A 113,569-nucleotide genomic window follows, 5' to 3' on the forward strand; every position below is an offset into this window, starting at 1 on the left:
GCCTGTTGAATTTTCCTGTGTCACCTTAAATTCATCCGCGTCGAAAAAACGGTCGATTCCGAATGCCCCGTACATCTCATCCCGGTTCCAAAAGGCTTTATGATTGGCATGCAGAACGGCTGAATAGTATTGATGATCTTTTAACATATGGTACATCGTATTGAACCGGTGGCCGCTTTTTGTAAAAAAAACGGCGCCGCTTGAAGACGGATACAGCGAATTCGCAGTAATGAATTCTGAATCTGAGGTTTTTCCCTGTTCAGTCTGCTGATAAAAATGAGTGAAGTCATAACTTTTTTTTCGCAGTTTGTTTAAAAACGGGGTAATCTCCCGTCCGTTGACCCGCTCATCCATTACAAAACGCTGTGTTGATTCGAGCGTAACAAAAATCACATTGCGCCCCTTTGCAAGCCCGAATTTTGAATCGGACGGCCTGCTGTAGTCGGCTTGAGTGTAATTCGCGACCGCCGCAAGGCTGTCTTCATCGGCAAACGCTTTAGCCCCTGCATTCAGCGTCTGCGAAATGGTGTCATACAAATGAAAGTGGAACAGGCCGATTCCTTTTACGAGCGCTTCACGATCAAAAGGGTGCTTGAACAGCTTCGGCTGCTCGGCCTCAGACAGCGCAAGGTTGCACAGCATGAGGCCGGCTGATGCCCACGCATACGCTTTAACGGTACGGGCGCCCGCTTTTCCTTGATCGGCTTTATGCCTTTTACCAAGATAAAACAAAACCGCAATATCCAAAAATAAAGCGATATAAAGCGGGTGAAACAGCTCTTGGACGCTGCTTCCCATATCACCCATATTGCTTGCCTGAAACAAAACCGGTATGGTGATAAAATCAATATAAAACCCGTAAAACACCGTATTCGCGATTAAAATTCCCGTCAGCATCACATTTGCCGAAAGCAGAAAGATCCGCTGTTTTTTTTCCGTTAGCAAGAGGGCGATGCCGAACAGCGGCACAATGAAGCTCAGCGGATTAATGAGAAGCAGACATTCCTCAAGAACCGAATTGTTCTGCAGACCAAAACCGAGCTTATACACGGCATAGGTTTTCATCCACATGAACAGGATGGACAGGCATAAAAACCGATGATTGCTGAAAAAGGTTTTCTTCATATGTATGACTCCTCACCCTAAAAGCGAAAAGACGCTTTTTGTTTAAGAGATGCGGCCGTGAACCAGTTCGTATAAATAATAGCAGGATACAATCGTTAAGCCGGCCAGCACAAGCTGCTCCGAAAAGCTCCCCGTTCTCATATAAAGGGGAAGACGGAAGCGGATGGCGGACGGAAACAGCAGTTTAATGCCGTTGACGGTCCATGCGTCAAGTACAAGATGGCTTGCCATTCCGATCATCAGTCCGGCGGAAATGCTCGGATTCGGAATATAGGTTGCCGTAATGAAAAACATAATAAGCATAAACAGCAGGCTGTGTGTAAACGTTCTGTGCCCGAACACCGTGCTTACGACTTTGGACAGAACGGGCAGCGTCCTGCCGATTTTGCTTTTCGTATGGCATATGTCGGGAATCAGCGCCCCGAGGGCACCCGCTGAGGTCATAAGGACCGGATCATACCCGTAATAATACGCAATTGCGGAACAAGAAGCGATGCCTCCCATGATGTGTGTTTTTCCTGTCATTTTTCGCTTCTCCTTTTTATTTTTGCCAAAATCCCCTGAATTACAAATATATCAAGAGAATGCATGTTTGATCAACAAACTTTACCTGTTCCGCCAAAAGGAAGGAGACGCGGATTCCGCATATTCTGCCGCGGAAAAAGACACATTATAGGTGTACCTATATTTGATAAAGAGGTGATACAGATGGCTTTCTTTAACAAAGAAAAAGGAAAAAACAGCGATAAAAACAAAAACGTCATTCAAGGCGCGCTTGACGACGCCAGTGCAGCGCTGAAAGACGATCCGCTTCAAGAAGCTGTTCAAAAGAAAAAAAACAACCGCTGACCATATAAGACGGGTAGGGCGAACGCTCTATCCGTTTTCCGTCTAATATTTCCCTTTGACAGATCTTTTTATCTCTGATAACCTCTGAGTAGAATTGAATGATAAAAATCCTCACTCTTTCTCGGTGAGGTAGAGGTTGCGCTTGATGATGAGTCGCACATGCCAGGCTGATAAGGGGCCGCAAAACATGTGTTAAAGGCATCAGCGCCGAAGTGTAAAGAAAGCCGATCCTTCTTTATGCTGGGACTGTATCTGAATAAGTGCAGGACTGCCGCGTGCTTTTTCGCGGAGGGCTATCCGGAGATCAAGGGTGTGTGTGTTTCTTTAAGCATGGACTTTTGTTCAGGCTTTTTTTTGCGTGTAAATATGGTCTCGGGGTCTGGTCCGTACGAATGAACAACCAGGAGGTACAGGAATGGAACAGACGAAAAAATGGGGTTTTTGGTTATTAACGGCGTTTGTCGTAGGAAATATGGTAGGCTCGGGCATCTTTTCGCTTCCGAGTACGCTCGCAAAAATCGCGAGCCCGTTCGGCGCCACATCGGCATGGCTTTTAACGGGAGCCGGTGTGTTAATGATCGCGCTGGTCTTCGGCCACTTATCCATCCGCAAGCCTGAGCTGACGGCGGGGCCGCAAAGCTATGCGCGTGCGCTGTTCAGCGATCGGAAAAAAGGGAATGCAGCGGGCTTCACGATGGTGTGGGGCTACTGGGTGGCGAGCTGGATCAGCAACGTGGCGATCATCACGAGCCTTGCCGGATATTTAACATCATTTTTCCCGATTTTAACGGATAAGCGTGAAATGTTTTCGATCGGCGGTCAGGCGGTTACGCTCGGCCAGCTGCTGACGTTTGCCGTATGTACAGTTTTATTATGGGGCACTCACACGATTCTCGTCACCAGCATTAACGGTGCGAGTAAATTAAATTTCGTCACGACGTTTTCAAAAGTATTAGGATTTATCTTTTTTATCATTGCAGGTTTGTTTGTATTTCAAACGTCGTTTTTCGATCATTTTTATTTTCCTGTTCAAACAGGTCCTCACACGGTTGAGGGAATCGGCGGACAGATCCACAATGCGGCGATTTCAACATTATGGGCGTTCGTCGGAATTGAATCGGCAGTCATTTTATCCGGGCGCGCCCGTTCGCAGCGCGACGTGAAACGCGCCACCATTACCGGATTATTGATCGCGCTCAGCATCTATATCATCGTAACATTGATCACGATGGGCGTGCTTCCGCATGGTAAGCTTGTCGGCTCGGAAAAACCGTTTGTTGACGTATTGTACGCGATCGTCGGCAGCGCGGGAAGCGTCATCATGGCGATTCTGGCGATTTTGTGTCTGTTCGGAACGATGCTCGGCTGGATTCTTCTCGGTTCTGAAGTTCCGTATCAAGCGGCGAAATCAGGAGACTTTCCCGCTGCTTTTGCAAAAACGAATAAACAGGGAAGCCCGGTTGTGTCGTTAATCGTAACGAACGTAATGTCACAGATCTTTATCTTTTCGGTTATTTCCCGGACGATCAGTGACGCGTTTACGTTTTTAACAACGGCGGCGACGCTTGCTTATCTGATTCCGTATCTCGTGTCAGCGTTTTACAGCCTGAAGCTCATTTTTACGGGTGAAACGTATGACGAGATAAAGGGCTCAAGAGTAAGAGACGGTATCATCGCCATCCTTGCCTGCATTTATTCTTTTTACGTCATTATTACCGGAACGGCCGATTTAACGACCTTTATTCTCGGTATCGGGCTGTTTTTCGTCGGTTTGCTGTTATATCCTTTCGTCTCAAAGAAATTTGCAAACAACAGACAATCGGTATGACAAAAAGACATCTCACGTCTGTGAGATGTCTTTTTTTGTTTGCGGCAGCGGATTACTTTTTGACGGCGTGTATATAATGAATGGTCTCAAATGCGGTTAAATGGTCAGTGCGTCCGCTGAAAAAACGGTCATTGACGTCCGCCGGAGATACATGTTCAAAAATAAGCAGACCTGATGATTCTAATATTTTTTCGATTTCTTTATAACTGAAACACGATAACATCGGTTCTCCGCCTGCTGCAGCCATTTTCACCATGTTTTCCACTCTGTTTGACAGTCCTCTTTCTTCAAAAAGCGACTCATCTGCATAATCAAACACGATAGAGCTTCCCGGCGGGACTTCGGCAAATAATTGTGTGAGCAGGCGGGCGAGATGCTCTTTCGTAAGATAGTATGACACTCCGAGCAGGCTGAAAAAGGTTTTTTGGCGTGAAAAACCTTCCTGATACAGACGGCTGAAAGAAAGCGAAGCGGCGAAGTCCATCGGTACAAAATGAAGATGATGGGAAATGTCGAGATTCAGATGTTTCAATCTGTTTATTTTGTCTTCCTGTGAAGCGGGATGATCGATTTCAAATATGTCTAAGGCGTTTGTCACTTCAGGATGTCTGAAACAGAAAGTATCCAGTCCTGCGCCAAGGATGACATACTGTTTGGCCCCGAGCTTCACTTCATTCAAAAGCACTTCTTCACAATATGCGGCACGGGCTAACGGTGTAGGAGACAGCTGTACTTGAGTCACCCATTTTAAGATGACATCCGGTTGGCCTTGAAGCCTCTGTGCCATGTCTTTGCTGAAAAATGATATACCTTGAATGAGATGATCGCGGATGTCCGAATGCTCTTTTTCAGAAATCAGATCTTGTGCCAAAAAATCATCAAATATCACCGGGGTGTCGTATTTACTATGGTACGCCCTTCCGAAAGCGGACAGCAGGGAAGTCATACTCGCCTTGTTTTCTTTCATATAAAGATCCTCCGTTATTTACATCAATCTCCGGCCGGGAGAATCTTATTATACATCTTAATCCAAAAATGTAAATTATAGCATAAATAAATTTTTTTGTCAAGCTTTAAGCGTAATAAAAAGCCGCTGTGACAGCGGCTTCGGGGTTACTTCGTTAAGCTTTTTGTGATGTAGTCGAGCTGGCCTTCAAGTGAGATCGGGTCTGAGAAATAGAAGCCGATCGGATCAATGCGGTAGACATGGTTTTGTTTGACGGCATCGAGGTTTTTCCAGATTGAGCTGTCAAGCACGCCTTTGTCGTCACCGCCGGCCTGCCATGGCCCCATAAAGATGTAGTCTCCCGCGAAGTCAGGCAGTTTCTCGAGTGAAATGCTGGCGTAGCCCGGCCCTTGATTAATGGCTTTTTCCTGCGTCAGTTTTGTGGCCTTCAGCCCGAGTTTGTCATAAATGATGCTTCCGCCGCGGCCGAAGTCTTTACCGAATACATAGATGTCTTTTCCGTTTGTCTGCATGATGGAGATGGTTTTTGAGCCGACCGCTTTTTGAACCTTTGTTTTAGCGGCAGCGGTTTTCTTATCCCATTCAGCAAGCCATTTGTCTGCTTTGTCTTCAGTGCCTGTCATTTTCGCAAACTCTTTGAATTGATCAATGTTGCTGAGCTTGTCATATTTAATGGCGATGGTCGGCGCGATTTTTTCCAGTTTTTCAATGTCGGCGCCTTGTGTCGTCCAGACAACGATTAAATCCGGCTTTAAATCAATGATTTTTTCAACGGACGTGCCGTCGCCGATGTTTGTCACACCTTTTGTTTTCCCTTTGTAATAAGGGTTTTTAAATACGTTTTGCGGCGCGCCGACAACATTGATGCCGAGCTGTTTGAAGTCGCCGTAGTAGCCGTCAGCCATGACGACGACCCGTTTCGGGTGCTTCGGAATTTTAATATGGCCGTTTTCGGCTTTATACGTGATGGTTTCTTCTTTTTCAGAAGAACCTTTCGTGTCTGAAGAATTGCCGCATGCGGCCAAAGCAACGATGAGCAGCATGGCAATCAGCGCTGCGCCGATTTTCTTGTATGTATGGAACATCTGACATTCCTTCTTTCATAAAAATTAGTGATAAAGAGAATCATTATCAGTGTGATTATATCACTGCTTTCATAGAGAAGCACGCTCTTTTTTAAGAAAAACTTTCTTTTTTTATATGAAATTAGGTCTATTAAAAGAGAAGATAAAAGTGCTATACTGAAACAAGTCATTGATAATCATTATCATTACCATTCTTGTTTTGAGAAAGGAAGAACGAGTGTTGGGTCTATTGAAAAAGAAACAGACAATGACGGCTCAAGGGGCATCGGGGAGTGAAATCCAGTGGACGGCGCGTTCATTCAGAGCGGCTGTGCTGCTGTGTGCCGGTATTGCGGTTTTATTGATCGGCGCGGCTCTGTCTGTTTCCATCGGAGCTGCCGATATTCATCTGCGGACGGTGTGGGATGCTCTCTTTCACTTTCAGCCGCAAAATACATCTCATCAAATCATACGCGATCTGAGGCTGCCGAGAACCGCCGCCGCCGCGCTCGTCGGGGCTTTTTTAGCTGTGTCCGGAGCGATTATGCAGGGGCTGACGCGGAACCCGCTTGCTGAGCCTTCCATTATGGGCGTGACGTCGGGGTCAGGATTTGCGATCGCATTGGCATTTGCTTTTTTTCCGGGTCTGTCTGCGGCGGGACTTGTTTTGTGGTCCTTTGCGGGAGCGGGAATCGGAGCGCTTATTGTGTTTGGCATCGGCCTGTTTTCAAAAGGCGGGCTGACACCGGTGAAGCTCGCGCTGGCCGGTACGGCAGTCGGCTATTTCTTAACGGGGCTTTCAAGCGCGATTGCGATCCGTTTTGATGTCGCCCAGGATGTGAAGTTCTGGTATGCCGGAGGAGTGGCTTCCGTGAAATGGGAAGGCGTGCAGCTGCTGTTGGCGGCCGGTGTTATCGGACTATTGCTGGCATTTCTGATTGCGCGCTCAGTGACGGTGCTGAGCTTGGGTGAGGAACTGGCCAAAGGGCTCGGGCAGTACACATCGCTTGTGAAAGTAATCGGAATGTTTGTCGTTGTCCTCTTGACGGGGGCTTCAGTCTCAGTCGCCGGAGCCATTTCTTTTATCGGCTTGGTGATTCCGCATATCACCCGATTTTTAGTCGGGGTAGATTACAGGTGGATCATTCCTTGTTCGGCGGTATTCGGCGCCGTTCTGTTAGTCTTCAGTGATATTGCCGCAAGACTCGTCAATGCGCCGTTTGAAACACCGGTCGGCGCTTTAACCGCCCTTATCGGCGTTCCCTTTTTCTTTTATTTGGCGCGCAGGGAAAGGAGAGGGCTGTAATGAATGTAAAATCGAAAAAACCGCTGGCGGTCATGGCCGTTACGTTTGTGCTCATATGCATCGTCTTTTTTATCAGCTTAAACATGGGTGTGATCCGGATTGCGCCACTTGATACGATGCGTGTCTTTTTCGGACAGGGGGATGCCCGGGATCAGCTCGTTTTATTTGAATTCAGACTGCCGCGCATGGTGCTTTCATTGCTTGTCGGCGCAGGAATCGCGGTTTCAGGCGCGATTTTTCAAAGCGTGTCTCAAAATGACTTGGCGGAGCCGGGCATTCTCGGTATTAACGCCGGGGCGTCTTTGGCGGTCGTTCTGTTTATCTTCTTTTTCCAAGGGTCAGCTGTTGATCTAAGCATGGCCAGTACATGGCTGCTTCCGGTGAGCGCTTTGGCGGGAGCTTTTCTGGCTGCGCTGCTCATCTATGTGCTGGCTTGGAAAAAAGGCGTTTCACCTGTCCGGCTCGTTTTGGTCGGGATCGGCGTCAATGCGGGGTTTAATGCGCTTCTCTTGATTTTTCAGCTGAAAATGGACCCGCGGGATTTCATGCAGGCGCTTGTATGGATTTCCGGTTCGATTTGGAACGCCAATTGGAAAATGGTGCTGTCCATTTTGCCGTGGCTGCTGGTCCTTTTACCGTTCAGCCTCTATAAAGCCAGGTATTTAAATGTGCTCCAGCTCGGTGATCAGCTGGCGGCGGGGCTTGGCACCAGGGTTGAAAAGGAGCGGCGCGTTCTGCTGATGTCCGCCGTTGCCCTGACCGCGTCATGTGTTGCGGCAGCCGGCGGAATCGCTTTTCTCGGACTCATTGCGCCGCATTTGGCCAGAAGGCTTACCGGGCCGCGCCACCAGACGCTTATTCCGGTTTCAGCTTTGATCGGAGCATTTTTATTTCTGCTTGCCGATACGCTGGCGAGAAATGTGCTTGCACCGTCCGAAGTTCCCGTCGGCCTGGTGATTTCCGTGCTCGGAGCGCCGTATTTTGTATATTTGCTGATGAAAACGAAATAGAGGAAGGAGACTGCCGCGATGAACTCATTATCGGCGGAACAGCTTACTGTCGGTTATGGCGACCGTTTGATAGCGAAAGAATTGGATATCGCCATCCCGAAAGGAAAAATCACAACGCTGATCGGTCCGAACGGCTGCGGAAAATCGACGGTTCTCAAAACGATGTCAAGAATCATGAAACCGAAATCCGGCGCCGTCTATTTAAACGGACAGGCGATCATGCAAAAATCCACGAAGGACATCGCTAAGGAAATGGCAATTCTTCCGCAGACGCCTGAAGCGCCGAGCGGGCTGACGGTGTACGAACTTGTTTCTTACGGCAGGTTTCCGCATCAGTCCGGAATGGGCCGCTTGAGTGATAAAGACCGTGACATGATCAAATGGGCGCTTGAAGAGACGGGGATGGCCGAATTTTACGACCGGCCGATCGAAGCGCTTTCCGGGGGCCAGCGGCAGCGTGTGTGGATCGCCATGGCGCTCGCTCAAGAAACGGAGCTGCTGCTTCTTGATGAACCGACCACTTATTTAGATCTCGCCCATCAGCTTGAAATTTTGCAGCTGCTGGACAAATTAAACAAGGAGCAGGGCCGCACCATTTTAATGGTCATTCACGATCTGAATCATGCCGCCCGTTTTTCCCATTACATGATCGCCCTGAAAAAAGGGCGCGTCATCAAGGAAGGAACGGCGGAGGAAGTCATGACTCCCGGCATATTGGAAGACGTGTTTCAAATTGACGCGCAGATTGTAAAAGATCCGCGCACGAACAAACCTGTCTGCTTAACCTACGATTTAATCCGGCATGAAAACGCAACGGTAAGATGAAAAAAAACGCAGAGCCATTCCGGCCTGCGTTTTTTTATTGCGTCCGGGGCTGCTTTTGTCCGGAGACGCATTTATCCAAAACGAAAAAAACCCCCGCCACAATCAGCTCCTCCGTCGTTGACAGCCAAATCTTTTCAATCAGTTTATCCGTCGTATACGCGGTCATCCAGAGGAACAGCAGCTGAACGGTGCCGGCTAAAAGGAGAAAAGGCAGCCTGCCCGTCCCAAAAAAGGTAAAGCTATGTATCATCAGCCGTTCAAGCGGTTCAAAACATAAACCGAGAAGAATAAAAAGCACGGAAAAAAGCAGGACGTACGCCATCGATCCGTAGCTCGTCCCGGCTAATGAAAATACGGCCATCATCACGATGAAATACCCGAATAATACGGCAGCGGCTGCCAGGGCATACCGGAGCACCTGAAGAAAAAACATTTTCGTCCCGTTTTGATTGATCATCTGTTCAGCTCCTTTTCACACAGAGGAGACTTGCAGAGACGGAACTCTGCAAGTCGGTGTGTATCTTCAGCATTTCTTTTTGACGACAGGGTGTTTCACTTTCGAAAGAATATCCGTAAAGTCTTTGCCCAGATCCAGATGCTGCTGGACGAATTTCTCAGGAAGCATGGCAAGCCATTGGTTCAGGGACACATCGGCATAGTGGTCATCCTTGAAGATTTCCAGGAAGACGAGCGGCTCATCCCCCAAATTCTCCACATAGTGGCCCATTGCGAACGGAACGTAACCGACATCCCCGGCCTGATAGTTAAATGTTCTTGCATGGCCGTCCGATGCAAAAACCGTCATCCGCCCTTTACCGGAAATATAATACTGCCATTCATGCGTATTCGGATGCCAGTGCAGCTCTCTCATTGCGCCCGGTTCGACCACGACAAGCGCTGAAGCGATCGTTTTGGACACTTTGAAGTTTGTGGAATCCGCGATATATACTTTGCCGCCGTCCGTCTCAGCAGTCGGACCTTCATCCAGCAGGCGGTAAGTGAACGGATAAGGCACTTCGCCGTTCGGGCCTTCCACAATGTCATCTTTCAGCTTCCCGGGAACCGGCTCTTCAAAGATATATTTTTCTTTCCCGGGCAGGCCGGCGAGGTCTTTTTCTGAAACCCCGAAGTTGTTGGCGATGACATCAAGCGGCGTGTGGGCAAGCCAGTCAGTCACTTGGAATGTGCTGTTTTCTGAGAAGGAACCGTCATCAAACACCAAGAGGAATTCACAGCCTTCTTTCAGCGCCTGAATGGAGTGCGGCAGGCCTGACGGGAAGTACCACAGATCTCCTTCCTTCACGTCATCGATAAAACTGCGTCCCTGTTCATCAACGATCGTGACCCGCGCTTTGCCCGTCAGCATATATGCCCATTCGGCTTCTTTATGCCAGTGCAGTTCACGGATGGCGCCCGGTTTTAAACGCATGTTGACAGATGCCAGATTTTCAGAAATCGGCAGCTCGCGAACGGTCACCTCACGCGCGTATCCGCCCTTTTCCAGCCGGTTGTGCACATCTGAGAAAGAGAATTTCATATTATCCACTGTGCCGTGATCCGTTTCCGGCGGCGTCAGCATATCCGGATTTTGGCGGTCTCTTTCAAGATTGCGCGGAATCGTGACGGTCGCCCCTTTGTCTCCTCTGATCGGCTGCGGGATATTGCAGTTGTTTTCTTTTGACATGTAAATCGTCTCCTCTCAAGCTTTGTTTTTTCAGAAAGAGAATGTGAAAGGCCTTTCGTTTTCCCTTCTGCTTTGTTAAGTGATGCGTTCCGATGAAAAGTCAACTTCGTGTGAAAATTAATTTTTCATTTTCTGCTCTTTCAGTTCCGTCATCAGTTCGATCAGGGCGTCAAACTTCTTCTCAAACCGTGTGAGAAGATACATGGCAATCAGAGCCGGAAAGCCGAGATTGCCGATCTGTCTGACCGCTTCTTCTATAAAAACCTGATCCATCACCAGCCACCTCCTGACTTGACCTGCAGTCATGTATATAAGTGAAAGAAAGAGCGGCTCCTGTAAACCTGATATCCCGGTTGAGGGTCTTTTTTTGTTCCGGCAAATCCGGGACATAAGGAGTGCGGAATCTTAGTCGGAAAGGAGTAGTTTACTTTTTTTTGCTTTCTTTCATTTAATTTAAATAGGGGGCGGTTTTATGGACTATCAAGTTCTTTTACGGTCAAAATGCAAGGAAATTATGAAACATCCGATCGTTAAACATTTTTTAAGTGACCCAAAGCATTACGAGAAATTTAAAAATGTGCTGGAACATTCAGACGAGAAGGATGCAAAATCACTGGACGATCATTTTAAACAGTTTTATAAGGAAATCCGGATCATCAAATATATGAACTCTATGATCCGGATTTTCTCCATCGATTTTGACAAGCGCATCCGTAAAAATCAGAAGCGCTATCCGCTGACGGTGGATCAGCCGGAGGGAGGTGAAGCGTTTCCCTATGAAATGGGAAAAGACGCGTATGAAGAGTTTCTGCGGAAGCAAGGGGATTTGAGCCAGCATGTCCAAAACCGTGATTTATACGAAGCGCTTCAGACGTTAACCGATAAACAAAAAAGCGTGCTGACGAATATTTATCTTCACGGAGCGACGATGAAAGAGATTGCCGAGTCGCTGGGTGAATCACGGCAGAACATTTCCAATATTCATAAAAAAGGGCTCGACAATCTCAGAAAGCAGCTGGACAAGCAAAAAAAGGGGGAAAATAAGCAGTGAACGGGCCATTTGACTTCAACAAAGAGAACACAGATACCGACGAAATGGAACTTTTGATTTCGCGTTTTTCGCCAATGATAAAAAAAAAACTGAGCAATACATCATACCAGGAAAGAGAAGACCTTGAACAAGAATTGAAGATTAAAATAGTTGAAAAAGCGGACATGCTGTTATGCCAGGAAGTGCCGGGTTTTTGGGAATTTATTCTTCATCTTATAAATGAAAGCTCCTGACAAAAGCGGCGGAATGATGGATATTCCGCTCTGACACCGTGAGAAAAACGAGAAGAGATGTCCGGTCTCGTTTTTCTTTTCTGTTTCCCCGCAAGACCTCCGCACTAAAAAAGTACCAAATCTTATCCATATAATGATATGATGAAAAAAACAAAGAGAAAGGAACGTCCAAGGTGGAAAATGCGTCAATTTTAATTGTAGACGATGAGAAGGCGATCGTTGATATGGTCAAACGCGTTCTCGTCAAAGAAGGCTATCACAACATTAAGACAGCCGGAAGCGCTGAGGAAGCGATTGAGTTTGTTAAACATGAATCCGCGGATCTGCTCGTGCTGGATGTGATGATGGAAGGCATGTCCGGTTTTGAAGCATGCACCGAAATCCGGAACTATACCGACGCTCCGATCTTTTTTCTGACTGCCCGTTCTTCTGATGCGGATAAGCTGTCAGGATTTGCATTGGGAGCTGACGATTATATAACAAAGCCGTTTAATCCGCTCGAATTGGCGGCGCGGATCAGAGCGACGTTAAAGAGAACCTATAAGCGCGAAGAGAAAACGGCGGTAAAGACGTATTCATACAGCCATTTTTCCTATTCGCCGCAAAACGCCGAGCTGATCGTCGGGGGCGAGCCCGTCAGCTGCTCCGCACAGCTTCTGCAATTGCTTCAATATTTCTGTGAACATCCTGATGTGGTGCTCTCTAAAGATCAGATCTATGAAAAAGTGTGGGGATATCCGTCTTACGGCGACAACAACACCGTCATGGTTCACATCCGCAAGCTCAGAGAAAAGATTGAAAAAGACCCCAGCAATCCGTCCTATATTGTAACGGTGCGCGGCCTCGGTTATCGGTTTATTCCCGATCAAGGAGAAAAAGGAACCCGCTCATGAGAATGCGCGGAAAATTTCTGCTCCACTTTTTCGGACAGCTTCTGCTTGTCATCCTGCTGATGTCCGTTTTGGCCGTCGCTTCTTTCTTCTATTTGGATTGGCGTTTCAGCGAAGCGGAAGCCAATGCGGGACTGACCAAAGCGACGGCAGACTCGTTTGAAGCGTGGCTTGATAAAAACGAAGACGGCACATGGGATGTCGATGAATTTTTAAAGATGTCGGTCAGAAAGCAGAAGGGCTGGCTGCAGATCATTAATGACAAAGAAAAAACGGACTACGCGTACAGAGTGCCGAAAGACGTCCCGAGCCATTACAGCAGAAAAGACCTCTTATCCATTTACCAGTACCGGAATTTTGACAACTACAAGCTGAATTACTGGACGGTCACGATAAATGATGAGACCTATTTGATTCTGTTCGGCTGGAAATCCGCCAGTGAGCAGCTTCTCACTTACATCGAATCACAGGAACCATCCCTCGCTTCCCTTTCTCAATATAAAAAAAGCACGGTTGATTATATTAAACGGGAAAAAGGGGCGGTCTACCTTCTCGAAGACAGCGGCAGACTGCTCGGGGATATCAACAGCACGAAAAAAGAACGGAACACCGTCAATGAGCTTGAATTGCTGAAATACAGTTCCAAGCCGTGGAATTACAAACGGGAAATTTCTTTTAAAAGACTCGATAAAACGAAATGGATGGTCGCGTCGGTGCCGAACCCCGTGTACATCCCCGATCACGAGTTTAACAAATCATTTTTGAGAAATGTGATGAAAACCCTCTTCCTCTTGATCGGAATCCTGGTATTTATGATCTGCATCCTGACCATTTGGTACTCTTTCCGTTTCGGCTGGCCGCTGTTTCATACCATCAAATGGCTTGTCAATTTATCAAAGGGCCGGCTTGAAGAGCCGAAGAACCGCAAAGGACAGCCGGTCAGCAAAAACAAAAAAGGCAAAACAAAACAGCCGTTCCGCTTTTTCGCCGAGATTTTCGAATCGATGGATCAGCTGACCGACACGCTGAAGCGGGATAAGAAAAACAGAGAAAAAATCCAGGCGACAAGGGAAGAATGGATCGCCGGGCTGAGCCATGACTTAAAAACCCCGCTGAGCACGATTTACGGCTACAGCATGATGCTTGAATCGAAGCAATACGACTGGACACCGGAAGAAGTCAAAGAAATGGGGCAGATCGTCCGGGAGAAATCAGAATATATGTCGAAGCTGATTGAGGACTTAAACTTAACATACCGCCTCAAAAACGCGGCCCTCCCGATCGAACGGCGGCTGATCAACGTCGTGCCGTTTATCAGAAACGTCACGAACGATTTTACGAAAAACACGTTCTCGGAAGGCTATGACATCGCCTTTGAAACCAAAAAGGAAGACATTCTTTTCGCCATTGATGAAGCGTGGTTCCGCCGTATTCTGGAGAATCTGCTGGCAAACGCGGTTAAGCATAATAAGAAAGGGACAGCCATTCGGGTCGTGCTTGAGGAATCAGCCGAACAGCTCATTCTGAAGGTGAAAGATAACGGAAGAGGAATGGACGATGAAACGATTCACCAGCTGTTTAACCGTTATTACCGGGGAACGAATACGAAGGGGCCGTCAGAAGGAACTGGACTCGGGCTCGCCATTGCCAAAGAGCTGGTTCACCTTCATAACGGAACCATCCATGTCAACAGCAGAATCAGCGCCGGAACGGTGATTACGATTCTTTTTAAAAAAGATTGAGTTTGGACGCCGCTTTGTCGGGAATAACAATAGAAGACTGACAAGCAAAAGAGGTGTTCACACATGGAAGCAGCATTACGAGCAGATACGAGAGCAGTTATCGGAGAAGGCCCTTTATGGGACAAGGATAAGGAATGCCTGTACTGGGTGGATATACTGGGCAGCCAGCTCCATATCTTCACTCCGGCTGACGGAATCAACCGTTCCGTTAAATTCAAATCATTTGTCACGGCTCTGGCCTTGTATTCAAAGGAAGAGCTGGTGATGACGATGAAAGACGGGTTTTACCTGTACAATCTGCGGGAAGACACATTGACGAAGATGAAGCAGCCGAAAGACATGCGGGAAGATATCCGTTTCAATGACGCAAAATGCGACCCGTCCGGCAGATTATGGGCGGGAACGACGAGCATGGAAGGCAAAGAAGAGGAGGCTTCGCTGTACCGTCTGAATACGGACGGCAGCCTTGCCAAAATAAAAGACCAGGTCTCTACCTCGAACGGTTTGGATTGGGATCGGGACCGAAACCTGATGTACTATATTGATACTCCGACGCAGGAAATCGTCTGTTATGCATACGATCCTGAAACCGGAGCCGTATCAGATCCGAAAACGGTCTACCGCTTTCCGGAGTCGCAAGGATCTCCCGACGGAATGACCATTGACCGTGACGGAATGCTGTGGGTGGCTCTGTTCGGAGGCGGCCGTGCCGTCCGGATTGACCCGTTTTTGCATAAGGAAATTGCATCTATCGAAGTTCCGGCGAAATACGTCACCTGCTGCGCGTTCGGAGGCAGAGAATTGAACACGTTATACATTACGACCGCGACGGAAAAATTGACGGAAGCCGAAAGACTTGAGCAGCCGCATGCGGGCGGCCTGTTTTCAGCAGAGCTTGAGACGGGCGGCTGGGAGCCGGTTCCGTTTGCAGGCATGATGTAAAAAAAAGCCCTGGCATATGGGGAAGTTCCCATTGTGCCGGGCTTTTTTGTGTTAAATGGAGCGGATGATGCCGCCTTCAACCCGCTGTGCGGTGCCGTTAATGGCAGAAGCAGCTGATGAAGCGAGAAATACAATCGTATTGGCGACTTCTTCCGGGGTTGCATAGCGCTGAATCAAAGATGTCGGTTCATTCACTTTAAAATAATCCCGGACGAAGCTGTCCGTGTCTTCTCCGGCAGCCTTTGCGGCTCCTTCCATGTAAGAAGCGACGCCTTCGGTCCATGTTGGTCCCGGCAGCACGGAGTTGACCGTGACATTTGTGCCTTTCGTCATTTCCGCCATTCCCCGGGACAAGCTGATTAACGCCGTTTTCGTCATTGAATACGGAATCATTTGCGCAAGCGGTTTGACTCCGGCTTCACTGGAAATGTTCAAAATCCGTCCGCTGTTTCTTTCAAGCATTTGCGGCAGAAAACGCCGGCACAGGCGCACGGCGCTCATAACATTCACTTCAAAATACCGAGTCCATTCATCATCAGACACCTCAGCGAAGTCCTTTACTTCAAAAAAACCGAGATTATTGACGAGAACATCGACTTCCCCGATTCCGCCGGCGCGCTTGATCAAGTCATCCGCCTCATCCTGACGCGATAAATCCGCAGCGATGCCGTGAACCGTTCCGTAAGCGGAAAGCTCCTCAACCGTCCGTTCCACGGTTTCTTTTTTTCTTCCGTTTACAATCACCTCGGCGCCTTCGGCTAAAAAGCTTTTTGCCGCGGCTTTTCCGATCCCTGAAGTTGATCCTGTAATCAACACGAGCTTTCGTTCAAGCTGTAATTCCATGATAATCCTCCTTTTTACACCATTGTGTAACAGTATACATGATGAATTTTAGTGTGTACGAACAATTTGCTTTCATGCAAAAAGGGCGGATATACAAGCCTTAAAGACTTATAGTATAATTACTGCGAAAAAAGGATACGAATGTCAAAGAGACAATCGTTTACCATAATCAGGGGGAGTTAAAAGAATGAAGAAGATCACTGCCGTCTGGGCGGCGCTCTTGGTCACCGCCTTTGTGATCGCCGGCTGTTCCGGCGCACAGGGAGAAGGAAGCGCGGCCAAACAAAAAGCCGTCTCAACCGAAGCATTCCCGGTAACCATTAAGGATGCCGCGAACGAAAAAGTAACCATAAAGCAGGCACCGGAAAAAATCGTTTCCCTCATGCCGAGCAATACGGAAATTACATACGCGCTCGGACTGGGAGATAAGGTCGCAGGCGTCACGACAAATGATACATATCCGAAAGAAGCCGTAAAAAAACCGAAAGTCGGAGATATGAATGTGAACGCTGAAAAAGTCATCGCGCTGAAGCCGGATCTCGTGCTTGCCCACGCGTCCTCTATGTCCGCTTCCGCCGATGCGATGAAGCAGCTGAAAGATGCGGGCATCACCGTCTTAACGGTCAATGATGCGCAATCGTTCCAAGATGTGTACAAATCAATCAGCATGATCGGAAAAGCGGCCGGCAAAGAAAAGCAGGCGGATCAGCTGATCCAATCGATGAAATCCGACCTTTCCGGCATAGAAAAGAAAGCGGCTGCCATTTCTGAAAAAGACGAAAAGAAAGTATTCGTCGAAGTGTCTCCTGACGGCTACACGACGGGGAAAGGCACGTTTATGAACGAAATGCTTGAAGATATACATGCAAAAAACGCCGCCGGCAGCCAGACCGGCTGGGTGCAGCTGACGGATGAAGCGATTGTCAAAATGAATCCGGACGTCATCATTACGACAGACGGCGTAAAGGCCGCTGAAGTGGAAAAACGCGCCGGCTGGGGTGCCGTCAATGCGGTCAAACACCACAATGTCTATTCTGTTGATCCTGACCTTGTCACACGCTCAGGCCCGCGCCTTGTCAAAGGGGTCGAGAAGCTTGCAGAAAGCGTTTATCCTGAAACGTTTAAAAAGTAACCGCCCGCTGGCCTACACGGTCAGCCTGCTGTTTTTAGCCGTTTGTACGGCACTCGGCATTTCAATCGGCAGTCTGCATATTCCTTTATCCGACGTTTTTTGGATCGGGATCGGCCGGACATCCTCTGTTGATCCCATGAATGTAAATATTATGATCAATATCCGCCTGCCGAGAGTCGTTCTGGCCGCTCTTGTCGGAGCCGCGTTATCCATTGCGGGGGCGGCGTTTCAGGGACTTCTGAAAAATCCGCTCGCCGACCCTTATACACTCGGGGTATCTTCGGGAGCCTCGGCGGGAGCCGTTATCACCTTGTTTTTCGGCATTCAGATTCCCGTCATCGGCCGGTTCACACTTCCGGTTGTCAGCATCGCCGCTGCCATTGCGGTTATGGCGGCGGTTCTGTTTTTCAGCCGCCTCGTTCATGCGTCGATGTCGGTTTCGACGCTCATTTTGACAGGCATTATCATGAATTCTTTTCTAGGGGCTCTTATTTCGCTTGTGATTGCTTTAACGGGAAATGATCTGCTCCCGATTGTCCGCTGGCTGTTGGGAAGCGTGTCCATGAGGGGCTGGGGCTATGTCGCGCTGTTTCTGCCTTTTTTTCTGGCCGGGACGGCGCTTCTGCTTATCAATGGCAGAGAATTAAACATTATGACTTATGGAGAAGAAAAAGCAAGGCTGTTAGGCGTCAGTACAGGAAAAAGAAAACTGCTGATGATCGCCGCCGGATCTCTGCTGACGGGAGGCGCGGTTGCCGTCTCGGGGACGATCGGGTTTGTCGGCCTTGTCATTCCCCACGTGACACGGCTTTTGTGGGGGACGGATCATCGCCATTTACTGCCGCTGTCAGCATTGACGGGCGCCGGGTTTCTCATTTTGGCGGATTTGTTTTCCCGCACCGTCATTGAACCTGTCGAATTGCCGATCGGCATTATGACGGCCTTGGCGGGAGCGCCTGTTTTTGCCTTGATTCTGCTTCGCCAGCATCATGGAGGGAACCGCTTATGATCAGAGTGAGCAGCCTGTCCGGCGGGTACGGAGGCCGGATGATTGTAGAAGATGTCAGTTTTACCGCCGGAAAAGGTGAATTTGTCGGCATACTCGGTCCGAACGGCTCAGGAAAAACAACGCTGATGAAATTGCTGACGGGAATGCTCTCTCCGTCAAAGGGCGAGGTGCTCGTCGCAGGCAGGCCCGCGGGCAAATACAAGCCGCGGGAGCTTGCAAAAATCATGGCCGTTTTGCCGCAGCATACGGAGCAAGCTTTTACATTTACCGTTAAGGAAACAGTGTCCTTCGGCAGATACCCGTATCAAAAAGGACTCTTCAGACAGATGGATCAACATGACGAAGACATTGTCCGGGAAGCAATGGAAATGACGGGCATCGACCGATATGCGCAGCAATCCGTCCGCAATCTGAGCGGAGGGGAGCGGCAGCGCGTCTATCTGGCGCAGGCGCTGGCTCAGCAGCCTGAGGTGCTCTGTCTGGATGAGCCGACGACCTTTCTTGATCTCAAATATCAAAAAGACTTGCTTGATACGGTAAAGCGGCTGACGAGAGAAAGAGGCCTGACGGTCATCAGTATTTTTCACGACCTCAACGCCGCAAGCCAATATTGTGATCAGCTCCTGATGATGAAAGACGGACGCGCTTTTCCGAAGCAGACGCCGGATCGGGCTTTAAAAAAAGAGACGATTGAAGACATTTACGGCATCACCGTCAGCGCTGTTGCCCAGCAATCGTCGCCGAAACCGCTGATCTCTTTTATGCCGGAAGCGCGGGAGGAAGGAGAGCCCGCCGGCGTTCCGTTCGCCTCTCTGATAAACAAAAGCGGAAATACCGTAACGCTTCATACAGAACGGCCGTTCAGAATGCTGTCAACCGCATCTGACGGCCCGGGCTTTTCGTGGAGCCGCCGGCTTTCCGGCTCAGCGGCAGCTGGTTTGATCTGCCGTACGTTTGATTCGGTTACGATAGCCGTGACTGCGCAGTATACCGTTTGGGTGCTGATCAGCGGACGTTTATCGGAACAGGGATTTGTTCGGCTGTTAACGGCAGCGGCTGAAGCGAGAATGCAGGCCCTTTCCGGCAGACAGGCAAAAGGTGACATTGTCATTTGTGCCTTGCAGACAGGAGAGACAATGGACGTCCCTCACGCGGAAAGAGCCGTCAGAAGAGGAACCGCGGCATGTGTAAAAGCGACGGAAGAAGGAGGAATACAACGATGAAGCTGTATACGAAAACCGGCGATAAAGGACAGACAAGCCTGATCGGCGGCAGAACGGATAAAGACAGTCTGCGGGTTGAAAGCTACGGGACGATCGATGAGCTGAACAGCTTTATCGGGCTTGCGCTTGCAGAGCTAGATGATTGTGAGAATTGCGGTGATGTGAAAGCCGAACTCCGAAACATTCAGCATGAGCTGTTTGACTGCGGCAGCGACTTGGCGACGGTCACTGAACATAGAAACTATACATTAAGAGAGACATCTATTTCCGCATTGGAAGACTGCATAGACCGTTACACGGCTGAAGCGCCCCCGCTTGAGAAATTTATTCTTCCGGGCGGGCATAAGGCGGCTGCTCAGCTTCATATCGCGCGGACCGTCACAAGACGGGCTGAGCGTCTCGTCGTGAAACTGGGCAAAACAGAAGAGATAAACGATACGGTGATGCGTTACTTGAACCGCCTGTCTGATTATTTTTTCGCGGCGGCAAGAGCAGTTAACGCAAGACAGGGCGTTCAGGATATAGAGTATGAAAGAAGCGCCGCGGTATTCCGTGATGATGAATAACGTTTTGTTCAGCCGGCAGCAGCAAGCCGGCTGTTTTTTTATAGAGATATCCATCAATTGAACCTTTATTGACAGAAGGAAAATGTATCTTATGCATTATTGACTGAAAAATTAAAAAATGAGATATTATAAGAAACATTGTAAAATAATGGGGGATTTGATAGATGGATACATATAATAAGAGCGAGAGCATCTGGAATAAAAATTTCACCCTTCTGTTTATCTCGAGGCTTGTTAAATTGTCGGGCGACGGTTTTGCCTTTAATTCCATTCTGTGGTTTTTGATTTTTGACGGGGAAGGCGCGATCGGCACGTCCCTGCTCATTGCGGTCACGTTCCTTCCGGAGGCGATGCTGGCGCCGATTACCGGGCCTTTTATGAAGCAGCATACGCTGAAATTCTGGATGTATTTCTCCGATCTCACGCGCGCGGCGGTCGTGTTGATCATTCCGGTCTGTTACTTTAACGGTTTTTCTCCTTTATGGTTTGTCATGCTTCTCATGATTTTGCATTCAGCCACGGGAGCCGCTTATAATCCTGCATCTATCTCATTAATCCCCAATATTGTCGGAGAAAACAGCCTGCAGAAAGCGAATGCGGTCATCCAGTCATCAGGCCAGATCGTCAGGCTTGCCGCCATTACGCTGAGCGGGGTGTTCTTAACATTTATCAGTCCCGCTTATTCTTTGTTTATCGCTCTTATATTCTATCTTCTATCAGGTTTTCTCGTACTCTTTATGTCATACCAAGTCCAGCATGCCAAAGAGGATACCGTCGCCGTCAGACAGCGCGGGACGTATTTCGGAAGGCTCAAACGGGGGTTCGTTCTTGTCAGGAAACACCAGATTTTATACCCGCTCGCCATCTATTGTATCTTCATGAATTTTGCGGCCGCTCCGTGGGAGGCGCTCTCTGCCGTTTATGTCGCCGAAGATTTAAACATGCCGCCGATCATCTACTCGCTTTTGAAAGCGACAGGCACGGGCGGAGCCTTTTTAATGGGTTTTATTTTGGCTAAGGTGAAGGTGAACAAATACGGTCTCCTGTTTGTGTCAGCGGGAATCATAGAAGGGGCGGCATTTTTCATCACCGGCCTCAACACTTTTCTGCCGCTCGTCTTCCTCGCCGCGTTTGCGTTCGGATCTGCCGTCAGCGCGATTAATGTGCCGGAATATACGATTATTCAGACGTCTGTGGACCATGATGATCAGCCGCAAGTCTATGCCGTCATCCATATGATCTCAAACATATCCATTCCGCTCGGCGCGGTCCTTTGCGGATACGCGGCTAACGCCTTCGGTCCCGGAAAAGTCATTGCCGCCGGCGGTCTCGTTGAAGTCCTGTCCGGTCTCGGAATATTGATCTTTACAAAGCTGGCCAAAGCTGAACGCTCAGATCTCATCAGGGAAAAAGAAGCGAGCATCAGAATATAGATTTTTCGTGAAACGCCCTGCGCCGTCCGGTGCAGCGGCGTTTTTTTATGCGAAGGTCCGGGGGGTTATACGACTCCGGTCTGATATGAAAATCAATCTCTGACTCGTTTTGCCGGCCGCGGGATTTGTTTATAGTAAAGACAAGGAAAACGAAAGGAGGATCTGCATGAATATAAATGTAAAAACGGCAGGCGGCTTTCTGCTGATTGTGTTCGGACTTTCTGTCTTTTTCGGAGGAGGCCATTTCGCATTTATCATCCCGCTGGCGATCGGAGGCCTGATGCTTTACTGGGGAATCAAACGTTTTTCAAAAGGCCGGGCGGTATCGGGTATCATCGCGGGCTTCATCGGAGCTATGATTCTCGTCGGTTCTCTTCCATTTATCGTTGCCATCGGACTGGCCGGCGCCATGGTGTATTTCGGGTGGAAGATGATGAAGCAGGGCGGCTCAGACACCGCTTCCCGCCAGTATGAACCGGAAGCGGCATCACCGGGCTATCAATCCGGATTTGACACTGAATGGGAAGAATTTCTGAAGAAAAAATAAGGAGGAAGACAAAATGGTCTTAAAAAGAATAAGAAATATGTTCGTCGCATCTGTTAACGAAGGGCTTGATAAATTAGAAAATCCGAAAGTCATGCTGAATCAATATGTGCGTGATATGGAAAGTGACATCGCTAAGGCGAAACAAACGATTGTCAAACAGCACACGATCGTCCATCAGTTTAAGAAAAAACAGGAAGACGCCTCCGAAACGGCGGCAAAACGGAAAAACCAGGCTCAGCTTGCTTTTGACGCCGGGGAAGAGGAGCTTGCGAAAAAGGCGCTGACTGAAATGAAATACCTTGAGGGAAAAGCGGCCGAACATGAAAAAGCGTATGAACAGGCGAAAACACAGCTGGCAGAGCTGAAAGAGCAGCTGGAAACTTTAGAAACGCGCCTCCGCGACGTAAAGGATAAAAAACAGGCGCTCATCGCCCGCGCCAACGCGGCAAAAGCAAAGGAACATATGAACGCTTCTTTCGACAAAATTGACAGCGAAAGCGCCTACAGGGAGTTTCTTCGAATGGAAAGCCGCATTGAAGAAATGGAAGTCCGCGTCAAATACGGCACTTCAGCTGAAGCGAACACAGAATACAGCCGCTCCCAATATTCAGATGAGGTGGAAGCTGAGATTGAAAAAATGCGCTCGCTTTCTCTGGAGAAAACAGAGCATCAAAAAGCGGCTCATGAATAATGTGCACAAGGGAAGATCGGCGCTTTTACGCCTCTTCCCTATACGCACGTATCAATTCTCCGGCTTTTCCTTTATAATAAAATGAATGAAAAAGGATGGAACGTAATGAAGCGTAAGATGGCCAAAGGACTGATGGCGGCGTCCGTTCTGATCTGCTGTCTGTTTTTGGTGAAAGAAGTGTTTGCCGGGCGTTTTTTTCCGCTGTACGAAACAGAAGCGGAATCGGCAAGCATACCGCCGCGTGCCGTCAACAGCCTGTCGGTTTCATCGGAACAGACGGATGTAAAAATCATCGCGGAAGCGCGGAATGATATCGCGGCAAACATGGCGGGACCGGCGGGGAAAATGTTTGTCCAAAGCAGGGGAAAAACCCTCAATCTCAAAACGAAGGAGAAAGGGTTTCAATTTCTGAATCTCTTTCAGCGTCCTCTGCTGATTGTCCGCATTCCGTATGATTATCATCGGGACATCACCGTCCATACGTCAAGCGGCACCATTGCCGTTGACGGAAACAAGGGGCTGTCTCTTGCGCACCTCGGCGTCCGTTCTGTAAGCGGGAATATGTCGCTGAAGCACGTGAAGACGGATGTGTTTGAAGCGAAGGGGCTGTCGGGCAACCTCACAGCATCAGGCCTTGCGGCGAAAACGGGGGATATCCGCTTATCCTCCGGACATGTCGGGCTTCAACATGCGGCGGGCGCCCTTGACGTGCGGGTCGCTTCCGGCAGTGTCGACGCCTCGCTTGAGACGGCGGATGCTCCCGTATCCGTCAGGCTTGCGAGCGGCAGCGCAGCGATCAGCCTGCCGAAAGACGGAAGTTTTACGGTGAACGCCGAGACGGCAAGCGGAAGGATTCAGCCGTCTTATTTCTTTGAGAAAACGAGTAAGGACGGCGGGGCATTCACCGGTATGAAGGGCAGCGGCGCCAGGCCGATTGATATAAAAGTGACGAGCGGCAATATTGCACTGCAATAGTCAAGGAAAGGAGGGGCAGGCAGCTGATGGCAAAAAAACAGATTCTCGGACTTATCATCGCCTTATTAGGCGTCAGCATGTTTTTGCGTATTATCGGCATCGGCGACTTCTTGTTTTGGCCGCTCTTTTTTCTGATCACAGGCTATATTTTTAATAAATATTCCCGCGGCTGGCTCGGCTCCGTCCTGTATATCTTCGCCGCTTTTTTATTTTTGAGGAACCTGTTCAGCGCCACCTTTAACCTGTTCGGCTATGCCTTCGCCGCCTTTCTCATATACGCGGGCTACAGGCTCCTGAAAGGAAAGCGCGTGTATGAACATAAAGAGAAGAAAATCAATCTTGAAAAAGAAGAGCAGCCAAAGCCTTCCGCCCAGACGGAAAGCAGACAGCCGGACCTCCGCAGCTTTTTTATCGGCGAGCTCCGGATGATGAAGGACCCGTTTGAGCTGAATGATTTAAATGTTTCCGGATTCATCGGCGATGTGAAAATTGATTTGTCAAAAGCGATGATTCCCGAAGGAGAAAGCACGATGACCATCAGCGGTGTCATCGGCAATGTCGATGTGTACGTCCCGCCGGATATCGAAGTGTCCGTCAGTTCATCGGCTTTTATCGGCGATATGAACCTGCTCGGCTCTAAGAAAAGCGGCATGAGCCCGAATCTTTATAAAGTATCGTCTGAGTACGGCGACTCGCCGCGGCGGATTAAAATTTCAATTTCGTTATTCATCGGCGATGTGGATGTGAAGTATTTATGAGGAAAAAATTACTCGCCAATATTCAGTGGCGCGCCATGCGGATGACCGCGGGGCTCAGTCTGCTCCTTTGCGCGGTGTTTATTACGCTGATGCTGCTGTATTACGGGCTTGACCCGATGCTGCTGTTTTCTTCCGGCTGGTTCGGTATTCCGTTTGTGGTCATCCTGCTTCTGGCGTCACTTTCGGCCGGATTGATTTCCGGTTATGTATACGGAGGCCGCCTGAAAACAAGAATGGATACACTGATTGAAGCGGTTTTGAAATTTGAAAACGGCAATTTCGCTTATCGGGTGCCGCCGCTCGGCGATGATGAAATCGGTCTGGCGGCAGATCAGCTCAACGAAATGGCCAAGCGGGTCGAGCTCCAGGTCACATCGCTGCAAAAGCTCTCCAACGAGCGGGCGGAATGGCAGGATCAAATGAAAAAATCGGTCATCACTGAAGAACGCCAGCGGCTGGCGCGCGATCTGCACGATGCCGTCAGCCAGCAGCTCTTTGCCATTTCTATGATGACATCCGCCGTCTTAGAGCAGGTGAAAGATGCGGATGACAAAATCGTCAAACGGATTCGCATGGTTGAACATATGGCGGGGGAAGCGCAAAACGAGATGAGAGCGCTGCTATTGCATCTGCGGCCCGTCACTTTAGAAGGAAAAGGCTTAAAAGAAGGGCTGATTGAGCTGTTAAAAGAGTTCAAAGCGAAGCAGCCGCTGGATATTGAGTGGGACATCAGCGATACGGGTGTGTCAAAAGGCGTTGAAGACCATCTGTTCCGCATCGTGCAGGAGGCGCTTTCCAACGTTTTCAGACATTCAAAGGCGACCAAGGTCACCGTCAGACTCGGCGCGAAACATCAAAAGCTGCAGCTTAAAGTCATTGATAACGGGGCGGGTTTTACGATGGATCAAGTGAAAGCATCCTCATACGGCCTGCATTCCATCAAGGAAAGAGCGAGTGAAATCGGCGGCATAGCGGAAATTATCTCCGTAAAGGGAAAAGGCACGCAGATCGACGTGAAAGTCCCGATTTATCAGAAAACAAAAGGAGAGAACGACAGTGATTCGAGTGTTACTGATTGATGATCATGAGATGGTCAGGATGGGTCTGGCCGCATTTTTAGAAGCACAGCCGGACATTGAAGTCGCCGGTGAAGCATCAGACGGGCAGCAGGGCGTCGATCTGGCCGCAGAGCTTTTGCCGGATGTGATTTTAATGGACCTTGTCATGGACGGCATGGACGGCATCGAAGCGACAAAACAGATCTGCGCGAAACTCAATGACCCGAAAATCATCGTGCTGACGAGCTTTATTGATGACGACAAAGTGTATCCGGTGATCGAAGCGGGAGCGCTCAGCTATTTGCTGAAAACGTCCAAGGCGGCAGAAATAGCTGAAGCCATCAGAGCGGCTGCCAAGGGTGAACCGAAGCTTGAATCGAAAGTGGCGGGAAAAGTGCTGTCAAGGCTGCGCCATTCAGAGAATCAGCTTCCGCATGAAACGCTGACGAAAAGAGAACTGGAAATCCTCTGTCTCGTCGCGGAAGGCAAGACGAATAAAGAGATTGGTGAAGAGCTCTTCATTACGATTAAAACGGTGAAAACCCACATTACGAATATATTGTCAAAGCTTGATGTCAGTGACCGCACGCAGGCAGCCGTATATGCCCACCGCAATCATCTCGTGACATAAGAAAAGGAGAGCGGCGCCGTCACACTCTCCCGAGGGACGGGGTCATTGGGACATTCCCTTTGTTCCGAAATCCCTGATGGCGACTTTGACTTTATATTCAATATCCGATTCACTGAAATGATGATCCCAGTCAGAGGATATCTTTTTCCATTTATCGGGATAATGAATCCGGACTTGATCGCCTAACCCGGTAATATCCACTTTCAAGTCATGCTGCATGTAATCAATGAATGCCATAACATCTGAATGAATGCGGTGTTTTACCGCGTTTTTGATTTCATTTATATAGGACTCCTTGAAGGAATCTTCTTTCGGGTTCCAATCCTCAGACAGTCGGCCTTCAACAAACCGGGTGACGATAAACTTGAATTTTCCGTTTTTATATTGTGTTTTTACATCATATTTGCTGGAAAATACCTCGAAGGATAAATAATAATTGTCATGCTTTGCAAACGTGACGCCTCCCTTTACCGTGCCTGTGAACAGGTTCATATTCTGGACTTGTAAAGGCGTTAAATTCGCATACCAGAATTTATTTTTAATAATGGTAGCGCCCCAGATTTCCAGTCTGCTGCCCACTTTGCGCACTTGAGGAAGGGCAAAGGTCTCGCCTTTGGCGATTTTCTCTGATATTTCCCCCAATGTCACGGGCTCCATCATCCGGATGGTGACCGCATTGTTCTCCGTTAAGTCATAGATCGTATTTGACGCAGGCTCTCCCTGGTCACTGATATTGAAAATATCTTTCGTTTTATCCGGCACCGTCATCACATTGCAGCTTCTTCTCGTACCGTTGTCCCTGATAAATTGGTTCATCAATGCGTCAAGCGGGATGTGATCCTTTAACAGCGCTTCGGAAAACAGCATGATACGCAAGTGCTGGGAGAAGGCGGGGTGATTTTTTAACGATGCCGTTCTTAATGCTTGATGGACGGTTTCCCCTGGAGTGGAAGTCACCTTTGTCGTGTCACCTGACGACGACTGCTGGGCACTTGCTTTTTGCGGAACCAGAATCTGCTGTGTCACTTCCACATTTTCTTCCGCGGGTTTATCGAGCCCGACTCCGATAACGAGGCTCAAGTCTTCTAAATTGCGGCTGTCCCAGCACCCGGCCAAAAGCAATGTGCAAAATATGATTACGATGTATTTCTTCATTGCGCTTTTTTCACCTTCCTTTTCACAGCGACGACTGCAAATATCAGTAAAGGCAGCAAAAAGAAAACCAAGAAGATATAGCCGAGAATATCACTGAACAGCATCAGCTTGTTCGCATCCTTTGGCATCAATGACCCCAAGAATGTCGCAATCCCGACGAAGATGACGCCCTTTTTCTGCTTCAGCCCGAAAATTTTATGAAGGCCTGATGTCGCGAAATATCCGTATGATACATAGGTGGCGAAAAATTGGATAATCCAGACAACAAGCAAAAAGGACTCGAACCTTTCAATAAAAAGCCCTTTGATTTCAAATGATTGAAAGAGCGCGATCGTAGGCCAAATCATTGTTTTGACATCCTGGGTGGTTAAGGCGCCGACGACGAGCACGTAGGTAATAATGTATAAAATAATCGGGATGCCAAAGCCCATGGCCGACATGCCGAACGTGTGCTTTTTATTTTTGAGGTACTCGGGGAGAAACAGCATAATCTCAATCCCCAAAAAGGAAACAGAAACGACGGTCAAGGAGGCCATAACGGGAGAAAACCCCTGTCCGAGCACCGGCCGCAGGTTGTCGATATCAAATATTTTAAAGCTGAAGGAAAACACCACGAGCAAAATAATAATCGTAATCGTTAAATAGAAAGGAAAGAGCCTGCCGATATCGCTCATGCCGCCGATAATTAAATAAACGGAACAGGCGATAAAGATAAACAGCGTGACCGGCACGGGCGTTCTTTCCAATAAAAAGAACTTGACCATTTCCGCCATCGCCCGGGCTTCGAAGCTGGCGACTCCTATAAAATAGAGACAGATCATCAGATTGACGATATTTCCCGCCCATTTGCCGAGTCCTTCATTCATATAATCAAATAATGATCCGTACTGATGCTTTTTCATAATGAGCGTATTGAGATAAATCAAAAAGATAAAGATGACGCCTTCCAGACATAACGCGATCCAGCCGTCCGGCGAATTTGCCCTGGATGACAGCGCCCGCGGCATGGTGAGGAGCCCCGCGCCGAGCATCGTGTTTGCAATCAATGCTGTCCCTTGATAGCTTGTAAGCTTATTGTGAGTTGTTTTCTGGCTCATTTACGTTTTTCGCCTCTTTTGGTTGATTTTTAATAGGGAGACGGAGAATAGAATCGTTTGCGTTTTTTAAGCTGAAAAATCCATTCGGCGAGAAATACGGAGAACCGAAGCTTCGCTGTCTCGATAAATGAGTGTAGATCGCCAGCATAAATAAAATCATGCCGTACAGCCCGAAAGCTGCCGCGGTAAACATCGAAATGAAACGGAGCACACGGAACGACAGACCCATCCCGTACTGCGGCACCGTAAATGAAGCGAGCGCGACAATGCTGACCACGATGACCATGATGGAGCTGACAATATTCGCTTCAACGGCCGCCTGGCCGATGACGACTCCGCCCACCAATCCGATCGTCTGGCCGAGCGGGCTGGGAAGCCTCAAGCCCGCTTCTCTCAGCAGCTCAATTGTAATTTCCATTACCATCGCTTCAATGATAGGCGGGAAGGGAACGTTTTCTCTGTTCGCCGCGATGGTGACTGCAAGCGACGTCGGCAGCAGCCCTTGGTGAAACGAAACGAGGGCGATATAAATGGACGAAAAAAACAGCGTGATAAAAATAGACGTAAACCTGAGCGCCCGGATGAGTGAGGCGGAAATCCACCGTTCATAATAATCATCGGGAGACTGCATTAAAATTCCTAAAGAAGCCGGAACCACCAGCGCAAACGGCGAGTTGTCGACAAGGATGGCGACGCGGCCGTTGAACAAGGCGGAAGAGACTTTATCAGGCCGTTCCGTATTTTGTATTTGCGGAAAGGGCGAATACTTATTATCCTCAATAAGCTCCTCAAGCGTTCCGGAATCCTGGATGTCGTCCATCTTCACTTCGCTGAGGCGCTTTACAACATCGCTGACGACAGACGGGTCCGCCTTATCATCTATGTACATGACCGTGGCGTATTTTAACTTGTTTTCTCCGATCGGAACCTTTTTCGTTTTCAACTTCGGATGGTTCGTGCGCTGCCTGATCATGGCGATGTTTGTATCAGAATCTTCTATGAAGGCGATTTTCGGACCTCTTACGACCTTTTCGGATGTGGGTTCATTTACGCTTCTTTTTTCTCTTTTTCCCGTGGACAAAATGTATACGCTGTCAAGTCCGTTAATAAACACGGCGCATTTTCCCCGCAGAATGGAGATGACGGCTTCCTTCGACGTAAAGACGGGACGGGCGTCGATCTTATCAAGACGTTTCGTCACCGTATCCAGCGTCAGAGTGTCTTCCTCACGAAGCAGCGTTTCAATCGCTTCTTTTATTTTGTCTTCGTCGTTCATTTCACTCAGATACATATAATAAAAAACAAGCCCGTTCGGAAGCATCTTTTTATTTTGAATCAGGTCATCATTCTGCTCTACGTGGGGAAGCACCAGTGCCAGGTTAACGTGTATGTATTCCTTGAATTCCGATTGCGCCATCGACAGTCACCCGCCTTCCAATCCTTAATTGAGGTTATCTTTTCCTGTTAAAAAAATGATATACTATGATAAAGTATTTAATGGTACAAGTTTTTTTATGAAAGCGGAGGAGAGATGTGGCACAAGTCAGACTGGCAGGGAATGCCGAAGAAATTGAACAGCTCATCAAATCATTTGAAGCGCATTACGAAGTGGCTTACACGTCGAAAGAATACCGTAAAACAAATCCGAAGTATAAATACTCTAAGGATTCGCGCGTCTATCTTGAGCTGAAATTAAAAACGGCCAAGGCCGAAAAATAAAAAGGGTTTCATCTGTTACTGGCGAATAATACTCAGGGTGAAGCAACTGTTATGGAGGGATACATAAATGGACTACAGAATTGAAAAAGACACCATGGGAGAAGTTAAAGTTCCGGCAGATAAATTTTGGGGCGCTCAGACACAGCGCAGCAAGGAGAACTTCAAAATCGGTTCAGAAAAAATGCCTCAGCGTGTTGTGAAGGCGTTTGCAATATTGAAAAGAAGCACAGCGATCGCCAACGAACGCCTCGGCAACTTAGAGTCTGAAAAAGCACAGGCGATTGCCGCTGTATGTGACGATGTTTTAAACGGCAAATACGACGATAACTTTCCGCTCGTTGTCTGGCAGACGGGAAGCGGCACGCAAAGCAACATGAACATGAATGAAGTGGTGGCCAACCGCGCGACTGCTTTATTGAAAGAAAAAAATTCCGAGCTGAAGATTCATCCGAATGATGACGTCAACCGCAGCCAAAGCTCAAATGATACATTCCCGACGGCGATGCACGTTGCGGCGGTTCTTGCCGTATATGAGCAGCTCGTTCCGGCGCTTGATCAGCTGCGCGCGACGCTTGATGAAAAAGCGAAAGCTTATCAGGATATTGTGAAAATCGGACGCACGCATTTGCAGGACGCCACTCCGCTGACGCTCGGACAGGAAATCAGCGGCTGGGTATACATGCTTGACCGTTCGAAAGAAATGATTCTTGAGTCAACGGAAAAAATCCGCGCGCTTGCCATCGGAGGCACGGCAGTCGGCACGGGAATCAACGCCCATCCGCAGTTCGGTGAATACGTCGCGGAAGAAATCACAAAAGTAACGGGGCAGACATTCAAAAGTTCGCCTAACAAATTCCACGCGCTCACAAGCCATGATGAAATCACTCACGTTCACGGCGCGTTAAAAGCATTGGCTGCCGACCTGATGAAGATTGCCAACGATGTCAGATGGCTGGCTAGCGGCCCGCGCTGCGGAATCGGCGAAATCGTCATTCCTGAAAATGAGCCGGGAAGCTCTATCATGCCGGGCAAAGTCAACCCGACGCAAAGTGAGGCGCTGACAATGATCGCCGCGCAAGTGATGGGAAATGACGCGACAATCGGATTTGCGGCCAGCCAAGGAAACTTTGAGCTGAATGTCTTCAAACCGGTTATTATTTATAACTTCCTGCAGACCGTGCAGCTGCTCAGTGACGGAATGAATTCCTTCCATGACAAATGCGCTGTCGGTATTGAGCCGAACCAAGAGACGATTCAGGAAAATCTCTCTAACTCATTAATGCTTGTTACGGCGCTTAACCCGCACATCGGTTATGAAAACGCCGCGAAAATCGCCAAGCTTGCCCACAAAGAAGGCCTGACACTGAAAGAAGCGGCATTACAGCTGAACCTTCTGACAGAAGAACAATTTAATGAAATGGTGCGTCCGGAAGATATGGTGCACCCGAAAGCATAAAAAGAAAGAACGGCTGCAGTTATTGCGGCCGTTCTTCTAAATAAACTGCTGTTTCAGTAAAAATCTGAGCTGTTCTGCATCTTCAGCCAGCAGGTCGGATTCCTTCAAATTCAAAATCATTCCTTTGATGATTGCCGGTTTCGGTGACTTTTTCTTCATTTCCGCTTCCAGAATATCCAAGCTCTCGGTGAATTCAGATGCTTGCGCCTTGTCCATCGTGCCGATGCGCGTGCGGAGGGTCTGCAAGATCGATTGACTTAAAGGATCGGGCTGCCCGTTATGAAGGGGCCCAAACAGTGAGCTTGCCTCATCAAGAGAAATAAACGCTTCATCATGTCTGTCCGCCATTCCGTTTACGATGTCATCAATTCTGTGAATCACGGTATTTGCCAGAAGCGAAGGCTGTACGGACCGGCCGGTCAGAATCAGATACTCAAGATACATCTGACTGATTCCTTCTATTAAAAAACAAAGCTCGGCTGTGTATGGTTCAGCTTTTTCTCCGTAAATAGCAAGAAGACTGTCGATATGAAACTGCAGGATCGACCGGCGGATTCTCTTTCCGCACTGCGCCGCTTCTTCGGTATAAGGAAGTGAACCGTCTTTCATCTGCATGGTAATAAAATCCTGATGGGCGAGGATCGATTCGTAAAACACAGCAAGCTGTTTTTGGTAAGCGGCTCTCGGACTGTCACCCTCCGTTTGGATCGTCGTGATTCGGGTAAACGTTTTATCATAGTAGTAATTCAGCATGGATAGGAGCAGTGCTTCTTTGGAAGGAAAGTAAAGATAAAAAGCGCCTTTTGAGATTTTGCATTCATCGGCGATTTCCTGAACCGATGTAGATTTGTACCCTTTTCGGGCAAACAGTTTGATTGCTGCTTCAATGATCAGCTTTTCTTTTTCCTTCAATGGTTCCACCCTTTCGGAGCCAGGAGGCTGGCTTGTGCTTCTCATGTATGACTATATGGTCATATTGATATTCCGTAAATTTAACCTGATTGTAACTTGTTTTTTTGTTTTGTTTTATTTATATTATAAAGTGAGCTGACCGAATGGTCAAAGTTCTGGCGAAAGGGTGAATCTGAAAATGAAAGAATTAGATGAAATGATCAGCCGCTTGCGAAACAGAGGAATTAAAGTCGAAAAGGTGAAATATCCGAAAAAGACAATTTGTGAAAAGAAATGGGTTCATCAATGCCAAAAACCGCTGAAAGCAAACTACAGAGATTTTAACGGCTATTCCTTCACATAAAAAAAGACTGCAATGAAACACTACAGTCTACTTTGGTATGATAATTCGGTAGATTACACCCGATTGGTCATTTTCAATTGAAATTGATGCTTTATGCAGGGTTAAAATCCGTTTTACGATGCTGAGTCCTATGCCGAACTCGCCTTTCTTCCCTTTATTAAAAGGCTCGTACAAGCTGGATAGCATCTCATCCTCAATCGGAGGCCCGTCATTTTTAACCGTCATGACAATCTGCTGCTGATTTTGGCTGATCCGAATGTGAATCGCCGTTTCTGCATAGCGGATTTGATTTTCGAGAATGTTTTCAAGAAGTTTGCTCCATTGTTCCGGATCACCGGGCATCATTAATGCATCTTCTGTATCAACGCTCCACGATAATTCCTTCCGGGCCCATTTGAGCCGTTCAATGACTTCTTCCGTGACCTTCACAATGTCAAATGTCTCATGGTGCACCCGCTGCTTCATTAAATAATCAAGCTTCGTTAAATATAATAAATCCTTAATTTTCTTCTCAAGTTTTTCTGCTTCGCCTTCAATGACATCAATTGTGGTTTCCAGATCCCCCTTAGGAAAAATCCCGTCCTTTATTGATTGAGTATAGCCCCTTATCACCATGACAGGCGTTTTTAAATCATGAGAGATATTTTGCAGGAGCGTTCTTTCCGTTTCATCTTTTTGCACCAGCTTGCTCCGCATGTCTTCAATGGTATGGCCTAATTTTCCGATTTCGTCTTTTCTGTCGACGATGACCGGATCATCCCAGTCCTGTTCGGATATCCGTTTGACATGCTTCTCTAAGGAAACGAGCGGGCGCGAGAGATATTTGGCAAGCCAAATCGCCGGAATCCAGCTTAACAAAATTACGCCGGCAATGATAAAGAGCAGCTGCTTGAACAGGGTGAATGCCAGATCATCACGATAAGAATCAAGGGCGTAAGACAGCATCATCGCATCCTGGCCGTTAATGGTGAGGCCTTTTTTAATGACGAAAAATACTTTTTCACCGCTGATGTCCGCGCTGTATCGTTTCGTGACGCTGTGCTGGCGGCCCGCGAGCTTGTACACCTTATGGATAAAGGAAGAAGAAAAGTAGTTCAAGTCTTTGTCACTGGCCGATTCCTCCCGTTCCGGCAGAAGAACGTGCTGAACGGATCGGAAAGTCGTCGGAGCGGTCGCATCCTCGCTGTAATATCCCCGCTCGATCGATCCGGGCAGCCGGTACTCCGTCAGTACATGCTGTTCATTTTCAATCGTCGTATACGTTTCATCCGTGAAAAAATGACGCAGCGTATTTGAGAACAGCACGAGAAGCAGAATCGAAATGGCTAAGAGGATGCCTGAGATGACCACCCATATTTGAAAAGCAAGCGGCTTATTTTTCATGACGTCATCATCCTGTAGCCGAATCCGTAAATGGTCTCAACCTTTAACCCAGGCATTTTTTTTCTCAGCCTCCGCACAAGGTCATCGACCACCCGGTCAGTGCCGAAATAATCATGGCCCCATATTTTCAGCAGGATATCTTCTCTGGAAAAGGGGTGTCCTTTATGGTGAAGAAATAAAAGCAGCAGATCAAATTCCTTAGACGTCAAATTGACCAGGCTGCCGGTTTCATCATAAACCTCTCGGGCATCTTCGATCACATTGTAGGAAGAAACGGTGATGCCGGTTTTTTTTGCGGCGGGCTGTTCTTTATACACGAGCTCGAGCAGTTTCTGGACCCGTATAATAAGCTCTCTCGGCAAAAAAGGCTTGGCGATATAATCATTGCTTCCAAGCTCTAACCCGAGGACTCTGTCAATATCGGCATCCCGCGCGGAAATGAAAATGACCGGCACATCGGGATCTTTTTCTTTTATTTCTTTTATCAATGTATAGCCGTCCGTATCCGGAAGCATGATGTCAAGAATCCACAAGTGGGGAGACGGCTGCATCTGCTTTCTGGCATCTTCGCCTTTTGTGAAAGATGTAATGTTCCAGCCTTCATTCTCTAAATATTTTGTGAGCAGTTCATTCAGGTTATCCTCATCTTCAACTAGATAAATGGTGTATGACAAGGCATTTCACATCCTTTCAACGTCATTATACTAGTTTTAACATACTCAAGCCGCATTTTCATAATTTCACATATTCTTTTCATTTTTATCCCACAATGTTTGTTTATGATGTGTATAAGGGAAGAAAGGAAGAAAAAAAGCGGGGAAGATAACATGTTCAAACACATTTTGTTTTGGAGCTTTGCTTTTCTCCTTATTATTGGGACAATAGAACTTGTACATGCGATGAATATGTAATCGATAGAATGAAAACATGCTGAAGGAGTGTGCGTGAATATGAGCGATCATCGAGATGACGGCAGAAGCCGCGATCAGTCAGATCTTTCACATACGGAGCAAAACAGAAATGAACAGCAGCAGATCAGCCATCAGGAGCCCGAGCTGCTTGAAGGGCCCGTCTCGAAAGAACCGGAAAACGAGACGGCTGCCGGTACGGAATTTGAAAAAACGGCTGCCGTGAAAAAAGAAAAAAAACGGAGAGCCGCTTGGCTGAGCCCGATTTTAGGCGGCATTATCGGCGGCGGCCTCGTGCTTGGCATCGTGCCGAACCTGCCGGGTGAGCAGCATAAGACAGAAGCCGTTTCTGATACGAAACAAGTTCAGTCTTCGAATTTTACGTCAACGCCTTTGAAAAATACCTCAAGCGTAGCGGATATGGTAGAAGAGTTGGAGCCTGCGATTGTCGGAGTGTCCAACTACCAAGCTTCGCAAAGCAGCCAGTTCGGACTTGACGGCGGTTCAAACTCTGAAACGGAAAGCGGCACGGGGTCAGGCGTCATCTTCAAAAAAGACGGCGAAAAAGCGTACATCATTACAAACAATCATGTCGTAGAAGGGGCGAACAAACTGTCGGTCACTCTTTACAATGGGAAAACCGAAACGGCAAAGCTTGTCGGAAAGGATGCCATCAGTGACTTGGCTGTATTGGAAATCAGCTCGTCCAATGTCAAAAAAGCGGCCAGCTTCGGGGATTCCTCCAAGCTCCGCATTGCTGATAAAGTGATTGCCATCGGCAACCCGCTCGGCCAGCAGTTTTCCGGCACCGTCACACAAGGTGTCATCAGCGGGCTGAACAGAACGGTGGACGCCGATACATCCCAAGGCACGGTGGAAATGAACGTAATTCAGACGGATGCGGCGATTAACCCCGGAAACAGCGGCGGCCCGTTAATCAACTCAAGCGGCCAGGTCATCGGGATCAACAGCATGAAAGTCAGTGAAAACGGCGTGGAGTCACTGGGCTTTGCCATTCCGAGCAATGATGTAGAACCGATAGTCGACCAGCTGCTTGCAAAAGGAAAAGTGGAGCGCCCATTTTTAGGTGTGCAGATGATTGACATGGCGCAAGTGCCGGAAACCTATCAGGAAAACACGCTCGGACTGTTCGGCGACCAGCTGTCTAAGGGTGTTTATGTAAAAGAAGTGCAATCCGGCTCACCGGCTGCGAAAGCGGGCATCAAATCAAATGACGTCATTGTACAATTGAACGGCAAAGATGTCGACAGCAGCGCCGATATCAGACAGATCTTATATAACCAGCTGAAAATCGGCGATAAAACGACTGTTCAAGTGCTCAGAAGCGGAAGCAAAAAGACGCTGAACGTCACATTAACGAAACAAACTGAAAGCGCAAGCTGAACGCATAAAAAAAGCTGAACCTTCAACTGAGGTTCAGCTTTTTTCGTCATTCTCCCAAGTAGGCTGACAGCATCCACACATGCTTGTCCGCTTCTTCAACTAATCCGACAAACAGGTCGGCAGTTGACGGGTCATTTTGTTCCTCGGCGATGCCGATGACAAATTTTGATTCGCGGCTGATTTGTTTATAGTCTTGAACCAGTGATTCCACCATTTCAGACGCCGTTTTTTCCTGACCTTCATCCGTAATGGAAGCTTGTTCAAGGTAAGTGTGCAAAGTCGCCGCAGGCTGTCCGCCGATGGCCAGAAGGCGCTCTGCGATGGCGTCCGCCGTTTCCGCCGCTTCGTTATACAGTTCTTCAAATTTTTCATGAAGCGTAAAGAAGTGAGGGCCTTTTACATACCAATGGAAGCGGTGCAGCTTAGAGTAAAGGATAAACCAGTTTGATAATTGTGTGTTCATTGATTTCTCAACAAGAGTTTCAGTTTTTTTCGCGTTTTGTGTATTCATATTCATCGTCCTCCCTGTGATCTGTTAATTTAATTATATCACGTATCAAATAAAAATCAATACTAAATTATAATTATTATAATTTAGTTTAAGTGAACAGCTTTTTCTTTATAATCGATTCCCAAGCGGACCACGGAAAGAGTGAGCGGAAAGCCAATGTCAGCTTAACGCCTCTGCCGATCGGATACCGCAGTTTCTTCAGCCGTTTCCTTTGTGCCAATTGATAAATCAGTTCCGCTACGTCATCAGGATCGCCGCTTTTGGATGCGTTGGCTTTGAAGTAAGCTTCAAGGGGCTGATAAAAGCGATAATAAGGCGAGTCTTTGCCGGGCGCCGTAATATGGCTGGAGAGAGACGTCTCCCAAATAGACGTTTTATAGGAGCCCGGTTCTATTAAAGCGGCATCAATTCCTAAAGGCAGAAGCTCGAGGCGCAGACACTCTGTAAACCCTTCAACCGCGAACTTGGAAGAGACATACGGAGATAGAGCCGGGAAACCGGTCAGTCCGCTGATACTGCTGATATTGAAGATTTTCGCCCCGCCATGTTTCCGCATATAAGGCAGCACGGTTTTTGTGACATGAATCAGACCGAATACATTTGTTTCATACTGCTGTCTGTAATGTTCCATCAGCACATCTTCAATAAACCCCCCGTACGCAGTGCCGGCGTTATTGACAAGCAGGTCAATCGGTCCGAAACCGCTGATGGTGTTCCCGAAGTCAGACACCGACTGCTCATTTGTCACATCTAAAGAAACGACCGTAACATGTTCGGATGCACCCGCTTGAGCGGCGGCCTCTTTCAGTATTACAGCTTTCTCCGGCTGTCTGGCTGTTGCGATGACGTGATAAGACCGGGTGAGCTTCAGCGCTGTCAGCATCCCGAATCCGCTCGTTGCGCCGGTTACAATGGCAACTTTTCTGTTCATCTTATAATCCTCCCCGTTTGTTCTTATCTCATAGTGTATAACATCTCGCGGAAAGAAGGAGAAATCGTTCGGAAATATGTCAGAATTGTTTTATAATGGAGTCAGCTTCGGGTAGAAAGGGGTAAAGAAAAGATGGCATTAGAGGGATTGAAGGAAACATGGGATTTAAACTCCATTTTTGAGGGCGGGAGCCGGTCGGAAGAGTTTCAGCAATACATACAAGAGCTCAAAAAGCATCTAAGCGCTTTTCAACATGCGGTTGAAGCATTTACAGTTCCGACGCATGCGGGTGAAAGCCGGGAGCTGATCAATCTGATTGATAGGTTTGAACGGTCAGCGATCATGATCAGGCAGGCGGGAGCGTTCGTCGGCTGTCTTCAGGCTCAGAACACTCATGATCAGAAAGCGAATGAATGGAGGGCGCGGATCAATCAGCTGAGCAGTGATTTTAAATCCGCTCTGGTGACCCTTGACGATACACTTGCCCGGATTGACGAGCGGGTCTGGGAGGAGCTGCTACAAAAACCGGAACTTCAGGATCTCACATATGTCTTAAATGAGAGAAGAGACCGGGTCAGAGAGAAGCTCAGCGCTTCAGAAGAAAGGCTGATTGAAGGCCTGGCCGTTGACGGCTATCACGCATGGGGCGACCTGTATAATGCGGCTGTCGGCAGAATGAAGATTCCGTTTGAGGATAAAGAGCTGTCGGTCGGCCAAGCGGAAAATATGATGGCGCACCCGGATCGCCGCATCAGACGTCAAGTGTTCAAAGAGCTTAATGAAGCCTGGAAAGGAGAAGAGGAGCTTTTCAGCAGCACGCTGAACCATCTGGCCGGCTTCCGCACGGAAATCTATAAAGCGCGGGGCTGGAAAAGCGCTTTGGAAGAGCCGCTTGCGATCAATCGGATGAAAAAAGAAACGCTGGATGTCATGTGGCAGGTCATTACCGATCATAAAAAGCCTTTTGCCGAATACCTGAATCGAAAGGCGTCTCTTTTAGGGCTTGAGCGCCTGAATTGGTATGATGTGGACGCGCCGATCGGCGAAGCTCCGAAAGAATACACATATGATGAAGCGGCTAATCTGATCGTCAGCCAATTTTCGACGTTTGGCAAAAAGCTGTCCGCATTTACGGAAAAAGCGTTCCGCGATCGGTGGATAGAAGCGGAAGACCGCAGCGGCAAACGGGTCGGCGGTTTCTGCACCAGCTTTCCCGACAGCGGAGAATCCCGGATTTTTATGACGTTTTCCGGAAGCGCTTCGAATGTATCGACGCTGGCGCATGAGCTCGGTCACGCGTTCCATCAGGAGGCCATGCTCCAAGTGCGGCAGCTGAACAGAGCCTACGCCATGAATGTGGCTGAAACAGCCTCGACCTTTGCGGAAATGATCGTCGCCGACGCCGCTTTGAAACAAGCGGAGACAAAGGATGAAAAGCTGTTCTTGCTTGAAGATAAAATTCAAAGAAGCGTAGCCATGTTTATGAATATTCATGCGAGATTTTTATTTGAAACGCGTTTTTATGAAGAGCGGAAGCAGGGCGTCGTTCCGGCTGATAAATTGAATGAATTGATGGAAGCGGCGCAGAAAGAAGCATTTTGCGATTCATTAGGGGAATACCACCCTCATTTCTGGGCATCAAAACTGCATTTTCATATTACGGGAGTGCCGTTCTACAATTTTCCGTACACGTTCGGTTATTTATTTTCGCTTGGAATATACGCAAGAGCTCTTCGGGAAAAAGCGGATTTTGAAGAAAAATATATCGCGCTTTTGTGTGACACGGCTTCGATGACCGTTGAGGATTTGGCGATGAAGCACCTTGGAGCGGATCTCACGGAACGGTCGTTTTGGGAAGACGCGGTCCGCCTTGCCGTACAGGATGTGCAGGAATTTTTAGAGCTGACTGAATGATAATCTGGAGATGAACCGGCCGGAGCTGTTACCGCTCCGGTTCTTTTTTGTTCCGTGAATGACAGCCGCCTCCCTTGGAAATACCTAAAAACGATCGGAATGGAATGGGAGTGAATCGCATGAAATGGATCAGAACGGCGGGCGTTTTATGTCTTACGCTGATGCTGATTGCCGGCTGCCGATTGAATGAAGAAAAACGGGAAGCGGAACAAGACAGCACCCCCGTGTCATCCGCGAAGCCGGTTCCTTACAGCAGCTTTTCCCTTCGCGTCAGCTACGGAGCCGGAGAGCATAACCGCTATGAAGGTTTGTATGAAAGAAAAAGCGGTCATGAAAAGGCGGACATCCGGGACAAGCTCTCAGGGGTTCACAGAGAGGGCGAGGAAGCGCTTGATGAAATGAAGATGATCCTCGGAGAACTTGCCGTAAACGGCCGGATGCAGGAAAGCGAGGTCGTCCGGCAGGTGCTCTCGGCTTTTAATTTAGACAGCCGCTATGAACATTTTTATCTGAAACTGGAAAAGAACGACGGAGAAATGACGGAAATAAAAAAATAACCGCCGTCCGCTGCTTTTTTGCCCAAAACTAATTGATAATGATATTCAGAGTCATTAATTTCTGTTACAATATAATCATGATCTCACGTTGAATGTTTAGGCAATTTGTTTATATACATAGTGTTGGGAAACTCAAAAAAGGAGCGGTTAGCGGTATGAGTGCAATTTCTACAGAGACGCTGAGCTTAGGGTACGGAGAGACTGTTATCATTGACGAATTGGATGTCGCGATTCCAAAAGGCGAAATCACTGTATTGATCGGAAGCAACGGCTGCGGAAAATCGACGCTTTTACGTTCATTGGCCCGTCTGATGAAACCGAGAGGCGGTTCTGTGCTTTTAGAAGGAAAAGCTATCGCTAAGCTTCCGACGAAGGAAGTGGCAAGAGAGCTCGCTATTTTGCCGCAGAGTCCGTCAGCTCCCGAAGGCCTGACGGTGCACCAGCTTGTGAAGCAGGGAAGATACCCTTATCAAAGCTGGCTGAAGCAATGGTCCAAAGAGGACGAAGACGCAGTCACAAAAGCGCTAAAAGCGACGAAGCTTGAGGAAATGGCCGACCGTCCTGTGGATTCCTTGTCAGGCGGACAGCGCCAGCGTGCATGGATTGCGATGACACTCGCTCAGGATACGGATATCATTCTGCTTGACGAGCCGACAACTTATCTCGACATGACGCATCAAATTGAAATTCTTGATTTGCTGTTTGAATTAAATGAAAAAGAAAAACGCACAATCGTCATGGTGCTGCACGACCTCAATCTGGCATGCCGTTATGCCCATTATCTGGTCGCCATTAAGGATAAACAGATTTACGCAGAGGGCCGTCCCGAAGAAGTCATCACTTGCGAGCTTGTACAGCAGGTCTTTGCGATGAACTGCCAGGTAACGCAAGATCCGCTGTTCGGCACGCCGCTTTGCATTCCGCACGGACGCGGCAGATGTATCGTGCAGGAAGCGGCCCTCACCGCCCGATTGTCATAATCATGAAAAAGGGAAGGAAACGGTATGGAAGAGAAACTGCAGCAGCAGCTGGACGGCCTGCTTGAGAAATACACGGAACTATTGCTTGGCGAAACAAACCCGGATGTAAAGGAAGAAGTCAGGCAGTGGATTTTGTATACACATATCGCAAAAAGCATGCCGCCGCTCGTCAAACATTGGAATCAATCCTACCCGGACGCCAAAGAGGGCATCAAAGCTGCGATACAGCACATTAAACAGCTCAATGAAGCTCACAGAAAAAAACAATAAAAAGCTTTCGGCATCAAAGAGAGGTGCCGGAAGCTTTTTTTGCTGAAAAGGAATCAATAAAGGCGCCGTTCAATTCATAACGAAGAACTTTTATGTAACTAACACACCCGTTTGTTTACTTGCTGAACCAAGAAAAAAGGACCGCCGCAGCAATCCCTTACTCTTTCCTATATATCACATTTCCTTTCGGATACGTAATAACTCTTCATAGGCTTTTATATTTGTATCAAATTTGGGCACTGTTTGAGATTCCTCGGCACATTTGACTTGTGCTACAACCAAATCATTAAAAGGTGTTGAAATTCCAGTACCTTCTGCCATTTTGGGAATAACTCCATTAATATAATCAATTTCAGTTTTACGTTTTTTCTCAAGATCCTGAAGCATACTTGCTCTTAACAGCCTGGATGGTTCTATGGCTGCCCTAAATGTTTGAATACGTTCAGGAATATCATTTTCACTTCTTAATTCCAAAGATTCTAAATCAAGGCCGCCCATTTTCGCAAATTTGACACCATTGGCGTGTCCAACCTTAATCGTCTCATCTGCGATATGAACTGCGCTGACAATGCCGATTTCATGGTCAAGAATATCACCGTATTCTCCGTTTAATGCTGCCGATAAACCACTGAATGCATTATTGATAAGTAATTTTGACCACTTCGTTCCAACTAAATTATCGGAAATATGTGTTCCGCCGATAAGGTCTAAAACCGATTTAATACGCTGGATTCTTTCTGTTGTTTCACCATTTAATTCTCCAATTTGAAAAGCGTACTCTTTAAATTGAGTATACTCAGTTGTAAGTCTGGATACGCCTGGTTCAATAAACGTAGCACCAAATTCAACAGAACCCGCAATAACACGTTCATCACCAACGATCGAAGCAACTTTCTGTTCAGGTATACCGTTTTGCAAGGAACATACTACACTATCATCCTTTAAAAAAGGCAGTAACTCTTTAAGAATGGAGTCATTATATAATTGTTTCGTCAGAAGTAATATTAAATCATACTTGCCTGACTTGTTTTCAGGTGTAATGGCTTTCACCTTTGCCTGAAATGCCGTTGTACCAACTACTTTAGCACCTATTTGATTTAAAGTATCTACATGTTCTTTGTATGAATCAATCAATTCGACATCCATTCCGCCAGCAGACAGATATGCTCCAACTATGGTTCCTAAAGAACCTGCTCCTAAAATTGCAATTCTCATTGTAAACGTCTCCTTATTTTTCCTCTAAGTAGTTATAAACCGGCTGTGCTGCATTTAAGGTTAAATCCGTAATAATATGAGATGCTGAAACGACTTCTAATACAGGCAAATCTGCAAGAGGCGCCAGAGCATGTTCAAATAATTGAAGCCGCGCCGGTCCAGACCAGGCACCTTTAACTTCTATATTCGTTATTTGCGTCCGCACCAAATCGCAAACCCTTAAATCACCATTGTAATCAGTAGCAATCTTAACCATAAAATTAGGTCGGCAAATTTCCCTTTTCGCTTTTTCCTTGTCCATTTCGAAATGTTTATATCCCATAGTCGCAGCTGCCACACGAAGACTGCCATAATCTAATGTGCCAACGAGAGTATCAGAGTCTATATACAGCTTAGGGGCGCCCAATTTCTTTGGATATGCAGTAAGTTCCCGTCCGCTTGCAATAGCCGGGAAATTGTCTACATACATAGAGTGTACATAATCTCCTTCTTCACCATTAAAGCTGACAGGGATGACTTGTCCCGCCTCTGTATAGGCACCAAGTCCGGAAACATCGGGCATCCGCATCACTTCGAATTTCACAAAAGGTTCAGTAATTTCAAGAGGTTCTGGCACTGCCGCACGCAAAGCTTTTTCATCCGTTCGGTAAATAATATTTAAATATTCACGGTTAACAAATTTATAATTTGGGATAGGATAAGCAGGAGCCGTTAGTGGCGTATTTAAATTTTTTGCTATATCTTTCACATCAATTTTCATTGCATGACACCCTTTCCTTTTCTTTAACTATGCTATTATCTTACATCCGCATTTACATTTAATCTAATACATAATAAGTTATATATATATTTATTGAAATAAATGAGGAGGATGCAGACAGATGGAATTGCTGCAGCTAAAATACTTTCAGACAGTTGCCTATACTGAGCATATTTCTAAAGCAGCAGAACAATTAAAGATTGCCCAGCCTTCTTTAAGTCTCACTATAAAAAGACTTGAGAATGAACTGGGAACAGCTTTGTTTGAGAGAAAAGGCAGAAATATTAAGCTGAGTTCATCAGGGAAGATTCTTTTAAAACATGTAAACAGGATTTTTACTGAGATTGAAAATGCACAAACGGAGATTCAATTGGAGGAACATCAAATGTCTGACACCATAAGAATATCTATTTCTAATCCAAGATTCCTTGCAGGACTGATGAGTGAATATATCAACCGCTCCCCTCAATCAAAAATTCTCCAAGCCATCGGAGTTAAAAGCGGGATCCTAACAAGTTTAAAAAAAGGGGACATTGATTTAGGAATAACAGGTCATCCGATTCAAGATGAAGAGATAGAGAGTTGTGTGCTGGTAAATGAAGATATTGTTCTGGCTTTGCCCTCAAACCACCGATTTACGGGTAAAACCGAAATTTCTTTACGTCTTGTCGCCGATGAACCATTTATTACCCTTGCTAATAATGAGGAGTATAGCGGTTTTACAGCCTCGCTTTGTGAGAAAGCCGGTTTCACCCCAAATATTGCATTTGAGGCGGATTCTCATTTACTTGTCGAGATTATAAAGCTGGATCGAGGTGTTGCGTTGCTTCCTATTTCAGTTTGCAGAACATTGGGGCTGAATTTTATAAAAGTGACTGATCACTCTGCTTCATATCCAGTCGGCTTATCTTGGATGAGACATAGGCTGTTGTCTTCTTCGGTAAGAAATTTTCGTGACTTTATTATGTCGTACTATAAAGATAACGATGAAATGTTTAAGGTTTATTAAATAATTTTCACCCCCCGATTTCCAATGAGGCGGAAGACTGGTCATTTGGAAACGGAGAGGCCCAGATGATATAAAAAAATCCCGCGGCATCCGCGGGATTTTTCTTTGTTAAACGGCTTTCGCCTTTTCTTCTTGTTTGCCTGTCTTTTTGTTTGTCAGCTTAATTGATTTAACAAACAGCGTGAGGATCAATCCGGCAGCGATAAAGGCCAGGCCTGTGAAAAACACGCTGTGAAGCGAATCCATCAGTGACGTTTTCAAAACCGGCACGATATGGGAAGAAAATGCGGCCGGAATCTGCTTAATCGATTCCTGACTGAATAAGGATTGAAGCAGCCCTTCAGGATTCTTGTCAATCATCCCTTTAAACTGGGCGGCAAAGGCACTTGCCTGTTTCGGGAGTGAATCTAAGTAAGGCACCAGTCTGTCGGTTAAAAGGCTTCCTGATCTGGCATTCATGACAGCGCCGAGCACCGTAATGCCGAACGTTCCCCCGATCATCCGGAAAAATTGGCTTGATGAAGTCACAACGCCCAGCTCTTCTTTTGAAAACGTTTCTTGCAGAGCGAGTGTGAGAAGCGGCATGACGAGCCCCATTCCCAGACCGATCACGGCCATATAGCACGTAGCCGCGAGCTTGCTTGTATCCAGCTGTAAGGTCGTTAATAAGAAGAAGCCGACGGCCATGATCAGCATGCCGATCATGATTTGCGGTTTAATACCGATCTTATAAACCAGCTGGCCTCCGATAATACTTGTGATAATCATAGATACCATCATCGGCGTCATAATCGTGCCGGACGCGGTGGCGCTGACTCCGATAATTCCCTGCATAAAGAAAGGAACGAACGTAACGGCGCCGAACATGCCGATACTCATGAAAAACCCGATCAGATTCAGTACGGTAAACGTTCTGTTTTTAAACAGGTACATCGGCAGAATCGGCTCTTTTGCTTTGATTTCAGCGAAAATGAATCCGACAATCCCGGCAAGCGCAAGCGCAAAGAGACCGAGAATCTGCCAAGAGCCCCATGCGTAATCCTTTCCTCCGAAGCTGAGCGCGAGAAGGAGGCTGACGATTCCGACAATCATTGTGAAAATGCCGGCGATGTCAAAGTTAATCGGCCCAGTCTGTTTTCTGCCTTGAAGTCCTCTTGCGATAAAGATCACGGCTAAGATTCCGACTGGCAGGTTGATATAGAAAACCCATTTCCAATTTAAAGAGTCAACAATCCAGCCCCCGATTTGCGGGCCGATAACGGAAGCAAGGCCGTAAATCGCTCCGAAAAGCCCTTGGAACTTAGCACGCTGTTTCCCTGTGAACAAATCCCCGATGACGATCATGGCCATCGGCATCATGACACCGCCGCCGATTCCCTGAAGTCCGCGGAAAATGATCAATTCCGTCATGTTGCTGGCCATTCCGCACAGGGCGGAAGCTCCCATAAAAATCAATAAACCTGACACATAGACGACGCGGCGCCCTAATAAATCTGCAAGTTTCCCCGCAATCGGAACGATCGTCGTCGAAGTTAAAAGATATGCCGTGGTCAGCCACGTCATCATGCTTAATCCCCCGAGGTCACCCACGATTTTAGGAATCGCCGTTCCTACGATGGTGCCGTCAAGGGCTGAGAAAAACATGGCGATGATTAAGCCCGTTATTAATAATGTGCGTTTTGGATCTTTCTTTTCAATGCTCATGTTTCGGCAGCTCCTCTTTCTATTCGTTTTCTTTTTGATCAGCCGCGTATTTCTCGGCGGCTTCCGCTACTTTGCGGATGATGTTCACGGACTGAATCAGTTCGTCGTCAGTCAGAACGGACAGGTTTCGCGCCAGTATCGCTTTCCGTCCTTCCACAACATCTTCGAATTTTGTTTCGCCTTTTTTGGTGAGGCTGATGTCGATGACGCGTCTGTCCTGCTGGTTATGTTTGCGGACGATAAGTCCTTTTTGTTCGAGGCGGTCGGCCATCAGCGTCACTGCGCTCGGCTTTACCTCCATGCGTTCCGCAATTTCGGAAACTTTGCAGCTCCCGTGTTTTTTCAGGCTGGCTAAAACAAATAATTGGGCAGGCGTCACCTCGTGTTTTGCCATGCTTTCCACCATTTCAGGCTGTATGTTTTGCAGCAGCGTCTGAAGAGATTTCTGGATGTCAGACACATATTGATCCGCGTTTTTCATAACTCCTCCTCATCTTGTTCCTCGAGAAAATAATTAACATTAGTTAAATATAAATAAGGATTAATGATAAGTCAATCTTTTTGTGCAAAAATAAAAAAAGGACTGATGCTTGGCGAAAACATCAAATCCTTCTTCATTTTACTGCTGGTAGGGAGACTGCTGCTGAATGGTCTGCCGGAACTTCTGATACGATTGCTGAAGCTTTTGGGTATCGGCTGCTTCAATGGAATACCAGCCATTTTGAAACATCACATCGTATAATCTTCTTTGCGCTTTTTGTGACTCATCGAAAATCGCCTGAATATCTTGATAAAGAGACTCGTGGCTGAACTCGTGCAGGGCTGTGCAATATGAAGCCGTGATGTATTTTTCCGTCGTCAGCAGCTCATTGACCAAGTCTCTGTCATTCATTTGCGCCGTATTGGGCACGGGCGTTTGCGGATTCGTGATTTTTTGATTTTGCTGTTCCATGGATTGTCCTCCTATTGCATGTAGCCTGTTGTTGTCTGTCCGCCTTGATCGGGGTTCAAGCGGCCTAATATGTGCTGATAATGCTTCTCATGCATCCGGCCGATCTGATCAAGCTCTTGTTTTAACGTCTGATTCTGGCAGTGTTCCGCCATAAAATGCGCTTTTTTCATGGCAAGCAGATTCCAGTTCAGCATGTCCTCAAGATACAAATGGTCTTTCGTTGAGATGACGGCAGGCGGCAAGTTTCCGTGCTGCTCTTGGTTGTTCATATAAACGCCTCCTTCAATTCTGTTCTTTTTAGCTTTCTCTGCGACCGGAAATTCATACACGAATAAAAGAAAAAGGAGGGAGTTCATCCTTGCTGCGGAGCATATGTTTATTTTTGTCGAAAAATAAAATGCTTACAAAATTCGCCCAGGCTTACGGAATCCGCTTCGGCGCGGGAAGGTTCGTTGCAGGGGAAACGCTCACGGAAGCTGTGAAAACGGTAAAGCGGCTGAACCAAAAAGGGCTGTCGGCTTCGATTGATTATCTAGGTGAATATGCGGGTTCAGAGAAGGATGCGAAAAGGACGGCGGAAGAATGTAAAAAAGCAATCAGGGCGATTGCCGAGAATCAACTGGATTGTGAGCTGTCGCTGAAATTAACATCCATCGGTCTGGATATTTCCGAGGAACTCGCGGAACAGCATGTCAGAGACATATTGACGGAGGCAAAAGAACGCGGCGTGCCTGTAACGATTGATATGGAGGACTATTCAAGATGCGGCCGTACGCTTGAGCTGTATAAGCGGTGCAAGCCGGATTTTCCGATGCTCGGCACCGTCATTCAGGCTTATTTGTACCGGGCAGCTGAAGACATCAGCGGTCTGATGCCATATAAGCCGCGGCTCAGGCTTGTAAAAGGCGCTTATAAAGAATCGGCGGCCGTTGCGTTCCCTGATAAAAAAGCAACCGATCTTCATTTTCAGCAGCTGATTAAGCTGCAGCTTTTGAGCGGCCATGAAACGGCGGTGGCAACACATGATGATGACATCATTTCTTATACGAAAACACTCATCAGCGAGCATCAGATTCCACGGGAGCAGTTTGAATTCCAAATGCTGTACGGCATCAGAACGGAGCGCCAGAAGGAGCTTGCCGAAGAAGGATACAGGATGAGGGTGTATGTCCCGTACGGCACCGATTGGTACGGGTACTTGATGAGAAGAATTGCCGAGCGCCCGGCAAATGCGGCGTTTGTGCTGAAAGGGATCTTTAAAAAATAACGGCTGCTCCAAAAAGCAGCCGCAGTATGTTATTCCATGTTGTCTTTTTTATATTGCTGATTTTGGCTCGTCCGTTTGCCGCCGCCGTATTTTTGCTTCGGTCCCGCATTTCCTTTCATGCTGGCCGCGCTCACTGCGGCAGAAGACGGATCTTTTCTCCCTCGCACCATTCCCTTCACCTCCGGGTTTAAGTTTCCCGCCCGCGCCATGGAACATGCGGAAGCCGAAAAATTTAAAAAAATTCCATATTTGCTATTGAAGTCATCCTGAAAATCTTTTAAGATGAAAGAAGAAAAGGGTTTCATTTTTTTTGCCGAAAAAATGAATGACTATTCATTCAAAGTTCAAGGGGGATGACTCATGCACAAGTTTATAAAGAAAGCAGCCGTTCTCGGATCAGGCGTCATGGGATCCGGAATTGCCGCGCACTTGGCTAACATCGGAATTCCCGTCCTGCTGCTTGATATTGTGCCAAACGAGCTGACAAAGGATGAGATGAAAAAAGGGCTGACATTAGAAAGCCCGGAGGTCCGCAGCAGACTGAGCCGATCGGCCATGCAAAAGCTGCTGAAGCAAAAACCGGCGCCGCTGACTTCGGCTGCCAATCTCGACTATATAACGGCGGGGAATTTGGAAGATGACGCAGCTCAATTGAAGGATGCTGATTGGATTATTGAAGTCGTCGTCGAAAATCTTGACGTAAAAAAACAGATTTTCTCACTCGTTGATGAATACCGGAAACCGGGAAGCATCGTGTCGAGCAATACGTCCGGTATCTCCGTCACAAAAATGGCGGAAGGCCGATCTGCCGATTTTAAAGCTCATTTCTTAGGAACCCATTTCTTTAATCCGGCCCGCTACTTGAAGCTTCTGGAAATCATTCCGATTCAGGAAACAGATCCTGACGTGCTGGAGTTTATGACTTCATTTGCAGAAAACACGCTTGGGAAAGGTGTCGTCATCGCAAAAGACACGCCTAACTTTATCGCCAACCGCATCGGTACGTACGGCCTGCTGGTCACGGTAAGAGAAATGCTTTCTTCCGGCTGCCGCATCGGCGAGGTGGACACGGTGACCGGGCCTTTGATCGGCAGACCGAAAAGCGCGACCTTCAGAACCCTTGACGTTGTGGGGCTTGATACTTTCGCTCATGTGGCAAAAAATGTGTATGATAAAGCCGACGGCGCTGAAAAAGACATGTTTAAGCTTCCTGAATTTATGAATGACATGCTGAAAAACAATTGGCTGGGCAGCAAATCAGGCCAAGGATTTTACAAAAAAGAAGGTAAAACAATATATGAACTCGATCCGCTGACCATGACATACGGTGAGCGCTCGAAAATGAAGACGCCCGCTTTAGAAGCCGCCAAACAGGCAAAGGGTGCCAAAGGCAAAATGAAAGCGCTTGTATATTCCGATGACCGCGCCGGACGCCTGCTTTGGAATATCACATCGCAAACACTCTTATACTCAGCCCGGCTTTTAGGTGAGATCGCTGATGATATTAAAGCAATTGATGACGCCATGAAATGGGGCTTCGGATGGGAGCTCGGACCGTTTGAGATGTGGGATGCCATCGGCGTCAGAAAATCAGCGGAGCGGCTCGAAGAAGAAGGCGCAGCACTCCCCGGCTGGGTGAAAGAGATGCTTGATCAGGGCCATGAAACATTTTATATGAAGGAAAACGGAACACAATTTTATTATTCAGACGGCCAATACAGGGCTGAGAAAGAAAATCCGAAACGGATCAGCCTGCAGACGTTAAAAGAAACAAAAGGCGTTATCACTAAAAACAGCGGCGCAAGTCTGATTGATCTCGGCGATGATGTCGCGCTGCTGGAATTTCATACGAAAAGCAACGCGATCGGCTTAGACATTATTCAGATGATTGACAATGCGCTTGAGGAAACGGAGCGGAATTATAAAGGTCTTGTCATCGGTAACCAAGGCAGACATTTCTGCGCGGGAGCAAACCTTGCGATGATTTTAATGGAAGCCCAGGATGATAACTTCATGGAAGTCGATTTTGTCATCCGCCGTTTTCAGCAGACGATGCTGAACATCAAATACAGCGCTAAACCCGTTGTAGCGGCGCCATTCGGGATGACACTCGGCGGCGGCACGGAAGTCTGTCTCCCGGCGGCACGCGTTCAGGCGGCGAGCGAATCGTATATGGGTCTCGTTGAAACCGGCGTCGGCCTTATTCCGGGCGGCGGAGGAAACAAAGAGCTGTACATCAATTATTTGGACGGCGGAAGTGAACTGATGGACGCAGCGATTAAAACCTTTGAAACAATCGCGCTTGCCAAGGTGTCCGGTTCGGCACACGAAGCCCGTGACATGAAGATTTTGTCCGCGGCAGACCGTATCAGCATGAATCAGGATCACCTGCTGCACGATGCGAAACAGCTGGCTGCTTCCTTATATGACAGCGGATACCGTCCGCCTGCCCGCAAAAAAGTGAAAGTCACCGGAGAAACCGGCTGTGCGGCATTACTGCTCGGAGCAGACCAAATGAGACGGTCGGGTTATTTATCCGATCACGATATGAAGATTGCGAAGAAGCTGGCCCATGTCATTGCCGGCGGAAGAGTCCCGTTCGGCACGGAGGTTTCAGAAGAATATTTACTCGAGATTGAAAGAGAAGCCTTTTTAAGCCTCGCTGGCGAGGCGAAATCTCAAGCGAGAATGCAGCATATGCTCGTCAAAGGCAAACCTTTACGGAACTAGGAGGGTGTTTATGAGAGAAGCAGTCATTGTGGCCGGTGCGAGAACCCCGGTCGGTAAAGCGAAAAAAGGATCGCTTGCAGCCGTTCGTCCTGATGATTTAGGCGCGCTTTGTGTAAAAGAAACGCTGAAACGGGCAGGCGGCTATGAAGGAAATATCGATGACTTAATTATCGGATGTGCAACACCTGAAGCCGAACAAGGATTAAATATGGCGCGGAATATCGGTGCGCTGGCGGGGCTTCCTCATACAGTGCCGGCCATTACGGTGAACCGCTACTGCTCTTCCGGACTCCAGTCCATCGCTTACGGTGCGGAAAAAATCATGATCGGCGCGGGCGACACCGTAATCGCCGGCGGTGCGGAATCCATGTCGCAAGTTCCGATGATGGGGCATGTGACACGGCCGAATATCGCTTTGGCGGAGCATGCGCCTGAGTATTACATGAGCATGGGGCATACGGCGGAGCAAGTCGCCGAAACGTACGGGGTATCCAGAGAAGATCAGGATGCATTTGCAGTCCGCAGCCATCAGAATGCCGCAAAAGCCCTTAAGGAAGGGAAATTCAATGACGAAATCGTGCCGGTTGAAGTATCGCTGACAGAAGTCGGGGATGACCATAAGCCGCGGAAAAAACAATTTACCTTTTCTCAGGATGAAGGCGTGCGCCCCGGCACATCGGCTGACGTCTTGGCGAAGCTCCGCCCGGCTTTTTCTAAAACGGGAACCGTGACGGCCGGGAACTCTTCACAAACAAGTGACGGCGCGGCGGCTGTCATGCTGATGGATCGCGAAAAAGCTTCTTCGCTCGGATTGGCGCCGCTAGTCAAATTCCGTTCCTTTGCCGTAGGCGGCGTTCCCCCTGAGGTAATGGGAATCGGTCCGATTGAAGCCATTCCGCGGGCGCTCAAGCTTGCCGGACTCGAATTACAGGATATCGGGCTTTTTGAATTGAATGAGGCCTTTGCTTCACAGGCCATTCAAGTCATCAGATCGCTCGGGATTGATGAAGAAAAGGTGAACGTCAACGGAGGCGCCATCGCGCTCGGACATCCGCTCGGATGCACGGGGACGAAGCTGACCCTGTCACTCATTCATGAAATGAAACGGAGAAACGAGCAATTCGGCGTGGTGACGATGTGCATCGGAGGCGGCATGGGCGCTGCCGGCGTATTTGAGCTCATTTAAAACAAGGGGGAAACGAAGCATGAAACAGGAAACGGTCAACGTCAAAAAAGGCGGCAGCTTTCTGATTGAAGAGACGGGATATGATCAAATATTCACTCCGGAGGACTTTACAGACGAACATAAAATGATCGGCAAAACGACAGAAGACTATGTCGTAAACGATGTGCTTCCTTATATAGATGAAATTGAAAACCATCAGTTCGAGCATTCGGTCAGACTGCTGAAAAAAGCCGGAGATCTCGGCCTCCTCGGAGCAGACGTGCCTGAAGAGTACGGCGGAATCGGCCTGGATAAAATCAGTTCAGCCTTCATTACGGAAAAGTTTTCACGTGCCGGCAGCTTTTCGCTATCTTACGGCGCTCACGTCGGTATCGGTTCATTGCCGATTGTGTTCTTCGGAACGGAAGAACAGAAAAAAACCTATTTGCCGGACTTGGCTTCAGGACAAAGAATCGCGGCATACGCCTTAACTGAGCCCGGTTCAGGTTCAGATGCCCTCGGCGCGAAAACGACGGCTGTTTTGAATGAAGCGGGCACACACTATATTCTTAACGGGGAAAAGCAATGGATTACAAACTCCGCCTTTGCAGATGTCTTTGTCGTCTACGCTAAAGTGGACGGAGATAAATTTTCCGCATTTATCGTAGAAAAGAACTATCCGGGCGTATCAACGGGACCGGAAGAGAAAAAAATGGGGATTAAGGGTTCATCGACAAGAACGCTGATTTTAGATCAGGCGGAAGTCCCGAAAGAAAATCTTCTCGGCGAAATCGGAAAAGGCCATGTCATCGCCTTTAATATTCTGAATATCGGGCGCTACAAGCTTGCCGTCGGCACAATCGGCGCTTCAAAACGGGTGATTGAGCTGTCTGCCGCTTATGCAAACCAGCGCCGGCAATTTAAAACGCCGATCTCAAGCTTCACGCTCACTCAGGAAAAGCTTGCGACGATGTCAGCCCGGCTTTACGCCATGGAGAGCTCTGTATACAGAACAGTAGGCTTATTCGAAGATAATATGAGCAGACTGACGGAAGAGGAGCAAAAAGACGGACGCGAAGTCGCGAAGTCCATCGCCGAGTACGCGATTGAATGCTCGCTCAACAAAATGTGCGGTTCTGAAACGCTTGATTACATTGCCGACGAAGGCGTTCAAATTCACGGCGGTTACGGATTTATGCAGGAATATGAAGTGGAGCGCGCCTATCGCGACTCAAGAATCAACAGGATTTTTGAAGGCACAAATGAAATCAACCGCCTGATCGTAACGAGCACGTTTCTGAAAAAAGCCGTAAAAGGTCAGCTGCCGCTCTTTGAAAAAGCAAAAGCGCTCCAAGATGAACTCATGATGCTGATGCCTGAAGAGCCGGGCTCAGAACCTCTTGAACAGGAAAAATACATTGTCAGACAGGCGAAAAAGATCGCCCTCTTGACAGCGGGTCTCGCGGCGCAGAAATACGGCAAAGAGATCGAAGGCGAGCAGGAAATCATGGTGAACATTGCCGATATTGTGAGCGCGCTGTACGCTTTGGAATCCGCCGTCCTCAGAACGGAAAAAGCAATTGCGGCGGACGGTGCCGAAAAAGCCGCGCAGAAGCTGTTATATACAGAAATCTTTGCCCAGGAAGCCCTTCAGAACATTGAAGCGCACGCCAAAGAATCACTGATCGCCATGGAGGAAGGAGATTCCCTCCGCATGATGCTTTCCGTGCTGCGCAAACTGACGCGCCTGACGCCGAAAAACCTCATTCAGAAAAAACGTGAAGCGGCAGCAGCCGTCTTCCGTGAAGAAAAATATACAGTCTGATCACATGCTGAAAGCGCTCCTTCATCAGGGGCGCTTTTTCATGAAGCAACGTTATAGGTTTTTACAAGTGATTGTGTTAAAATAACGACGATCATTTACAAGGGGTGAAGAAGATGTCGATAAATTTTTACTGGTACCCTAAATGCGGAACGTGCCGTAATGCGAAAAAATGGCTGGAAGACCGCGGCAAGGAAATAAACGAAATACATATCGCGGAGGAAACTCCGTCGAAAGAAGAAATTAAAGACCTCTATGAAAAGAGCGGTCTTGAGCTGAAAAAGTTTTTCAACACGAGCGGAATGAAATACCGCGAGCTGAACTTAAAGGAAAAACTGTATCATATGTCAGAGGATGAACAGCTTGAACTCCTGGCATCAGACGGTATGCTCCTGAAACGCCCGATTACGACAGACGGCGAAAAAGTCACTGTCGGCTTTAAAGAAGACCAATTCGAAAAATATTGGATGTAATGCCAGGTTCAAAGAATTATGGTATCTTCTTATTATAAGAAAAAAATGGAGGGATTTAGATGAGCACACCGAAAGATATGCGTTATTCCAAAGAGCACGAATGGGTCAAAGTTGAGGACGGAAAAGCCCGTATCGGGATTACACATTTCGCGCAAGCCGAACTTGGCGACATCGTATTTGTCGAGCTTCCGGAAGTCGGCGCCGAAATTAAAGCGGACGAGCCATTCGGCAGCGTGGAATCCGTCAAAACCGTATCCGAACTGTACGCACCGATTAACGGAACGGTGACGGAAGTGAACGAAGACCTTGATGACAGTCCTGAATTCGTAAACGAGTCTCCGTATGAAAAAGCGTGGATGATCGTCGTGGAACCGGCTGATGCTGAAGAAATCGAAAACCTCATGACTTCTGAGCAATATGACGAAATGACACAGGAAGACTGATCGGATAGCAAAGGGGCCATTTGGACACTCTATCTGTAACGGGAGGTGTCTAAAATGGCTTTTGATAAACAAAAGGTCGATGTGACGGAGAACGTCACGGGCCGCTTTCAAAACGGCCGGTTTTCCTTGTTTCATGAAAATGAAGCCATCGGCGAGATGACAGGCATGGACCAGTACGAGCTCAAACAGGGCTTTTCATTTGAAAATCAAAAATTTTATAAAACAGCCGATGTCATAAACGGCAGCGATCCGAAATATGTCGATTGCGATTATGAGAATGGCTGGTGTTAACAGTTGGCGGTGAATTTCACTGCCTTCTTTTTCAATCTGACGCTAAAACAATCGGCAGGTGACGCGCTTATGTACAACGGAGATGAAAAGGTCATTATCGTAGAAGGAAAATCTGATAAAATCAAAGTCAGGGAAGTGCTCATCGAACCCGCGGAAATCGTCTGTACAAACGGGACGATCGGCCAAACCGAACTGGAAGATTTGGCGGACCGCCTGTTTGACAGAGACGTCTATATTTTAACGGACGCAGATGACTCCGGAGAAAAACTAAGAAAACAGCTGAAACGGGAGCTTCCCGAAGCGCGACATATTTATATAGACAGAACATACAGGCAAGTCGAGTCGTGCCCGGGCCATCATCTCGCATCTGTGCTGATCAGAGCCGGCTTTGATGCTGACACTGTATTTTTGAAAAAGAACGACCTGAGGTGGTAATCATGAAAGAACTCCAAGAAAATGAACTCGAATCGATTCAGGATGACGTTTATCTCCTGTATTTGTACACCCCGTTTTGCGGCACATGCCAGCTGGCGTCCAAAATGCTTACTGTCGTCGAAGAAATGCTGCCCGGCGCCGCCTTCTATAAAAACAACGTGAATTATTCCCCCGCATTCGCCAAAGCCTATCAGATTGAAAGCGTTCCGTGCTTTTTGCTGTTTAAAGGCGGAGAGCTTGTTGAGAAAGGATACGCCTTCCGCTCCGTTTCCTATTTATATGAGCTGATTAAACAAAAAACATCGCAAACGTTCCCGATGTGACAATATTTACAGGAAAATGTCGTGCGGTTTATAAAGGGTTCTGTCCGTTAAAAAGAGAAAGTGTATGTATGGCCATTAAAACGGGAGGTTATACGAGTGGAGAAAATAGAAGTTTCAGAGAATGACGGACAGCATCTGTTTTTGAAACCGCTATTAAATGCCTCAACGCTGCTGATTACATTCCAAGGAGAAACAGAAGCCTTAACGGTCTCAATTAACGGACAGGGAGAAATGAGAAAAACGTCGGCTTCAAAGGAGAAATCTAATTTGACCTTTTACGGAAACCAGACGGAAATCATCCATCTCCTGCATGGTGATGTCTCTTTGCAAAAGCTTATCCAAAGCGGAAAACTCAAAGTGAAAGGATCATTCAGAGCCCTGCTGAAGCTGGAGGCCATCCTCTGGCTGACAAACGGATTTTTTCAGGCGATCAGTAAACGGCCGTAACTGCCAATCTACTATGTGACAATAGCTTCCAATATTTATTTTATTGACTTTTTATCATTCGCCGTGCTATTCTACAGTAAGAATTTCCGGACGAAAATACGATATGTTTTCTCTTATCAAGAGAGGTGGAGGGAAGTGCCCTATGAAGCCCGGCAACCATCAACAATGTTGAAATGGTGCCAATTCACTCGAAGCGGTCTGCTTTGAAAGATGAGAGAAAGGCCTTTTTCAATAAGCCTTTCTGCTCATTTTTGCAGAAAGGCTTTTCTTTTGCGGAGAAACCCGGAAGATTTCTTAGAATAGTGTAAGGCGGGTGATTGCTTTGATCCATCTTCAAAATGTTTCAAAAATTTACAAAGCGAAGCATGGGGATGTCAATGCTGTCCAAGATGTCACTCTTGATATCAAAAAGGGCGAAATATTTGGAATTATAGGATATAGCGGAGCTGGTAAAAGTTCCTTAATCCGTCTCCTGAACGGCCTTGAAAAGCCGACGTCGGGAACCGTGGAAGTCGCGGGGACGGAATTAAATAAAGTAAGCAGCCGCGGGCTGAGAAAAGCGCGCCAGGAAATCAGCATGATCTTCCAGCATTTTAACCTTTTGTGGTCGCGCACCGTCCGGGAGAACATTATGTTCCCGCTGGAAATCGCCGGCGTGAAAAAAAGTGAACGGGTCCGCCGCGCTGATGAATTGATTAAACTGGTCGGATTAGAGGGGAAAGAAAAATCTTATCCGTCGCAGCTGAGCGGCGGTCAAAAGCAGCGTGTCGGCATCGCCCGGGCGCTCGCCAATAATCCGAAAGTCCTTCTGTGCGATGAAGCGACATCAGCGCTCGATCCGCAGACGACCGATTCAATTTTGGATCTTTTATCCGATATAAATGACAGACTCGGTCTGACGATCGTGCTCATTACCCATGAAATGCACGTCATCCGAAAAATCTGCAACAGAGTCGCCGTCATGGAAAACGGGAAAGTCGTTGAAGAAGGCGAAGTACTTCAAGTTTTCAGAAACCCGCGCGAACCGATGACCAAGCGTTTCGTTCAGCAGGTGACAGAACCTGAAGAGACGAAAGAAACCATCCAGCATTTTCTGCAGGAAACAGCGACAGGGAAAACGATTCAGCTTTCATTTGTCGGGCAGGCCGCCGAGCAGCCCCTCATTACGGAAATGATCCGAAACTTTGATGTGGACGTCAATATTCTGCAGGGGAAAATTTCACAGACGAAGGACGGAGCCTACGGTTCATTATTCATTCATATTGACGGTCAGGAAAAAGAAGTAGAAAACGTGATCCGGTTCATCAAAGACAAACAGGTAGAAGCAGAGGTGATCACAAATGTTTGAAAAATGGTTCCCGAACGTTGATATAACCGAGCTGTGGACGGCCACATACGAGACCCTTTATATGACGGTTATCGCTTTAGTTTTTTCATTTATCATCGGAGCGATTCTCGGTCTTCTGCTCTTTTTAACGGGCAAGGGAAGCTTATGGGAAAATAAAATCATTAACACCGTGATTGCGGCGGTCGTTAATATTTTCAGATCTATTCCGTTTCTTATTTTAATTATTCTGCTTCTCGGCTTTACTAAGATTTTGGTCGGATCGATTTTAGGACCGAATGCCGCATTGCCGGCGCTGATTATCGGCTCCGCGCCGTTTTACGCCCGTCTTGCGGAAATTGCGCTCCGGGAAGTCGATAAAGGAGTCATCGAAGCTGCCAGATCAATGGGAGCAAAGACATCGACGATTATCTTCAAAGTGCTGATTCCTGAATCAATGCCTGCGTTAATATCAGGCATCACCGTGACGGCCATCGCCCTGATCGGATCTACCGCCATTGCCGGCGCCATCGGTTCAGGCGGACTCGGAAACCTTGCATATGTAGAAGGCTACCAGTCCAATAATACGGATGTAACGTTTGTAGCGACAGTATTTATACTCATCATCGTCTTTATCATTCAGATTATCGGTGATGTAATTACAAATATAATAGACAAAAGATAAGGGAGGATTTACATTGAAAAAGATTGTATTAAGTGCGCTGCTGCTTGTGTTCGCGGGAGTTTTAGCCGCCTGCGGATCAAACGGCTCGAATAAAAAGGAAATCGTTGTCGCCGCGACAAAAACACCGCATGCTGAAATCTTAAAAGAAGCGGAACCGCTCTTGAAGGAAAAAGGCTACACATTAAAAGTAAAAGTGCTGAACGATTACAAAATGTACAACAAAGCGTTAGCTGATAATGAAGTGGATGCGAACTACTTCCAGCACGTTCCTTACCTTGAACAGGAAATGAAAGAAAATAAAGATTACAAACTCGTGAATGCCGGAGCGGTTCACCTTGAGCCATTCGGAATTTACACGAAAAAATACAAATCACTGAAAGACCTGCCTAAAGACGCGACCATCATCATGACTAACAATGTCGCTGAACAAGGCCGTATGCTGGCGATGCTTGAAAAAGCCGGACTGATCACACTTGATCCGAAGGTAAAAACGATTGAAGCGACGACGAAAAACATTACGAAAAACCCGAAAAACCTGACATTCAAAAAAATCGCCCCTGAATTAACGGCGAAAGCATATAATGAAGAAGAAGGCGATGCAGTCTTCATTAACGTCAACTATGCGATTCAAAACAAACTGAATCCGTTAAAAGATGCGATTCAAGTGGAATCAACGAAAAACAACCCGTACGCAAACATCATCGCCGTACGCAAAGGTGACGAAAAATCAGAGAAAATCAAAGCGCTTATGGAAGTGCTTCATTCTAAGAAAATCAAAGACTTTATTGAGAAAAAATACGACGGAGCCGTGCTTCCCGTATCTGAATAAAGCGAAAACCCCGGATGAATCATCCGGGGTTTTTTTCGGGTATTAATCGGAGAACTGTCCATAATAAAAAGGAAGGTTAACGATTGGAGGGAATGGCAGTGGCTCAATACCAGGATAACGGAAAAAGCGTGCATGACGCATTGAAACAATATAAAGAAGGTTTAGGCATATTCGAGCAAAAAATGCCGATGATGGGGCGGAAGTTTAATGAATTTACTGAGCAGTGTTTCTCAGCAGATTCATTAACTGAAAAAGAGAAACAATTAATCGCTCTGGGCATCAGCATCAGCGCTCAAGATGAATTTTGCATGATTTATCATACGAAGGGCTGCCTTGACCAAGGGGCCACAGAAGAAAACATCCTTGAGGTCATCAGCGTAGCGGCGGCATTCGGGGGCGGCGCGGCTCTCAGTCAGGGAGTGACCCTCGTGCAGCAGTGCATTCAGGAATTCGGACATACGACGCATTAGAATGAGCAATCGTGTGAATACCGTTTTTCAGATAAAGCGAGCGCCGGTTTCCGGCACATTCGAAAGGATTCAGGGGCACACTCTCTTTGGCCGGAGCAGCGGATCATTGTTACAATAGAAACAAATATATGAAGGGATTGATTCATTATCTGCACCAGCCACGAGAGACTGGACCTTGACTATACGCCTGAAATGGAAAAAGCGATGCAGAAGTCACACGGCATCGGCTACGAGGAATACGGACGGCGTCTTTCAAAAAGGATGGAAGTCGAACGGCAGAGGGAGCTTGAATATCAAAAAAGCAAGTTCCTCGCAGCGCAGCTTAATGAGAAAATCGGTCAGTAAAAAAGGGTGGATTTCCGCCCTTTTTCTGTTTCAAACAGCTTTAATTACGCCTTGATCTTTGATAAACTTTAGGAATGTTCCGGGTAATATAAAAAGTTGTATTTACTTTTCATTTGTTATAAAATTAGAATGAGAATAAATTGAGAATAATGATTATATATTTTGGAGGTATAGATATGGCTGCTTCAACATTAACGATCAAGGATCTTCACGTTGAAATCGAAGGAAAAGAGATCTTAAAAGGTGTAAACCTTGAAATAAAAGGCGGCGAATTCCACGCTGTCATGGGGCCGAACGGTACCGGTAAATCCACGCTCTCAGCAGCGATTATGGGACACCCGAAATACGAAGTTACAAAAGGCAGCATCACGCTTGACGGCAAAGATGTACTGGAAATGGAAGTGGACGAGCGCGCTCAGGCGGGTCTTTTCCTTGCGATGCAGTACCCAAGCGAAATCAGCGGTGTGACAAATGCTGATTTCCTTCGCTCTGCGATTAACGCACGCCGTGAAGAAGGCGATGAAATTTCTCTTATGAAATTCATCCGCAAAATGGACGAAAACATGGAGTTCCTTGAAATGGACCCTGAAATGGCGCAGCGTTACCTGAACGAAGGTTTCTCAGGCGGGGAGAAAAAACGCAACGAAATCCTTCAGCTTATGATGATCGAGCCGAAAATCGCCATTCTTGACGAGATCGATTCAGGTCTTGATATCGATGCGCTTAAAGTCGTTTCTAAAGGAATTAACAAAATGCGCAGCGAAAACTTCGGCTGCTTAATGATCACTCACTACCAGCGCCTTCTGAACTACATCACGCCTGATGTCGTTCACGTTATGATGCAGGGACGCGTAGTGAAATCCGGCGGCGCGGAGCTTGCACAGCGCCTTGAAGCGGAAGGTTATGACTGGATTAAACAAGAACTAGGCATTGAAGACGAAACTGTAGGCCAAGAAGCGTAAGCGTTAGGGGGATAATCATGACATTGGAAACGAAACTATCCGTAGATCAGGAATATGTCAAAGGCTTTTCCGAAAAGCATCAAGAACCTGCCTGGCTGAAAAACCTGCGCTTACAGGCTCTTGAAAAAGCTGAAGATCTGCCGCTGCCTAAGCCTGATAAAACAAAAATTACAAATTGGAACTTTACAAAGTTCAACAAGCATACAGTAGAAAACGCGCCGCTTGCTTCTTTGGAAGATTTAGCTGATGAAGCAAAAGCGCTGATCGATATTGAAAATGAAGACAAAACGTTATATGTGCAGCGTGATCAAACGCCTGCTTTCCTTTCTCTTTCCAAAGAACTGAAAGACAAAGGCGTTATTTTCACGGACATCTTAACGGCTGCCCGTGAGCACAGCGACCTCGTTGAGAAGTATTTCATGAAAGACGGCGTTAAGGTCGACGAACATAAACTGACTGCGCTTCATGCGGCATTAATGAACGGCGGGGCATTCCTTTATGTTCCTAAAAACGTTCAGGTGGAGACGCCTGTTCAGGCCGTTTACGTTCATGAAAGCAATGACACGGCATTGTTCAACCACGTGCTGATCGTCGCTGAAGACCACAGCTCCGTCACTTACGTTGAGAACTACATCAGCACGGTGAATCCGAAAGAAGCGGTATTCAACATTATCAGTGAAGTGGTCACAGGTGATAATGCCAGCGTGACGTACGGCGCTGTTGACAACCTGTCAGCAGGTGTCACAACATACGTCAACCGCCGCGGAGCCGCGCGCGGACGCGACAGCAAAATCGAGTGGGCGCTCGGACTGATGAACGACGGCGACACGATTTCTGAAAATACGACAAACCTCTACGGAGACGGCACATACGGCGATACGAAAACCGTAGTTGTCGGAAGAGGAGAACAGACGGAAAACTTTACGACGCAGATCATCCACTTCGGTAAGGCTTCTGAAGGCTATATCCTGAAGCACGGAGTCATGAAAGATGCCGCATCTTCCATCTTTAACGGAATCGGCAAAATCGAGCACGGCGCGTCTAAAGCAAACGCTGAACAGGAATCCCGCGTCCTGATGCTGAGTGAAAAAGCACGCGGAGATGCAAACCCGATTCTCTTAATTGATGAAGACGATGTAACTGCAGGACATGCGGCATCTGTCGGCCGTGTGGACCCGATCCAGCTTTACTACTTAATGAGCCGCGGAATTCCGAAAGAAGAAGCGGAGCGCTTAGTCATTTACGGATTCCTTGCTCCGGTGGTAAAAGAGCTTCCGATTGAAGGAGTTAAGAAACAGCTCGTCTCCGTCATCGAAAGGAAAGTAAAATAATGAATATCACCGATATTCGTGAACAGTTCCCGATCCTTCATCAGCAAGTGAACGGACATGACCTCGTGTACCTTGACAGCGCGGCGACTTCCCAGAAGCCGCGTGCTGTCATTGAAGCAGTGGATCAGTATTACAGCAAATACAATTCCAATGTCCACAGAGGTGTTCATACTCTGGGCACGAGAGCGACAGACGGCTATGAAGGTGCGCGTGAAAAAGTCCGTAAGTTTATCAATGCGAAGTCAATGGCTGAGGTCATTTTCACAAAAGGCACGACAACTTCACTGAATATGGTGGCGCTGAGCTATGCCCGCGCCAGCTTAAAACCCGGTGATGAAGTGGTCATCACCCAAATGGAGCATCATGCGAATATCATTCCGTGGCAGCAGGCAGTAAAAGCAACCGGCGCGACTTTAAAATATATCCCGATGCAGGAAGACGGCACGCTTTCGCTGGACGACGTCCGGCAGACTGTCACAAGCCATACGAAGATCGTGGCAGTCGCTCATGTGTCAAACGTGCTCGGCACGATTAACCCGATTAAAGAGATCGCCAAAATCGCTCATGACAATGGCGCTGTCATCGTGGTGGACGGGGCGCAGAGCACACCGCACATGAAAATTGACGTTCAGGACCTGGATTGCGACTTCTTCGCGCTTTCTTCCCATAAAATGTGCGGCCCGACGGGAATCGGCGTGCTGTACGGCAAGAAAGAACTGCTTGAGAATATGGAGCCGGCCGAATTTGGCGGCGAAATGATCGACTTTGTAGGGCTTTATGAATCAACTTGGAAAGAGCTTCCGTGGAAATTTGAAGCAGGCACGCCGATTATCGCAGGCGCGATCGGATTGGGAGCCGCGATTGATTTTCTTGAAGAGATCGGACTCGACGAGATTTCCCGGCATGAGCATAAGCTTGCAGCCTATGCGCTTGACCGTTTCGAGCAGCTGGACGGCGTGACGGTATACGGTCCGAAAGAGCGGGCGGGACTTGTGACATTTAATCTTGATGAGGTTCACCCTCATGATGTCGCGACTGTCCTCGATGCTGAGGGCATTGCGGTCAGAGCCGGCCATCATTGCGCCCAGCCGCTCATGAAATGGCTGGATGTATCTGCTACTGCGAGAGCGAGTTTTTATCTGTATAATACAGAGGAAGAGATCGATAAGCTCGCGGAAGCCCTCCAAAAGACAAAGGAGTACTTTACAAATGTCTTTTAATGCAAATTTAGATACATTATACAGACAAGTGATCATGGATCATTACAAAAATCCGCGCAACAAAGGGGTTTTGGATGACAGCATCGTCGTCGATATGAACAACCCGACTTGCGGCGACCGGATCAGACTGACAATGAAGCTTGACGGCGATACCGTTCAGGAAGCGAAGTTTGAAGGGGAAGGCTGTTCCATCTCCATGGCTTCAGCTTCCATGATGACGCAGGCGATTAAAGGAAAAGATATTGATACCGCCCTTTCCATGTCTAAGATTTTCTCAGACATGATGCAAGGGAAAGAGTATGACGACTCAATAGATCTCGGGGATATTGAAGCCCTTCAAGGCGTTTCGAAATTCCCGGCCCGGATTAAATGTGCCACCCTTTCATGGAAAGCACTTGAAAAAGGAGTCGCTGGCGAAAAAGGCGGCAATTAAAAGATTGGAGTGAAAATGGATGGCTAAAAAAATGCCTGAAATTGGTGAATACAAGTACGGTTTTCACGATAAGGACGTTTCCATTTTCCGTTCAGAGCGCGGATTGACAAAAGAAATCGTAGAAGAAATTTCACGCATGAAAGAAGAGCCTCAATGGATGCTTGATTTCCGCCTGAAATCTCTTGAGCATTTCTACAACATGCCGATGCCGCAGTGGGGCGGGGATTTAAACTCTTTAAACTTTGACGAAATTACGTATTACGTAAAGCCGTCTGAGCGTTCAGAGCGTTCTTGGGATGAAGTGCCTGAGGAAATTAAACAGACATTCGACAAACTCGGTATTCCTGAAGCTGAGCAAAAATACCTTGCCGGTGTTTCTGCACAGTACGAATCCGAAGTTGTGTACCACAATATGAAAGAAGATCTTGAAGCGCAAGGCATTGTCTTCAAAGACACAGACAGCGCGCTGAAAGAAAATGAAGACATTTTCCGTGAGCACTGGGCGAAAGTCATTCCGCCGACTGATAACAAGTTTGCGGCGCTGAACTCAGCTGTTTGGTCCGGCGGATCTTTCATCTACGTGCCTAAAGGCGTGAAGGTTGAAACACCGCTTCAAGCTTACTTCCGCATCAACTCTGAAAACATGGGTCAGTTCGAACGTACGCTGATCATCGTTGACGAAGAAGCAAGCGTTCATTACGTAGAGGGCTGTACGGCTCCTGTGTACACAACAAACTCGCTTCACAGCGCGGTTGTTGAAATCATCGTCAAAAAAGGCGGCTACTGCCGTTATACAACAATTCAAAACTGGGCGAACAACGTTTACAACTTAGTAACGAAACGTACGGTTTGTGAAGAAAACGCGACGATGGAATGGGTTGACGGAAACATCGGTTCTAAATTAACGATGAAATATCCGGCTGTCATTCTGAAAGGTGAAGGCGCGCGCGGCATGACGCTTTCTATCGCTCTTGCGGGCAAAGGACAGCATCAGGACGCAGGTGCGAAAATGATTCACCTTGCACCGAATACGTCATCCACAATTGTATCAAAATCGATTTCTAAACAAGGCGGAAAAGTAACATACCGCGGTATCGTCCACTTCGGACGAAAAGCGGACGGCGCCCGTTCAAACATCGAGTGTGATACGCTCATTATGGATAATAAATCAACTTCTGATACAATCCCTTACAATGAAATCCTGAACGACAACATTTCATTGGAGCACGAAGCGAAAGTATCAAAAGTTTCTGAAGAACAGCTTTTCTACTTGATGAGCCGCGGTATTTCTGAAGAAGAAGCAACAGAAATGATCGTTATGGGCTTCATCGAGCCATTCACAAAAGAACTTCCGATGGAATACGCAGTTGAAATGAACCGTTTGATTAAGTTCGAAATGGAAGGTAGTATCGGATAACCTATATATATCAAAGGTTTGAGGGGTTTCAGCCCGTGCCAACTTGGTGGCGTGCCAAATTTGTGCCAAGTTGACCTTATCTTTTAGTATAGGAGGCGAACTTTTGAAGTTCGTCTTCTTCTATTTTTCGGTAATATCAAGATAAGGATCAGCTGTTGTTTTGATGGTTTTATGCTCCAAGCGATGTAATTTCTAAAATTACTTCAAGCTGAACAAAGGTTCATTCCTTTACATTTGCTTTTTTATCCTCAAGCCGATCCTTTCACAACTTTGTCAAAAAGCATATTGCGATCATTTATTGTTTGTCCATAATATTTTCTTTCTTCAACTTTTGCTGCTTCTATTTTCTGCTTCCTTTTTTGTAAGGCTTACTAATTTTCCATCCTTGTGTACCCCTGCCTGCCATTTTCCACTGGCTAACTTTCTGAAGTTTGCCATGACGCCTTTTCCCCTTTCAATCCTTTAAAGCAATTTCGATAAGGCCCCTAATTTTGATTTTTCTTCTGTTGTCAGAAGCCTGTCCTTGAAAAATAGTGGATCATTAGAATCTAATAAATGATCAAGTTTCAATCGTTCGTCTCTAACTCGTAGCATAACCGTTGTTCAAACTTTTCAGGTAATTCCTGTATGTGCTCAATAATATCTTCTGTTTTTTCACCTTGCATAGTTATATTTAAATTCATATATCCTGCTGCTTTCATCAAACCCTCGTATGGAACTTCTAAGCTTTTTTAATACTTCAATTGATGGTTAATCACGTTTCCCACCTTTTTATTAACACAAAACAGTCTAGGATAGGATGTTAAACCACCTTATTATTCATTTTTATCCATATAGTGGTGAAATCAAAAAATACGGCTTGTTTTAGGTGAACAAAGCTACATCAATCATCAATCATCAATAATTCAGTTTTCAGCACACCTGTCATGAGGAGACAGTCGTACTGCTGACGAAAATATGATAGTTGAACCCTTGGAATCGCTTATGGTGTGATTTCAAGGGTTTTGTTTGTTTTGTGGGATTTGAGAGTAATCATGAGTAATTTGGTTTTAGCGGTTTGATGTCGTTTGTGGAAACAAAAATAACGTTGAATAGGGGATACATTTTTGCAATGATGGTTTAACAAGTTGGTGCGGAAGAGTGAAGAAACAAGGATTTAAAATAGTTTCAGCAGGCATTTTTTAAAGTAATAATGAAATATATAAATATTTCATATTATCGTTGACGAAGCAAACTCGATATGTTTTAATGTGTAATATATAAATATTACAAAAAATATTTTCTGTGATTAGGGGCGATTTATTTGGAGAAAAGAAAATTAAATGAATTCGTAACATTCGTTCCTGGTATTAATCCAACAAGAGCACAAAAGCAGTTTGAAACTCGAAAAATAAATTATTATGACCAAGCGTCTTTTGAAGCGGATTATAATCGTGAGGACGTAGCTGTTGAAGAAAAGGCAAAACCTTTATTTCAAAGTAACCTATCGTTAAATGAAGGTGATGTTGTTATCAGTAACTCATTGCAGCTAGCAACAATTGTCGGTGAAAATAATGTTGGTAAAGTGTTGTCCCTCAATTTTACGAAAATAGAGTTTGATAGCGAACAACTTGATAAGAGATATTTTCTTTACTTATTTAATGCTCATAAAGATGTGAAGCGACAAAAAGAAAGGGAGTTACAGGGGAGTGGTCCTGTTCTAAGAATTCCGCTTCGTGCCCTTGGGGAAATGATCGTTTCAGTTGTTCCGATCGAGGAACAGAAGAAAATAGGCACTATATACGTAGAAACAATGAAGCTACAAAATAAGTTAAGCCAATACGCAGACTTGATAGGGCAGTTTACGAGCTCGGTAATAGAAGGAACATTAAAGGGGGAGTAATTAAATGAAAAGTCAATCGGAATTAGCATTTGAAAATGAAGTTATCGAGTATTTGACCAAAATCGGTGGAGTAAAACAATGGGAATACAAAAAAGACATTAAAACAACTGAACAACTTTGGGATAACTTTAAAATAATCCTAGAACAAAACAATAGCGCTCGATTAGATGAGCCCTTGTCTGTTACTGAATTTAACCAAGTGAAGAAAATTATCACAAGTATCGAATCACCTTACCAGGCCGGACAGTTTTTGTATGGCGTTAATGGTGTTTCTGAAATTGAAGTTGACCTTGATAATGGTAGACATGTGTTCTTGACAGTATTCGACCAAGCCCAAGTCGGTGGCGGGAATACCGTTTATCAAGTAGTGAATCAAATTAAACGGCCAAAAGTTGTTGATGGTAAAACGACTCGCAGGTTTGATGTGACTTTGCTCATTAATGGTTTGCCGATTATTCAAATCGAATTAAAGAAAGCACTTCATAGCGCTACGAAATCTTTAAATCAGATGGAACAGTATATAGCTGAAAAACAATTCAGCGGTATCTTTTCAACTTTGCAGATTTTAATCGCGATGACACCGTTTGATATTCGTTATATGGCAAATACCCCACTCCAAAACTTTAACCGAGCTTTTGCTTTCAACTGGCAAAACGAAGATGATGCTCGCCCTATTCGATCATGGAAAACATTTGCGGATAAAGTGTTGTCCATTCCAATGGCCCATGATTTGGCAACACGTTACATGGTACTAGATGGTACAAAAAACAAAGAAAGTATCAAAGTCATGCGTCCGTATCAAGTCTATGCCACAAAGCGTGTGCTTGATAAAGTTAGAAAGTTTGACTTTAAATATGATGGTGGTAAACTAGGATACATTTGGCACACGACAGGCTCAGGTAAAACAATCACAAGTTTTAAGACAGCGTGGCTGGCAAGCCGTCTATCAAATGTAGATAAAGTGATCTTCTTGGTTGACCGGATCGCACTCACCAACCAAACAGCAGATGCTTATAAAGCCTATGATCCTGTTGCTGGTTTTGAAGGGAAAACTGGTGTGGTGGGTGACACAGCCAATATCTCAGATCTTCATCGCAAACTAACGAAGAAAAGCGATAAGAACATCATTGTAACAAGTATCCAAAAAATGTCGCGTTATGTAGCGCGGGACAGCTTCAAGCCACTTAATGAAAATATTCTTTTTATCGTGGATGAAGCCCACCGTTCAACTGGCAGTGGTACTGAAAATGAAGGGATGCTTGAAACGATTCGAAAAGCAATTCCTAATTCTGCTTGGATTGGTTATACTGGTACACCAAAATTCCCCGAAACACGAGAAATCTTTGGTGAACTATTACATGCATATACCATTAAAGAAGCTATTGCGGATAAAAATGTATTAGGGTTTAACGTTGAATTTAAGGAAACGATCGAGGCTCCCGAAGATCCTACCGAAGAGGATATTGATGATAATATTCGTGGTAGTGTTTACGACTATAGTCCAGAACATGTGAAGTTAGTAGTGAAAGACATCTTTGATAATTGGAAGAAACGTTCAAATGATCGTAAGTATAATGCCTTGTTTACAGTCCACGTTGGTGGTAATAAAGCAAGTACACCAAGAGCGATGGAATATTTTGATAAGTTTGCTGAAGAAAATGCGAATCGTCCAGCAGATCAACGGTTAAAAATTGCAGTAAGTTTCTCAGCAGACACATCCAATAGTATTCATCAGCTGAAAACGAACGAAAACTTGCACAGAGCCATCAAAACCTATAACGCAATGTTTGGCACAGCTTTTGATATGACTACAGTTAAAGCCTACACAGAAGACTTAGCACGACGTTTGAACAAGACAGCTGATGATGGCAACTATTTAGATTTGGTCATTGTTGTGGATCAACTTTTGACCGGTTTTGATGCGCCTGAGATGAATACGCTCTATATTGATCGAACGCTAAAGGGAGGGAACTTGATTCAGGCATACTCACGTACAAATCGAATACATAACGTTGTCGATAAGCCTTGGGGAAATGTCGTGAATTATCGTTGGCCGGAGCAAAACGAGTATGAAATGAATAAGGCTTTTGCTATTTATTCAAATCGTGCATCTGCCGACGAACAACTTTCACTTGAAGAATTGAAGAAAGGAAACGAAGAGTCTGGTATCACTTCCAAACCATTTAGCAAGGTCCAAGCTGAGATGCAAGAAGTCATCAAGAAGCTTTCCACACTCACAGACGATTTTGTACAATTACCACCAAGTGAAAAAGCACAGGATGAAGTTTTTGAGAATCTGAAAGAGTATAATCGTTTATTGAGTCAGTTGAAACAATATACCGTAGATGATGACCAAAATCCTATTTCTGCCTATGATAATCCTGAAGAGTTCTATGAACGTTTAGGTATTACTGAAGAGCAGGAAGTCATTTTAACAACTGTCATTGCTGGTGAGTTGAAAGAGCGACGTGCGAAGCGAGAAGACATTGATATTTCGCAAGTCAATCTCTCGATGGTTCATATTCACGATGTGACCATCAACTATGATTATTTGATTGAGTTGATTGCCCAGATGGCTGACGAAGTACACGCAAACAAAATGTCGGAAGCGGAAAGTACACGTGATGAAATCCATCTTGAAATTGCCAAGTCTGACAATGAAAAAGAAAAATCTAAGATGAGTCATTTTGTATCTAAGATTTTCTCGAAAGAGTTTGAATTTGATCATTATCCAGCACCACGAAGTGTTGAGAAAATGAACCAAGCAATGGATAAAGCACAAAAGGATACGAATATCCAACTTGTAACGAACTTCATCCGCACTTGGGGACTTGATAACAGTACAAAGCCTAAGGAACTTGAAAACTTGATTAAGAAACACCGATTAGGTCAAGAGGATATGGATAAACAAGGGGAGTTAACAGCAATCATGAATGACGCAAGAGCTGATTATAAAGAAATCGCAGTTGAAGAGATTGCAGCTTTAAGCTGGGTTCGGTATCGCATTGAATTTCGTAAAGCATTTTACGAAATGGCTGACGAAATTAAGAAGGGAGAATAGTCAAGTGATAAAATTAAGCAGATTAAAGAAAGGAGAACAGAAATGAATTTATACACAGAACGCCATGGATTAAGAAAACCAATTACACGTACTAGTAAAATTTCAAAAGAAGTTTATATTTTGCTATTAAATATATGTCAAAAGTACTATAAAAATCTAACGTATATCTTTAAGCTTCAACAGCATTGTTCTTTTGTGGGCCAGGGTTATATTGAATTTAACCGTAGTCAATTTGAAAATAGAATGGCAATAAAAATTCCTAATATTTTGAGGGATGAGTATGGTCATATAGCTGCCCCACAAGATAATGATGATTATGATCAATATTCATTAATTGACCTTATAGAGTATGTTGCTGAAAATATAAAGGATATTTCTGAAGGATGGAATAATGATCGTTACAAAAATTATTGGGATATTCGTTGTTTGGATACAACAAATGTTTTTGATGATTATCGGAATGAAATAAACGAAATATTTCAAGAGTCTGGGTTGTTGTTTACATTAACCCGCGGAAAACTTATTGAGCGTATAGTAGAAAACAGCCCGCTTTCACCTGAAATAGAGACACAAGTCCAGAAAATTGCTGAATATGGGACAAGAGAATTGATGAAAGATGCAATTGCATTATACAAAACACCAAATCCAGCAGCCCGCCAAGATTCCGTGGAGAAAATATGGGATGCCTTTGAACGTCTGAAAACATATTATAACAATCTTGACAAACGTGACTCTGCAAACAAAGTGGTAAATGATATGAGCAATGGGCAGTTAGAATTTAGTGCTATTTTTGATGCTGAATTTAGGGCACTAACAGACATTGGTAATAGTTTTAGAATCCGTCATCATGAGACAAATAAAATTGATATTACAGATAATCGCCACTACGATTACTTTTTTAACCGTTGCTTGTCGTTAATTGCTTTAGCGATTCAGTATTTAAAATAAAAGGAGATTAGAAATGAGTGATAAAATAACAAATTCACCCCAAATCAGATTTGCAGGATTTGCGGATGCTTGGGAACAGTGTAAGTTGGGGGAAGTTCTTAAAAAAAATAGTAAAAAGAACAAAGACCTAGCAATAGAAAATGTCGAGAGTGTATCAAACAAAACTGGATTCACAAAGCAAACTGAACAATTTGGTGATTATTCTGTAGCTAGTGCAGATCTTTCAAATTATTACGTGATCAGAGAGAAGCAGTTTGCTTATAACCCCTCACGTATAAATGTTGGTTCAATAGCTTATAAAGCTGAAGGAGAGGAAAAATCAGTAGTTTCCCCTTTGTATGTGTCTTTTTCAACTACACATAGGTTAGAGGATAGCTATTTGTGGAACTGGGTTAAAACATCAGGATTTGAACGCCAACGTCAAACATTATCTGAAGGTGGAGTGCGTGATACTCTTTCATTTAATCAGTTAGCTGAGATGTACTTATTAGCACCTAACATAGAAGAACAACAAAAAATCGGTGCCTTTTTCAAAGCTTTAGACGATACACTTACCCTTCATCAGCGTAAGTTGGAACTGCTAAAGGATACGAAAAAGAGTCTGCTTCAAAAAATGTTTCCAGAAGATGGAGCCAATGTTCCTGAAATTCGCTTTGAAGGATATACTGATGTTTGGGAGCAGCGGAAGTTGGGGGAAGTATACACAGAAAGGAAAGAACGAGGATACGATTCGTTACAAATCCTTTCTGTTTCCATCCATAACGGTGTTTCAAACGAAGAATTAGACACTGATACTTTAGGGAAAAAAGTGCACAGAAGCGAAGATAAGTCTCTATATAAACATGTTTATTTCGGTGATCTTGTTTTAAACATGATGCGTGCGTGGCAAGGGGCAATCGGAGTTGTAAAATCAGAAGGGATGGTAAGTCCTGCATATATTACTGCTATTCCCAGTGAACAGCTTTATCCTCTGTTTATGGATTATTGTTTACGTCGAGATAAAATGATTGCTCAGATGGACAATCTCTCCTATGGAGTCACTGACTTCAGAAAAAGACTTTATTGGGACTCATTTATTAACGTTTTGTGTCACATACCTTCTGTGCCTGAACAGGAGAGAATTACAGCCTTCTTCACCCAACTTGACCACCTCATCACCCTGCATCAGCGTGAGTTAAATTCGCTTAAAAATTTGAAGAGATCACTGCTTCAACAAATGTTTATATAAGAAAAGGAGATGACACAAATGAGTAATGCAACAGATATTACATCAAAGCTATGGGGAATGGCTAACAAACTGCGTGGGACAATGGATGCAAGTGAGTATAAGAACTATATTTTGCCATTTATGTTCTATCGCTATTTATCAGAAAATCAAGATGAATACTTAAAAGTCAATGATTTGGAAGAGTTCTACGAAGTGACAGATGAGACTGAAAAAGAAGATTACCTTGAAGAAATCAGTAAAGGTATCGGATATGCAATTGACCCAACCTACACCTGGGACAAAGTCGTATCAAAAATTGAAAATCACAAAATCAAAGCAAGTGACTTCCAAGATATGTTTGACTCATTCAATACTAATGCCAAACGTAATGCTGTCGCAGAAGTGGACTTTGCTAACGTATTTTCAGATGTTAACCTTGGGGACACACGTCTTGGTTCAAGTACAAACGAACGTGCAAAGGCTTTGAATGATATCGTGTTGATGATTAACGAGTTCACTTTCAAAGACGACTCAGGGCATGACATTTTGGGCGACGTTTATGAATATTTAATTGGGCAATTTGCTGCCAATGCCGGTAAAAAAGGCGGGGAATTCTATACACCTCATGAAGTTAGTCAAGTTTTGGCAAAAATTGTTACGATTGAGGCAGCTGATACTGGCGATCAATTCCGTGTTTATGACCCTACAATGGGATCAGGTTCACTTCTTCTAACAGTCCAAAAAGAATTGCCAAATGGTGATGAAGAAGGAAGCGTTGAGTTTTACGGCCAAGAGTTAAATACGACGACTTATAATTTAGCTCGCATGAACTTAATGATGCATGGGGTTAACTATCGCAATATGGAGTTGAAACGAGCAGACACACTTGATGCTGACTGGCCATTTGCTGAAAAAGATGGCACACAAATTCCTTTGAAGTTCGACGCCGTCGTATCAAATCCCCCATACTCTCATAAATGGGATACAAAAGATGTTGATCGAGAAAAAGATACACGTTTCAAGGGTTATGGTGTAGCACCTGCATCTAAGGCAGATTATGCTTTTGTACTGCATGGACTTTATCATTTAGATAAAACTGGAACAATGGCTATCGTATTGCCGCATGGGGTACTCTTCCGAGGTGCTTCTGAAGGTAAAATCCGCAAAAATATCATAGATAATAATCTATTAGATACTGTTATTGGATTGCCAGCTAACTTGTTTTATGGTACAAGCATCCCAACCTGTGTCTTGGTATTCAAAGGTCGTGAAGCTCGAAAGAGTAAAGATATTTTGTTTATCGATGCTTCAAATGAGTTTGTAAAAGGAAAGAACCAAAACAAACTCTCTCCTGAAAACATCGACAAAATTATTGAAACATACAGTAACCGTAAAGACGTTGAAAAATATGCTCATGTGGCATCTTTGGATGAAATCAAAGAAAATGATTACAATTTAAACATTCCACGTTATGTCGACACGTTTGAAGAAGAAGAAGTAATTCCACTTTCACAAGTGGCTCAAGAGTTGGCAGAAGTTAAAGCGGAAATTGCGAGTTCATATGATAATTTGTTTGGGCTATTGAATGAGCTGGAAGGGACAACAGATGAAGCCAAAGAGGAACTGAGTAAATTTATCAGTCTTTTAGGTAAATAATATTGTTAGAAAAGAGCTAAGGAGGATTTAAACCTTGGCTCTTTTCACAAACATTTGGGAACAACGAAAGTTGGGGGACTTAGCTGATATTGTATGCGGCTTCTAGTTCATGCCAACTTTACATTATAATCCATTTTAAACCGTTTAAAGAAATGGCTATATATCAAAGGCTTAAACGGTTTTGTTGTAAATCAGTTCATCCCATTTCGAGCAAATTTGATCAAGTTCGAAATGGAAGGCTCCATCGGTTAATAGTAAAACCCCGCCATATGGCGGGGTTTTTTTATTTATTGAATAGTGAAATTTCCGTATTCGCTTGACCGGACATGAATCGGCCCGTTTAAATTGTAGTTCTTCTCTTTGACAATATCGCGGAAAACGTCGACTCGGGCAACCGATTCTCTCCATTCATCCTGGGTGTCCTCATCTGACGGATTCATCAGATCGTCATAGCGCACATCCAAGAATTTATTGAGCCATTTCTTCTCGTCCGTTCCGTCTTTCGGTGACCCGCCCATTTTTTTGTTCGTGCGTTTAATCAGGGCATAAAAGGAGTCTGGATCATCGCCGTCACCATGCTGAATCACCGTATCGTACATCACCGCTTTGGCCAAGGCCGTTTTCAGTCCGGCATTTTCTGAACGTTTCATCGCCGGCTGATAATACAAGCTGTCATTTACCTTATCCTGGGCAGCGCGGAAGGCTTTATCATTGCCAAGTGAGCGCCAGGCAGAAGCGAATCCTTTCAGATTGCTGATGTCATCGCTTTCGTCCTTCGCAAGACGGCGCAATTCAGGCAAATACTTTTTCAATTTGTTATTCGGCACCGCTTTCGTGTATACTTCGACTACTTCCAGCGCATCTCCGGTAGCCGTCGTAAAGCCGGCCCGCCCGCAGGTGTAACCTCTTCCGTCATCCAACGCTTCAACATATCCGTATTGGATTTCCGTCTTTCCGTTTTCAAAGATGCTGGTCAGCTGTTCCGCCCGGCGCTTCTGATCCTTATTCAGCCCGGCCGCAAAAACCGTACCGCTCATCATCAGGGTAAAAAACATGGTGAAAATAAGAGATGAAACCGCCGTCTTCTTCCAAAAACCTGCTTTTTTCTTCAAACTGATTTTCATTGTCATACCCCTTTCATATGTAAGTTACGCACTCAGTATACATGAGGGGGTGGTTTTGTTGTTGAAAACACACGAATTTGTCAATATTTTGAATACTAAGCCCTATCCGGTGCTTCATAAAAAGAACGCATCTTCACCAGACAGACAATCCCGTTCTCGCGTCATTCTCATCTGTAACATAGTCAACGCGGTGAAACCCGCATTGTACAGCCTGCTGAAAAAGGGCTTCGAGCATGTCCGGATCTTTGCAATATAACGTTACATACGAGCAATCTGCAATGAGAAGCACAAGTTCACAGGAACTATCCAAATATTCCTCATACGTATTGATTTCCGTTACCATCCTGCTCGGGAAAGCTTTCAATTCAGCAAAAATCATATAATAAGGGTCTCCTTCCAGACGCTGACGGAGTTCTTGGCCCTGAATGATGCGCTGATTTTGCGGAAACAGGTCTGTATCGGTGTCTTCATTGAATTCAGTATACGCCTCTCCATCACCGATAAACCATGTATAGGAAGAGATGGGGAACGGTTGTAATATATCTGCCGCAAACCGTCCGATTTCATTTGGGATGTCAAAAGTAATGCCGCGTTTCATATGGTCGTATCTCCTTTCGGCTTTTGCTAGAATAATATGGTATGCCATTTGGATAAATATTGAAAGGGGTGAGTGTTATGACAACAAGATACGGAATTGATGCGCCTTATGGAGCGTTTGGATTTATCTTTCTTGCGCTCCTTTATGCCGCAGGCACATTATACGGCATGATTCCTCTTTTCTGGGGCTGGCTGACGGGTGCCTTGTTTTTAGTGCTCGGTCTTTGGATGCTCTTGTATTCAACGGCCATTAAACTTTCACACCGCCATCGCATTCTTGCGCTTTCCGGGTTAAAGCCGGACATGAAAGTGCTTGATATTGGGACGGGACGGGGGCTGCTAGCCATCGCCGCGGCTCAAAAAGGCGCTGACGTCTCAGCGATTGACAAATGGTCAAGCTGGGATCTGGGCGGAAACGGAAGAGACGCATTTGAAAAGAACAGACGGGCAGAAGGAGCGCTGGAAATTGATTTGTATGACGGACTCGCGCAAGCCATGCCGTTTCCTGATAAATCGTTTGACCTTGTCATTTCGCATTTTGTCGTACACAACATTTCAGGCAGAAAAGAGAGGGAACGGGCGATCACGGAAATGGTGAGGGTGCTGAAGCCTGGCGGCACATTGGCCGTGTCAGATATAAAAAATACATCACAATACAGAGCAATTCTTGAGGAAAACGGCTTTCACACAAGAACATATTCCTTTTATTATACGTTTCCGTTTTCAAAACTCATTGTCGCCGTCAGGACTCCGGTAGGAACCGGGCGCTCCATTTGTTAAAATAAATAAGACAAAACAGATAGAAAAGGTGTTACACATGAAGTCTTATATAATTATCGGAGCCGGCATTCTCGGTGCGTCCGCGGCTTATCATCTCGCAAAGGCCGGTGCGGATGTAACGGTCTTTGACAGGAAACACCCGGGGCAGGCGACTGACGCCGCGGCAGGGATCGTCTGCCCGTGGCTGTCGCAGCGCCGCAATCAGGCATGGTATGCGATCGCAAAAGGCGGAGCCCGCTATTATAACCAATTGATACAGCAGCTTGAAGCTGACGGAGAAACGGACACCGGTTATCAAAAGGTCGGTGCCGTCAGCCTCCATACGGATGAAAAAAAGCTCAGCCAAATGGAGGAAAGGGCTTATAAAAGAAGAGAGGACGCCCCTGAAATCGGTGACATTACAAGACTGACACCGGCAGAAACGAAGGCATTGTTTCCCGCGCTGTCGGAGGAATACGGTGCGGTTCATGTCAGCGGCGCGGCCCGGGTGAACGGGAGGGCGCTTCGTAAGGCGCTGTTAAACGCGGCCGTTAAGCACGGAGCTGCTGTTTACAATGAAGAAACGTCAATATTGACAGAGGACGGTGCCGTCATCGGTGTGAAAACCGCAGAACGCACGCTTACTGCCGACCAGGTTCTCGTAACGGCCGGCGCTTGGGCGAGAGAGCTGCTTGAACCGCTCGGCATCCGTTTTTCAGTATCATACCAAAAGGCGCAGATCGTTCATTTAGAGCTTCAGGGAGAGGAGACGGGCGGCTGGCCCGTCGTCATGCCCCCAAACGATCAATACATTCTCGCCTTTGACAGCGGCAGAATCATAGCGGGTGCGACTCATGAAAACGATACCGGCATGGATTTGCGGGTGACGGCCGGCGGCCTCCGCGAGATTTTTGACAAAGCATTAACCGTGGCGCCGGGGCTTTCAGACAGTACTATGATAGAGACAAGAGTCGGTTTCAGGCCGTTTACTCCCGGTTTTCTTCCCGTCATCGGCAAAGTGCCGAATATCAGCGGACTCCTCGTTGCCAACGGGCTGGGCGCCTCAGGACTGACGAGCGGGCCGTATCTGGGGGCTGAACTGGCGAAACTCGCGCTCGGGCAGCAGACGGAAATTGATTTGAGCCTTTATGATCCGGCCGGGGCGCTTGAATAAAAAATAGCTTTTGGCGCATTCTTATGATAGGATGGAGCTTTAATGAATAAGAGGACGTGACCCATTTTGATAAAAATAAACCTTCCTGCTCCTGATGTAACCATTACGGAACGGCAGCAGTCACCGTCGGAAAATGAACCGGCGATTAAAGCGATTTACGGTTTCATTGATTTTCACCAAATTCCGAGAGACAAAGGCGGCATCTTTATGTTTTATAACATTCATGATGAGCTGCTGTTTGTCGGGAAAGCCCGTAAATTAAGACAAAGAATCAAAAAGCATTTTGAAGACAATGTGTCGCCTGTTAAACATCACAGGGACGAAGTGTATAAAATTGAAGTATGTGTCGTCAATGATCCGATGGAAAGGGAGATTTACGAAACGTACGCGATCAATACCCTTCAGTCGAAATACAACATTGAGAAAGTATTTTATAAATAAGGAAAACCGGAGCTTAAGGGCTCCGGTTTTCTTTATGTTTACAGTGCCAGCCACATCACTGCAATATGCACGATCAGCAGACAGTAAACGACGAGGAACAGCTGGACGACCTTTTTTCTGAATAACATGCAGATCATCATGAGCACAGGAAAAATCAGGACGCCGGCCGTTTTATTGATTGATGTATTCGGACGGTTCGACACGTCATAGTGAATGGCCATATCAGCAGGAAGAAACGGATAAAACACAATCGACAGAATAAAGGCGAGAATCACAGCTCCCCACAGCACCTTATCATTCATCAAAAACATATGAACACTCCCTTTTTACATATAATAGTATATTAGTCCGAAAAATCTAATTTATCAATATTTTACCTGTTGAATGGTGTATAATCATGTCAATGAAATTTCCATACGCTAGGAGGGTTTCAATTGACTGACAAGAAGCAAACCAGCATGTTTTCATTCTTTCTTTTTATCATGGCCGCCTGGATCATCGTTTTGTTTTTTACCATCATCGCGGCACTGCCAAGCTCCGCCATCCAATTAACCAAGCACCAATCCAAAACCGTTTCCATGATTTATCCGCAAAGCTGGGGATTTTTCAGTAAAGATCCGAGAGAAGACAGCTTGAACATCTATCTTCTTGATGCCGATGAGGAGCTCAGATGGCCGAATAATTCTCTGAAAAATGTGATCGGGTTAAACCGTTACGGCCGGACGCAAGGGATAGAGCTCGGCCTTATGCTGGAAAAGCTGCCTTCCAAAGAGAAGTGGGACGACTTCACGACTGGCCAAGACATTAAGGATACCACATTTTTGAAAATGAAAAATGAGTCTCCCTCCCCAAGGCTGAAAGGGAAAATGATCATTACATATGAACGCATTACCCCATGGGCATGGAGCCAGCATACCGAAACGAAAAGAACCATCAAAAAATACATCGGAGTGGATGTCAATTGATTCAGGATGCAAAAAAGCAGCTCACCTTATGGATGATGAAGAATCCGCCTTGGACAAATGTGTACGGGCTTGCCAGAAGCTTAATCGCGCTCGGCACGCTGCTGACATTGCTGTTCAATCCGGCGTCTGTCTTCTTCAAAACGCAAAATCAAATGCTCAGCTTTTCCGACACGTTCAGCCTGTTTCTGCTGTTTCCCGATTTCCGTTACATTGAGATCGTCAAAGCCGTCTGTATCTGTATGTTAATCCTTGTCGTCATTGGCTGGCGGCCCCGCCTCACCGGTTTTTTTCACTGGTGGATTTCGTACAGCTTCCAAAACTCCGCCGTTACCCTTGACGGGGGAGATCAAGTAGCTGCCGTTTTTACGCTGCTGCTGCTCCCGCTGACATTAACCGATCCGCGGAAATGGCACTGGTCTCCGTACGAGGCGTCTTTTGAGAAAAGGCCGCTTGAGCCTTATTACCGCTCCTTATGCTGGGCCACACTGACAATCATCAGAATACAGGTCGCGATGCTGTACTTTAACTCTGTCATTGCCAAACTGATGGAAGAAGAGTGGCAGAACGGGACCGCCGTTTATTACTATTTGAATGATCCGATGCTGGGTCTGCCGGATGCGCTTCACGGTCTGTTTGACTTTATCCTGCAGTCCAAGCTTGTCATCATCCCGACTTGGGGCACGCTCATTGTGCAAACCATTATGTTCTGCGCTTTGTTCGCTCCGAAAACATATTGGCGTCCGATATTGTTTATATCCATTTTTATGCACGAAATCTTTGCCGTTATGCTGGGACTGACCTCGTTTTCCATTACGGTGGCTGGTATTTTGGTCCTGTTTTTGGTGCCGGCAGAGAAAACAGTAGCTTTGAACCATTACAATCCCCTTTTTATCAGATACAATTTTTTCAATAAAAGGAAAAGGAGGAAATTATATGGTTAAAAGCAAGAAGTCCGCAGCTGCCATGATGCTGGTGTTTGTTTTAATGGTCGCATTAGTCGGCCCGCATGCCGCGGCAAAAACTGAGCCGTCCGTCTCTTATTCGGGTGAAGACATTTTTTCCGGCATCTTTTTCGGACAAGGTGAGGTCGCAAAGCTCCTTCCTGAAGTATGGGATACCAAGGCTGTTAAAAAGATTGATCAGGATGAATTAAAGCAAGTTTCCGATCAGGTGATTGCTGATATTAAAAAGTCATCGCCGGATTATTTTAAAGAGTTAAAAGCGGCGGTCTACAGCGGCGATTATGAGAAAGTGAACAGCGTCATTGATCAAGGTTCGCAGATTATGGCGAAAGTGCTGAAAGAAGAGTTTGACAAAAAGAGCATGGACAAAGGAAAATCAACGGCCATCGGCCAATGCGCAACGGCTGTATGGGTATTCTTAAACGCGGCGGCCGCCATTGAGACGATCGCTCTTGCGGTAGCGGCTATCATTTTGACAGTAGCAAGCGTTGACGAAGATTCCGATTTAGGAAAAGAGCAGCTCATCGCTAATGTCGTTGACCGCATTAACGCGCAGCACTGAGGCTGAAGAAAGAAAACGCTAAGGAGACGAACCTTAGCGTTTTTTTGATTGAAGCATCTGTTTTAAATATGCTTCTGAATCAAAGCCGAGTTCCTCGTCGGCTTCTTTTTTCAGTTCAAGCTGAAGTCGCACATACGTGTCATATTTCGGGCTAAGCTTTTGAAGTAGATTGCTGAAAGGCGATCCTTCCTTCAGCGCGGGCAGATCAGAAGCGGATTCTCCGACCTTGATCAGGCTTTCTCTGTATTCTTCATCTGTCTGCACTCTTTTCACAAGCTGAATGATGATGTTTTTATGAGTGTCCCAAGTGGCGGGGTCTCTCTCCAAAATCCGCTCGATAAATTGGTCATGCTGGACTTTGTGCTGCTGGAGCTGAGCCGGATCCTCCCTGCCGACCAGCTGCATCATCGGGTGTGCAGCCGGAACTTCTTCCATATCATCCAATACTTTAATAAGCTTTGCCCATATCGTTTTTTTCTCATCTGTATCAATAGAAAAGTCGAGGAACGGTTCAAACAGCGCGGCGATAAATTCTCCGAAATCTCCCGGGAACAGTTTTTTCAGCTGAAGTCCCATATACTTCGGTTCATCTATTTTGACCTCGCCGATATCATGCAGAATTGAATCGACATTTTCCGCATCTTCCACGCGCTTGATCAGCATTTCAGTCAGTTTCCGTTCCTGCTCAAGCTCTTCAATCTGCCGGCTGAGCTTTTGATGCTGCTGGCGCAGTATATCATGCAGACTGCTGCCCTCTAAGAGGAACGCTTTAATATCGCTTACAGACAGTGCCAGCATTCGGAGGGCGGCAATCATTTTCAGCGTATTCACGTTCTGAGCGGAATACTCACGGTATCCGTTATCAGGGTTTTTGCTGACGGTGATTAAACCTTCCTGCTCATAATATTTGATGGCTTTTTTCGTGAGACCCGTCTGCCTGGCGGCTTCTTTTATATTCATTCTGAATCACTCCCTGCTTTTCATTCTAAACGTGTCTCTAAGGGTCAGGTCAAGAGAGGGCGGGAAATAAGACGGTTTTATTTTATATTTTAGAAATTTCAGAAAATATGATTGACAACGCACCTTTGTTGCGATTAATATAACGTTATATAATGTTATATAACGTTATATAATAAAACACTGAGGAGTGAAGGATTTGAGTCAAACTGCCGCACAAGTGAATCACAAGGTTCAGGCTTTCTTGGATGATCTGAAAGGAAAAACGATTGACCACGTCTTTTTCGTCGCTTGCGGGGGTTCTTCAGCCATTATGTATCCGAGCAAGTACGTGTTTGACAGAGAGGCGAAAGCCATCAGCTCTGATCTCTACAGTTCAAATGAATTTATTCAGCGCAATCCCATTCAGCTCGGAGAGAACTCTCTCGTGATTTTATGTTCTCAGTCAGGCAATACGCCGGAAACGGTGAAAGCCGCCGGTTTCGCCAGAAAAAAAGGCGCGCTTACGATTGCGATGACCTTTGAGCCTGATTCGCCGTTAGCGAAAGAAGCCGAATATGTCGCGGTGTATGACTGGGGTGAGAACGCACAGGCGATAAATACGAATTACGGGGTTCTGTATCAAATCGTGTTCGGCGCTTTACACGTGCTGGAAAACCATCCCGCGTTTGAGCAGGCGATCGACGGACTCAATAAGCTCCAGACCGTATATGACAAAGCGCTTAAACAAGAAGCGGATCACGCAAAGGCATTCGCGAAAGCCCACGAAAAAGAAGATATCATTTACACGATGGCAAGCGGTGCGAACTACGGCGTCGCTTACTCCTACAGCATCTGCATTCTCATGGAAATGCAATGGATTCATTCCCACGCCATTCATGCCGGAGAATATTTTCACGGACCGTTCGAAATCATTGATGAATCCGTTCCATTTATTATCCTGCTCGGCTTAGACGAAACAAGACCCCTTGAAGAGCGGGCGCTTTCCTTCTCAAAAAGATACGGCAAAAAACTGACTGTGCTTGATGCGGCAGCATATGATTTTTCCGAAATTGACGATTCTGTAAAAGGCTATCTGGCTCCTCTCGTATTAAACCGGGTGCTCAGAAGCTATGCGGATGCGCTGGCGGAAGCAAGGAGCCATCCGTTAAGCCAGCGGCGTTACATGTGGAAAGTCGAATATTAAGAACGCGCATTATATTTCACCGGACTATAATGATATATAACGTTATAGTCCGGTGACAAAGGAGGAAAAGCATCTGAAAAAGCTCATCTGCCTGTTCGTTCTGTTAGCTGTATGTCTGTCAGCCGCCGCCTGTTCAAGCCAAAGCAGTTCCTCTGACGGAAAAGTGACCCTGAAGTTTTTTCACAGGTGGCCGAAGGAGCCGGAAAAAAGCTATTTTGAAGAAGCGGTCAAAGAATTTGAAGCCGCTCATCCGGATATTCATATCCAAACGGAGGCGGTCTTGAACGATTCTTATAAAGACAAGGTGAAAGTCATGCTCGGAACAACGAGCCCCCCTGATATTTTCTTTTCTTGGAGCGACCGGTTTGCTTATAAATTCATCAAAGGAGATAAAGCCCTCGATCTGTCGTCTTACTATCAGCAGGATAAAGATTGGTCCTCACAGCTTGTGCAGTCACAAATCAAACCCTTTACGCATGACGGAAAACAGTACGGTGTTCCGTGGCAAATGGACGCTAAATCATTCTTTTATAATAAGGACATTTTTAATACATTACATTTGAAGCCCCCGGCGACATGGGATGAACTGATCACAGTCTGTGAGAAATTGAAAGAGAACGGATATATTCCGATCAGTTTCGGCACAAAAGCGCCTTGGACCATTTCTCATTATATCGGGACGCTGAACCAGCGTATGGTGGATGAAAAAACGCGGGCGAAGGATTACAGCCCGGAAACCGGGGAGTTTACGGACGAAGGCTATGTCAAAGCGCTTGAAAAGCTTCAGGAACTTCTGCCGTACTTTACAAAGCACGTGAACTCCGTTGATCACGAATACGTGCGCCAGCAGTTTACGAGCGGCAAAGCGGCGATGATTTATGCGGAAACGGCAGAAATTAAGCTCGTCGAACCGGTCAATCTAGGCTTGTTTCCTTTCCCGAAAATCAGCGGCGAAAAGGGATCTCCCCGTGCACTGACCGGATCTCCCGAAGGATTTATGATTTCCTCAAAAACGAAGCACCCGAAAGAAGCCATGGAATTTCTTCAGTTTTTAACCTCGAAAAAAATGGGAGAGAAGCTGATAAAAGACGTCGGTAAATACAGCGCGGTTCAGGGAACGGCGACAGAAAACAATTCCACCCCGATCCAGCGCGAAGCCGTGCAGGATATCGTCCGCGCCGAAACAATGGTGCCGTGGTTTGATATGGATGTTGACGTTGAAATCGCCGATGTGTATGCGGCAGGCGTTCAGCAGATGCTCGGCGGCACAATGACACCGCGCGAGGTGATGAATTCCGTGCAGAAAGCGGCGCGTCAGGTCAAAGCGTCATCTGAATAGAACAGATTTCTTTGGAGAAAGGAGATGAGGATTTCCTTGGTCAGCCGAAAACGTTTCATTCCGTATCTGTTTCTCACGCCTGCGCTGATTTTTCTGCTGTTCGTTTACATTCCGATTATTGAGAATGTGTTTTTCAGTCTGTTTGAATGGAGCTCATTTCAACCCGAAAAGACGTTTATCGGTTTGAAAAATTATATTGACCTGTTTCATGATCCCGTGTTTTTTACAGCACTCCGCAACAATGTGCTGTATGCGGTCATATCGCTGATTTTCCAGGTTGGCGGCGGCTTAATTCTGGCGGCCGTGCTGGAAGACAGATTGGTAAGAAAATGGTCGCCGTTTTTCCGTACGGTATTTTTTCTTCCGGTCGTCATTTCCATGACCGTCATTGCGCTGTTGTTTGATTTTATTTATAACCCGGAAATCGGGCTTTTGAATCAGCTGCTGGAAGCCGTCGGACTTGATGAACTGACCCGGGCGTGGCTGGGCGATGAAAACACCGCTATGCTGTCTGTCATTTTTGTGTCTCAATGGCAGTCTGTCGGTTACATCGCCATGCTGTACATTGTCTCGATTCAGAGCATTCCCGCTGAATTATATGAATCGGCGCAGCTGGACGGAGCCGGAAAAATCCAGCAGTTTTTTCACATTACGGTGCCGCAGACGAAAGAAATGTCGTTTGTTGCCGTGGTGATGACGCTGACCGGCGCATTTACCGTATTTAATGAACCGTATATTCTGACCGGCGGAGGGCCGGGCAATGCTTCAGAAGTGCTGAGCACATTTTTGTATAAGAGCGCTTTTACAAAGGATATGATGGGCTACGCTTCTGCGATCGCGACGGTGGTGCTTTTGCTGACGCTTGCTCTGTCGCTTATTCAGATGAAATTCTTTAAGACCGGAAAGGAGGAGTAGCCGATGCTTCCTGAAAAGACGGACTTGCGTCATGCCCGTCAGGCCGTCAGAACAGGCGGAAAACCGAGAAAATGGTATGTCGGAGAAACGTCTGTGTGGCTGTTTCTCTTTATCTACCTCATTGCCGTTGCTTATCCGCTGTTATGGATGGCGGTCAGCGCCTTTAAAAGCTCGGATGAGATTTTTGAGCACAGCTGGTCTCTGCCCTCTGTCTGGCATCCCGAAAACTTCGTATCCGCATGGAACCAAGGGATTTCCGCTTATTTTATGAACAGCGTCATTGTGACCGTGCTGACTTGTCTCATCACCGTATTTGTGAGCGCCTGGGCGGCATACGGGCTGGCCCGTTTTCAATTTAAAGGAAAAGGGTTTGTGCTGATCATTTGTCTTGGCGGCTTGATGCTGACGCCGCAGGTCAGTCTTGTGCCGCTGTACTCCATTATCCAGTCATTGGGACTGTACAATACGTATTGGGCATTGATTCTTCCGTACGCAGCCTACCGTATTCCGTTTACCGTGATTCTGATCCGTTCCTATTTTTTGTCGATTTCCAAAGAGCTTGAGGAAGCGGCCTATCTGGATGGGTGTACAAGTTTCGGAATATTTTTCAGAATATTCTTACCTATGAGCGTGCCGATTCTGGTGACATCAGGCATTTTGACGGCTTACCATACATGGAATGAGTTTATGTTTGCGATTATTTTTATCGATGATGAAAATTTACGGACGATTCCGGCCGGGCTGATGCAGTTCAGAGATGCGCTGCAGACGGATTGGGGCGTGCTGCTGGCCGGGCTGACGATTTCTGCTGCTCCGATCATCGCGCTGTTTTTATTGATGCAGAGATATTTTATCCGCGGCATTGCAGCGGGAAGCGTGAAAGGATAAGGGGGATGAAAAGATGAAACTGATAGCGGCCGGAGATAATGTAGTAGATTATTATCAGGATCAGGAGACGTTTTACCCGGGCGGAAATGCGTTAAATGTAGCCGTGCTTGCCCGGCGCTTAGGCCACGAAACTTCTTATATCGGGATTCTCGGCAGTGATGAAGCGGCGGATCACGTATTGAATGTGCTGAAACTGGAAAAGGTGAATGCCGATCTGATCCGCCGGGCATACGGAGAAAACGGGATGGCGGTCGTCACGCTTGATGAAAAAGGGGACAGGATATTTGCCGGATCAAATAAAGGCGGCGTGCAATCGCGTCTGACGCTCGCTTTTCAGGAGAATGACATCTCATTTATCTCCGGACATGATCTGCTGCATACGAGCGTATACAGCAGGATAGAACGTGACCTTCCGATGCTGAGCGGCCATGTGCCGATTTCCTTTGACTTCTCTGTAAAACGTGACGAAGCCTATTTAGAAGCGGTCTGTCCGTACGTAACGTATGCATTTTTTTCCGGGAGTGATTTGAGTGAAAGTGAATGTGTGCGGCTTGCCGAAAAAGCCCGCGGTTTCGGAGCGAAAATCGTCTGTCTGACAAGGGGAGAACATGGCGCGGTGTTATCGGATGGGGAACGCGTCTATCATCAGCCGGTGGTAAGAGCTGATATAATAGATACATTGGGCGCGGGTGATTCTTTTATTGCCGGGTTTCTTACCGATTTCTTCGAGCATCAGGATATTCGGCGAGCGCTTACTGCGGCCGCCGGGACGGCTGCCAAAACATGCGGAGGGTTCGGAGCGTTCGGTTACGGGCATCCCTACAGGCCGGACGGCGGGAAAAGCAGTGAAAAAACGAGAATACGATAAGCATTGTCTCGTTTTTTATACTTGTTACGCATAGGGGCTGTTAATGGTAAACGTAACGCGGTCGGTATGCATTAAAAACAGCGAGCTGTATATCGGCTGGTCTTTTGACATAAAAGCGGTTTTGTCAATTTCAAAAAGCGCATCCCCGATATCACAAGCCAGATAGCGGCTTTCTTCCTGCTTGGCGTATACGACATTTAACAGCTTCGTATTATGGGTGGGCACCACCTGATAGTGCTGTTTCAAAATGTCATGCATCGACACGCCGCCTTTAATATGCTTGCCGATGTCGGGAAATAAACTGAGCGGATAGTGGGCGATTTCGAATGAGAGCGGCTGGTCGTCGTGAAATAAAATGCGTTTTAATTCAAGAACGGGACTTTCGGAAGCGACGCGAAGTTTTTGAGCGATGGATTTAGGCGCTTCAATGATTTCATGGGAAAGGATCTGGTGTTTCGGTTTTTTTCCCGTTGATTCCATAAATTCAGAGTAGCCGTTGACCGCGATGAGCTCCCGCTTCAGTTTAGGGCTTTTAACGAACGTTCCCTTTCCCTGCTGCCGGACGAGCCAGCCTTCTTCCACAAGATCAAGGATGGCCTTCCTGACCGTTATGCGGCTGACGTTGTACGTTTCGCACAGCTCATTTTCAGTCGGCAGTTTTACGGACGGCGAATAAACGCCCTTCTTGATATCGTCCGCGATAATTTGTTTCAGCTGAATATATAAAGGTTTCGAGCTCCCGTTATTTAACAATGGGACGGACCTCCTTTGTCAAGTAGTAGTACTATTATATGTATTATGACGTTATAATACAAATTTGCTTTTCATTTATGAATCTGTCAGAAACCCCGAACATTTTTAACATAACAGAAAGATGTGGCGGTTTCCAGTATTGGAGGAGGTTTCGAATGGCATCATTAACATTTGACCATATCAAAAAAACATACGGCGCCCAATCGGCGGCAGTGAAGGATTTTCACTTAGATGTAAAGGATGAGGAGCTGCTGGTGCTTGTCGGTCCCTCCGGCTGCGGCAAATCTACGACACTCAGAATGATTGCCGGACTGGAGAGCATTTCTGAAGGGAAGCTTTATATCGATGGAGACGCGGTGAACGATCTGCCCCCGAAGGATCGTGATATCGCAATGGTTTTTCAGAATTACGCGCTGTATCCCCACATGACGGTGTTTGACAATATGGCGTTCGGTTTGAAGCTCAGAAAGCTGCCGAAAAAAGAAATCGCAGAGCGAGTCCGGACGGCCGCTGATATTTTGGAAATCGGGCATCTGCTCAAGCGGAAACCGAAGGCTCTTTCAGGCGGGCAGCGGCAGCGGGTTGCGCTCGGCCGGTCGATCGTGCGGGAGCCGAAAGTGTTTCTGATGGACGAGCCGCTTTCCAACTTAGATGCGAAATTGCGTGTGACGATGCGCGCCGAAATCAGCAAGCTCCATCAGCGTTTGAAAGCGACCATCGTTTATGTGACGCATGATCAGACGGAAGCGATGACAATGGGCGACCGGATTGTCGTGATGAATGAAGGAGATATTCAGCAGGCCGCAAGCCCCCATGAGATTTATCATTATCCGGCGAATATGTTTGTGGCGGGTTTTATCGGTTCTCCGAGTATGAATTTTATAAAAGGCGTCATAGAAGAAAGTCACGGGCAATGGTATTTTGCCGGTTCGTCCGTTCGTCTGCCCATTCCGAAAGAAAAAGCGGCCGTTCTTGTGCAGAAAGGATACAGCGGTCAGGAGATGACTGCGGGGCTGCGTCCGGAGCATTTGACGCTTGCCGGACAATCAGAGCACCCGCCTGAAGCGGTGTGCCGCGCTGTGGCGGAAGTATGTGAGAACTTAGGCGCGGAGATGTACGTTCATGCGGTGAGCGGAGATGACCGCATGACGATCCGTCTTGACGGCGCTTCAGAGGTGAAACCCGGCGATGCCATTCTGCTTGCGGTCAATATGAACCGGGCCGTCTTTTTTGATGCCGACACTGAAAACGCCGTATATTGAAAAAGGGAGCCTGATGATCGGGGCTCCCTTATCACTTCTTATGATACGATTACCAGATTTCGTCCGCCCATTCCGGGTGGTCGATAAACGGATTGCGGTTATGCTGATAGTCTTCGTAAATGATTTCGTTCCGCCGTTTTTCCTTACTGTCGACGGGGTCTTGTTTATTCCATTTGAGCAAAACGGACAGTTTTCCCATGTAAGGAGCTGAGCCGTTTCCGGTTTTATCATTCAGCTCAAGGTCGGGATACCCGTCGCCGCCTTCATAACGTACCGCCATGTAAAACAGCATGCGGGCGACGTCTCCTTTGACCTCATCGCGCGGCTCCCAGGAATCACCGTCATAATAATTGCCCGGCGCTTTCGGGTATTCTGAGCCTCCGTTATCAAAATCCATGTTTCCTCTGGCGCTGTTCACCTGGACGTCTGCAGGGCGCAGATGATGAATGTCCGTCCCGGGGCCGGCAGCTGTTCCGAAGTTTCCGTGTGACTTTGCCCACACGTGTTCACGGTTCCAGTCCCCGACGCTGCCGCCGTTTTTACTTTTGGCCCGTGATTCCTGGGTGTAGAGCAAGATGACATTGTTCGGATTTGCCGGATCTTCGTCAGTTTCCTTCAATGCATTCCATACTTGGCTGTAAGACAGCTTAGTATGTCCGCTGATGATGCGGTGCAGGGCGCTCTTTAAGGCTGTTCCGCTTTTTCCGGAAGCTTCTTTATAATATGTGTCCGTATCCGCAGACGGAGTGATGACAGCTGAGGCAGTTTGCGGAAAAAGAGTTGTGCCGCCGGAAGTTGAAACCGCGAGCCGGCTGTACAGATTTGTGTCAGCCGGCGCGCCCGCAGAGGCTGACGGCGCGGCCCATCCAAAAATGAAAAACAGGCAGACAATCGGCAGAAACCAAAGTTTTTTTGTCATGACTTGCCCTCCTTTACCTCTATTATCCAAAAAATAAATCTAATATTCTATCTTTTTTGAAAAATGGTTCCTTCGGCTTATGGGACAGAGGGGCGGTTTCTTGGTCAAAGTATCCGGAAAATCATTGATTTTTTAGAGGGTATGATAATGAACTCATAATGCGCTCCTTCTATAATGAAGATCATCTTGTCAGTTTTTCAGTTTAAAAGGAGGGCGTGTATGGAACATCAGCAGCTTTCGGCGGCGAATATCGGGATTTCCGACGACATACAATGGCTGTCTCAATTCGGCGCTTCCGCTTCCGGCGGAGTGACGAGGCTTTTATATACGAAAGAATGGATGAACGCCCAGCTTGCCGTCAAAAAGAAAATGGAGGCGTTCGGGCTGGAAACGGCATTTGACGATGTCGGTAACGTATTCGGCCGGTTGAACGGCACAGAATCGCCTGATCAGGTGATTCTGACCGGGTCGCATATTGACACCGTTATTGACGGCGGCAAATATGACGGTGCATTCGGCGTGCTGGCGGGCATGCTGGCGATCCGGCATTTGCATGAGACATGCGGGCGTCCGAAAAAAACGCTGGAGGCTGTGTCGCTCTGTGAAGAGGAAGGGAGCCGTTTTCCCATCACCTATTGGGGCTCAGGCAATATCACCGGTGCTTTCTCGCTTTCAGATGCGGAAACGCCGAAAGACGCGTCCGGCATTTCTCTGAAAGAAGCCATGCGGCAGAACGGCTTCGGTGCAGGCCGTTATCCGGCGCCGCTGCGCACTGATATTAGTGCCTTTCTGGAAATTCATATAGAACAGGGGCAAACGCTTGAACGATCGGGAAAGGATATCGGGATTGTCACCGGGATTGCCGGACAGAGACGCTATACCGTTACGCTTGACGGTGAATGCAACCATGCGGGGACCACTTCAATGAAATGGCGGAAAGATCCGCTCGCGGCGGGAAGCAGCATCATCCACGAACTCATGCTCTCAGCGGAAAGACAGCCGGAAGAGCTCCGCCTGACGTGCGGGAAAATGACGGTTGAGCCGAATATGGCGAATGTCATTCCGGGCCGTATCCAGTTTTCCGTTGATATTCGCCACCAGCAGGAAGACGTGCTGGCAGCCTTCCGTCAGAAACTGGTGTCGATTATTGAAAACATCAGCCGCAGCAAAGGAGTCAGACCTGTTATTGATGAATATATGAGGATAGAGCCGGTTCAAATGGATCAGACACTGACACGAACCGCAGCAGAGGCTGCAAAAGAGCAGGGGGCGGACCCGGAGAAGATCGTAAGCGGAGCGGGACATGACGCCCAGATGCTCGGCAGAACCTTTCCGGCCTGCATGCTGTTTGTGCCGAGCCGTGGCGGGATTAGCCACTCGCCGCTTGAATTCACACCCGCACATCAGCTTGAAACCGGCGTCCTTACGCTGGCGAATGTATTACATAAACTTGCCTATTAACGTAAAGGGGGAATCGGCGTGCCGACCAGAAAAGAATTGTGCATTCCGCAAAGAACGATTATGACACCGGGACCGACAGAAGCTGAACCGAGAGTGCTGAGGGCGATGGGCGCTCCGATCCTCGGCCAGTTTGACCCGGCATTTACCGGCATCATGAATGAAACGATGCAAATGCTCCGTGAATTGTTTCAAACTGAGAACCGCTGGGCCTATCCGATTGACGGCACATCAAGAGCGGGGATTGAGGCTGTTCTCGCAAGTGTGATAGAACCGGGCGACAGCGTGCTCGTTCCGATATACGGACGCTTCGGACACCTGCTGACTGAAATCGCCGAGCGGTACGGAGCGGACGTTCATACGATCGAGTGTGAATGGGGAACGGTCTTCCGGCCTGAAGAGATTATCAGCGAGATGAAAAAGATTTCCCCGAAAATCGTCGCTATGGTGCACGGAGAAACATCAACGGGGCGGATTCACCCGCTGAAAGAAATCGGGGAAGCGTGCCGCGCCCAAGACGCACTCTTTATCGTGGATGCCGTGGCCACGATCGGAGGCTGCGCCGTAAAAACGGATGAATGGAAGATTGACGCAGTTATCGGGGGAACGCAAAAATGCCTATCGGTCCCTTCCGGAATGGCGCCGATTACTTATAATGACCGGACGGCAGCTGTCATTGCCGCGCGTAAAAAGGTAGAACGTGGCATTGCGACGGCAGCTGACGGTAAAATGCTGTCCGGTCATCGGCCGGTTACGAGCAACTATTTTGATCTGAGCCAGCTCGAAGATTATTGGAGTGAAAGAAGGCTGAATCACCATACAGAAGCGACAGCAATGCTTTATGCGCTGCGGGAGGGTGTGCGCCTTGTCCTGGAAGAAGGACTTGAAGAACGGTTCCGCAGGCATCAGCGTCATGAAAAAGCGCTTACGGCGGGACTTGCAGCGATGGGCCTTGATTTATTCGGCGATCCGGAGGCGAAGCTGCCTGTCGTCACATGTGTGAAGATTCCGCCGGAAGCAGACGGCGAATCGATCAGGAGTATGCTTTTGTCTCAATTCGGAATTGAAATCGCCAGCTCGTTCGGTCCGCTGCAGGGGAAAATTTGGAGAATCGGAACGATGGGCTACAGCTGCAGAAAGGAAAATGTGCTGTTTGTGCTGGCCGGACTTGAAGCGGTTCTGATCAGACACGGAGTTGCAGTTAAAGCCGGGGAAGCGCTGCAGGCGGCCCTTAACATATATGATCTGCCGGCTGAAACCGGTGTGCTGTCATGAGATATGAAAACGAGATTGAAATCATCTGGACTTTTTTCCCTTTTCCCCGTTATACTGAATGGTATAAAAAATGACAAATATGGAATGATCATCTGTTTGTCTGGGGAGAAGGTAAGAAATCATGGCGTACATGGGGCGATTGTCAATTTTAATGCTGAATATGTTTATTGCGATGCTTGGGATCGGATTGATTATTCCGATTATGCCCGCATATATTACCGAATTCGGAGCGACGGGGAGCACGATGGGTCTGCTTGTTGCGGCGGCGGGGCTTACACAGCTTTTATTTGCGCCTATTGCCGGGGAAATAACCGACAAATACGGACGGCGGAAACTGATTATTTTCGGCATTGCCGCCTTTGCCGTGTCACAATTGATCTTCGCCTTTGCCGGAAGCCTGTGGCAATTGTTCGCATCCCGCCTTTTGGGCGGAATGGGCGCGGCGTTTTTAATGCCGTCAATGTTCGCTTACATTGCGGATATTACGACCGAGGAAGAACGCGGGAAAGGAATGGGGCTGTTCAGCGCGGCGATGACGCTCGGTGTCGTCATCGGACCCGGTGTCGGCGGCTATTTGGTTCATTACGGCATGTCTGTGCCGTTTATCGTGTCCGCAAGTCTCGCCTGCTTTTCAACGGTGCTTTCATTTTTCTTTCTGCCCGAAACGCTTGGACGTGAAAAGCAGCTGGAAGCCCGGGCAAAAACGGAAAAACGTGAGCATCTGTTTAAGCAAATGTCACGCGCGCTCAAATCGCCGTTCGCGTTTATGCTGATTCTGGTTTTTGTGCTGAACTTCGGAATTATGAACTTTGAATCCGTTTTCGGCCTTTACGTTGACCATAAACACGGATTTAAAGCCTCTGATATTGCCTTTATTATTACGGCTGCGGGTCTCATCGGCGTGTTTGTGCAGGCGGTCGGCGTCAGTTATCTCGTCCGCAGGTTCGGGGAAAAGCGCGTCATTAACGTGACGTTGATCGGGGCTGCTGCAGGACTTGTGTGGTGCCGGTTTGCGGGTTCATATTGGGCCGTTTTTGCCGCGGCAATCTTTTTCCTGACGCTGACATCGCTGCTCCGGCCGGCCGTTAATACGATGCTGTCGAAGCTCGCCGGTGACCAGCAGGGGTTTGCCGGCGGGATGAACACCTCATTCATCAGCTTAGCGAATATCGCCGGACCGTCAGCCGCCGGTTTTCTCTTTGATGTAAATATGGAATTTCCGTATATGCTGGGAGCGGCCATTCTCGCCATCAGTTTTCTGGCCGCGCTTGGCTGGGGCAAAAAGACACAGACCCGGCCGTTCACGCAGCAAGGATAAGAATCAAAAGCCTCCGGGTATCCGGAGGCTTTTTGCTTTTTCTTCAATTTGAAAATATCCATTTTTACTTATCTTCCAAGTTTGCTTCTGTTGTATTTTCTGTCTGTAATGAGGATATGAAGCAGGCTGACAGTAATAAAGTGGCCGAATACACCTTTTTGGTGAGTTCCGTACCCCCGGCTTCATCCTTGATTTTCTGCAATTCCAGAATACAAGCAGTTGAGAAATAAATAAGGCAGAAAGTTGACACGGCAACAGAAGCTCTTGGGAAGCCAATAGCAGATTGATACGCACAGAAAAAACGGCTTTTAGGCTAAAAAATCACAATGTCTTCCATTATTTACTCAAGCCAATGAGAACTGAGGAGAAAATGAGGCGGAGGCTTTTGTTCTTATCAGATATCATTTTTAAAAGTTATTTATAAAATTCATACAATGTCTTTTTAAAACTCATCGTATTCTTATCTAGTTTTTGCAACCAAAAGATTATTTAGTCTTTAAAAATCGGAAAATATGGGTTAGAATGTATAATAATCTTGTGTTTACAAGTATAATTATTAATGGAGGGATTTATCATGAGAAGTAAAACTAAGAATATTCTAGCAGTATTGTTGGCAGGTATTATGACTTTTGGCCTGATTATAGGATTCAGTCAATCAGCGCAAGCAGTAAGCAAAACAACGAGCTTTACTTACAATACTGGAACTGTTTCTGCAAAATCATATATACATACATCAGATAACTACAAAAATGTTAATGCCACAGTTGAATTAGGAAGATCAGGCACATGGGAGACCGCAGCTTATTGTAAATTATACCTTCAGCGGTATACAAGCGGTTCATGGAAGACTATTGATACTGCTTCCGGTAATGCGTCATACGGCAAAAAATTGAATGTTACTTTTACGAATATCGCTAAAAAATCTGCTTCAACTCGTGTAAAAGTGAAACTTTATAACAACTGGAAACACTCGGAACTACTTCAAACTGTAAATTCAAGTAAATGGAAACGCTAATATCTAAAATATGATTTCGACTGATTAGTAATAATTATTCTTCTAAATTAATTTTTAAAGGCTGAAAATTTTCTGAATGTACTTAGGATGCAGGGGACCCCTGCATCCTTTTCATTGAGTATGAAACCCTAACTCCCAGGTACAACTGATAGCCAAATAGGATGAGCAGGAGCGGGATGTGGTAGTCCTTTAATGCATCGATATATGAAAATGGATGGAGAGGGGGATTTTCAAGCAAGCCTAAACGGGAGAAGCAAGCACCCGTATGATTCCATCATATTTCTCCGAGCTGCATCTGTTCGCTGAGAAGATGGCTTCGTTTTTCCTTCCGAGCATAGAATCTCACCGACGACTGTATCCCAAGTATGCTTTTGAGATTGGAAGGTAATGTGAAACAGCTAAGGAAACCTGCATCTAAATCAGGGTTCGCTATTGAGAGGGCTTGTTTGTGAAATACAGAAGCGGTTAGGGCATGAACCTCTTCTGCGGCACTGTAGCCTTCGCGAAGCTTTCCGTACGATTCCTTTTGTATTCAATAAATCCCACCGAATAAGGGATTGTAATGGCTCCTGCGTACATGGCAACTACATACTGAGAGCAGATGGCCAGTGCTGCAGTTTTTCTCTTATCCCAACTCCTCATTTTTCCGAATGTGATGTTTAAAACACGTTAGTATGCGGAAGACGGGCTGGCATCAGGCTTTATCGCTGAAATATTCGTATTTTTTTGGCGGAAACGCCAATGAGAGTGGATTTCATTTGAGGACAGCAGCAATTCCTTAACCGATCAGCCGCTGCATTCTCAGCGCGAGCCGCAGGCGCATCGTCGTCTCCGGATCTTTTAAGCTTTTGCCGAGCAGTTCCTCGCATTTTTCTAAACGATAGATCACCGTATTTCGATGGACGTACAGGCGCTTAGCCGTTTCTGAAATCTGGCAGTGGGTCTCCAGGTAAACAGACAGTGTATGAAGCAGGCTCTGGTCCTCCTTTTGCCGATCGGCCAGGCTTTGGAGGGTGGCTTCGTAAAACTTCTTCACATCTTCCGCCGGAAGCAGGCGGAGCAGTTCCGGCACGTCTTTGGCATGATAGATTTGAATAAACTCCGCGCTTCTGGACAAATGCCCGGATGAAATGGCGTCTGAAGCTTCAGTAAAAGCGTCAGGGACATCGATCAGCTTTTGGCATATGTTTGAGATGCCGAAGGAGACAGTCCGTTTAAACTGCGTCCGGACCTGTTTCTGAAACTGCTCCAAAAAGCTGATGACAGACGCGTGCATTTCATTCCAGCTGTCTGTCGCTTCAATTAAAAGAATACCGACATTTCCTTTAATAAAGAGATGAGGGGGAAACGGAAAGGATGACAGCTCCCCTTCAAGCAGATCAAATACATGATCGGAAACGAGCTGATTTTCGGTAAAGCTGATCGTTTTCTCATTTCGGTCGAGTTTTCCGCAAATGCACATGTATTTCTGATCCCAGCGGAGCCGGAATTCTTTGGCACGGCTTTTGATTTCTTCATGGCCGGTAAACGAGCGGTCGATGAAATTGCTGAAAAATTCATTGCGCGCCCGTCTGCCGAATTGTTTGACGGCATTTTCTTTCAGCAGTTCAAAGGAAATGACGTTGGCCGCCTGTTCAATTGTCAAAATCATGCCTTTATCAGCGGTCTGCACCAGCTCCGGAATCACCAGATAACCGCAGTTTTTTTCAACATTCAGAATCGGCAGGACAGAATACGCCTTTCTGTCGGAGAGCATGGAAAAGCAGGTGAAATAAGGACCGGAAAGGGAATAACAGATGTTTTTCAATAAAGACGTGTCAATGGGTATGCTGTGGGACGATGATAAGAGTTTTGTATGCTGATCCAAAAGCAGCACGGGAAGCCGGAGAATGTCTGAGAGCTTCTTAAGCAGGGATTGCAGCCCTTTGCCGCTCATGATGTGGTTTGTAAATTTTTTATGGGCGTAAATGGCCTGCTGCAGCTCATTTGAACGCATATCAAGAATATGGCTCAGTGTAGCGTTGACGATATCTCCCAGCCTGATGTCTTCCGGCAGCTCAATAATCGGAAATTCATACCGGTCGGCAAGCTCCGCGGCATCTTTCGGAATGACATTAAGATAGCGCTTCGTTTTGATCCCCAGTCCCGCGCAGCCCCGTTTTGCCATGAGGCGGATCAAATCTTTCAACAGCTGCGGGCGGTCCTTCAAGTGGTAAGCCGTCGTGACGAGCAATTCGTTTTTATGTAAAAAATCAGCGATGTCCGGCGCATCCATCATGTTGACGTGCTGCACCTCCCTCCAGCCGCCGGATCTGCCTGCGATTAATGCGGCCCGCTCATAAGCGGGAATCTTCATTACATCATAAATGTTCATCAGTCAATCTCCTTTCAGGTTCTAAAGACAACCATTGGTTAATATGAATAAAAATCATCAAAAATTATAGCGGTTTTGCTGATGTATTACGATCATAGTAGCAGTAAACTGGCAATCATAGACGCATGTTGTGATAAAAACTGACAGAAAATCGTCATCCTTACAGGGAGGAAGATAAAATGGCCTATGACGTAATTGTAAAGGGTGCGAAAGCTGTGCGAAAAGGCGGGACAGAGCGGGCCGATATCGCCGTCAAGGACGGGAAAATTGCATTGATCGAGCCCGGCATTGACGAAAACGCGGAACAAGTGGTGCAGGCAGACGGCATGTATGTGTTTCCGGGCGCGGTCGATTGTCACGTGCATTTCAATGAACCCGGACGCGAAGAATGGGAAGGCATTGAAACCGGCTCAAACATGCTTGCTGCCGGCGGCTGTACGGCTTATTTTGACATGCCGCTTAACTGCATTCCTTCGACGGTAACTGCTGAAAACCTGCTGGCAAAGGCGGAAATCGCCGAACGGAAGTCAGCGGTTGATTTTGCGCTTTGGGGCGGTTTGATGCCCGGGTATACCGAACATATCCGGCCGATGGCAGAAGCGGGGGCAATCGGGTTTAAAGCGTTTCTGTCTAAATCGGGAACGGATGAATTTCAATCAGCCGATGAACGGACTCTTTTAAAGGGAATGAAGGAAATCGCGGCGTGCGGCAAGATTTTGGCCCTGCACGCAGAAAGCGACGCTCTCACCCGATTCCTTGAAGCCGAGTACGCGCTCCAAGGGAAAATTGATGCCCGCGCTTACGCTTCCTCCCGTCCGGAAGAAGCCGAATGCGAGGCTGTGCAGCGGGCAATTGAATATGCAAGAGCGACGGGATGCGCGCTTCATTTTGTACATATCAGCACGAAACGGGCCGTGCTCTCCATTCAGCAGGCGAAAAAAGACGGGTTGGATGTCACCGTTGAAACGTGTCCGCACTACTTATTATTCAGCTTTGAAGACTTCCTCAAAAAAGGGGCGGCCGCCAAATGCGCTCCGCCGCTCCGCTCAGAGGCTGATAAAGAGGAATTGATCGGGGTTTTGGCTGAGGGCCTGATTGATATGGTGTCTTCGGATCATTCTCCCTGTCATCCGTCTTTGAAACGCGAGGATAATATGTTCCTGTCGTGGGGCGGGATCAGCGGAGGCCAATTTACGCTTCTCGGCATGATTCAATTAGCGATCGATCATGGGATTCCGTTTGAACATGTGGCCCGATGGACGGCCGAAGCACCTGCCAAGCGCTTCGGTTTAACGAATAAAGGCCGGCTTGAAGAAGGATTTGACGCTGATTTTGCCATTGTCCGGCCGGAACCTTTTACCGTCACAAAAGAAACGATGTTTTCCAAACATAAGCAAAGCTTGTATGAAGGCCGCACCTTTCCATACCGAATCGCTGCGACCTACAGCAAGGGACGCTGTGTGTATCAGGATGGCGGTGGGAAGCAGAGCGGGGCTTTCGGAACATTCCTGAAGCCTTCTGAAATAAAAGAGCCGATTCTCTGATGAGAATCGGCTCTTTTTTGTCGTTTGGAAAGCGGGTCTCGTGGTATCTTTTTATAAAAAGGAGTAAAACACATTGTATAATCAAATCTTGAACATATTAACGGCATCCTGGTCGCGCAAGACTAGTACAAAATGGACGGAAGATTGCCCGGCCAAAGGCCAGTGCGGCGTGACGGCTTTAGTCATCCAAGATGTTTACGGCGGTGACATTCTCAAAACAAAAACCGGTACAAGCTGGCATTTTTATAATCGAATAGACGGGGAGATATATGATTTCACGAGCGGTCAGTTTTCAGAGCCGATCGTCTATCAGCATATTCTTTCTTCCAGAGATGAGGCATTTTCGGACACCAATGAACATCAGTACCATTACCTGAAAAGTGCATTCAGAAAAAACATGGAAACGCACCTGTGATAAACTAGAATGAGAGGTGAAGGATTGTGATTTATATCGGACTGACGGGGTGGGGGGATCATGACAGCATCTATCCGCCTAAAACAGCGGGCCCGCAAAAACTGCAGGCGTATTCCTCCCATTTTCCCATCGTTGAGCTGGACGCGAGCTTTTACGCCATACAGCCCGCCCGCAATAACGAAAGATGGGTCAAAGAGACGCCGGAATCTTTTCAATTCGTCATTAAGGCATATCAAGGAATGACGGGTCATCAGCGCGGCGATATTCCCTTTGAATCGAAGGAAGAAATGTTTGAGGCGTTTAAGCTGTCATTATCGCCGTATATAGAGCATGGAAAGCTTGCCATGGTGCTGTTCCAATTCCCGCCGTGGTTTGACTGCAAGAAAGAAAACGTCGCATATTTAAGATGGTGCAGGCAGCAGATGGGGGATATCCCGTGCGCGCTTGAATTCCGCAACCGGTCTTGGTTTTCCCCGCCATTTTACGAGCAGACCCTTTCCTTTATGAAGGAGGAAGGCTGGATTCACAGCATATGTGACGAGCCGCAGATCGGCGAGGGCAGCATTCCGACCGTCCTGAAAGCAACGGATGAAGAAAAAACGCTTGTCCGTTTTCACGGACGGAACAAGCAGGGCTGGATCAAACCTGACGGCGGACAAAACTGGCGTGAGGTCAGATATTTATACCGCTATAACAAACAGGAGCTCAAAGATTGGAAAAACAATTTTCAGGAGCTGAAAAAGCAGTCGCGCAATCTGTATGTGCTCTTCAACAATAACTCAGGCGGAGACGCCGCCGATAACGGGCTTGAGATGCTTGAAATGTTAGATATCTCATATACCGGGCTTGCTCCGAAGCAGCTCGACCTATTCAGCTAGAAAAGAGGTTTCAAGACACATGTCTTATCTTATTTTGATCATATTGGGATTTATCGCGGGAACGGTCGGCAGCCTGATCGGGCTTGGGGGAGGAATTATCATCGTGCCGGCGATGCTCTATTTAAGCACGATGACTCCGTTTTTCCATGACGTAACACCGCAGACTGCCATCGGCACGTCCCTTTTGGTGATTATTTTTACGGGCCTGTCATCAACTCTGGCCTATATGAAATATAAAACCGTTGACTACAAAAGCGGACTGATCTTTTTTATCGGTTCCGGCCCGGGAAGCATCATCGGCGCGTATTTGTCTAAACTTTTTAATGCGCATACGTTTTCCGTCTGGTTCGGACTTTTTATGATTTTGATTTCTATTACATTAATGCTGAAGGCGAAAGCAAAACCGGTCAATAAAGCGCATAAAGGCATGATCCGGACTTATGAGGATGAATCGGGTGAGCTTTATACATATTCGTACCGTATTTTTACCGGTATCGCCATTGCCTTTTTCGTCGGTTTATTGGGCGGTCTTTTCGGCATCGGCGGCGGCTCTCTTATGGTTCCGGCCATGATGCTGTTATTTTTGTTCCCGCCGAAAGTGGCTGTGGCGACGTCAATGCTCATCATTTTCTTATCCTCCGTGACGGGTTCCGTGTCACATATCGCAGAGGGCCATGTCAATTGGCTGTATGCGCTGTGCCTCGTTCCGGGCGCGTGGTTCGGCGGCAAAATGGGCGCGTGGGTCAATAAGCGGGTGCAGACGAAAACGATCGTGCTTTTCATGCGGGTCGTCTTGATTTTGATCGGCTGTGAATTGATTTATCAAGGGATATTCAGCTAAAAGGTAGGAGAGATGGTATGTTAGAGAAGCTCCGTTTATATCATACGAATGATTTGCACAGCCATTTCGAAAATTGGCCGAAAATCGTACATTATATTGAGCAGAAGAGAAAAGAGCATGAAAAAAACGGGGAGGAAACACTCGTATTCGACATCGGCGATCATATGGACCGATTTCAAATGATAACGGAAGCGACCTTCGGCAAAGCGAATGTCGACTTGTTAAACCGTCTTGAGATTGATGCGGCTGCCGTCGGGAATAATGAAGGGATTACGCTGCCTCACGATGAGCTGGCGGATTTATATACTCATGCCGCGTTTCCCGTCATTGTGTCCAACCTGTTTGACGCGGACGGACAGCGGCCGGAATGGGCCAAGCCCTACGTGATCAAAACGCTGAAAAACGGGATGACCGCCGGCATACTCGGCGTCACGGTGCCGTATTATCCCGTCTATCAAAAACTCGGCTGGACGGTGACGGATGCGGAAAAAAGCATTCAAGAATCACTTGACGATATCAAGGACAAAGCGGACATCATCATTCTGCTTTCTCATTTAGGCCTGATCGATGACCGGGCCGCAGCGGAAAAATTTCCCGACATCGATGTCATTCTTGAATCACATACGCACCACCTTCTTGAGGACGGACAGGACATAAACGGCGTATTGCTTGCATGTGCGGAGAAATACGGGAACTATGTCGGCTGTGTCGAGCTGACGATAGAAAGTGAATCACGAACCATTGTCAGCAAACAGGCATCTGTACAGAAAATGGCTGATTGGCACGGGGAATCTGAAGATACGGCGGCTTTTCTGAAAGAGAAAGAACGGGAAGCGGAAAACCTGCTCTCCGTACAAGTCGCCAATCTGAATGAAGAAGCCGGCGTGAAGTGGTTTGAGGAATCGCCGCTCCCGCTTCTATTAGCCGAAGCGCTGAAAAGCTGGTGCGGCTGTGAAGTCAGCATGGTGAATTCAGGCGTCATTTTGGGGCCTTTACAGAAGGGGCCTGTCACAAAGCTTGACTTGCACCGCATCTGCCCTCATCCGATCAATCCGGTCGCCGTTCGTCTTTCAGGCAGGGAACTCCAGGAAACAATCAGCCAGGCCGCCTCGGAACAAATGGAGCAGCTGCGGATTAAAGGCCTCGGCTTCCGCGGGGAAGTGATGGGCAGGATGGTATATGCCGGAGCGGAGGCAGAGGCCGGCATTCTTGAAGACGGTGTGACGCATCTCCTCAATGTGAAAGTGAACGGAGAAGAGGTGGATCCGGAGCGGATATACTCGGTTGCCGTTCTCGACATGTTTACACTCGGCAAGCTGTTCCCTTACATCCGCGATTCAAAAGAAAAACAATACTTTATGCCGGAGTTTTTAAGAGATCTGCTCGCCTGGGAGCTCGCGCGGCAAGCGTAATGTCAGATATCCGCCGGCCGTTCCATCTCATTTGAGTGAAGGTAAGCTTGACTTTTTAAGAGTAAAAATAAAATACTATGTCCCCCCTTACAAGCATACATTGTGATATGTAAGGGGGGATTTTTCTTGCCTAGATACCGGAGCGCTCTTCGCAAGAGAGGGCCTTTGCCTTTTCGATATGTGCTTCTTCTGTCGTTTGCTTTTTTTATCATATCGACGGTCATCAGCCTCTGGATGATCAACTCCTCAATCAAACCGGTGCTGATGAACATAGGAGAAATGGAAACCAAACGGGTGGCGACAGAGGTCATTACGGAATCCATTGAAGAATACATGTCTCACAGCGACAATGTGAAAGATATGGTCGATATGAAAACGGATGAAAACGGAAAAGTCACAACGATGGATTTTAATACACAAATGGTCAACAGTATGAAGGCGAAAGTGACAAAGCAGCTTCAGGCTCATTTGAAGGAAGCGGAGTCGAACAATAAGCAGCATGAAACGGAAAAAGGCGCCAAAACGGCCGATGAAATTATGATTAACATCCCTTTAGGGCAGGTCACGGGAAACAGCATTCTCGGAAATCTGGGGCCGAAAATCCCCGTGCGCTTTAACCTGATCGGTGATGCGTTAACTGATGTGAAAACAAAAATAAAGCCGTACGGCATTAACAATGCCCTGATCGATATCAGTATTTTTGTGGAAATTAAGGTAAAGGTTATTATCCCGTTTGCCAGTAAAACATCAGTCGTGACAAATAATATACCGGTCTCCATTAAAGCGATTCAAGGAGAGGTGCCGCAGTTTTATAACGGAAGCAGCGGATCAGGTGTGACGCCTTCCATTCAGCTGCCGAATGAAAAACAGAAGAAAGATAAATAAAAACACACAGCCGCAATCTTTCCTGGCGGCTGTGTGTTTACTTTTTCCTGCGGATTTCTTTTCGCTCCCATGCCCTTAGATGAGGATACGGGTCAAAAGACCATTCCGATCTGCCGTTATCTTTATACATCCCGTAGTGAAGATGCGGCGGAAATTTTCCCGCGGTGCCCGGCGGTCCGTATCCGGAACTGCCGACAGAGCCGATCACCTCTCCGGGTTTGACGATCTGGCCTTTATGCACACCTTTTGCAAAGCCGTTCAGGTGAGCGAAGTAGTGATACGTGTTATTGATATCCCTGATGCCGATTCTCCAGCCGCCGAAACGGTTCCAGCCCTTCATTTCAACAATACCGTAGCAGGTCGATCTGACGGGGAGCCCGTAATGGGCGAACAGATCCGTTCCTTCGTGAATCCGGCGCCCGCCGAAACCCCGCGCGGCGCCCCATGTGCTGCGGTAGCTGTAATCCGTCTTCACGGGAAGCGGAAAAGCGTGCTCTCCGAGATCAAGGCGGCCGAACGTTTTAAACAGTGTCATGAATTCGGTGATAATGCCGACCGTCTGATCACGGCGGTAATAATTCCAGAGGCCGATGCGGATATGGTCAAGATCCGTTCCGAATCCCGCTAAATACTGTGCAAATGTATAAAGAATATCCTCATCATTGCTGACCTCGGCTTTTCCGTCGCCGTCGCCGTCCAGGCCGATCCCGTCAAATACTTTAATGCTGAGGGGCGCCTCGTCCTTAGGATTTGGATTTTCAGGCCCGCTCCACAAATGATCCGGAATATAAATGCTGATGATTCCCGCTTTTTCCGGCAGATCCTTTCGGTTCGAGCGGACATTTTCTTCATATTGATCAACCGCCGCAAGCACATACCAAGGAATCTGCGTGACTGCTTCGGCTTTGCGGTACAACTGCATCCGTTCACCGTAAACAGGAGCCGATTGTTCTTTCCCGCTTGCAGCCGGACAGAAAAATGATAAAAGGAGAAGAGCAGATAACAGAACTTTCACAACATGATCTCCTTTCAGGATTAATACAAATAGTTTGCGGCAACAATCCGAGAAAATGTAAGTAATTCTCTTCCCTTGTCGAGAAATTTTTCCTATGTTAAAGTGACTATTGAATAGAAATCCGCAAGTTTTATATCCATCGTGAAATAGAAATTTTTCGCACACGAACATGAATAAAGGGATAATGGAGATGATGGGGAAATGGCAAAGAAAGACGAGCATCTGAGAAAGCCGGAATGGCTCAAAATAAAGCTGAACACGAATGAAAACTATACGGGTCTGAAAAAATTAATGCGTGAAAATAATCTGCATACCGTATGTGAAGAAGCAAAATGCCCGAACATCCATGAATGCTGGGCTGTCAGACGTACGGCGACATTCATGATTCTCGGTTCCGTCTGTACGAGAGCATGCCGCTTCTGCGCTGTCAAAACGGGTCTGCCGACTGAGCTGGATCTGCAGGAACCGGAACGCGTAGCTGATTCGGTTGCGCTGATGAACTTAAAGCACGCCGTCATCACGGCCGTGGCGCGTGATGATCAGAAAGACGGCGGAGCAGGCGTCTTTGCGGAAACGGTCCGGGCGATCCGCAGAAAAAGCCCGTTCACGACGATTGAAGTGCTGCCATCCGATATGGGCGGAAATTACGACAACCTGAAAACATTAATGGATACCCGTCCTGATATTCTGAACCACAACATTGAAACCGTGCGCCGCCTGACACCGAGAGTCCGCGCCCGTGCAACATATGACCGTTCTTTGGAATTCTTGCGCCGTGCGAAAGAAATGCAGCCTGACATCCCGACGAAATCAAGCATTATGATCGGTCTCGGCGAAACGAAGGAAGAAATTATTGAAGTGATGGACGACCTGCTTGCGAACAATGTCGACATCATGGCGATCGGCCAATACCTGCAGCCGTCGAAAAAACATTTAAAAGTCCAAAAATATTATCATCCGGACGAATTTGCCGAACTGAAAGATATCGCGATGCAAAAAGGCTTCAGCCACTGTGAAGCAGGCCCGCTTGTCCGTTCTTCCTACCATGCGGATGAACAAGTGAACGAAGCGTCTAAAAAACGCCAGGCCCAAGCATAAGATAAGCCGAAAAAACCCAAAACGCCGCAGGTTTTGGGTTTTTTTGTGATGGAGCCGTCTGTGCAGGGAAAAAGTCATTCTTGAATAAGGATCGTCAGAACCGCTACACTGGATATAAAAGGGGAAAATTTTTCCGTCCGTCAGAACCGTCTCATTTTGCAATTGATGGACAGAAGTCAATGAATTATGATAGTAAAGAGTGATAAAAGAGGTGAAGACATGATTCTTATTCAAAATGCCGAGTTTGAACTCGTACACGATTTTAAAAACGGCTTTAATGAAGAAGCGTTCAAAGCCCGCTATTCGGACATATTAAATAAATATGATTACATTGTGGGAGACTGGGGATACAGTCAGCTGCGGCTCAAAGGCTTCTTTGATGACCAGAATCAAAAAGCAACCTTTGAAACGAAAATCAGCACATTGGACGAATACATTTATGAATACTGCAATTTCGGCTGCGCGTATTTTGTTTTAAAACGAATCAGAAAATAATTGATGCAGAAGGGGATGCTGTCACGTGTATTTTGTTGACAGAAATAATATCGAACAAACACTCCGTTTTTTTGAGACCCAGCTGGCGCTGTTTGACAGCACGCCTGCATGGCAGAGCGAAATCGAAAAAAGGGCGCTTGAGCGGATCAGCCATCTTATGATCGAATGCATTCTCGATGTCGGAAATGATATGATTGACGGCTTTATCATGCGCGATCCGGGGAGTTATGACGACATCATGGATATTCTGACGGATGAAAAGGTGGTAGCTGAGGATGAAGCGAATAAGCTCAAGCAGCTGATCTCTTCCAGAAAGCGGCTTGTTCAGGAATATCAGCAAGCCGATCATCAGGAACTGTTTACGCTGATCACGTCAAACAGGGATGTGCTGAAAGCCTTTCCGGCCCGTGTAAGAACCTACCTGGAAACAGAATTAGGGCCTGTTTCCGCATTTAAATAACAACGAGTGAGAAAATCCACAGGAGTGTTGAGTATGAAGGATTATAAAGGATATTTGATAGATTTGGACGGCACAATGTACAACGGGACGGAAAAAATCGAAGAAGCGTGTGAATTCGTGAGAACGCTTAAAGCGCGCGGCATTCCGTATTTATTCGTGACGAACAATTCTTCCCGGACGCCGAAGCAGGTGGCGGACAAGCTGATGAGCTTTGACATTCCGGCATCTGAAGAGCAGGTCTTCACGACGAGCATGGCGACTGCGCAGCATATCGCCCAGCAGAAAAAAGACGCGTCGGTGTATGTGATCGGCGAAGAAGGCATCCGTCAGGCCATTGAAGAAAACGGGCTGAGCTTCGGAGAAGAAAACGCGGACTTTGTCGTTGTGGGAATCGACCGCGGCATTACATATGAAAAGTTGGCAACGGGATGCCTTGCGATCAGAAACGGCGCCCGGTTCATTTCAACAAACGGCGACGTCGCCATTCCGACTGAAAGAGGGCTTTTACCAGGGAACGGTTCGCTCACATCCGTTTTGACGGTGTCAACGGGCGTTGAGCCTGTCTTTATCGGCAAGCCTGAATCGATTATTATGGAACAGGCGATGCGTGTGCTCGGAACGGATATTTCCGAAACACTCATGGTCGGCGATAACTATGCAACGGATATTATGGCCGGCATCAATGCGGGCATGGATACGCTGCTGGTTCATACCGGAGTGACAAAGCGTGAGCATATGGCAGATTACGATCGGAAGCCGACATATGCGATTGACTCTTTAACCGAATGGATTGAATATCTATAAAAAAGGGACGGCCATGACGGCCGTCCTTATTCTGTATTTCTGGCGCTGTGGGCAAGCCGGCTTGAAGCCGCTGCTGCGATTGCGCCGACGATATCATCAAGAAACGTATGGCATTCGCCCGTAGATTTATCATTTAAACGCCCGAGAATGCCGGGTTTTTCTTTGTCAATGTAGCCGTAATTCGTAAAGCCGATTGAGCCGTATATATTCACGATAGAGAAGGCGAGCACCTCGTCAACCCCATACAGGCTTTCATCAATCGCCAGAATGGTCTGAAGCGGTTCAGACAGCTTTTTTTGTTCGGCGAGCACATCTAATTCTATTCCCGTTAAAATGGCGTTTTGCACCTCGCGTTTTGCGATGACACGGTCCACATTGAGCCTGCATACTTCCATCGTCAAATCAGGATGATATTTTTTCTGAAGGAAATACACCAGCTCGGCAATATCGTCCGTCTCAACCCCCCGTTCTTTTAAACGCGTTCTGGCGACAGCTTCCACGTGATTCAGTTGTTCCTTTTCTGACATTTGCTTCACCCAATCTTTTTTTACTAGTTTATACAACACCCTTCCGATGTGTACGATGTTTCTCCACTTGATTCAAAGGATTACAATATGTATTCATAATTCCGCCGGCGTATGACTACGATGTGAATAGCTCTAATTTTTCAGGCAGGTGATTATGATGAAAAGCATCATTAAAGAAAAGTACGGCATCCACGTCAGACAGCTTTCCGTTTATCAGAAATACCAATGCTTCCAGACGCCTAATTCCTTCTTTCTTATTATTCCCGTTTCCGGATTTTCGCAATCAGAGCTGACGGAGCTTTACTACATGAGTCAGTATTTACAAGAACAAAGTGACCCATACGTTTCAGTGTTTATCTTTACGAAGGAAGGAGAACTGACCTTTGAGGACGAAGGCAAAACGTATGCGCTCTTAAAAGCGCCGATCCCCGTCGCAAACCGGTCGTTTTCTGTCGGAGGGGAGCTTGCCGAATTTCACAGAAAAGGGCGGGGTTTTCCGTACGAAGTGAAAGAAGCGGGCAGGATCGGCCAATGGAAGGACTTATGGGGAAAACGGGTGGATCAGCTGGAATCATTCTGGATGCAGAAAATTCATATGTCTCCGCTCGAACCGTTCGAAAAGAAAATGATCGAAGCATTTCCTTATTATTCAGGCTTAGCGGAAAATGCGATTCAATATTTAGTGGATACGGAGCTGGATGACAATCCCGGCGCAGAAGACTCGGGGACAATCTGCCATCAGCGGATGGAACGGGATACCTGGTCGGAGGAATCATTGATCCGCATTCCGGGCGATTGGGTATTCGACCATGCCGCCCGTGATATTGCGGAATATATGCGCAGCACATATTTGTATCATCGTGACGACTTGCTTAACGAAGGGTTTTCGTTTTTGCAGGAATATGAGCAAGTTACGCCGTTATCCTCCTTTTCCAAGCGCCTGTTTTACAGCCGCCTGCTGTTTCCGCTTCATTTCTTTGAGACGGTGGAGAGCTATTACATTTCTCATGATTCTGAAAAACAGTTTTACGAAGAGCAGCTTGACTACATTCTTGCAGACTGCACCCGCTATGAACAGTTTTTGCAGACATGTCACGACATGCTGAATGTCAGAGCGGCGCAGGTTTTTGTCCCGCCTGTGGCGTGGCTCGGAAAAGGAATCAGTTCGTAAGAAAATATGACGTAAAAATATTTAGAAAATAGGGAATCTTGTCATATCAGTGTGTTAAGCGTTTTCATAGCCGCAGAAACAATATTCAGCCGCTTGTCAAAACAAATGCGGGCTTATATAATATTTGTAACTTAAATGTCTGTGAAGGGTTAACAATTGTCCTTTTCTAGTGGACAAAAGGAAGAAAGGTGGAGTTTCTCTTTGGAAGCGATTCGTATTGGACTGTTAGGACTGGGAACCGTGGGAAGCGGAGTCGTCAAAATTATACAAGATCATCAGGATAAGCTTATGCACCAGGTCGGCTGTCCGGTGACGATCAAAAAAGTGCTAGTTAAAGATATTGATAAAAAACGAGACGCAGACCTGCCGAAAGAAGTGCTGACGACAGAAGTCTATGATGTGATCGATGACCCTGAGGTCGACGTGATTATTGAAGTCATCGGCGGTGTCGAACAGACGAAGCAATATCTTCTTGATGCCTTGAAAGCGAAAAAACATGTTGTGACCGCAAATAAAGATCTGATCGCCGTATACGGGTCAGAGCTTTTAGCCGCCGCAAAGGAAAATGGCTGTGACTTGTATTATGAAGCGAGTGTCGCCGGCGGAATCCCGATTTTACGCACGCTCGAAGAAGGCCTTTCCTCTGACCGGATCACAAAAATGATGGGAATCGTCAACGGAACGACGAACTTCATCTTAACGAAAATGATTAAAGAAAAAAGCCCGTATGAAGAAGTGCTGAAGGAAGCGCAGGATCTCGGATTCGCGGAAGCGGACCCGACCGCCGATGTAGAAGGACTCGATGCCGCACGCAAGATGGCGATTTTAGCCCGTCTCGGCTTCTCTATGAACGTCGATCTGGACGATGTCAAAGTAAAAGGAATTTCCCGGATTACGGATGAAGACATCAGCTTCAGCAAACGGCTCGGCTATACGATGAAGCTGATCGGCATCGCCCAGCGTGATGACAATAAAATCGAAGTCAGCGTTCAGCCGACACTGCTCCCGGATCATCATCCGCTCTCTGCGGTGCATAACGAGTTTAATGCCGTTTACGTGTACGGAGAAGCCGTAGGCGAAACGATGTTTTACGGCCCCGGAGCCGGAAGCATGCCGACTGCGACATCAGTCGTTTCCGATCTGGTCGCGGTCATGAAAAACATGCGTCTCGGCGTAAACGGAAACAGCTTTGTCGCCCCGCAGTTTGAAAGAAATCTGAAGCAGCCGTCTGATATCTACGCCCAGCAGTTTTTAAGAATTCATGTCAAAGACCAGGTCGGCTCTTTTTCAAAAATCACATCAGCCTTCTCAGAGCGCGGCGTCAGCTTTGAAAAAATTCTGCAGCTGCCGATCAAAGGCCATGACGATCTCGCGGAAATCGTGATCGTCACGCATCATACATCGGAAGAAGATTTCAGTGACATTCTGCAAAACTTAAATGACCTCGAAGTTGTACAAGAAGTAAAAAGCACATATCGTGTAGAAGGGAACGGTTGGAGCTAATGTGGAAAGGACTCATCCATCAATATAAAGAATTTCTGCCGGTGACGGATCGGACGCCGGCCCTGACATTGCATGAAGGCAACACGCCGCTGATTCACCTCCCGAAGCTTTCTGAAAAGCTCGGAATTGAACTGCATGTGAAAACAGAGGGCGTTAATCCGACGGGATCCTTTAAAGACCGCGGCATGGTCATGGCGGTCGCCAAAGCGAAAGAAGAAGGCAATGATACCATCATGTGCGCCTCAACAGGCAACACATCCGCGGCGGCTGCGGCATACGCGGCGAGAGCCGGCATGAAATGCATCGTCATCATCCCGGACGGGAAAATCGCCTTCGGAAAGCTTGCGCAAGCCGTCATGTACGGTGCGGAAATCATCGCGATTGACGGAAACTTTGACGACGCGCTGGCCATCGTCCGGTCGATTTGTGAAAAATCACCGATTGCATTAGTGAATTCAGTAAACCCTTACCGGATTGAAGGGCAAAAAACAGCGGCCTTTGAAGTATGTGAACAGCTCGGCGGAGCGCCGGACATTCTGGCGATCCCGGTAGGAAACGCCGGGAATATCACGGCCTACTGGAAAGGGTTCAAAGAATATCATGAGAAAAACGGCACCGGACTTCCGAAGATGCGCGGTTTTGAGGCGGAAGGTTCTGCGGCTATCGTCCGCGGCGAAGTCATTAAAAATCCCGAAACCGTTGCGACGGCAATCCGGATCGGGAACCCTGCCAGCTGGGACAAAGCCGTGCTCGCTGCGGAAGAATCAGCCGGAAAAATTGATGAAGTCACAGATGAAGAAATTCTTCACGCTTATCAGCTGATTGCCCGTGAAGAAGGCGTGTTTGCCGAACCGGGCTCCTGTGCATCCATCGCCGGCGTTTTGAAACAGGTGAAATCCGGTGAAATTCCAAAAGGCAGCAAGGTTGTCGCAGTCTTGACCGGAAACGGCCTGAAAGATCCGAACACGGCTGTGGACGTATCTGACATAAAACCGATCACGCTGCCGACAGATGAGGACAGTATTCTGGAATACTTAAATGGAGCGGCGCGTGTATGAATGAGGCGGAGATGCTGTTTTCCATTACGGTTCCGGGAAGCACCGCCAACTTAGGGCCTGGGTTTGATTCCATCGGGATGGCGCTCAGCAGATATTTGAAGCTTTCCGTTTTCCGAAACGATGAATGGCAGTTCTCGGCGGAAACCGAAACTGTCGCGGGCATCCCTCAAGGAACGGACAACCTCATCTACCAAGTCGCCAAACGGACGGCTGACCGCTATCAGAAAGAGCTGCCGCCCGCCCATGTCAAAGTTTGGAGTGATATCCCCCTTGCGCGGGGTCTCGGAAGCAGCGCGGCCGCTATCGTCGCTGCCATTGAGCTTGCGGATGAGTTATGCGGCCTGCAGCTGTCGGAAAGCGACAAGCTGCACTTAGCCAGTCTTGAAGAGGGACACCCTGATAATGCCGCTGCTTCCCTTGCAGGAGGGCTTGTAATCGGCCTTCACGAAGAAGATGAAACACATATCGTGCGTGTTGCCGAAGCGGATATCGACGTTGTGGCAGTGATTCCGTTTTACGAAGTTCTGACCAGGGACGCAAGAGATGTGCTCCCGAAAGAGCTGCCGTACCGACGCGCCGTTAAAGCAAGCGCCGTCAGCAACCTTCTCGTTGCTGCGATCATGTCAAATGACTGGGCGCTCGCCGGGAAAATGATGAGAAAAGACATCCTCCATCAGCCGTACCGTGCCATGCTTGTTCCTGAGCTTTCAAAGGTGGAACATGCGGCCGAAATGAAAGGCGCTTACGGAACGGCGCTGAGCGGAGCGGGACCGACGATTCTTGTCCTGATTGAAAAAGGAAAGGGAGAAGAGCTGAGAAAGCAGCTTTCTGAGCATTTCCCTCACTGTGAGATTGCGGCGCTTACTGTCCCGTCAGAAGGAAGCGTAATTGAACGGAATCCTTTAGAACAGGTGAAAAGTGTATAATGATAAAAAAGCGTTCTTCCCATCAGAGAAGGACGCTTTCTTTTTCTGGAGAAGGATTTTTATTTAGGGAAGCGAAATAAAAAAGAAAAGGAGGAGAAACGATTTGAAAAAACTCATAACCGAGGAGGACATTGCGTCTCTCGTATCCGTGACAGACCCGCAATATGCCCCTGACGGCAGAAGAGCCGCTTACGTCCGGACAACAGTCAATCATAAGCGGGATTCCTATTCCTCAGCCATTATGGTATATGACACAGAATCCGGCATCTCAAACCCGTGGACTTTCGGGGACGATAAAAATACAAGTCCGCGGTGGTCGCCTGACGGACGGCGCCTCGCCTTTGTTTCTGACAGGGAGGACGGCATCCCTCAGCTGTACATCATCGACGCTGCCGGCGGAGAGGCGGAACAGGCGGCCGATATTCCTTGGGGCGTATCAGATCCGATATGGGCGCCCGACGGCAGATCCGTGCTTGTGTCCGTCAGTCTGACATCAGCGGAGCGCGCCGAGGAGAAAGAAAAAAAGAAGCATGACGAGTATGAGCCGGTTGAGATTCAGTCATTAACATATAAACGTGACGGGAAAGGCCTGCTGAACGGAAGCTGGGCCCAGCTTGTGCTGATTCATCTTGAAACGGGTGAGATTCAGCAGCTGACGGATCATGAAGCGGATCATTATGGCGCGGCCTTTTCACCGG

Annotated in this window: 118 protein-coding genes, 1 pseudogene and 2 riboswitches (2 of these 121 running past the window's edge); of the genes and pseudogenes, 86 read left to right on the plus strand and 33 right to left on the minus strand. The window is 46.9% G+C overall.

All coding sequences use genetic code 11. From position 1 onward, the window contains the following. On the minus strand, positions 1-1,125 hold the 5' portion of the coding sequence (locus ACWJJS_RS04180; RefSeq protein WP_454023342.1) for an LTA synthase family protein. 732 nt of this gene lie to the left of the window's left edge; the window shows 1,125 of its 1,857 coding nt (coding positions 1-1,125); the start codon lies at positions 1,123-1,125; the stop codon falls past the left edge of the window. A gap of 42 nt (positions 1,126-1,167) precedes the next feature. Then, the gene (locus tag ACWJJS_RS04185) at positions 1,168-1,650 is read right to left on the minus strand and encodes a metal-dependent hydrolase (protein ID WP_024085787.1); all 483 of its coding nucleotides are present in this window, start codon (positions 1,648-1,650) and stop codon (positions 1,168-1,170) included. Positions 1,651-1,833: 183 nt separating this feature from the next. On the opposite strand from ACWJJS_RS04185, the gene sspJ reads away from it, so the two are divergent. Together sspJ and ACWJJS_RS04195 are read left to right on the plus strand one after the other, a co-directional pair. Next, on the plus strand, positions 1,834-1,974 hold the full coding sequence (sspJ, locus tag ACWJJS_RS04190) for a small acid-soluble spore protein SspJ (protein ID WP_003151760.1): 141 nt from the start codon (positions 1,834-1,836) through the stop codon (positions 1,972-1,974). 122 nt (positions 1,975-2,096) lie between these two features. Further along, positions 2,097-2,278, plus strand: a riboswitch (Lysine riboswitch). A 111-nt stretch (positions 2,279-2,389) separates the two neighbouring features. Beyond that, the gene (locus ACWJJS_RS04195; protein WP_071392268.1) at positions 2,390-3,802 is read left to right on the plus strand and encodes an amino acid permease; all 1,413 of its coding nucleotides are present in this window, start codon (positions 2,390-2,392) and stop codon (positions 3,800-3,802) included. Between the two features lie 52 nt (positions 3,803-3,854). Here the strand turns inward: ACWJJS_RS04195 and ACWJJS_RS04200 are convergent, their stop codons facing one another. Both ACWJJS_RS04200 and ACWJJS_RS04205 read right to left on the minus strand, forming a co-directional pair. After that, positions 3,855-4,769 (minus strand): class I SAM-dependent methyltransferase, encoded by a 915-nt coding sequence (locus tag ACWJJS_RS04200; RefSeq protein WP_278071300.1) that lies wholly within the window; start codon positions 4,767-4,769, stop codon positions 3,855-3,857. Positions 4,770-4,915: 146 nt separating this feature from the next. After that, the gene (locus ACWJJS_RS04205; protein WP_278071299.1) at positions 4,916-5,854 is read right to left on the minus strand and encodes an iron-hydroxamate ABC transporter substrate-binding protein; all 939 of its coding nucleotides are present in this window, start codon (positions 5,852-5,854) and stop codon (positions 4,916-4,918) included. A gap of 247 nt (positions 5,855-6,101) precedes the next feature. On the opposite strand from ACWJJS_RS04205, the gene ACWJJS_RS04210 reads away from it, so the two are divergent. From ACWJJS_RS04210 to ACWJJS_RS04220, 3 genes are read left to right on the plus strand one after another with little or no spacing between them, the layout of a single operon-like run. Beyond that, a complete protein-coding gene (locus tag ACWJJS_RS04210; protein ID WP_172401312.1) occupies positions 6,102-7,139 on the plus strand; it encodes a FecCD family ABC transporter permease in 1,038 nt (345 codons plus the stop codon). Beyond that, positions 7,139-8,149, plus strand: a complete 1,011-nt coding sequence (locus ACWJJS_RS04215; RefSeq protein WP_025853867.1) for a FecCD family ABC transporter permease — start codon at positions 7,139-7,141, stop codon at positions 8,147-8,149. The genes ACWJJS_RS04210 and ACWJJS_RS04215 overlap by 1 nt, the downstream gene beginning before the upstream one ends. A gap of 18 nt (positions 8,150-8,167) precedes the next feature. Then, positions 8,168-8,974 (plus strand): ABC transporter ATP-binding protein, encoded by an 807-nt coding sequence (locus ACWJJS_RS04220; RefSeq protein WP_003151771.1) that lies wholly within the window; start codon positions 8,168-8,170, stop codon positions 8,972-8,974. Positions 8,975-9,008: 34 nt separating this feature from the next. On the opposite strand, the gene ACWJJS_RS04225 is transcribed toward ACWJJS_RS04220, so the two are convergent. From ACWJJS_RS04225 to ACWJJS_RS04235, 3 genes are all read right to left on the minus strand, one after another. Continuing rightward, on the minus strand, positions 9,009-9,431 hold the full coding sequence (locus ACWJJS_RS04225) for a regulatory YrvL family protein (RefSeq protein ID WP_369614410.1): 423 nt from the start codon (positions 9,429-9,431) through the stop codon (positions 9,009-9,011). Positions 9,432-9,497: 66 nt separating this feature from the next. Continuing rightward, positions 9,498-10,658, minus strand: a complete 1,161-nt coding sequence (locus tag ACWJJS_RS04230; protein ID WP_436335208.1) for an oxalate decarboxylase family bicupin — start codon at positions 10,656-10,658, stop codon at positions 9,498-9,500. Positions 10,659-10,775: 117 nt separating this feature from the next. Further along, positions 10,776-10,931: a YvrJ family protein gene (locus ACWJJS_RS04235; RefSeq protein WP_003151774.1), complete on the minus strand. Its 156-nt coding sequence runs from the start codon at positions 10,929-10,931 to the stop codon at positions 10,776-10,778. A 241-nt stretch (positions 10,932-11,172) separates the two neighbouring features. On the opposite strand from ACWJJS_RS04235, the gene ACWJJS_RS04240 reads away from it, so the two are divergent. The 5 genes from ACWJJS_RS04240 (at position 11,173) to ACWJJS_RS04260 (ending at position 15,516) form a co-directional block, all read left to right on the plus strand. After that, entirely contained in the window at positions 11,173-11,709 is a 537-nt protein-coding gene (locus ACWJJS_RS04240; protein WP_146277416.1) for a sigma-70 family RNA polymerase sigma factor, read from the plus strand. Next, on the plus strand, positions 11,706-11,942 hold the full coding sequence (gene rsoA, locus ACWJJS_RS04245; RefSeq protein ID WP_003151778.1) for a sigma-O factor regulator RsoA: 237 nt from the start codon (positions 11,706-11,708) through the stop codon (positions 11,940-11,942). The genes ACWJJS_RS04240 and rsoA overlap by 4 nt, the downstream gene beginning before the upstream one ends. A 173-nt stretch (positions 11,943-12,115) precedes the next feature. Continuing rightward, the gene (locus ACWJJS_RS04250; protein ID WP_070082352.1) at positions 12,116-12,835 is read left to right on the plus strand and encodes a response regulator transcription factor; all 720 of its coding nucleotides are present in this window, start codon (positions 12,116-12,118) and stop codon (positions 12,833-12,835) included. Beyond that, entirely contained in the window at positions 12,832-14,574 is a 1,743-nt protein-coding gene (locus ACWJJS_RS04255; RefSeq protein ID WP_070082351.1) for a HAMP domain-containing sensor histidine kinase, read from the plus strand. Before ACWJJS_RS04250 ends, ACWJJS_RS04255 begins: the two co-directional genes overlap by 4 nt. A 63-nt stretch (positions 14,575-14,637) precedes the next feature. After that, positions 14,638-15,516: an SMP-30/gluconolactonase/LRE family protein gene (locus ACWJJS_RS04260; protein ID WP_070082350.1), complete on the plus strand. Its 879-nt coding sequence runs from the start codon at positions 14,638-14,640 to the stop codon at positions 15,514-15,516. 51 nt (positions 15,517-15,567) lie between these two features. On the opposite strand, the gene ACWJJS_RS04265 is transcribed toward ACWJJS_RS04260, so the two are convergent. Beyond that, the gene (locus ACWJJS_RS04265) at positions 15,568-16,359 is read right to left on the minus strand and encodes an SDR family NAD(P)-dependent oxidoreductase (protein ID WP_017418937.1); all 792 of its coding nucleotides are present in this window, start codon (positions 16,357-16,359) and stop codon (positions 15,568-15,570) included. A gap of 187 nt (positions 16,360-16,546) precedes the next feature. Here ACWJJS_RS04265 and ACWJJS_RS04270 point away from each other — a divergent pair, with 187 nt between their 5' ends. The 11 genes from ACWJJS_RS04270 to ACWJJS_RS04320 all read left to right on the plus strand — a co-directional run bounded on the left by ACWJJS_RS04270 (position 16,547) and on the right by ACWJJS_RS04320 (position 26,382). Continuing rightward, complete coding sequence (locus ACWJJS_RS04270) at positions 16,547-17,491, plus strand: ABC transporter substrate-binding protein (RefSeq protein ID WP_017418938.1); 945 nt, start codon at positions 16,547-16,549, stop codon at positions 17,489-17,491. Next, positions 17,454-18,500: a FecCD family ABC transporter permease gene (locus ACWJJS_RS04275; RefSeq protein WP_017418939.1), complete on the plus strand. Its 1,047-nt coding sequence runs from the start codon at positions 17,454-17,456 to the stop codon at positions 18,498-18,500. The genes ACWJJS_RS04270 and ACWJJS_RS04275 overlap by 38 nt, the downstream gene beginning before the upstream one ends. After that, positions 18,497-19,723 (plus strand): ABC transporter ATP-binding protein, encoded by a 1,227-nt coding sequence (locus ACWJJS_RS04280; protein ID WP_454023343.1) that lies wholly within the window; start codon positions 18,497-18,499, stop codon positions 19,721-19,723. Before ACWJJS_RS04275 ends, ACWJJS_RS04280 begins: the two co-directional genes overlap by 4 nt. Next, entirely contained in the window at positions 19,720-20,289 is a 570-nt protein-coding gene (locus ACWJJS_RS04285; protein WP_063637062.1) for a cob(I)yrinic acid a,c-diamide adenosyltransferase, read from the plus strand. The genes ACWJJS_RS04280 and ACWJJS_RS04285 overlap by 4 nt, the downstream gene beginning before the upstream one ends. Positions 20,290-20,453: 164 nt before the next feature. Next, positions 20,454-21,722: an MFS transporter gene (locus ACWJJS_RS04290; protein ID WP_071392257.1), complete on the plus strand. Its 1,269-nt coding sequence runs from the start codon at positions 20,454-20,456 to the stop codon at positions 21,720-21,722. A gap of 166 nt (positions 21,723-21,888) precedes the next feature. Continuing rightward, a complete protein-coding gene (locus ACWJJS_RS04295; protein WP_003151789.1) occupies positions 21,889-22,269 on the plus strand; it encodes a protein liaI in 381 nt (126 codons plus the stop codon). A 13-nt stretch (positions 22,270-22,282) separates the two neighbouring features. After that, positions 22,283-22,960: a stress responsive protein LiaH gene (gene liaH, locus ACWJJS_RS04300; RefSeq protein ID WP_003151791.1), complete on the plus strand. Its 678-nt coding sequence runs from the start codon at positions 22,283-22,285 to the stop codon at positions 22,958-22,960. Between the two features lie 105 nt (positions 22,961-23,065). Further along, entirely contained in the window at positions 23,066-23,935 is an 870-nt protein-coding gene (gene liaG / locus ACWJJS_RS04305) for a LiaG family protein (protein WP_454023344.1), read from the plus strand. Positions 23,936-23,961: 26 nt separating this feature from the next. Then, complete coding sequence (gene liaF, locus ACWJJS_RS04310) at positions 23,962-24,693, plus strand: cell wall-active antibiotics response protein LiaF (RefSeq protein ID WP_003151794.1); 732 nt, start codon at positions 23,962-23,964, stop codon at positions 24,691-24,693. Then, positions 24,690-25,772: a two-component system sensor histidine kinase LiaS gene (gene liaS, locus ACWJJS_RS04315; protein WP_003151796.1), complete on the plus strand. Its 1,083-nt coding sequence runs from the start codon at positions 24,690-24,692 to the stop codon at positions 25,770-25,772. The genes liaF and liaS overlap by 4 nt, the downstream gene beginning before the upstream one ends. Beyond that, positions 25,750-26,382 carry a response regulator transcription factor gene (locus tag ACWJJS_RS04320; protein ID WP_003151798.1) on the plus strand — a complete coding sequence of 211 codons (633 nt, stop codon included), beginning with the start codon at positions 25,750-25,752 and terminating at the stop codon, positions 26,380-26,382. Before liaS ends, ACWJJS_RS04320 begins: the two co-directional genes overlap by 23 nt. Positions 26,383-26,424: 42 nt before the next feature. Here ACWJJS_RS04320 and ACWJJS_RS04325 read toward each other — a convergent pair whose 3' ends face one another. Genes ACWJJS_RS04325 through ACWJJS_RS04335 form a run of 3 tightly spaced genes read right to left on the minus strand, consistent with a single transcriptional unit; the run spans position 26,425 to position 30,051 of the window. After that, complete coding sequence (locus ACWJJS_RS04325; RefSeq protein WP_077722816.1) at positions 26,425-27,537, minus strand: Ger(x)C family spore germination protein; 1,113 nt, start codon at positions 27,535-27,537, stop codon at positions 26,425-26,427. Then, on the minus strand, positions 27,534-28,634 hold the full coding sequence (locus tag ACWJJS_RS04330) for a spore germination protein (protein ID WP_070082343.1): 1,101 nt from the start codon (positions 28,632-28,634) through the stop codon (positions 27,534-27,536). The genes ACWJJS_RS04325 and ACWJJS_RS04330 overlap by 4 nt, the downstream gene beginning before the upstream one ends. Beyond that, positions 28,609-30,051: a spore germination protein gene (locus ACWJJS_RS04335; protein ID WP_454023345.1), complete on the minus strand. Its 1,443-nt coding sequence runs from the start codon at positions 30,049-30,051 to the stop codon at positions 28,609-28,611. Before ACWJJS_RS04335 ends, ACWJJS_RS04330 begins: the two co-directional genes overlap by 26 nt. 116 nt (positions 30,052-30,167) lie before the next feature. Between ACWJJS_RS04335 and ACWJJS_RS04340 the strand changes: the two genes are divergently transcribed. Together ACWJJS_RS04340 and fumC are read left to right on the plus strand one after the other, a co-directional pair. After that, positions 30,168-30,353, plus strand: coding sequence for a YvzF family protein (locus tag ACWJJS_RS04340; RefSeq protein WP_003151806.1), 186 nt, complete (start codon positions 30,168-30,170; stop codon positions 30,351-30,353). 67 nt (positions 30,354-30,420) lie between these two features. Next, positions 30,421-31,809, plus strand: a complete 1,389-nt coding sequence (gene fumC / locus ACWJJS_RS04345) for a class II fumarate hydratase (protein ID WP_003151808.1) — start codon at positions 30,421-30,423, stop codon at positions 31,807-31,809. Positions 31,810-31,845: 36 nt separating this feature from the next. On the opposite strand, the gene ACWJJS_RS04350 is transcribed toward fumC, so the two are convergent. Continuing rightward, positions 31,846-32,721: a TetR/AcrR family transcriptional regulator gene (locus ACWJJS_RS04350; RefSeq protein WP_014305782.1), complete on the minus strand. Its 876-nt coding sequence runs from the start codon at positions 32,719-32,721 to the stop codon at positions 31,846-31,848. A 178-nt stretch (positions 32,722-32,899) separates the two neighbouring features. Between ACWJJS_RS04350 and spxO the strand changes: the two genes are divergently transcribed. Next, on the plus strand, positions 32,900-33,064 hold the full coding sequence (gene spxO / locus ACWJJS_RS04355) for an anti-adapter protein SpxO (protein WP_003151811.1): 165 nt from the start codon (positions 32,900-32,902) through the stop codon (positions 33,062-33,064). Between the two features lie 27 nt (positions 33,065-33,091). Here the strand turns inward: spxO and ACWJJS_RS04360 are convergent, their stop codons facing one another. Further along, complete coding sequence (locus tag ACWJJS_RS04360; RefSeq protein WP_070082341.1) at positions 33,092-34,447, minus strand: sensor histidine kinase; 1,356 nt, start codon at positions 34,445-34,447, stop codon at positions 33,092-33,094. Then, positions 34,444-35,121 (minus strand): response regulator transcription factor, encoded by a 678-nt coding sequence (locus ACWJJS_RS04365; protein ID WP_007410069.1) that lies wholly within the window; start codon positions 35,119-35,121, stop codon positions 34,444-34,446. Before ACWJJS_RS04365 ends, ACWJJS_RS04360 begins: the two co-directional genes overlap by 4 nt. Positions 35,122-35,397: 276 nt before the next feature. Between ACWJJS_RS04365 and ACWJJS_RS04370 the strand changes: the two genes are divergently transcribed. After that, positions 35,398-36,759: a S1C family serine protease gene (locus tag ACWJJS_RS04370; RefSeq protein ID WP_454023346.1), complete on the plus strand. Its 1,362-nt coding sequence runs from the start codon at positions 35,398-35,400 to the stop codon at positions 36,757-36,759. 46 nt (positions 36,760-36,805) lie between these two features. On the opposite strand, the gene ACWJJS_RS04375 is transcribed toward ACWJJS_RS04370, so the two are convergent. Both ACWJJS_RS04375 and ACWJJS_RS04380 read right to left on the minus strand, forming a co-directional pair. Continuing rightward, complete coding sequence (locus ACWJJS_RS04375; RefSeq protein WP_007410071.1) at positions 36,806-37,270, minus strand: Dps family protein; 465 nt, start codon at positions 37,268-37,270, stop codon at positions 36,806-36,808. An 88-nt stretch (positions 37,271-37,358) separates the two neighbouring features. Continuing rightward, entirely contained in the window at positions 37,359-38,201 is an 843-nt protein-coding gene (locus tag ACWJJS_RS04380) for an oxidoreductase (RefSeq protein WP_317461637.1), read from the minus strand. Between the two features lie 132 nt (positions 38,202-38,333). On the opposite strand from ACWJJS_RS04380, the gene ACWJJS_RS04385 reads away from it, so the two are divergent. The 4 genes and pseudogenes from ACWJJS_RS04385 (at position 38,334) to ACWJJS_RS04400 (ending at position 41,922) form a co-directional block, all read left to right on the plus strand. Further along, entirely contained in the window at positions 38,334-40,115 is a 1,782-nt protein-coding gene (locus tag ACWJJS_RS04385) for a M3 family oligoendopeptidase (RefSeq protein WP_454023347.1), read from the plus strand. A 119-nt stretch (positions 40,116-40,234) separates the two neighbouring features. Further along, complete coding sequence (locus ACWJJS_RS04390) at positions 40,235-40,672, plus strand: YusW family protein (protein ID WP_278071295.1); 438 nt, start codon at positions 40,235-40,237, stop codon at positions 40,670-40,672. A 155-nt stretch (positions 40,673-40,827) separates the two neighbouring features. Further along, entirely contained in the window at positions 40,828-41,652 is an 825-nt protein-coding gene (locus ACWJJS_RS04395) for an ABC transporter ATP-binding protein (RefSeq protein ID WP_003151820.1), read from the plus strand. Positions 41,653-41,654: 2 nt separating this feature from the next. Further along, positions 41,655-41,922: pseudogene (locus ACWJJS_RS04400) on the plus strand (YusU family protein). A 174-nt stretch (positions 41,923-42,096) separates the two neighbouring features. Here ACWJJS_RS04400 and ACWJJS_RS04405 read toward each other — a convergent pair. Both ACWJJS_RS04405 and ACWJJS_RS04410 read right to left on the minus strand, forming a co-directional pair. Next, positions 42,097-43,137: a ketopantoate reductase family protein gene (locus ACWJJS_RS04405; protein ID WP_454023348.1), complete on the minus strand. Its 1,041-nt coding sequence runs from the start codon at positions 43,135-43,137 to the stop codon at positions 42,097-42,099. Between the two features lie 13 nt (positions 43,138-43,150). After that, positions 43,151-43,897 (minus strand): acetoacetate decarboxylase, encoded by a 747-nt coding sequence (locus tag ACWJJS_RS04410; protein WP_077722808.1) that lies wholly within the window; start codon positions 43,895-43,897, stop codon positions 43,151-43,153. Positions 43,898-44,018: 121 nt separating this feature from the next. Here ACWJJS_RS04410 and ACWJJS_RS04415 point away from each other — a divergent pair, with 121 nt between their 5' ends. Then, positions 44,019-44,906, plus strand: a complete 888-nt coding sequence (locus ACWJJS_RS04415; protein ID WP_412838376.1) for a LysR family transcriptional regulator — start codon at positions 44,019-44,021, stop codon at positions 44,904-44,906. A gap of 108 nt (positions 44,907-45,014) precedes the next feature. On the opposite strand, the gene ACWJJS_RS04420 is transcribed toward ACWJJS_RS04415, so the two are convergent. The 4 genes from ACWJJS_RS04420 to ACWJJS_RS04435 all read right to left on the minus strand — a co-directional run bounded on the left by ACWJJS_RS04420 (position 45,015) and on the right by ACWJJS_RS04435 (position 47,831). Beyond that, positions 45,015-46,610 carry an MDR family MFS transporter gene (locus tag ACWJJS_RS04420; RefSeq protein ID WP_007410079.1) on the minus strand — a complete coding sequence of 532 codons (1,596 nt, stop codon included), beginning with the start codon at positions 46,608-46,610 and terminating at the stop codon, positions 45,015-45,017. 19 nt (positions 46,611-46,629) lie between these two features. Continuing rightward, positions 46,630-47,091: a MarR family winged helix-turn-helix transcriptional regulator gene (locus ACWJJS_RS04425; protein WP_003151828.1), complete on the minus strand. Its 462-nt coding sequence runs from the start codon at positions 47,089-47,091 to the stop codon at positions 46,630-46,632. 138 nt (positions 47,092-47,229) lie between these two features. Beyond that, positions 47,230-47,562, minus strand: coding sequence for a spore coat protein (locus ACWJJS_RS04430; protein WP_003151830.1), 333 nt, complete (start codon positions 47,560-47,562; stop codon positions 47,230-47,232). Positions 47,563-47,573: 11 nt separating this feature from the next. Further along, complete coding sequence (locus ACWJJS_RS04435; protein ID WP_003151832.1) at positions 47,574-47,831, minus strand: hypothetical protein; 258 nt, start codon at positions 47,829-47,831, stop codon at positions 47,574-47,576. A gap of 89 nt (positions 47,832-47,920) precedes the next feature. Between ACWJJS_RS04435 and ACWJJS_RS04440 the strand changes: the two genes are divergently transcribed. After that, on the plus strand, positions 47,921-48,829 hold the full coding sequence (locus ACWJJS_RS04440; protein WP_077722805.1) for a proline dehydrogenase family protein: 909 nt from the start codon (positions 47,921-47,923) through the stop codon (positions 48,827-48,829). A gap of 29 nt (positions 48,830-48,858) precedes the next feature. Here the strand turns inward: ACWJJS_RS04440 and ACWJJS_RS04445 are convergent, their stop codons facing one another. Continuing rightward, a complete protein-coding gene (locus ACWJJS_RS04445) occupies positions 48,859-48,999 on the minus strand; it encodes a YuzL family protein (RefSeq protein ID WP_003151836.1) in 141 nt (46 codons plus the stop codon). Between the two features lie 190 nt (positions 49,000-49,189). Here ACWJJS_RS04445 and ACWJJS_RS04450 point away from each other — a divergent pair, with 190 nt between their 5' ends. The 19 genes from ACWJJS_RS04450 to sufB all read left to right on the plus strand — a co-directional run bounded on the left by ACWJJS_RS04450 (position 49,190) and on the right by sufB (position 65,974). Then, on the plus strand, positions 49,190-51,559 hold the full coding sequence (locus ACWJJS_RS04450) for a 3-hydroxyacyl-CoA dehydrogenase NAD-binding domain-containing protein (protein WP_454023349.1): 2,370 nt from the start codon (positions 49,190-49,192) through the stop codon (positions 51,557-51,559). A 10-nt stretch (positions 51,560-51,569) separates the two neighbouring features. Continuing rightward, a complete protein-coding gene (locus ACWJJS_RS04455; protein WP_003151841.1) occupies positions 51,570-52,745 on the plus strand; it encodes an acetyl-CoA C-acetyltransferase in 1,176 nt (391 codons plus the stop codon). A gap of 19 nt (positions 52,746-52,764) precedes the next feature. Beyond that, positions 52,765-54,549: an acyl-CoA dehydrogenase family protein gene (locus tag ACWJJS_RS04460; RefSeq protein ID WP_176283519.1), complete on the plus strand. Its 1,785-nt coding sequence runs from the start codon at positions 52,765-52,767 to the stop codon at positions 54,547-54,549. 113 nt (positions 54,550-54,662) lie between these two features. Then, positions 54,663-55,019, plus strand: a complete 357-nt coding sequence (locus ACWJJS_RS04465) for an arsenate reductase family protein (protein WP_198863867.1) — start codon at positions 54,663-54,665, stop codon at positions 55,017-55,019. A gap of 59 nt (positions 55,020-55,078) precedes the next feature. Continuing rightward, positions 55,079-55,462 (plus strand): glycine cleavage system protein GcvH, encoded by a 384-nt coding sequence (gene gcvH / locus ACWJJS_RS04470; RefSeq protein ID WP_003151844.1) that lies wholly within the window; start codon positions 55,079-55,081, stop codon positions 55,460-55,462. 54 nt (positions 55,463-55,516) lie between these two features. Continuing rightward, the gene (locus ACWJJS_RS04475; protein WP_003151845.1) at positions 55,517-55,753 is read left to right on the plus strand and encodes a YusG family protein; all 237 of its coding nucleotides are present in this window, start codon (positions 55,517-55,519) and stop codon (positions 55,751-55,753) included. 69 nt (positions 55,754-55,822) lie between these two features. Further along, the gene (locus ACWJJS_RS04480; protein ID WP_007410083.1) at positions 55,823-56,188 is read left to right on the plus strand and encodes a toprim domain-containing protein; all 366 of its coding nucleotides are present in this window, start codon (positions 55,823-55,825) and stop codon (positions 56,186-56,188) included. Between the two features lie 2 nt (positions 56,189-56,190). After that, positions 56,191-56,511 (plus strand): thioredoxin family protein, encoded by a 321-nt coding sequence (locus ACWJJS_RS04485; protein ID WP_003151847.1) that lies wholly within the window; start codon positions 56,191-56,193, stop codon positions 56,509-56,511. 96 nt (positions 56,512-56,607) lie between these two features. Further along, entirely contained in the window at positions 56,608-56,958 is a 351-nt protein-coding gene (locus ACWJJS_RS04490; RefSeq protein WP_003151848.1) for an SCP2 sterol-binding domain-containing protein, read from the plus strand. Positions 56,959-57,068: 110 nt separating this feature from the next. Then, positions 57,069-57,175: riboswitch (SAM riboswitch) on the plus strand. Between the two features lie 105 nt (positions 57,176-57,280). Then, on the plus strand, positions 57,281-58,306 hold the full coding sequence (gene metN, locus ACWJJS_RS04495) for a methionine ABC transporter ATP-binding protein MetN (protein ID WP_003151850.1): 1,026 nt from the start codon (positions 57,281-57,283) through the stop codon (positions 58,304-58,306). Next, positions 58,299-58,967, plus strand: a complete 669-nt coding sequence (locus tag ACWJJS_RS04500; RefSeq protein WP_003151851.1) for a methionine ABC transporter permease — start codon at positions 58,299-58,301, stop codon at positions 58,965-58,967. Before metN ends, ACWJJS_RS04500 begins: the two co-directional genes overlap by 8 nt. A gap of 13 nt (positions 58,968-58,980) precedes the next feature. Next, positions 58,981-59,796 carry a methionine ABC transporter substrate-binding lipoprotein MetQ gene (gene metQ, locus ACWJJS_RS04505; protein WP_015418164.1) on the plus strand — a complete coding sequence of 272 codons (816 nt, stop codon included), beginning with the start codon at positions 58,981-58,983 and terminating at the stop codon, positions 59,794-59,796. Positions 59,797-59,888: 92 nt separating this feature from the next. Beyond that, a complete protein-coding gene (locus ACWJJS_RS04510; RefSeq protein WP_031306536.1) occupies positions 59,889-60,266 on the plus strand; it encodes a carboxymuconolactone decarboxylase family protein in 378 nt (125 codons plus the stop codon). A gap of 192 nt (positions 60,267-60,458) precedes the next feature. Beyond that, positions 60,459-60,611, plus strand: coding sequence for a hypothetical protein (locus ACWJJS_RS04515; protein WP_003151857.1), 153 nt, complete (start codon positions 60,459-60,461; stop codon positions 60,609-60,611). 176 nt (positions 60,612-60,787) lie between these two features. Continuing rightward, the gene (sufC, locus tag ACWJJS_RS04520; RefSeq protein ID WP_003151872.1) at positions 60,788-61,573 is read left to right on the plus strand and encodes a Fe-S cluster assembly ATPase SufC; all 786 of its coding nucleotides are present in this window, start codon (positions 60,788-60,790) and stop codon (positions 61,571-61,573) included. 17 nt (positions 61,574-61,590) lie between these two features. Further along, positions 61,591-62,904: a Fe-S cluster assembly protein SufD gene (gene sufD, locus ACWJJS_RS04525; RefSeq protein WP_003151874.1), complete on the plus strand. Its 1,314-nt coding sequence runs from the start codon at positions 61,591-61,593 to the stop codon at positions 62,902-62,904. After that, positions 62,904-64,124, plus strand: coding sequence for a cysteine desulfurase SufS (gene sufS / locus ACWJJS_RS04530; RefSeq protein ID WP_007410089.1), 1,221 nt, complete (start codon positions 62,904-62,906; stop codon positions 64,122-64,124). The genes sufD and sufS overlap by 1 nt, the downstream gene beginning before the upstream one ends. After that, positions 64,114-64,557, plus strand: coding sequence for a Fe-S cluster assembly sulfur transfer protein SufU (gene sufU, locus ACWJJS_RS04535; RefSeq protein WP_003151877.1), 444 nt, complete (start codon positions 64,114-64,116; stop codon positions 64,555-64,557). Before sufS ends, sufU begins: the two co-directional genes overlap by 11 nt. Positions 64,558-64,576: 19 nt before the next feature. After that, a complete protein-coding gene (gene sufB, locus ACWJJS_RS04540) occupies positions 64,577-65,974 on the plus strand; it encodes a Fe-S cluster assembly protein SufB (protein ID WP_003151878.1) in 1,398 nt (465 codons plus the stop codon). 566 nt (positions 65,975-66,540) lie between these two features. On the opposite strand, the gene ACWJJS_RS04545 is transcribed toward sufB, so the two are convergent. Further along, entirely contained in the window at positions 66,541-66,675 is a 135-nt protein-coding gene (locus tag ACWJJS_RS04545; protein ID WP_410571772.1) for a hypothetical protein, read from the minus strand. Positions 66,676-67,277: 602 nt separating this feature from the next. Here ACWJJS_RS04545 and ACWJJS_RS04550 point away from each other — a divergent pair. Genes ACWJJS_RS04550 through ACWJJS_RS04570 form a run of 5 tightly spaced genes read left to right on the plus strand, consistent with a single transcriptional unit; the run spans position 67,278 to position 74,728 of the window. Further along, positions 67,278-67,856, plus strand: a complete 579-nt coding sequence (locus tag ACWJJS_RS04550) for a restriction endonuclease subunit S (RefSeq protein ID WP_454023350.1) — start codon at positions 67,278-67,280, stop codon at positions 67,854-67,856. A gap of 4 nt (positions 67,857-67,860) precedes the next feature. After that, a complete protein-coding gene (locus tag ACWJJS_RS04555) occupies positions 67,861-70,917 on the plus strand; it encodes a type I restriction endonuclease subunit R (RefSeq protein WP_454023351.1) in 3,057 nt (1,018 codons plus the stop codon). Positions 70,918-70,959: 42 nt separating this feature from the next. Further along, on the plus strand, positions 70,960-71,865 hold the full coding sequence (locus tag ACWJJS_RS04560) for an AbiJ-NTD4 domain-containing protein (protein WP_454023352.1): 906 nt from the start codon (positions 70,960-70,962) through the stop codon (positions 71,863-71,865). 13 nt (positions 71,866-71,878) lie between these two features. Beyond that, entirely contained in the window at positions 71,879-73,093 is a 1,215-nt protein-coding gene (locus ACWJJS_RS04565; protein WP_454023353.1) for a restriction endonuclease subunit S, read from the plus strand. Positions 73,094-73,111: 18 nt separating this feature from the next. Then, positions 73,112-74,728, plus strand: coding sequence for a type I restriction-modification system subunit M (locus ACWJJS_RS04570; protein WP_454023354.1), 1,617 nt, complete (start codon positions 73,112-73,114; stop codon positions 74,726-74,728). A gap of 287 nt (positions 74,729-75,015) precedes the next feature. Here the strand turns inward: ACWJJS_RS04570 and csn are convergent, their stop codons facing one another. Further along, a complete protein-coding gene (csn, locus tag ACWJJS_RS04575) occupies positions 75,016-75,852 on the minus strand; it encodes a chitosanase (RefSeq protein WP_003151879.1) in 837 nt (278 codons plus the stop codon). A gap of 133 nt (positions 75,853-75,985) precedes the next feature. Then, on the minus strand, positions 75,986-76,450 hold the full coding sequence (locus ACWJJS_RS04580) for a DUF2691 family protein (protein WP_102422535.1): 465 nt from the start codon (positions 76,448-76,450) through the stop codon (positions 75,986-75,988). A 77-nt stretch (positions 76,451-76,527) separates the two neighbouring features. Between ACWJJS_RS04580 and ACWJJS_RS04585 the strand changes: the two genes are divergently transcribed. The 3 genes from ACWJJS_RS04585 (at position 76,528) to ACWJJS_RS04595 (ending at position 78,823) form a co-directional block, all read left to right on the plus strand. Continuing rightward, entirely contained in the window at positions 76,528-77,229 is a 702-nt protein-coding gene (locus ACWJJS_RS04585; RefSeq protein WP_094247516.1) for a class I SAM-dependent methyltransferase, read from the plus strand. Positions 77,230-77,266: 37 nt separating this feature from the next. Beyond that, complete coding sequence (locus ACWJJS_RS04590) at positions 77,267-78,382, plus strand: NAD(P)/FAD-dependent oxidoreductase (RefSeq protein ID WP_077722798.1); 1,116 nt, start codon at positions 77,267-77,269, stop codon at positions 78,380-78,382. Between the two features lie 66 nt (positions 78,383-78,448). Continuing rightward, positions 78,449-78,823 (plus strand): nucleotide excision repair endonuclease, encoded by a 375-nt coding sequence (locus ACWJJS_RS04595; RefSeq protein ID WP_007410094.1) that lies wholly within the window; start codon positions 78,449-78,451, stop codon positions 78,821-78,823. Positions 78,824-78,861: 38 nt separating this feature from the next. Here the strand turns inward: ACWJJS_RS04595 and ACWJJS_RS04600 are convergent, their stop codons facing one another. Further along, positions 78,862-79,134 carry a DUF1648 domain-containing protein gene (locus ACWJJS_RS04600; protein WP_077722797.1) on the minus strand — a complete coding sequence of 91 codons (273 nt, stop codon included), beginning with the start codon at positions 79,132-79,134 and terminating at the stop codon, positions 78,862-78,864. A 123-nt stretch (positions 79,135-79,257) separates the two neighbouring features. Here ACWJJS_RS04600 and ACWJJS_RS04605 point away from each other — a divergent pair, with 123 nt between their 5' ends. The 3 genes from ACWJJS_RS04605 to ACWJJS_RS04615 are packed head-to-tail and all read left to right on the plus strand — an operon-like array spanning position 79,258 to position 81,312. After that, entirely contained in the window at positions 79,258-79,788 is a 531-nt protein-coding gene (locus ACWJJS_RS04605) for an SdpA family antimicrobial peptide system protein (RefSeq protein WP_454023355.1), read from the plus strand. After that, a complete protein-coding gene (locus ACWJJS_RS04610) occupies positions 79,785-80,729 on the plus strand; it encodes a sporulation-delaying protein SdpB family protein (protein ID WP_058906331.1) in 945 nt (314 codons plus the stop codon). Before ACWJJS_RS04605 ends, ACWJJS_RS04610 begins: the two co-directional genes overlap by 4 nt. Further along, the gene (locus ACWJJS_RS04615; protein WP_007410098.1) at positions 80,722-81,312 is read left to right on the plus strand and encodes a sporulation delaying protein family toxin; all 591 of its coding nucleotides are present in this window, start codon (positions 80,722-80,724) and stop codon (positions 81,310-81,312) included. Before ACWJJS_RS04610 ends, ACWJJS_RS04615 begins: the two co-directional genes overlap by 8 nt. 33 nt (positions 81,313-81,345) lie before the next feature. On the opposite strand, the gene ACWJJS_RS04620 is transcribed toward ACWJJS_RS04615, so the two are convergent. Then, positions 81,346-82,272 (minus strand): MerR family transcriptional regulator, encoded by a 927-nt coding sequence (locus ACWJJS_RS04620; protein ID WP_071392251.1) that lies wholly within the window; start codon positions 82,270-82,272, stop codon positions 81,346-81,348. A 196-nt stretch (positions 82,273-82,468) separates the two neighbouring features. On the opposite strand from ACWJJS_RS04620, the gene ACWJJS_RS04625 reads away from it, so the two are divergent. The 5 genes from ACWJJS_RS04625 to ACWJJS_RS04645 all read left to right on the plus strand — a co-directional run bounded on the left by ACWJJS_RS04625 (position 82,469) and on the right by ACWJJS_RS04645 (position 87,465). Then, positions 82,469-83,455, plus strand: coding sequence for an SIS domain-containing protein (locus ACWJJS_RS04625; protein WP_454023356.1), 987 nt, complete (start codon positions 82,469-82,471; stop codon positions 83,453-83,455). A gap of 73 nt (positions 83,456-83,528) precedes the next feature. Beyond that, the gene (locus tag ACWJJS_RS04630) at positions 83,529-84,794 is read left to right on the plus strand and encodes an ABC transporter substrate-binding protein (RefSeq protein WP_071392604.1); all 1,266 of its coding nucleotides are present in this window, start codon (positions 83,529-83,531) and stop codon (positions 84,792-84,794) included. A 24-nt stretch (positions 84,795-84,818) separates the two neighbouring features. After that, on the plus strand, positions 84,819-85,709 hold the full coding sequence (locus ACWJJS_RS04635; protein ID WP_407846081.1) for a carbohydrate ABC transporter permease: 891 nt from the start codon (positions 84,819-84,821) through the stop codon (positions 85,707-85,709). A 3-nt stretch (positions 85,710-85,712) separates the two neighbouring features. Further along, positions 85,713-86,597 (plus strand): carbohydrate ABC transporter permease, encoded by an 885-nt coding sequence (locus ACWJJS_RS04640; RefSeq protein WP_003151895.1) that lies wholly within the window; start codon positions 85,713-85,715, stop codon positions 86,595-86,597. Between the two features lie 13 nt (positions 86,598-86,610). Further along, positions 86,611-87,465: a PfkB family carbohydrate kinase gene (locus ACWJJS_RS04645; RefSeq protein WP_071392249.1), complete on the plus strand. Its 855-nt coding sequence runs from the start codon at positions 86,611-86,613 to the stop codon at positions 87,463-87,465. Positions 87,466-87,489: 24 nt separating this feature from the next. On the opposite strand, the gene ACWJJS_RS04650 is transcribed toward ACWJJS_RS04645, so the two are convergent. Further along, entirely contained in the window at positions 87,490-88,218 is a 729-nt protein-coding gene (locus ACWJJS_RS04650; RefSeq protein WP_012118372.1) for a GntR family transcriptional regulator, read from the minus strand. Positions 88,219-88,373: 155 nt separating this feature from the next. Here ACWJJS_RS04650 and ACWJJS_RS04655 point away from each other — a divergent pair, with 155 nt between their 5' ends. After that, positions 88,374-89,480 carry an ABC transporter ATP-binding protein gene (locus tag ACWJJS_RS04655; RefSeq protein WP_043867399.1) on the plus strand — a complete coding sequence of 369 codons (1,107 nt, stop codon included), beginning with the start codon at positions 88,374-88,376 and terminating at the stop codon, positions 89,478-89,480. Positions 89,481-89,529: 49 nt separating this feature from the next. Here ACWJJS_RS04655 and ACWJJS_RS04660 read toward each other — a convergent pair whose 3' ends face one another. Continuing rightward, positions 89,530-90,399, minus strand: coding sequence for an endonuclease I family protein (locus ACWJJS_RS04660; protein ID WP_070082321.1), 870 nt, complete (start codon positions 90,397-90,399; stop codon positions 89,530-89,532). 219 nt (positions 90,400-90,618) lie between these two features. Here ACWJJS_RS04660 and allC point away from each other — a divergent pair, with 219 nt between their 5' ends. The 4 genes from allC to ACWJJS_RS04680 all read left to right on the plus strand — a co-directional run bounded on the left by allC (position 90,619) and on the right by ACWJJS_RS04680 (position 95,465). Then, complete coding sequence (gene allC / locus ACWJJS_RS04665) at positions 90,619-91,860, plus strand: allantoate deiminase (protein ID WP_369614403.1); 1,242 nt, start codon at positions 90,619-90,621, stop codon at positions 91,858-91,860. A gap of 60 nt (positions 91,861-91,920) precedes the next feature. Then, on the plus strand, positions 91,921-93,132 hold the full coding sequence (locus tag ACWJJS_RS04670; RefSeq protein ID WP_217365457.1) for a pyridoxal-phosphate-dependent aminotransferase family protein: 1,212 nt from the start codon (positions 91,921-91,923) through the stop codon (positions 93,130-93,132). Between the two features lie 121 nt (positions 93,133-93,253). Further along, positions 93,254-94,450, plus strand: a complete 1,197-nt coding sequence (locus ACWJJS_RS04675; protein WP_007410110.1) for an MFS transporter — start codon at positions 93,254-93,256, stop codon at positions 94,448-94,450. A 574-nt stretch (positions 94,451-95,024) separates the two neighbouring features. Beyond that, a complete protein-coding gene (locus ACWJJS_RS04680; protein ID WP_003151908.1) occupies positions 95,025-95,465 on the plus strand; it encodes a hypothetical protein in 441 nt (146 codons plus the stop codon). A gap of 778 nt (positions 95,466-96,243) precedes the next feature. Here the strand turns inward: ACWJJS_RS04680 and ACWJJS_RS04685 are convergent. Continuing rightward, entirely contained in the window at positions 96,244-97,839 is a 1,596-nt protein-coding gene (locus ACWJJS_RS04685; RefSeq protein WP_014305757.1) for a PucR family transcriptional regulator, read from the minus strand. Positions 97,840-98,018: 179 nt separating this feature from the next. Here ACWJJS_RS04685 and ACWJJS_RS04690 point away from each other — a divergent pair, with 179 nt between their 5' ends. The 6 genes from ACWJJS_RS04690 to yunB all read left to right on the plus strand — a co-directional run bounded on the left by ACWJJS_RS04690 (position 98,019) and on the right by yunB (position 103,814). Next, the gene (locus tag ACWJJS_RS04690) at positions 98,019-99,383 is read left to right on the plus strand and encodes an allantoinase (protein WP_369614402.1); all 1,365 of its coding nucleotides are present in this window, start codon (positions 98,019-98,021) and stop codon (positions 99,381-99,383) included. Positions 99,384-99,456: 73 nt separating this feature from the next. Beyond that, positions 99,457-99,798 (plus strand): YunG family protein, encoded by a 342-nt coding sequence (locus tag ACWJJS_RS04695; protein ID WP_070082315.1) that lies wholly within the window; start codon positions 99,457-99,459, stop codon positions 99,796-99,798. A gap of 26 nt (positions 99,799-99,824) precedes the next feature. Beyond that, positions 99,825-100,676, plus strand: coding sequence for a DUF72 domain-containing protein (locus ACWJJS_RS04700; protein WP_003151912.1), 852 nt, complete (start codon positions 99,825-99,827; stop codon positions 100,674-100,676). 19 nt (positions 100,677-100,695) lie between these two features. Further along, positions 100,696-101,517 (plus strand): sulfite exporter TauE/SafE family protein, encoded by an 822-nt coding sequence (locus ACWJJS_RS04705; RefSeq protein ID WP_003151913.1) that lies wholly within the window; start codon positions 100,696-100,698, stop codon positions 101,515-101,517. Between the two features lie 17 nt (positions 101,518-101,534). Then, positions 101,535-102,929, plus strand: coding sequence for a bifunctional metallophosphatase/5'-nucleotidase (locus ACWJJS_RS04710; protein ID WP_454023357.1), 1,395 nt, complete (start codon positions 101,535-101,537; stop codon positions 102,927-102,929). Positions 102,930-103,055: 126 nt separating this feature from the next. Beyond that, on the plus strand, positions 103,056-103,814 hold the full coding sequence (gene yunB / locus ACWJJS_RS04715) for a sporulation protein YunB (protein WP_032868661.1): 759 nt from the start codon (positions 103,056-103,058) through the stop codon (positions 103,812-103,814). Between the two features lie 37 nt (positions 103,815-103,851). Here the strand turns inward: yunB and lytH are convergent, their stop codons facing one another. Further along, the gene (gene lytH, locus ACWJJS_RS04720) at positions 103,852-104,829 is read right to left on the minus strand and encodes an L-Ala--D-Glu endopeptidase (protein ID WP_003151918.1); all 978 of its coding nucleotides are present in this window, start codon (positions 104,827-104,829) and stop codon (positions 103,852-103,854) included. Positions 104,830-105,030: 201 nt separating this feature from the next. Here lytH and lipA point away from each other — a divergent pair, with 201 nt between their 5' ends. The 4 genes from lipA to ACWJJS_RS04740 all read left to right on the plus strand — a co-directional run bounded on the left by lipA (position 105,031) and on the right by ACWJJS_RS04740 (position 107,686). Beyond that, the gene (lipA, locus tag ACWJJS_RS04725; RefSeq protein ID WP_454023358.1) at positions 105,031-105,927 is read left to right on the plus strand and encodes a lipoyl synthase; all 897 of its coding nucleotides are present in this window, start codon (positions 105,031-105,033) and stop codon (positions 105,925-105,927) included. A gap of 219 nt (positions 105,928-106,146) precedes the next feature. Beyond that, positions 106,147-106,422 (plus strand): YutD family protein, encoded by a 276-nt coding sequence (locus ACWJJS_RS04730; protein ID WP_003151928.1) that lies wholly within the window; start codon positions 106,147-106,149, stop codon positions 106,420-106,422. 25 nt (positions 106,423-106,447) lie between these two features. Further along, positions 106,448-106,882 (plus strand): DUF86 domain-containing protein, encoded by a 435-nt coding sequence (locus ACWJJS_RS04735; RefSeq protein ID WP_003151930.1) that lies wholly within the window; start codon positions 106,448-106,450, stop codon positions 106,880-106,882. 33 nt (positions 106,883-106,915) lie between these two features. Next, complete coding sequence (locus ACWJJS_RS04740) at positions 106,916-107,686, plus strand: TIGR01457 family HAD-type hydrolase (protein WP_070082312.1); 771 nt, start codon at positions 106,916-106,918, stop codon at positions 107,684-107,686. A 26-nt stretch (positions 107,687-107,712) separates the two neighbouring features. Here ACWJJS_RS04740 and ACWJJS_RS04745 read toward each other — a convergent pair whose 3' ends face one another. Continuing rightward, positions 107,713-108,213, minus strand: coding sequence for a phosphatidylglycerophosphatase A family protein (locus ACWJJS_RS04745; protein ID WP_070082311.1), 501 nt, complete (start codon positions 108,211-108,213; stop codon positions 107,713-107,715). A gap of 154 nt (positions 108,214-108,367) precedes the next feature. Between ACWJJS_RS04745 and yutH the strand changes: the two genes are divergently transcribed. From yutH to ACWJJS_RS04770, 5 genes are all read left to right on the plus strand, one after another. Beyond that, positions 108,368-109,384 (plus strand): spore coat putative kinase YutH, encoded by a 1,017-nt coding sequence (gene yutH / locus ACWJJS_RS04750; protein ID WP_162008369.1) that lies wholly within the window; start codon positions 108,368-108,370, stop codon positions 109,382-109,384. Between the two features lie 201 nt (positions 109,385-109,585). Then, positions 109,586-110,887: a homoserine dehydrogenase gene (locus ACWJJS_RS04755; protein ID WP_003151938.1), complete on the plus strand. Its 1,302-nt coding sequence runs from the start codon at positions 109,586-109,588 to the stop codon at positions 110,885-110,887. Beyond that, the gene (gene thrC, locus ACWJJS_RS04760) at positions 110,887-111,945 is read left to right on the plus strand and encodes a threonine synthase (RefSeq protein WP_014721762.1); all 1,059 of its coding nucleotides are present in this window, start codon (positions 110,887-110,889) and stop codon (positions 111,943-111,945) included. The genes ACWJJS_RS04755 and thrC overlap by 1 nt, the downstream gene beginning before the upstream one ends. Then, the gene (gene thrB, locus ACWJJS_RS04765; RefSeq protein WP_003151940.1) at positions 111,942-112,871 is read left to right on the plus strand and encodes a homoserine kinase; all 930 of its coding nucleotides are present in this window, start codon (positions 111,942-111,944) and stop codon (positions 112,869-112,871) included. The genes thrC and thrB overlap by 4 nt, the downstream gene beginning before the upstream one ends. Positions 112,872-112,974: 103 nt before the next feature. Next, positions 112,975-113,569, plus strand: partial view of a S9 family peptidase gene (locus ACWJJS_RS04770; protein WP_454023359.1) — the start only. It continues 1,382 nt past the right edge of the window; only the first 595 of its 1,977 coding nucleotides appear in the window; its start codon is at positions 112,975-112,977; the stop codon falls past the right edge of the window.

It is taken from the genome of Bacillus sp. JK106 (assembly GCF_053663355.1).

Bases quoted from the DNA above. Each gene is read 5' to 3' on its own strand.
- ACWJJS_RS04220 (WP_003151771.1), top strand. From the start codon at position 8,168: ATGAACTCATTATCGGCGGAACAGCTTACTGTCGGTTATGGCGACCGT.
- ACWJJS_RS04705 (WP_003151913.1), top strand. From the start codon at position 100,696: ATGTCTTATCTTATTTTGATCATATTGGGATTTATCGCGGGAACGGTC.
- ACWJJS_RS04615 (WP_007410098.1), top strand. From the start codon at position 80,722: ATGGTTAAAAGCAAGAAGTCCGCAGCTGCCATGATGCTGGTGTTTGTT.
- ACWJJS_RS04290 (WP_071392257.1), top strand. From the start codon at position 20,454: ATGGATACATATAATAAGAGCGAGAGCATCTGGAATAAAAATTTCACC.
- ACWJJS_RS04475 (WP_003151845.1), top strand. From the start codon at position 55,517: ATGGCTTTTGATAAACAAAAGGTCGATGTGACGGAGAACGTCACGGGC.
- ACWJJS_RS04515 (WP_003151857.1), top strand. From the start codon at position 60,459: ATGGAAAAAGCGATGCAGAAGTCACACGGCATCGGCTACGAGGAATAC.
- ACWJJS_RS04635 (WP_407846081.1), top strand. From the start codon at position 84,819: ATGAGGATTTCCTTGGTCAGCCGAAAACGTTTCATTCCGTATCTGTTT.
- ACWJJS_RS04215 (WP_025853867.1), top strand. From the start codon at position 7,139: ATGAATGTAAAATCGAAAAAACCGCTGGCGGTCATGGCCGTTACGTTT.
- ACWJJS_RS04405 (WP_454023348.1), bottom strand. From the start codon at position 43,137: ATGAGAATTGCAATTTTAGGAGCAGGTTCTTTAGGAACCATAGTTGGA.
- lipA (WP_454023358.1), top strand. From the start codon at position 105,031: ATGGCAAAGAAAGACGAGCATCTGAGAAAGCCGGAATGGCTCAAAATA.
- ACWJJS_RS04560 (WP_454023352.1), top strand. From the start codon at position 70,960: ATGAATTTATACACAGAACGCCATGGATTAAGAAAACCAATTACACGT.
- ACWJJS_RS04745 (WP_070082311.1), bottom strand. From the start codon at position 108,213: ATGTCAGAAAAGGAACAACTGAATCACGTGGAAGCTGTCGCCAGAACG.
- ACWJJS_RS04285 (WP_063637062.1), top strand. From the start codon at position 19,720: ATGAAGCTGTATACGAAAACCGGCGATAAAGGACAGACAAGCCTGATC.
- ACWJJS_RS04640 (WP_003151895.1), top strand. From the start codon at position 85,713: ATGCTTCCTGAAAAGACGGACTTGCGTCATGCCCGTCAGGCCGTCAGA.
- ACWJJS_RS04325 (WP_077722816.1), bottom strand. From the start codon at position 27,537: ATGAAGAAATACATCGTAATCATATTTTGCACATTGCTTTTGGCCGGG.
- ACWJJS_RS04395 (WP_003151820.1), top strand. From the start codon at position 40,828: ATGAGTGCAATTTCTACAGAGACGCTGAGCTTAGGGTACGGAGAGACT.
- ACWJJS_RS04420 (WP_007410079.1), bottom strand. From the start codon at position 46,610: ATGAGCATTGAAAAGAAAGATCCAAAACGCACATTATTAATAACGGGC.
- liaH (WP_003151791.1), top strand. From the start codon at position 22,283: ATGGTCTTAAAAAGAATAAGAAATATGTTCGTCGCATCTGTTAACGAA.
- ACWJJS_RS04375 (WP_007410071.1), bottom strand. From the start codon at position 37,270: ATGAATACACAAAACGCGAAAAAAACTGAAACTCTTGTTGAGAAATCA.
- ACWJJS_RS04200 (WP_278071300.1), bottom strand. From the start codon at position 4,769: ATGAAAGAAAACAAGGCGAGTATGACTTCCCTGCTGTCCGCTTTCGGA.
- ACWJJS_RS04235 (WP_003151774.1), bottom strand. From the start codon at position 10,931: ATGGATCAGGTTTTTATAGAAGAAGCGGTCAGACAGATCGGCAATCTC.
- ACWJJS_RS04255 (WP_070082351.1), top strand. From the start codon at position 12,832: ATGAGAATGCGCGGAAAATTTCTGCTCCACTTTTTCGGACAGCTTCTG.
- thrC (WP_014721762.1), top strand. From the start codon at position 110,887: ATGTGGAAAGGACTCATCCATCAATATAAAGAATTTCTGCCGGTGACG.
- sufS (WP_007410089.1), top strand. From the start codon at position 62,904: ATGAATATCACCGATATTCGTGAACAGTTCCCGATCCTTCATCAGCAA.
- ACWJJS_RS04185 (WP_024085787.1), bottom strand. From the start codon at position 1,650: ATGACAGGAAAAACACACATCATGGGAGGCATCGCTTCTTGTTCCGCA.
- ACWJJS_RS04740 (WP_070082312.1), top strand. From the start codon at position 106,916: ATGAAGGATTATAAAGGATATTTGATAGATTTGGACGGCACAATGTAC.
- ACWJJS_RS04585 (WP_094247516.1), top strand. From the start codon at position 76,528: ATGACAACAAGATACGGAATTGATGCGCCTTATGGAGCGTTTGGATTT.
- ACWJJS_RS04590 (WP_077722798.1), top strand. From the start codon at position 77,267: ATGAAGTCTTATATAATTATCGGAGCCGGCATTCTCGGTGCGTCCGCG.
- ACWJJS_RS04655 (WP_043867399.1), top strand. From the start codon at position 88,374: ATGGCATCATTAACATTTGACCATATCAAAAAAACATACGGCGCCCAA.
- sufU (WP_003151877.1), top strand. From the start codon at position 64,114: ATGTCTTTTAATGCAAATTTAGATACATTATACAGACAAGTGATCATG.
- liaS (WP_003151796.1), top strand. From the start codon at position 24,690: ATGAGGAAAAAATTACTCGCCAATATTCAGTGGCGCGCCATGCGGATG.
- ACWJJS_RS04670 (WP_217365457.1), top strand. From the start codon at position 91,921: ATGACACCGGGACCGACAGAAGCTGAACCGAGAGTGCTGAGGGCGATG.
- ACWJJS_RS04455 (WP_003151841.1), top strand. From the start codon at position 51,570: ATGAGAGAAGCAGTCATTGTGGCCGGTGCGAGAACCCCGGTCGGTAAA.
- ACWJJS_RS04565 (WP_454023353.1), top strand. From the start codon at position 71,879: ATGAGTGATAAAATAACAAATTCACCCCAAATCAGATTTGCAGGATTT.
- ACWJJS_RS04225 (WP_369614410.1), bottom strand. From the start codon at position 9,431: ATGATCAATCAAAACGGGACGAAAATGTTTTTTCTTCAGGTGCTCCGG.
- ACWJJS_RS04370 (WP_454023346.1), top strand. From the start codon at position 35,398: ATGAGCGATCATCGAGATGACGGCAGAAGCCGCGATCAGTCAGATCTT.
- ACWJJS_RS04410 (WP_077722808.1), bottom strand. From the start codon at position 43,897: ATGAAAATTGATGTGAAAGATATAGCAAAAAATTTAAATACGCCACTA.
- ACWJJS_RS04570 (WP_454023354.1), top strand. From the start codon at position 73,112: ATGAGTAATGCAACAGATATTACATCAAAGCTATGGGGAATGGCTAAC.
- ACWJJS_RS04555 (WP_454023351.1), top strand. From the start codon at position 67,861: ATGAAAAGTCAATCGGAATTAGCATTTGAAAATGAAGTTATCGAGTAT.
- ACWJJS_RS04425 (WP_003151828.1), bottom strand. From the start codon at position 47,091: ATGAAAAACGCGGATCAATATGTGTCTGACATCCAGAAATCTCTTCAG.
- ACWJJS_RS04460 (WP_176283519.1), top strand. From the start codon at position 52,765: ATGAAACAGGAAACGGTCAACGTCAAAAAAGGCGGCAGCTTTCTGATT.
- sufC (WP_003151872.1), top strand. From the start codon at position 60,788: ATGGCTGCTTCAACATTAACGATCAAGGATCTTCACGTTGAAATCGAA.
- ACWJJS_RS04265 (WP_017418937.1), bottom strand. From the start codon at position 16,359: ATGGAATTACAGCTTGAACGAAAGCTCGTGTTGATTACAGGATCAACT.
- ACWJJS_RS04385 (WP_454023347.1), top strand. From the start codon at position 38,334: ATGGCATTAGAGGGATTGAAGGAAACATGGGATTTAAACTCCATTTTT.
- ACWJJS_RS04680 (WP_003151908.1), top strand. From the start codon at position 95,025: ATGAGAAGTAAAACTAAGAATATTCTAGCAGTATTGTTGGCAGGTATT.
- spxO (WP_003151811.1), top strand. From the start codon at position 32,900: ATGAAAGAATTAGATGAAATGATCAGCCGCTTGCGAAACAGAGGAATT.
- ACWJJS_RS04210 (WP_172401312.1), top strand. From the start codon at position 6,102: ATGACGGCTCAAGGGGCATCGGGGAGTGAAATCCAGTGGACGGCGCGT.
- ACWJJS_RS04330 (WP_070082343.1), bottom strand. From the start codon at position 28,634: ATGAGCCAGAAAACAACTCACAATAAGCTTACAAGCTATCAAGGGACA.
- ACWJJS_RS04240 (WP_146277416.1), top strand. From the start codon at position 11,173: ATGAAACATCCGATCGTTAAACATTTTTTAAGTGACCCAAAGCATTAC.
- ACWJJS_RS04645 (WP_071392249.1), top strand. From the start codon at position 86,611: ATGAAACTGATAGCGGCCGGAGATAATGTAGTAGATTATTATCAGGAT.
- liaF (WP_003151794.1), top strand. From the start codon at position 23,962: ATGGCAAAAAAACAGATTCTCGGACTTATCATCGCCTTATTAGGCGTC.
- ACWJJS_RS04485 (WP_003151847.1), top strand. From the start codon at position 56,191: ATGAAAGAACTCCAAGAAAATGAACTCGAATCGATTCAGGATGACGTT.
- ACWJJS_RS04465 (WP_198863867.1), top strand. From the start codon at position 54,663: ATGTCGATAAATTTTTACTGGTACCCTAAATGCGGAACGTGCCGTAAT.
- ACWJJS_RS04660 (WP_070082321.1), bottom strand. From the start codon at position 90,399: ATGACAAAAAAACTTTGGTTTCTGCCGATTGTCTGCCTGTTTTTCATT.
- ACWJJS_RS04690 (WP_369614402.1), top strand. From the start codon at position 98,019: ATGGCCTATGACGTAATTGTAAAGGGTGCGAAAGCTGTGCGAAAAGGC.
- thrB (WP_003151940.1), top strand. From the start codon at position 111,942: ATGAATGAGGCGGAGATGCTGTTTTCCATTACGGTTCCGGGAAGCACC.
- ACWJJS_RS04430 (WP_003151830.1), bottom strand. From the start codon at position 47,562: ATGGAACAGCAAAATCAAAAAATCACGAATCCGCAAACGCCCGTGCCC.
- gcvH (WP_003151844.1), top strand. From the start codon at position 55,079: ATGAGCACACCGAAAGATATGCGTTATTCCAAAGAGCACGAATGGGTC.
- yutH (WP_162008369.1), top strand. From the start codon at position 108,368: ATGATGAAAAGCATCATTAAAGAAAAGTACGGCATCCACGTCAGACAG.
- ACWJJS_RS04335 (WP_454023345.1), bottom strand. From the start codon at position 30,051: ATGGCGCAATCGGAATTCAAGGAATACATACACGTTAACCTGGCACTG.
- csn (WP_003151879.1), bottom strand. From the start codon at position 75,852: ATGAAAATCAGTTTGAAGAAAAAAGCAGGTTTTTGGAAGAAGACGGCG.
- ACWJJS_RS04500 (WP_003151851.1), top strand. From the start codon at position 58,299: ATGTTTGAAAAATGGTTCCCGAACGTTGATATAACCGAGCTGTGGACG.
- sufD (WP_003151874.1), top strand. From the start codon at position 61,591: ATGACATTGGAAACGAAACTATCCGTAGATCAGGAATATGTCAAAGGC.
- ACWJJS_RS04435 (WP_003151832.1), bottom strand. From the start codon at position 47,831: ATGAACAACCAAGAGCAGCACGGAAACTTGCCGCCTGCCGTCATCTCA.
- ACWJJS_RS04205 (WP_278071299.1), bottom strand. From the start codon at position 5,854: ATGTTCCATACATACAAGAAAATCGGCGCAGCGCTGATTGCCATGCTG.
- ACWJJS_RS04390 (WP_278071295.1), top strand. From the start codon at position 40,235: ATGAAATGGATCAGAACGGCGGGCGTTTTATGTCTTACGCTGATGCTG.
- ACWJJS_RS04730 (WP_003151928.1), top strand. From the start codon at position 106,147: ATGATTCTTATTCAAAATGCCGAGTTTGAACTCGTACACGATTTTAAA.
- ACWJJS_RS04620 (WP_071392251.1), bottom strand. From the start codon at position 82,272: ATGAATATAAAAGAAGCCGCCAGGCAGACGGGTCTCACGAAAAAAGCC.
- ACWJJS_RS04545 (WP_410571772.1), bottom strand. From the start codon at position 66,675: ATGAAAGCAGCAGGATATATGAATTTAAATATAACTATGCAAGGTGAA.
- ACWJJS_RS04195 (WP_071392268.1), top strand. From the start codon at position 2,390: ATGGAACAGACGAAAAAATGGGGTTTTTGGTTATTAACGGCGTTTGTC.
- fumC (WP_003151808.1), top strand. From the start codon at position 30,421: ATGGACTACAGAATTGAAAAAGACACCATGGGAGAAGTTAAAGTTCCG.
- sufB (WP_003151878.1), top strand. From the start codon at position 64,577: ATGGCTAAAAAAATGCCTGAAATTGGTGAATACAAGTACGGTTTTCAC.
- ACWJJS_RS04510 (WP_031306536.1), top strand. From the start codon at position 59,889: ATGGCAGTGGCTCAATACCAGGATAACGGAAAAAGCGTGCATGACGCA.
- ACWJJS_RS04710 (WP_454023357.1), top strand. From the start codon at position 101,535: ATGTTAGAGAAGCTCCGTTTATATCATACGAATGATTTGCACAGCCAT.
- ACWJJS_RS04480 (WP_007410083.1), top strand. From the start codon at position 55,823: ATGTACAACGGAGATGAAAAGGTCATTATCGTAGAAGGAAAATCTGAT.
- ACWJJS_RS04600 (WP_077722797.1), bottom strand. From the start codon at position 79,134: ATGTTTTTGATGAATGATAAGGTGCTGTGGGGAGCTGTGATTCTCGCC.
- ACWJJS_RS04450 (WP_454023349.1), top strand. From the start codon at position 49,190: ATGCACAAGTTTATAAAGAAAGCAGCCGTTCTCGGATCAGGCGTCATG.
- ACWJJS_RS04280 (WP_454023343.1), top strand. From the start codon at position 18,497: ATGATCAGAGTGAGCAGCCTGTCCGGCGGGTACGGAGGCCGGATGATT.
- ACWJJS_RS04685 (WP_014305757.1), bottom strand. From the start codon at position 97,839: ATGAACATTTATGATGTAATGAAGATTCCCGCTTATGAGCGGGCCGCA.
- ACWJJS_RS04580 (WP_102422535.1), bottom strand. From the start codon at position 76,450: ATGAAACGCGGCATTACTTTTGACATCCCAAATGAAATCGGACGGTTT.
- ACWJJS_RS04295 (WP_003151789.1), top strand. From the start codon at position 21,889: ATGAATATAAATGTAAAAACGGCAGGCGGCTTTCTGCTGATTGTGTTC.
- sspJ (WP_003151760.1), top strand. From the start codon at position 1,834: ATGGCTTTCTTTAACAAAGAAAAAGGAAAAAACAGCGATAAAAACAAA.
- ACWJJS_RS04270 (WP_017418938.1), top strand. From the start codon at position 16,547: ATGAAGAAGATCACTGCCGTCTGGGCGGCGCTCTTGGTCACCGCCTTT.
- ACWJJS_RS04415 (WP_412838376.1), top strand. From the start codon at position 44,019: ATGGAATTGCTGCAGCTAAAATACTTTCAGACAGTTGCCTATACTGAG.
- ACWJJS_RS04445 (WP_003151836.1), bottom strand. From the start codon at position 48,999: ATGGTGCGAGGGAGAAAAGATCCGTCTTCTGCCGCAGTGAGCGCGGCC.
- liaG (WP_454023344.1), top strand. From the start codon at position 23,066: ATGAAGCGTAAGATGGCCAAAGGACTGATGGCGGCGTCCGTTCTGATC.
- allC (WP_369614403.1), top strand. From the start codon at position 90,619: ATGGAACATCAGCAGCTTTCGGCGGCGAATATCGGGATTTCCGACGAC.
- ACWJJS_RS04380 (WP_317461637.1), bottom strand. From the start codon at position 38,201: ATGAACAGAAAAGTTGCCATTGTAACCGGCGCAACGAGCGGATTCGGG.
- ACWJJS_RS04260 (WP_070082350.1), top strand. From the start codon at position 14,638: ATGGAAGCAGCATTACGAGCAGATACGAGAGCAGTTATCGGAGAAGGC.
- ACWJJS_RS04230 (WP_436335208.1), bottom strand. From the start codon at position 10,658: ATGTCAAAAGAAAACAACTGCAATATCCCGCAGCCGATCAGAGGAGAC.
- ACWJJS_RS04675 (WP_007410110.1), top strand. From the start codon at position 93,254: ATGGCGTACATGGGGCGATTGTCAATTTTAATGCTGAATATGTTTATT.
- ACWJJS_RS04360 (WP_070082341.1), bottom strand. From the start codon at position 34,447: ATGAAAAATAAGCCGCTTGCTTTTCAAATATGGGTGGTCATCTCAGGC.